The sequence below is a fragment of the Streptomyces albidicamelliae genome (genome assembly GCF_025642175.1).
Lineage (GTDB): Bacteria > Actinomycetota > Actinomycetes > Streptomycetales > Streptomycetaceae > Streptomyces > Streptomyces albidocamelliae.
Genome location: NZ_CP106795.1, coordinates 5,364,361 through 5,477,283, shown reverse-complemented (window position 1 = coordinate 5,477,283; position 112,923 = coordinate 5,364,361). Strand labels below are relative to the sequence as shown.

General features: G+C 72.8%; 99 protein-coding genes, 2 tRNA genes and 4 pseudogenes (2 of these 105 cut by a window edge). 38 read left to right on the top strand and 67 right to left on the bottom strand.

The window, feature by feature from the left end:
- The 4 genes from N8I86_RS25145 to N8I86_RS25130 form a co-directional block, all read left to right on the top strand.
- A protein-coding gene (locus N8I86_RS25145) for a M50 family metallopeptidase (RefSeq protein WP_073889364.1) crosses the window boundary here: on the top strand, positions 1–697 show its 3' portion. It extends 26 nt beyond the left edge of the window; the window shows 697 of its 723 coding nt (coding positions 27–723); its start codon lies off the left edge, out of view; the stop codon is at positions 695–697.
- A gap of 28 nt (positions 698–725) precedes the next feature.
- Positions 726–2,054, top strand: a complete 1,329-nt coding sequence (gene aroA, locus N8I86_RS25140) for a 3-phosphoshikimate 1-carboxyvinyltransferase (protein WP_263278765.1) — start codon at positions 726–728, stop codon at positions 2,052–2,054.
- 9 nt (positions 2,055–2,063) lie between these two features.
- A complete protein-coding gene (gene rsgA / locus N8I86_RS25135; protein WP_073889361.1) occupies positions 2,064–3,074 on the top strand; it encodes a ribosome small subunit-dependent GTPase A in 1,011 nt (336 codons plus the stop codon).
- A gap of 84 nt (positions 3,075–3,158) precedes the next feature.
- Entirely contained in the window at positions 3,159–3,482 is a 324-nt protein-coding gene (locus N8I86_RS25130; protein WP_073889359.1) for a DMT family transporter, read from the top strand.
- Between the two features lie 43 nt (positions 3,483–3,525).
- On the opposite strand, the gene N8I86_RS25125 is transcribed toward N8I86_RS25130, so the two are convergent.
- Entirely contained in the window at positions 3,526–4,131 is a 606-nt protein-coding gene (locus tag N8I86_RS25125) for a TetR/AcrR family transcriptional regulator (RefSeq protein WP_073889358.1), read from the bottom strand.
- A gap of 169 nt (positions 4,132–4,300) precedes the next feature.
- Here N8I86_RS25125 and hisN point away from each other — a divergent pair, with 169 nt between their 5' ends.
- Positions 4,301–5,101, top strand: a complete 801-nt coding sequence (gene hisN, locus N8I86_RS25120) for a histidinol-phosphatase (RefSeq protein WP_073889357.1) — start codon at positions 4,301–4,303, stop codon at positions 5,099–5,101.
- Between the two features lie 146 nt (positions 5,102–5,247).
- Entirely contained in the window at positions 5,248–5,643 is a 396-nt protein-coding gene (locus N8I86_RS25115) for a CBS domain-containing protein (protein ID WP_073889355.1), read from the top strand.
- Between the two features lie 98 nt (positions 5,644–5,741).
- On the opposite strand, the gene N8I86_RS25110 is transcribed toward N8I86_RS25115, so the two are convergent.
- On the bottom strand, positions 5,742–7,196 hold the full coding sequence (locus tag N8I86_RS25110) for a catalase (RefSeq protein ID WP_123439581.1): 1,455 nt from the start codon (positions 7,194–7,196) through the stop codon (positions 5,742–5,744).
- A gap of 145 nt (positions 7,197–7,341) precedes the next feature.
- Between N8I86_RS25110 and N8I86_RS25105 the strand changes: the two genes are divergently transcribed.
- Positions 7,342–7,758 (top strand): Fur family transcriptional regulator, encoded by a 417-nt coding sequence (locus N8I86_RS25105; RefSeq protein ID WP_073889354.1) that lies wholly within the window; start codon positions 7,342–7,344, stop codon positions 7,756–7,758.
- Positions 7,759–7,911: 153 nt separating this feature from the next.
- On the opposite strand, the gene N8I86_RS25100 is transcribed toward N8I86_RS25105, so the two are convergent.
- The 4 genes from N8I86_RS25100 to N8I86_RS25085 form a co-directional block, all read right to left on the bottom strand.
- A tRNA-Met gene (locus N8I86_RS25100) sits at positions 7,912–7,985 on the bottom strand.
- A 90-nt stretch (positions 7,986–8,075) separates the two neighbouring features.
- The gene (locus N8I86_RS25095) at positions 8,076–9,890 is read right to left on the bottom strand and encodes a tetratricopeptide repeat protein (protein ID WP_263278764.1); all 1,815 of its coding nucleotides are present in this window, start codon (positions 9,888–9,890) and stop codon (positions 8,076–8,078) included.
- Between the two features lie 205 nt (positions 9,891–10,095).
- Positions 10,096–10,169 (bottom strand) — tRNA-Met (locus N8I86_RS25090).
- A 41-nt stretch (positions 10,170–10,210) separates the two neighbouring features.
- On the bottom strand, positions 10,211–13,099 hold the full coding sequence (locus N8I86_RS25085; RefSeq protein WP_241840789.1) for a UPF0182 family membrane protein: 2,889 nt from the start codon (positions 13,097–13,099) through the stop codon (positions 10,211–10,213).
- A gap of 163 nt (positions 13,100–13,262) precedes the next feature.
- Between N8I86_RS25085 and N8I86_RS25080 the strand changes: the two genes are divergently transcribed.
- Positions 13,263–13,805 carry a PPA1309 family protein gene (locus tag N8I86_RS25080; RefSeq protein ID WP_073889349.1) on the top strand — a complete coding sequence of 181 codons (543 nt, stop codon included), beginning with the start codon at positions 13,263–13,265 and terminating at the stop codon, positions 13,803–13,805.
- A 69-nt stretch (positions 13,806–13,874) separates the two neighbouring features.
- Here N8I86_RS25080 and N8I86_RS25075 read toward each other — a convergent pair whose 3' ends face one another.
- The 4 genes from N8I86_RS25075 to N8I86_RS25060 all read right to left on the bottom strand — a co-directional run bounded on the left by N8I86_RS25075 (position 13,875) and on the right by N8I86_RS25060 (position 17,025).
- The gene (locus tag N8I86_RS25075; protein ID WP_185091246.1) at positions 13,875–14,972 is read right to left on the bottom strand and encodes a YlbL family protein; all 1,098 of its coding nucleotides are present in this window, start codon (positions 14,970–14,972) and stop codon (positions 13,875–13,877) included.
- Positions 14,973–15,022: 50 nt separating this feature from the next.
- The gene (locus N8I86_RS25070) at positions 15,023–15,166 is read right to left on the bottom strand and encodes a hypothetical protein (protein WP_185091614.1); all 144 of its coding nucleotides are present in this window, start codon (positions 15,164–15,166) and stop codon (positions 15,023–15,025) included.
- A 169-nt stretch (positions 15,167–15,335) separates the two neighbouring features.
- Positions 15,336–15,797 carry a molybdenum cofactor biosynthesis protein MoaE gene (locus tag N8I86_RS25065; RefSeq protein WP_073889348.1) on the bottom strand — a complete coding sequence of 154 codons (462 nt, stop codon included), beginning with the start codon at positions 15,795–15,797 and terminating at the stop codon, positions 15,336–15,338.
- Positions 15,798–15,912: 115 nt separating this feature from the next.
- Positions 15,913–17,025, bottom strand: coding sequence for an SDR family oxidoreductase (locus tag N8I86_RS25060; protein ID WP_073889347.1), 1,113 nt, complete (start codon positions 17,023–17,025; stop codon positions 15,913–15,915).
- Between the two features lie 191 nt (positions 17,026–17,216).
- Here N8I86_RS25060 and N8I86_RS25055 point away from each other — a divergent pair, with 191 nt between their 5' ends.
- A complete protein-coding gene (locus tag N8I86_RS25055; RefSeq protein ID WP_123436734.1) occupies positions 17,217–18,659 on the top strand; it encodes a zinc-dependent metalloprotease in 1,443 nt (480 codons plus the stop codon).
- Entirely contained in the window at positions 18,656–19,177 is a 522-nt protein-coding gene (locus tag N8I86_RS25050; RefSeq protein WP_263278763.1) for an NUDIX hydrolase, read from the top strand. The genes N8I86_RS25055 and N8I86_RS25050 overlap by 4 nt, the downstream gene beginning before the upstream one ends.
- A 56-nt stretch (positions 19,178–19,233) precedes the next feature.
- Here N8I86_RS25050 and N8I86_RS25045 read toward each other — a convergent pair whose 3' ends face one another.
- The 4 genes and pseudogenes from N8I86_RS25045 to N8I86_RS25030 all read right to left on the bottom strand — a co-directional run bounded on the left by N8I86_RS25045 (position 19,234) and on the right by N8I86_RS25030 (position 23,100).
- On the bottom strand, positions 19,234–19,989 hold the full coding sequence (locus N8I86_RS25045) for an AIM24 family protein (RefSeq protein WP_263278762.1): 756 nt from the start codon (positions 19,987–19,989) through the stop codon (positions 19,234–19,236).
- A gap of 17 nt (positions 19,990–20,006) precedes the next feature.
- On the bottom strand, positions 20,007–20,687 hold the full coding sequence (locus tag N8I86_RS25040; RefSeq protein ID WP_123436737.1) for an AIM24 family protein: 681 nt from the start codon (positions 20,685–20,687) through the stop codon (positions 20,007–20,009).
- Positions 20,688–20,698: 11 nt separating this feature from the next.
- Positions 20,699–22,359, bottom strand: a pseudogene (locus N8I86_RS25035) (TerD family protein).
- Positions 22,360–22,503: 144 nt separating this feature from the next.
- Positions 22,504–23,100 (bottom strand): M48 metallopeptidase family protein, encoded by a 597-nt coding sequence (locus tag N8I86_RS25030; RefSeq protein ID WP_073889339.1) that lies wholly within the window; start codon positions 23,098–23,100, stop codon positions 22,504–22,506.
- Between the two features lie 273 nt (positions 23,101–23,373).
- Here N8I86_RS25030 and N8I86_RS25025 point away from each other — a divergent pair, with 273 nt between their 5' ends.
- Together N8I86_RS25025 and N8I86_RS25020 are read left to right on the top strand one after the other, a co-directional pair.
- Positions 23,374–24,606 carry a TOMM precursor leader peptide-binding protein gene (locus N8I86_RS25025; protein WP_263278761.1) on the top strand — a complete coding sequence of 411 codons (1,233 nt, stop codon included), beginning with the start codon at positions 23,374–23,376 and terminating at the stop codon, positions 24,604–24,606.
- Positions 24,599–25,966 carry an ABC1 kinase family protein gene (locus N8I86_RS25020; protein ID WP_123436740.1) on the top strand — a complete coding sequence of 456 codons (1,368 nt, stop codon included), beginning with the start codon at positions 24,599–24,601 and terminating at the stop codon, positions 25,964–25,966. The genes N8I86_RS25025 and N8I86_RS25020 overlap by 8 nt, the downstream gene beginning before the upstream one ends.
- Before the next feature lie 330 nt (positions 25,967–26,296).
- Here N8I86_RS25020 and N8I86_RS25015 read toward each other — a convergent pair whose 3' ends face one another.
- The 5 genes and pseudogenes from N8I86_RS25015 to N8I86_RS24995 all read right to left on the bottom strand — a co-directional run bounded on the left by N8I86_RS25015 (position 26,297) and on the right by N8I86_RS24995 (position 30,128).
- Complete coding sequence (locus N8I86_RS25015) at positions 26,297–26,509, bottom strand: hypothetical protein (RefSeq protein ID WP_143611203.1); 213 nt, start codon at positions 26,507–26,509, stop codon at positions 26,297–26,299.
- 138 nt (positions 26,510–26,647) lie between these two features.
- Entirely contained in the window at positions 26,648–26,971 is a 324-nt protein-coding gene (locus tag N8I86_RS25010) for a hypothetical protein (RefSeq protein WP_073889335.1), read from the bottom strand.
- A complete protein-coding gene (locus N8I86_RS25005) occupies positions 26,968–27,336 on the bottom strand; it encodes a WhiB family transcriptional regulator (RefSeq protein ID WP_037660091.1) in 369 nt (122 codons plus the stop codon). The genes N8I86_RS25010 and N8I86_RS25005 overlap by 4 nt, the downstream gene beginning before the upstream one ends.
- Before the next feature lie 169 nt (positions 27,337–27,505).
- Positions 27,506–27,826, bottom strand: a complete 321-nt coding sequence (locus N8I86_RS25000; protein ID WP_073889333.1) for a hypothetical protein — start codon at positions 27,824–27,826, stop codon at positions 27,506–27,508.
- Between the two features lie 164 nt (positions 27,827–27,990).
- Positions 27,991–30,128: pseudogene (locus N8I86_RS24995) on the bottom strand (ATP-dependent DNA helicase UvrD2).
- 240 nt (positions 30,129–30,368) lie between these two features.
- Between N8I86_RS24995 and N8I86_RS24990 the strand changes: the two are divergent.
- A complete protein-coding gene (locus N8I86_RS24990; protein ID WP_093474891.1) occupies positions 30,369–30,626 on the top strand; it encodes a mycoredoxin in 258 nt (85 codons plus the stop codon).
- 144 nt (positions 30,627–30,770) lie between these two features.
- A complete protein-coding gene (locus N8I86_RS24985; protein WP_123436743.1) occupies positions 30,771–30,965 on the top strand; it encodes a hypothetical protein in 195 nt (64 codons plus the stop codon).
- Positions 30,966–31,038: 73 nt separating this feature from the next.
- Here the strand turns inward: N8I86_RS24985 and nudC are convergent, their stop codons facing one another.
- From nudC to N8I86_RS24960, 5 genes are all read right to left on the bottom strand, one after another.
- Complete coding sequence (nudC, locus tag N8I86_RS24980; protein ID WP_073889328.1) at positions 31,039–31,983, bottom strand: NAD(+) diphosphatase; 945 nt, start codon at positions 31,981–31,983, stop codon at positions 31,039–31,041.
- 151 nt (positions 31,984–32,134) lie between these two features.
- Positions 32,135–33,538, bottom strand: a complete 1,404-nt coding sequence (locus N8I86_RS24975; protein ID WP_073889326.1) for a dipeptidase — start codon at positions 33,536–33,538, stop codon at positions 32,135–32,137.
- 107 nt (positions 33,539–33,645) lie between these two features.
- Positions 33,646–37,224: an ATP-dependent DNA helicase gene (locus N8I86_RS24970; protein WP_263278760.1), complete on the bottom strand. Its 3,579-nt coding sequence runs from the start codon at positions 37,222–37,224 to the stop codon at positions 33,646–33,648.
- A 140-nt stretch (positions 37,225–37,364) separates the two neighbouring features.
- Positions 37,365–40,871 carry an ATP-dependent helicase gene (locus N8I86_RS24965; RefSeq protein WP_263278759.1) on the bottom strand — a complete coding sequence of 1,169 codons (3,507 nt, stop codon included), beginning with the start codon at positions 40,869–40,871 and terminating at the stop codon, positions 37,365–37,367.
- Positions 40,872–41,128: 257 nt separating this feature from the next.
- The gene (locus N8I86_RS24960) at positions 41,129–41,515 is read right to left on the bottom strand and encodes an MGMT family protein (protein ID WP_263278758.1); all 387 of its coding nucleotides are present in this window, start codon (positions 41,513–41,515) and stop codon (positions 41,129–41,131) included.
- Between the two features lie 186 nt (positions 41,516–41,701).
- Between N8I86_RS24960 and N8I86_RS24955 the strand changes: the two genes are divergently transcribed.
- The 3 genes from N8I86_RS24955 (at position 41,702) to N8I86_RS24945 (ending at position 48,007) form a co-directional block, all read left to right on the top strand.
- Complete coding sequence (locus N8I86_RS24955) at positions 41,702–44,632, top strand: lysylphosphatidylglycerol synthase domain-containing protein (protein ID WP_263278757.1); 2,931 nt, start codon at positions 41,702–41,704, stop codon at positions 44,630–44,632.
- 82 nt (positions 44,633–44,714) lie between these two features.
- Positions 44,715–46,268 carry an alpha/beta hydrolase gene (locus N8I86_RS24950; RefSeq protein ID WP_263278756.1) on the top strand — a complete coding sequence of 518 codons (1,554 nt, stop codon included), beginning with the start codon at positions 44,715–44,717 and terminating at the stop codon, positions 46,266–46,268.
- A 179-nt stretch (positions 46,269–46,447) separates the two neighbouring features.
- Positions 46,448–48,007, top strand: a complete 1,560-nt coding sequence (locus N8I86_RS24945) for an alpha/beta hydrolase (RefSeq protein ID WP_263278755.1) — start codon at positions 46,448–46,450, stop codon at positions 48,005–48,007.
- Positions 48,008–48,090: 83 nt separating this feature from the next.
- On the opposite strand, the gene N8I86_RS24940 is transcribed toward N8I86_RS24945, so the two are convergent.
- The 14 genes from N8I86_RS24940 to N8I86_RS24880 form a co-directional block, all read right to left on the bottom strand.
- A complete protein-coding gene (locus N8I86_RS24940) occupies positions 48,091–48,528 on the bottom strand; it encodes an RICIN domain-containing protein (protein WP_073889319.1) in 438 nt (145 codons plus the stop codon).
- 324 nt (positions 48,529–48,852) lie between these two features.
- Positions 48,853–49,644, bottom strand: a complete 792-nt coding sequence (locus N8I86_RS24935) for a DUF6445 family protein (protein WP_073889317.1) — start codon at positions 49,642–49,644, stop codon at positions 48,853–48,855.
- A 206-nt stretch (positions 49,645–49,850) separates the two neighbouring features.
- On the bottom strand, positions 49,851–51,029 hold the full coding sequence (gene moeZ, locus N8I86_RS24930) for an adenylyltransferase/sulfurtransferase MoeZ (protein ID WP_073889315.1): 1,179 nt from the start codon (positions 51,027–51,029) through the stop codon (positions 49,851–49,853).
- Positions 51,030–51,092: 63 nt separating this feature from the next.
- A complete protein-coding gene (locus N8I86_RS24925) occupies positions 51,093–51,842 on the bottom strand; it encodes a spherulation-specific family 4 protein (protein WP_263278754.1) in 750 nt (249 codons plus the stop codon).
- Positions 51,830–52,789: an NAD-dependent epimerase/dehydratase family protein gene (locus tag N8I86_RS24920; RefSeq protein WP_263278753.1), complete on the bottom strand. Its 960-nt coding sequence runs from the start codon at positions 52,787–52,789 to the stop codon at positions 51,830–51,832. The genes N8I86_RS24925 and N8I86_RS24920 overlap by 13 nt, the downstream gene beginning before the upstream one ends.
- Before the next feature lie 238 nt (positions 52,790–53,027).
- Positions 53,028–54,458: a hypothetical protein gene (locus N8I86_RS24915; RefSeq protein ID WP_263278752.1), complete on the bottom strand. Its 1,431-nt coding sequence runs from the start codon at positions 54,456–54,458 to the stop codon at positions 53,028–53,030.
- A 56-nt stretch (positions 54,459–54,514) separates the two neighbouring features.
- Positions 54,515–56,218 carry a DUF3492 domain-containing protein gene (locus tag N8I86_RS24910; protein WP_263278751.1) on the bottom strand — a complete coding sequence of 568 codons (1,704 nt, stop codon included), beginning with the start codon at positions 56,216–56,218 and terminating at the stop codon, positions 54,515–54,517.
- A 222-nt stretch (positions 56,219–56,440) separates the two neighbouring features.
- Positions 56,441–58,033, bottom strand: a complete 1,593-nt coding sequence (locus N8I86_RS24905; protein WP_263278750.1) for a dipeptide ABC transporter ATP-binding protein — start codon at positions 58,031–58,033, stop codon at positions 56,441–56,443.
- A complete protein-coding gene (locus tag N8I86_RS24900; protein WP_073889308.1) occupies positions 58,030–59,028 on the bottom strand; it encodes an ABC transporter permease in 999 nt (332 codons plus the stop codon). The genes N8I86_RS24905 and N8I86_RS24900 overlap by 4 nt, the downstream gene beginning before the upstream one ends.
- The gene (locus N8I86_RS24895) at positions 59,025–60,038 is read right to left on the bottom strand and encodes an ABC transporter permease (protein ID WP_073889306.1); all 1,014 of its coding nucleotides are present in this window, start codon (positions 60,036–60,038) and stop codon (positions 59,025–59,027) included. The genes N8I86_RS24900 and N8I86_RS24895 overlap by 4 nt, the downstream gene beginning before the upstream one ends.
- Positions 60,039–60,042: 4 nt before the next feature.
- Positions 60,043–61,761: an ABC transporter substrate-binding protein gene (locus N8I86_RS24890; RefSeq protein WP_073889305.1), complete on the bottom strand. Its 1,719-nt coding sequence runs from the start codon at positions 61,759–61,761 to the stop codon at positions 60,043–60,045.
- Between the two features lie 191 nt (positions 61,762–61,952).
- Positions 61,953–62,048, bottom strand: coding sequence for an Ms4533A family Cys-rich leader peptide (locus N8I86_RS39060; protein ID WP_311318790.1), 96 nt, complete (start codon positions 62,046–62,048; stop codon positions 61,953–61,955).
- A gap of 56 nt (positions 62,049–62,104) precedes the next feature.
- The gene (locus tag N8I86_RS39410) at positions 62,105–62,920 is read right to left on the bottom strand and encodes a DUF3152 domain-containing protein (protein ID WP_404830829.1); all 816 of its coding nucleotides are present in this window, start codon (positions 62,918–62,920) and stop codon (positions 62,105–62,107) included.
- A gap of 838 nt (positions 62,921–63,758) precedes the next feature.
- The gene (locus tag N8I86_RS24880; protein ID WP_073889302.1) at positions 63,759–64,784 is read right to left on the bottom strand and encodes an alpha/beta fold hydrolase; all 1,026 of its coding nucleotides are present in this window, start codon (positions 64,782–64,784) and stop codon (positions 63,759–63,761) included.
- Positions 64,785–65,034: 250 nt separating this feature from the next.
- Here N8I86_RS24880 and N8I86_RS24875 point away from each other — a divergent pair, with 250 nt between their 5' ends.
- The 4 genes from N8I86_RS24875 to N8I86_RS24860 all read left to right on the top strand — a co-directional run bounded on the left by N8I86_RS24875 (position 65,035) and on the right by N8I86_RS24860 (position 66,873).
- Positions 65,035–65,259: a hypothetical protein gene (locus tag N8I86_RS24875; RefSeq protein ID WP_263278749.1), complete on the top strand. Its 225-nt coding sequence runs from the start codon at positions 65,035–65,037 to the stop codon at positions 65,257–65,259.
- Positions 65,260–65,425: 166 nt separating this feature from the next.
- A complete protein-coding gene (locus N8I86_RS24870) occupies positions 65,426–66,067 on the top strand; it encodes a TetR/AcrR family transcriptional regulator (RefSeq protein ID WP_073889300.1) in 642 nt (213 codons plus the stop codon).
- 133 nt (positions 66,068–66,200) lie between these two features.
- Positions 66,201–66,428 (top strand): DUF3107 domain-containing protein, encoded by a 228-nt coding sequence (locus tag N8I86_RS24865; protein ID WP_073889298.1) that lies wholly within the window; start codon positions 66,201–66,203, stop codon positions 66,426–66,428.
- 172 nt (positions 66,429–66,600) lie between these two features.
- Positions 66,601–66,873, top strand: a complete 273-nt coding sequence (locus tag N8I86_RS24860; RefSeq protein WP_073889297.1) for a hypothetical protein — start codon at positions 66,601–66,603, stop codon at positions 66,871–66,873.
- A 108-nt stretch (positions 66,874–66,981) separates the two neighbouring features.
- Here the strand turns inward: N8I86_RS24860 and N8I86_RS24855 are convergent, their stop codons facing one another.
- A complete protein-coding gene (locus N8I86_RS24855) occupies positions 66,982–67,728 on the bottom strand; it encodes a ferritin-like fold-containing protein (RefSeq protein ID WP_073889295.1) in 747 nt (248 codons plus the stop codon).
- 506 nt (positions 67,729–68,234) lie between these two features.
- On the opposite strand from N8I86_RS24855, the gene N8I86_RS24850 reads away from it, so the two are divergent.
- Positions 68,235–70,709, top strand: coding sequence for a DEAD/DEAH box helicase (locus tag N8I86_RS24850; protein WP_263280151.1), 2,475 nt, complete (start codon positions 68,235–68,237; stop codon positions 70,707–70,709).
- 140 nt (positions 70,710–70,849) lie between these two features.
- Complete coding sequence (locus N8I86_RS24845) at positions 70,850–71,731, top strand: alpha/beta fold hydrolase (protein ID WP_263278748.1); 882 nt, start codon at positions 70,850–70,852, stop codon at positions 71,729–71,731.
- Positions 71,732–71,767: 36 nt separating this feature from the next.
- Here the strand turns inward: N8I86_RS24845 and N8I86_RS24840 are convergent, their stop codons facing one another.
- Positions 71,768–72,664, bottom strand: coding sequence for an NYN domain-containing protein (locus tag N8I86_RS24840; protein WP_263280150.1), 897 nt, complete (start codon positions 72,662–72,664; stop codon positions 71,768–71,770).
- Positions 72,665–72,880: 216 nt separating this feature from the next.
- Here N8I86_RS24840 and N8I86_RS24835 point away from each other — a divergent pair, with 216 nt between their 5' ends.
- Positions 72,881–73,033 (top strand): hypothetical protein, encoded by a 153-nt coding sequence (locus N8I86_RS24835; RefSeq protein WP_185091248.1) that lies wholly within the window; start codon positions 72,881–72,883, stop codon positions 73,031–73,033.
- 47 nt (positions 73,034–73,080) lie between these two features.
- On the opposite strand, the gene N8I86_RS24830 is transcribed toward N8I86_RS24835, so the two are convergent.
- The 3 genes from N8I86_RS24830 to N8I86_RS24820 form a co-directional block, all read right to left on the bottom strand.
- Positions 73,081–73,686 carry a MarC family protein gene (locus N8I86_RS24830; protein ID WP_073889291.1) on the bottom strand — a complete coding sequence of 202 codons (606 nt, stop codon included), beginning with the start codon at positions 73,684–73,686 and terminating at the stop codon, positions 73,081–73,083.
- Between the two features lie 133 nt (positions 73,687–73,819).
- Entirely contained in the window at positions 73,820–74,677 is an 858-nt protein-coding gene (locus N8I86_RS24825; RefSeq protein WP_073889290.1) for a PHP domain-containing protein, read from the bottom strand.
- A gap of 180 nt (positions 74,678–74,857) precedes the next feature.
- Entirely contained in the window at positions 74,858–75,499 is a 642-nt protein-coding gene (locus N8I86_RS24820) for a DUF6758 family protein (protein WP_073889288.1), read from the bottom strand.
- A 158-nt stretch (positions 75,500–75,657) separates the two neighbouring features.
- Here N8I86_RS24820 and N8I86_RS24815 point away from each other — a divergent pair, with 158 nt between their 5' ends.
- Positions 75,658–76,881, top strand: coding sequence for an MFS transporter (locus tag N8I86_RS24815; protein WP_073889287.1), 1,224 nt, complete (start codon positions 75,658–75,660; stop codon positions 76,879–76,881).
- Positions 76,882–76,921: 40 nt separating this feature from the next.
- Here N8I86_RS24815 and N8I86_RS24810 read toward each other — a convergent pair whose 3' ends face one another.
- The gene (locus tag N8I86_RS24810) at positions 76,922–77,506 is read right to left on the bottom strand and encodes a suppressor of fused domain protein (RefSeq protein WP_073889285.1); all 585 of its coding nucleotides are present in this window, start codon (positions 77,504–77,506) and stop codon (positions 76,922–76,924) included.
- Positions 77,507–77,990: 484 nt separating this feature from the next.
- Between N8I86_RS24810 and N8I86_RS24805 the strand changes: the two genes are divergently transcribed.
- Entirely contained in the window at positions 77,991–79,115 is a 1,125-nt protein-coding gene (locus N8I86_RS24805; protein WP_073889284.1) for a magnesium and cobalt transport protein CorA, read from the top strand.
- A gap of 23 nt (positions 79,116–79,138) precedes the next feature.
- Entirely contained in the window at positions 79,139–79,651 is a 513-nt protein-coding gene (locus tag N8I86_RS24800) for a hypothetical protein (RefSeq protein WP_073889282.1), read from the top strand.
- A 24-nt stretch (positions 79,652–79,675) separates the two neighbouring features.
- Here the strand turns inward: N8I86_RS24800 and N8I86_RS24795 are convergent, their stop codons facing one another.
- The gene (locus N8I86_RS24795) at positions 79,676–80,419 is read right to left on the bottom strand and encodes a hypothetical protein (protein ID WP_263278747.1); all 744 of its coding nucleotides are present in this window, start codon (positions 80,417–80,419) and stop codon (positions 79,676–79,678) included.
- A gap of 216 nt (positions 80,420–80,635) precedes the next feature.
- Between N8I86_RS24795 and N8I86_RS24790 the strand changes: the two genes are divergently transcribed.
- Genes N8I86_RS24790 through N8I86_RS24780 form a run of 3 tightly spaced genes read left to right on the top strand, consistent with a single transcriptional unit; the run spans position 80,636 to position 83,697 of the window.
- The gene (locus N8I86_RS24790; RefSeq protein ID WP_073889279.1) at positions 80,636–81,925 is read left to right on the top strand and encodes a magnesium transporter MgtE N-terminal domain-containing protein; all 1,290 of its coding nucleotides are present in this window, start codon (positions 80,636–80,638) and stop codon (positions 81,923–81,925) included.
- Positions 81,915–82,520: a DUF1003 domain-containing protein gene (locus tag N8I86_RS24785; protein ID WP_073889278.1), complete on the top strand. Its 606-nt coding sequence runs from the start codon at positions 81,915–81,917 to the stop codon at positions 82,518–82,520. Before N8I86_RS24790 ends, N8I86_RS24785 begins: the two co-directional genes overlap by 11 nt.
- A 43-nt stretch (positions 82,521–82,563) precedes the next feature.
- On the top strand, positions 82,564–83,697 hold the full coding sequence (locus N8I86_RS24780) for an Mrp/NBP35 family ATP-binding protein (protein WP_073889277.1): 1,134 nt from the start codon (positions 82,564–82,566) through the stop codon (positions 83,695–83,697).
- A 61-nt stretch (positions 83,698–83,758) separates the two neighbouring features.
- Here the strand turns inward: N8I86_RS24780 and N8I86_RS24775 are convergent, their stop codons facing one another.
- The 5 genes and pseudogenes from N8I86_RS24775 to sigE all read right to left on the bottom strand — a co-directional run bounded on the left by N8I86_RS24775 (position 83,759) and on the right by sigE (position 88,996).
- Positions 83,759–84,424: a hypothetical protein gene (locus tag N8I86_RS24775; protein ID WP_073889275.1), complete on the bottom strand. Its 666-nt coding sequence runs from the start codon at positions 84,422–84,424 to the stop codon at positions 83,759–83,761.
- 302 nt (positions 84,425–84,726) lie between these two features.
- The gene (locus N8I86_RS24770; protein WP_073889274.1) at positions 84,727–85,170 is read right to left on the bottom strand and encodes a sec-independent translocase; all 444 of its coding nucleotides are present in this window, start codon (positions 85,168–85,170) and stop codon (positions 84,727–84,729) included.
- A gap of 84 nt (positions 85,171–85,254) precedes the next feature.
- Positions 85,255–87,135: a trypsin-like peptidase domain-containing protein gene (locus N8I86_RS24765; RefSeq protein WP_263278746.1), complete on the bottom strand. Its 1,881-nt coding sequence runs from the start codon at positions 87,133–87,135 to the stop codon at positions 85,255–85,257.
- 132 nt (positions 87,136–87,267) lie between these two features.
- Positions 87,268–88,292 (bottom strand): annotated as a pseudogene (locus N8I86_RS24760) (anti-sigma factor family protein).
- Positions 88,289–88,996 carry an RNA polymerase sigma factor SigE gene (gene sigE, locus N8I86_RS24755; RefSeq protein WP_073889272.1) on the bottom strand — a complete coding sequence of 236 codons (708 nt, stop codon included), beginning with the start codon at positions 88,994–88,996 and terminating at the stop codon, positions 88,289–88,291. Before sigE ends, N8I86_RS24760 begins: the two are co-directional and overlap by 4 nt.
- A gap of 234 nt (positions 88,997–89,230) precedes the next feature.
- On the opposite strand from sigE, the gene N8I86_RS24750 reads away from it, so the two are divergent.
- Positions 89,231–89,929: an O-methyltransferase gene (locus tag N8I86_RS24750; RefSeq protein ID WP_073889271.1), complete on the top strand. Its 699-nt coding sequence runs from the start codon at positions 89,231–89,233 to the stop codon at positions 89,927–89,929.
- A gap of 87 nt (positions 89,930–90,016) precedes the next feature.
- On the opposite strand, the gene N8I86_RS24745 is transcribed toward N8I86_RS24750, so the two are convergent.
- Positions 90,017–90,184: a DUF3117 domain-containing protein gene (locus N8I86_RS24745; protein WP_018544333.1), complete on the bottom strand. Its 168-nt coding sequence runs from the start codon at positions 90,182–90,184 to the stop codon at positions 90,017–90,019.
- Between the two features lie 372 nt (positions 90,185–90,556).
- Here N8I86_RS24745 and chcB point away from each other — a divergent pair, with 372 nt between their 5' ends.
- The gene (gene chcB / locus N8I86_RS24740; RefSeq protein WP_073889268.1) at positions 90,557–91,360 is read left to right on the top strand and encodes a 2-cyclohexenylcarbonyl CoA isomerase; all 804 of its coding nucleotides are present in this window, start codon (positions 90,557–90,559) and stop codon (positions 91,358–91,360) included.
- 20 nt (positions 91,361–91,380) lie between these two features.
- On the opposite strand, the gene N8I86_RS24735 is transcribed toward chcB, so the two are convergent.
- Positions 91,381–91,980: a DNA-3-methyladenine glycosylase I gene (locus N8I86_RS24735; RefSeq protein ID WP_263278745.1), complete on the bottom strand. Its 600-nt coding sequence runs from the start codon at positions 91,978–91,980 to the stop codon at positions 91,381–91,383.
- Entirely contained in the window at positions 91,977–92,330 is a 354-nt protein-coding gene (locus N8I86_RS24730) for a DivIVA domain-containing protein (protein ID WP_073889265.1), read from the bottom strand. The genes N8I86_RS24735 and N8I86_RS24730 overlap by 4 nt, the downstream gene beginning before the upstream one ends.
- Positions 92,331–92,467: 137 nt before the next feature.
- On the opposite strand from N8I86_RS24730, the gene folP reads away from it, so the two are divergent.
- Entirely contained in the window at positions 92,468–93,328 is an 861-nt protein-coding gene (gene folP, locus N8I86_RS24725; RefSeq protein WP_263278744.1) for a dihydropteroate synthase, read from the top strand.
- 28 nt (positions 93,329–93,356) lie between these two features.
- Here folP and N8I86_RS24720 read toward each other — a convergent pair whose 3' ends face one another.
- Both N8I86_RS24720 and dapE read right to left on the bottom strand, forming a co-directional pair.
- Positions 93,357–94,115, bottom strand: coding sequence for an LOG family protein (locus N8I86_RS24720; RefSeq protein ID WP_073889262.1), 759 nt, complete (start codon positions 94,113–94,115; stop codon positions 93,357–93,359).
- 102 nt (positions 94,116–94,217) lie between these two features.
- On the bottom strand, positions 94,218–95,297 hold the full coding sequence (gene dapE, locus N8I86_RS24715; RefSeq protein WP_073889260.1) for a succinyl-diaminopimelate desuccinylase: 1,080 nt from the start codon (positions 95,295–95,297) through the stop codon (positions 94,218–94,220).
- A gap of 94 nt (positions 95,298–95,391) precedes the next feature.
- Between dapE and N8I86_RS24710 the strand changes: the two genes are divergently transcribed.
- Together N8I86_RS24710 and N8I86_RS24705 are read left to right on the top strand one after the other, a co-directional pair.
- Positions 95,392–96,384 (top strand): heavy metal transporter, encoded by a 993-nt coding sequence (locus tag N8I86_RS24710; RefSeq protein ID WP_263278743.1) that lies wholly within the window; start codon positions 95,392–95,394, stop codon positions 96,382–96,384.
- 285 nt (positions 96,385–96,669) lie between these two features.
- Positions 96,670–97,122, top strand: coding sequence for an ATP-binding protein (locus N8I86_RS24705; RefSeq protein ID WP_073889257.1), 453 nt, complete (start codon positions 96,670–96,672; stop codon positions 97,120–97,122).
- An 83-nt stretch (positions 97,123–97,205) separates the two neighbouring features.
- Here the strand turns inward: N8I86_RS24705 and N8I86_RS24700 are convergent, their stop codons facing one another.
- Together N8I86_RS24700 and fdxA are read right to left on the bottom strand one after the other, a co-directional pair.
- Entirely contained in the window at positions 97,206–98,297 is a 1,092-nt protein-coding gene (locus N8I86_RS24700; RefSeq protein ID WP_073889256.1) for a bifunctional succinyldiaminopimelate transaminase/glutamate-prephenate aminotransferase, read from the bottom strand.
- Between the two features lie 125 nt (positions 98,298–98,422).
- Entirely contained in the window at positions 98,423–98,743 is a 321-nt protein-coding gene (fdxA, locus tag N8I86_RS24695; protein WP_018561461.1) for a ferredoxin, read from the bottom strand.
- Positions 98,744–98,883: 140 nt separating this feature from the next.
- Here fdxA and N8I86_RS24690 point away from each other — a divergent pair, with 140 nt between their 5' ends.
- The gene (locus N8I86_RS24690; protein WP_263278742.1) at positions 98,884–99,948 is read left to right on the top strand and encodes a GNAT family N-acetyltransferase; all 1,065 of its coding nucleotides are present in this window, start codon (positions 98,884–98,886) and stop codon (positions 99,946–99,948) included.
- 29 nt (positions 99,949–99,977) lie between these two features.
- Positions 99,978–100,844, top strand: coding sequence for a transglutaminase-like domain-containing protein (locus N8I86_RS24685; RefSeq protein ID WP_263278741.1), 867 nt, complete (start codon positions 99,978–99,980; stop codon positions 100,842–100,844).
- Positions 100,845–100,847: 3 nt separating this feature from the next.
- On the opposite strand, the gene N8I86_RS24680 is transcribed toward N8I86_RS24685, so the two are convergent.
- The 8 genes and pseudogenes from N8I86_RS24680 to N8I86_RS24645 all read right to left on the bottom strand — a co-directional run bounded on the left by N8I86_RS24680 (position 100,848) and on the right by N8I86_RS24645 (position 108,552).
- Entirely contained in the window at positions 100,848–101,462 is a 615-nt protein-coding gene (locus N8I86_RS24680; RefSeq protein WP_073889251.1) for a response regulator transcription factor, read from the bottom strand.
- Positions 101,459–102,652, bottom strand: a complete 1,194-nt coding sequence (locus tag N8I86_RS24675) for a sensor histidine kinase (protein WP_073890402.1) — start codon at positions 102,650–102,652, stop codon at positions 101,459–101,461. The genes N8I86_RS24680 and N8I86_RS24675 overlap by 4 nt, the downstream gene beginning before the upstream one ends.
- 5 nt (positions 102,653–102,657) lie before the next feature.
- Positions 102,658–103,398: an ABC transporter permease gene (locus N8I86_RS24670; protein ID WP_123436775.1), complete on the bottom strand. Its 741-nt coding sequence runs from the start codon at positions 103,396–103,398 to the stop codon at positions 102,658–102,660.
- On the bottom strand, positions 103,395–104,324 hold the full coding sequence (locus tag N8I86_RS24665) for an ABC transporter ATP-binding protein (protein ID WP_185091251.1): 930 nt from the start codon (positions 104,322–104,324) through the stop codon (positions 103,395–103,397). The genes N8I86_RS24670 and N8I86_RS24665 overlap by 4 nt, the downstream gene beginning before the upstream one ends.
- A 140-nt stretch (positions 104,325–104,464) precedes the next feature.
- A pseudogene (locus N8I86_RS24660) lies at positions 104,465–106,858 on the bottom strand (hypothetical protein).
- A 196-nt stretch (positions 106,859–107,054) separates the two neighbouring features.
- Positions 107,055–107,471, bottom strand: coding sequence for a DUF6113 family protein (locus N8I86_RS24655; RefSeq protein WP_073889245.1), 417 nt, complete (start codon positions 107,469–107,471; stop codon positions 107,055–107,057).
- On the bottom strand, positions 107,468–108,322 hold the full coding sequence (mshB, locus tag N8I86_RS24650; RefSeq protein WP_263278739.1) for an N-acetyl-1-D-myo-inositol-2-amino-2-deoxy-alpha-D-glucopyranoside deacetylase: 855 nt from the start codon (positions 108,320–108,322) through the stop codon (positions 107,468–107,470). Before mshB ends, N8I86_RS24655 begins: the two co-directional genes overlap by 4 nt.
- A 35-nt stretch (positions 108,323–108,357) precedes the next feature.
- Positions 108,358–108,552, bottom strand: a complete 195-nt coding sequence (locus tag N8I86_RS24645) for a hypothetical protein (RefSeq protein WP_031163587.1) — start codon at positions 108,550–108,552, stop codon at positions 108,358–108,360.
- 165 nt (positions 108,553–108,717) lie between these two features.
- Here N8I86_RS24645 and N8I86_RS24640 point away from each other — a divergent pair, with 165 nt between their 5' ends.
- On the top strand, positions 108,718–110,850 hold the full coding sequence (locus tag N8I86_RS24640) for a S9 family peptidase (protein ID WP_263278738.1): 2,133 nt from the start codon (positions 108,718–108,720) through the stop codon (positions 110,848–110,850).
- A gap of 110 nt (positions 110,851–110,960) precedes the next feature.
- Here the strand turns inward: N8I86_RS24640 and N8I86_RS24635 are convergent, their stop codons facing one another.
- Positions 110,961–112,052, bottom strand: a complete 1,092-nt coding sequence (locus N8I86_RS24635; RefSeq protein WP_263278737.1) for an ABC transporter ATP-binding protein — start codon at positions 112,050–112,052, stop codon at positions 110,961–110,963.
- Positions 112,036–112,923, bottom strand: partial view of an ABC transporter ATP-binding protein gene (locus tag N8I86_RS24630; RefSeq protein WP_263278736.1) — the 3' portion only. 96 nt of this gene lie beyond the right edge of the window; 888 of the gene's 984 nt are visible here — the last part of the coding sequence; its start codon lies beyond the right edge, outside the window; it ends in the stop codon at positions 112,036–112,038. Before N8I86_RS24630 ends, N8I86_RS24635 begins: the two co-directional genes overlap by 17 nt.

Below are 112,923 nucleotides of genomic sequence, written 5' to 3'. Positions count from 1 at the left end.
GCCCGACGTCTGGGACCGGCTCACCGGCACCCAGTCCGACCCCGACCTGTGGGTGGTGCTGGCCACGCTGGCCGCCGCGCTCGCCGTGGTCGTCCCCGGCACGCTGTGGCGGATATCCCGCAACGCGATCACCATCGCCCACGAGGGCGGCCACGGTCTGGTCGCCCTGCTCACCGGCCGGCAGCTCACCGGCATCCGCCTGCACTCCGACACCAGCGGACTCACGGTCAGCCGCGGCAAGCCGTACGGCCTGGGCATGATCCTGACGGCCGCCGCCGGCTACACGGCGCCCTCGCTGCTGGGCCTGGGCGGAGCCGCCCTGCTGGCCGCCGGCCGCATCACGCTGCTGCTGTGGGCGGCGACCGCGCTGCTGGTGGTGATGCTGGTGATGATCCGCAACGCGTACGGCGTCCTGACCGTCGTCCTCACGGGCGGCGCCTTCCTGCTGGTGTCCTGGCTGACGGGCCCGCAGGTGCAGGCGGCCTTCGCGTACGCGGTCGTGTGGTTCCTGCTGTTCGGCGGGGTGCGGCCGCCGTTCGAGCTCCAGGCCAAGCGGTCCCGTGGAGGGGCGGGGGACTCGGACGCGGACCAGCTGTCCCGGCTGACGCACGTGCCGGCGGGCCTGTGGCTGTTCCTGTTCCACGCGGTGTCCCTGTGCTCGCTCATCGGTGGCGGGCGCTGGCTGCTGGAAGGTTGACCCCGGAGCCTCCTTATAAAGTGGCCCCATGGCCCCGAACACCGCATCCACCGCACTCTGGCCCGCCCCGCACGCGAGCGGAGCCGTCGACGCCACGGTCCACGTGCCGGGGTCCAAGTCGGTCACCAACCGCGCCCTCGTCCTCGCCGCCCTGGCCTCCGAGCCCGGCTGGCTGCGGCGGCCGCTGCGCTCGCGCGACACCCTGCTGATGGCCGGGGCGCTGCGCGCGATGGGCGTGGAGATCGAGGAGACGGTGTCCTCCAGCTCCTCGGGCGGCGGCGCCGGCGAGGCCTGGCGGGTGCTGCCCACGGGCCTGCGGGGCCCGGCCACCGTCGACGTCGGCAACGCCGGCACGGTGATGCGCTTCCTGCCCCCGGTGGCCGCGCTGGCCGACGGCCCTATCCGCTTCGACGGCGACCCGCGGTCGTACGAGCGCCCCCTGCACGGGGTGATCGACGCGCTGCGTCGTCTCGGTGCCCGGATCGACGACGACGGCCGGGGCGCGCTGCCGCTGACCGTCCACGGCGGCGGGGCCCTGGACGGCGGGCCGGTGTCGATCGACGCCTCCTCGTCCTCCCAGTTCGTCTCGGCACTGCTGCTGTCCGGTCCGCGCTTCAACCAGGGCGTCGAGGTCCGGCACACCGGCACCGCGCTGCCGTCCATGCCGCACATCCGGATGACGGTGGACATGCTGCGCGCGGTCGGCGCCCAGGTGGACACCCCGGAGTCGGGCGGCGAGCCCAACGTGTGGCGGGTGACGCCGGGCGCCCTGCTCGGCCGGGACCTGACGATCGAGCCGGACCTGTCCAACGCGCAGCCGTTCCTCGCGGCGGCCCTGATCACGGGCGGCAAGGTGCTGATCCCGGACTGGCCGGCCCGCACCACCCAGCCGGGTGACCGGCTGCGGGAGATCTTCACCGAGATGGGCGGCTCCTGCGACCTGACCGAGTTCGGGCTCGTGTTCACCGGTTCGGGTGCTGTTCACGGCATCGACGTCGACCTGAGCGACGTCGGCGAGCTGACCCCGGGCATCGCGGCGGTCGCCGCGCTCGCCGACTCTCCCTCCACCCTGCGGGGCGTGGCCCACCTGCGGCTGCACGAGACGGACCGGCTGGCCGCGCTCACCAAGGAGATCAACGAACTCGGCGGCGACGTCACGGAGACGGCCGACGGCCTGCACATCCGCCCGCGCACCCTGCACGGCGGCACCTTCCACACCTACGAGGACCACCGCATGGCCACCGCCGGTGCGATCATCGGCCTGGCCGTCGAGGGCGTGCGGATCGAGAACGTGGCGACCACGGCCAAGACGCTGCCGGACTTCCCCGAGCTGTGGACCGGGATGCTCGGGCAGTAGGGACACGCCATGCGCCGCTACGGCAAGCACACCGACGAGGACGACATCCGCAGCCGTCCCAACCGCAAGGGCAACCGGCCGCGGACGAACATCCGGCCCAAGCACGAGGACGCGGCCGAGGGCATGGTCCTCACCGTCGACCGGGGGCGGCTGACCTGCCTGGTCGAGGACCGGATCGTGATGGCGATGAAGGCGCGCGAGCTGGGCCGCAAGGCGGCCGTGGTCGGCGACCGGGTGGCCCTCGTGGGCGATCTGTCCGGCAAGAAGGACACGCTCGCGCGGATCGTGCGCATCGAGACGCGCGCCTCGCTGCTGCGGCGCACGGCCGACGACGACGATCCGTTCGAGCGGGTGGTCGTCGCCAACGCCGACCAGCTGGCGATCGTCACCGCGCTCGCCGACCCCGAGCCCCGGCCGCGGTTGATCGACCGCTGCCTGGTCGCGGCCTACGACGGCGGTCTGGAACCGCTGCTGGTCATGACCAAGTCGGACCTGGCCCCGCCGGACAAGCTGCTGGAGCTGTACGGCGACCTCGACATCCCGTACGTCGTCACCAGCCGCGACGAGCTGGAGAACGGCGACGCGGCGGGCCGGGTGCGCACTCTCCTGGACGGCCGGATCACCGCCTTCGTTGGCCACTCCGGCGTCGGCAAGACGACCCTGGTCAACGCGCTCGTGCCCGAGGAGCGCCGGCGTACGACGGGACATGTGAACGCGGTGACGGGCCGCGGCCGGCACACCACGACCTCGGCCCTCGCGCTGCCGCTCGACGACGCGGCGGGCTGGGTCGTCGACACCCCCGGCGTCCGCTCCTTCGGGCTCGCGCACATCGACCCGTCCCGGGTGATCCACGCCTTCCCCGACCTCGAGCCCGGCACGGAGGGCTGCCCGCGCGCGTGCTCCCACGACGAGCCGGACTGCGCGCTGGACGCCTGGGTGGCGGAGGGGCACGCGGACCCCGCGCGGCTGTACTCCCTGCGCCGGCTGCTGGCCACGCGGGAGCGCCGGGAGGGCGACTGACCATCGCGTTGTTTGCCCGGGCCGGAGTCCGGCAAGTGCATAATCGCACCGAGCCGGAGATCCGGACCAACGGGAGGACAGCACATGGCGTGGCTGCTGGTCATAGTGGCCGGGATTCTCGAGACCGGTTTCGCCGTGTGCCTCAAGCTCTCGCACGGGTTCACCCGGCTGTGGCCGACGATCGCCTTCGCCTCGTTCGCGCTCGGCAGCTTCGGTCTGCTGACCCTTTCACTGAAGAAGCTCGACGTCGGCCCGGCCTACGCCGTGTGGACCGGGATCGGGGCCGCGGGCACCGCGATCTACGGCATGGTCTTCCTCGGTGACCTGGTGTCGACCCTGAAGATCGTCTCGATCAGCTTCGTGATCGTCGGGGTGATCGGTCTCCAGCTCTCGGGTTCGGCCCACTGATTCCCTCGTAGGGGTGGTCCCGCCCCGGTGCCCGGCCCCGCCCTCACGCGACGTGGCGGGGGAACACGGCACGCACCAGCTCCGCCATGCCGCCCTCGTCCGGTGGCGCCGCCACACAGGACAGGGCGAGGCGCACGACCAGTTCGCAGGAGCGGGCCAGTTCGGCGGTGTCGGCGGGGGCGGCACCGGGTTCGCTGAGCGCGGTCACGGCACGGTCCCGGACGGCGCGTACGAAGTCGCGGGGTGTCGGCAGCGGCCCGTCGGCCCGGCGCTGCGCGGGCACGGCGGTGGAGGACGGTACGGCGGCCAGCGGCGGGGCCGGCAGCCGCTCGTGCCAGGAGCCGGTCAGCATGGCCCGGACCAGCGCGTTGTCCCGGCCCGCGGCGGCCGTCCACTCGGCGGTCGCGGTGAGCCGCTCCCGTGGCCCGGCCGAGCCGCCGAGCGCCCGCTCCACCCCGGCGAGGTAGCCGTCGGCCTCGCGTCGCACGAGGGCCCGGGCCAGCCCGTCCTTGCTGCCGAACTCGTTGTAGAGGGTCTGCCGGGACACGCCGGCCGCCGCGGCCACGTCGACCATCCGCACCGCGGACCACGGCCGGCGCGCGAGGGCCGTGTAGGCGGCGTCCAGTAGTGATTCCCGGGCAGCAGGCATCCTCGCCTCCCTGGGGCGGAGCAGCTCTGCGCCCAGGTTTGACGCGCTTGTATGCACTGTCAAGGGTCCGCGGCGCCAAGGGGTCGGGCTTCGGCCGCCCGCGCCCGGGCCGGCGCCGCCGGCCCGCCCCCGTGGCCCCGCGGGCGTGCGGGCCGATACGGTTCATCACATGCCGGACTACCTCGACGACCTGCGCCTCGCCCACGTCCTCGCGGACGCCGCCGACGCCACCACCATGGACCGCTTCAAGGCGCTCGACCTGAAGGTGGAGACGAAGCCGGACATGACCCCGGTGAGCGAGGCGGACAAGGCGGCGGAGGAACTCATCCGCGGCCAGCTCCAGCGCGCCCGACCGCGGGACGCGATCCTCGGCGAGGAGTACGGACTCGAGGGCAGCGGTCCACGCCGCTGGGTGATCGACCCGATCGACGGCACCAAGAACTACGTGCGGGGCGTCCCCGTGTGGGCCACCCTCATCGCGCTGATGGAGGCGGGCGAGGGCGGCTACCAGCCCGTCGTCGGCCTCGTCTCCGCGCCCGCGCTCGGCCGCCGCTGGTGGGCGGCGAAGGGACACGGCGCCTTCACCGGCCGCAGCCTGACCTCGGCGAGCCGTATGCACGTCTCCGGCGTCAACGGGCTCGCGGACGCGTCCTTCGCGTACTCCTCGCTCTCCGGCTGGGAGGAGCAGGGCCGCCTGGACGGCTTCCTCGACCTGACCCGCCAGGTGTGGCGCACCCGCGCGTACGGCGACTTCTGGCCGTACATGATGGTCGCCGAGGGGTCGGTGGACATCTGCGCCGAGCCCGAGCTGTCGCTGTGGGACATGGCGGCCACCGCGATCGTCGTCACCGAGGCGGGCGGCTCCTTCACCGGCCTCGACGGCCGTCCGGGCCCGCACAGCGGCAACGCCGCCGCGTCCAACGGTCTGCTGCACGACGAGATGCTGGGGTATCTCGGCGGGCGTCGCTGAGCAACGACCGAATCCCGCGCACGCCCTCAACTGACGTCGCGCGCCCTCTTGTTGACTCTCCCTTTACCTGCCACCCTGAAGTCACCCCCACTTGTGAACTTGTGAATCCCCGCACACGCGCGGATTCCTAGGAGGTGGCCCCATCCATGCTCGTCCGTGACGCCATGAGCACGGTGATCCTCACCGTCGGCCCCGCCCACACCCTCCGTCAGGCAGCGGCCCTGATGTCCGCCCGCCGCGTCGGCGCCGCCGTGGTCCTCGACCCGGACGCCGGCGGCATAGGCATCCTCACCGAACGCGACATCCTCAACTCCGTCGGCCTCGGCCAGGACCCGGACGCCGAACACGCCCACGCCCACACCACCACCGACGTCGTCTTCGCCTCCCCGGCCTGGACGCTGGAGGAAGCCGCCCGGGCCATGGCCCACGGCGGCTTCCGGCACCTGGTCGTCCTGGACCGCGGCGAGGTCGCCGGCATCGTCTCGGTCCGCGACATCATCCGCTGCTGGGTCCCGGCCCGCGAGCCCGCCCCCGCGCTCTGAGCGAGCGGAACGGGCCGGACCCCGAGCACCGTGGGGTCCGGCCCGGCCTGGGGCACTCCCCCAGGATCCAGGGGCACCGGGCAGCCGGTGCCGTCCGCTCAGGCGCGCAGCGCCCGCACCGCCGCCTCCAGCCGCTTGCCGAAGTCGGCGTCGGCGGCCGCGAAGTTGCCGATCGCACGCTCGGCGATGTCCTCGCGCGAGACCTGCGAGATCGCACCGGCGAGGTTGGCGATCAGCCGCTCGCGCTCCTCGTCCGACATCAGCCGGTAGAGGTTGCCCGCCTGCACGAAGTCGTCGTCCTCGGCGTGCGCCGGCGTCGGGTGGTCACCGGTGCCGCCCGAGAAGCCGTCGAACGACTGCCACAGCGGGCGGCCGGTCTGTTCCGGCCCGCCGAAGCTGTTCGGCTCGTAGTTCTTCGCACCGCCGTGGCGGCCGTCGTAGAGGAGGCCGTCCCGGGAGTTCGTGCGCGCCTCGGTGGCGTGCGGACGGTTCACCGGCAGGTGGTCGGCGTTGATGCCGACGCGATAGCGGTGCGCGTCACCGTAGGCGAAGAGCCGGCCCTGGAGCATCTTGTCGGGCGAGGGCCCGATGCCCGGCACGAAGTGCGCGGGGCTGAAGATCGACTGCTCGACCTCGGCGAAGACGTTCCGCGGGTTGCGGTTCAGCTCCAGCCGGCCGATCTCGACGACCGGGTAGTCCGCGTGCGGCCACACCTTGGTGAGGTCGAACGGGTTGAAGCGGTACGTCGCCGCGTCCGCCGCAGGCATGATCTGCACGCCAACGGTCCAGCTCGGGAACTCGCCGCGCTCGATCGCCTCGCGCAGGTCGCGCTGGTGCGAGTCGGGGTCCTTGCCCGCGAGGACCTCCGCCTCGGCGGCGGTGAGGTTCCTGATCCCCTGGTCGGTCTTGAAGTGGTACTTGACCCAGAAGGCCTCGCCGGCCGCGTTGTTCCACTGGAAGGTGTGCGAGCCGAAGCCGTCCATGTGCCGGTACGAGGCCGGGATGCCGCGGTCGCCGAAGAGCCAGGTCACCTGGTGCGTCGACTCGGGCGACAGCGACCAGAAGTCCCACACGTTGTCGGCTTCCGTGCTGCCGGTGTACGGGTCGCGCTTCTGGGTGTGGATGAAGTCCGGGAACTTGATCGCGTCCCGGATGAAGAAGACCGGGGTGTTGTTGCCGACGAGGTCGTAGTTGCCCTCCTCGGTGTAGAACTTCAGCGAGAAGCCGCGCGGGTCCCGGACGGCGTCCGCCGCGCCGAGGTTGCCGGCCACGGTCGAGAAGCGCAGGAAGACCTCGGTCTCCTTGCCGACCTCGGAGAGGAACGCGGCCCGCGTGTACTCCGTGACGTCGGCGGTCACCGTGAACGTGCCGTAGGCGCCGGCACCGCGGGCGTGCACCACGCGCTCCGGGATGCGCTCGCGGTTGAAGTGGGCCAGCTTCTCCAGGAGCAGCTGGTCCTGCACGAGCACCGGGCCGCCGACGCCTGCCGTCTCGCTGTTCTGGTTGTCGGCGACCGGAGCACCGGCCTCCGTGGTGAGCGGTCCCTGCGTCACGTGCGCCTCCTGCGTCATTCCTGACCGATCCTGTCCCATGGCCAAAGCCGTAGCCGATCCTACAATGGACTTTGTCTAAGTCAAACACTGATCCAATCTCACACCAGTTCCCAACCTGGTCTCCCCTGCTGTTAGGCTGGTGGCCATGAGCGACCTTCTGGAACGGCTCCGTGGACGCGGATGGCGGATGACCGCGCAGCGGCGCGTCGTGGCCGAGGTCCTCGACGGCGAGCACGTGCATCTGACCGCCGACGAGGTCCACGCGCGGGCTGTCGCGAAGCTCCCCGAGATCTCCCGGGCCACCGTCTACAACACGCTGGGCGAGCTGGTCACCCTCGGCGAGGTGCTCGAAGTCTCGACCGACAGGCGCGCGAAGCGGTACGACCCGAACGCGCACCGGCCCCATCACCACCTGGTCTGCGCCCGGTGCGGCTCGATCCGTGACGTCCACCCGACGGGCAACCCGCTCGCCGACCTCCCCGACTCCGAGCGCTTCGGCTTCACGGTGTCGGACGTAGAGGTGACGTACCGCGGGCTCTGCCCGAACTGCACGAGCGCGTAGACGGCGCGCGGAGGACGACGAGGAGGGGGCGAGAGCCCCCTCTTTCCGCGTTCGGGGCACCCCCGCGGCGCCCGGGCTCCCGAAGGTCCATGAGGTGTGCGGAAACGACCGAGGGCCGGAACCCATTTCTGGATTCCGGCCCTCGGCCTTCAGTAGCGGGGACAGGATTTGAACCTGCGACCTCTGGGTTATGAGCCCAGCGAGCTACCGAGCTGCTCCACCCCGCGTCGGTGAACACGACATTACGCGAGGGAAGAGCGCGGAAGCAAATCCATGGGGCGCGAGGTGTCCCGGATCACTCGGGAGTGCTCGGCGGCTCACGCCGACAGCTCCTCCCGCAGCGCGTCCCGGAGCCGGCCGGCGCGCTCCGAGACCTCCGCCGGCCCCAGCGCCACCGCCCGGTCGGCCCAGCGCTGCCCCTCCGCCAGCTCGCCACGACGCGCGTAGACCAGGGCCAGCCGCAGCGCCGCCCGCCCGTGTCCGGCGTCGGCGGCGCGGGTCCACCACACGGCGGCCTCCGGCTCGCTGCCCTCTCGGGCCAGCAGCAGCCCCAGGTTGAAGGCGCCGTTGCGCGACCCGGCCTCCGCGGCCTCCCGGTACCAGCGCGCCGCCTCCACCACGTCACCGCGGGCGGCGGCCAGCATCCCGACCCGCACCTGCGCCCGCCGGTGCCCCTGGGACGCGGCACGCTCGTACCACTCCTCGCACTCGGTCTTCTCGTGCACGACCTCCCCGAGCTCGTGCGCGGGCTCCGGCGGGCGGCGCGCGTCGAGCAGGGTGGCCAGCCGGTACGCCGCCTCCGCGCTCCCGCCACCGGCGGCGCAGCGCAGGTGCCGCTCGGCCGCGGGCTCGTCGCCCTCGCGCTGCCGGGCGATCCCGACCTGCAGCGCGGCCTCGGTGTGCCCGGCCGCCGCCGCGCGCTCGTACCAGCGCAGGGCCATCTCCTCGGCGCCGCGCCCCGTGTACAGGATCCCGAGGTTGAACGCCGCGTCCACGCTGCCGGCCTCGGCGGCCTTGGAGAACCACGGCTCGGCCCCGGTCGTGTCGCCGCCCTGGAGCAGCAGGATGGCCAGCGCGTTGGCCGCCTCCCGGTGTCCCGCGTACGCCGCCCGCCGGTACCACTGCTCGGCCTGCGCGGTCCGGCCCTGCTCCGCGCAGAGCAGCCCGAGGTTGTAGGCGCCGTTGTCGTCCCCGGCGTCCAGTGCGGCCCGGTACCAGCGCTCGGCGGTCTGCGTCTCACCACGCTCGGCGTGCAGCGCGCCGAGCGCGTTCGCCGCGTTGCCGTCGCCGTCCTGGGCCGCGCGCAGCCACCACACGGCCGCGTTCTCGGTGTCCCCGGCGTCGCGCAGCAGGAAGCCGAGCGCGCAGGCGGCCCGCGGCTCGCCGTCCTTGGCGGAGGTCAGGTACCAGCGGCCGGCCTCCTTCAGCTCCCCGCGCTTCTCCAGGATCGCGCCGAGGTGCAGCGCGGCCCGCCGGTGGCCGCGCGCGGCGGCCTGCCGGTACCACTGCTCGGTCTCGGCGAGGGCGACAGCGTTGTCAGTCCCGGCTTCGTCCTCGTGCCCGGCCTTCCGGTCGATCGCGCGCGCCAGCCGGTAGGCGGCCTCACGGTGCCCGCGCTCGGCCGCGGCCCGCATCCAGTGCCCGGCACCCACGTCCCCGCGGTGCTCCAGCAGATCGGCGAGCGCGTAGGCGCCGAGGGCGTGGCCCTGTTCGGCGGACTGGCGCAGCCAGTACTCTGCAGCCGGCTCGTCGCCGCGCTCGCGGTGGTGGCGGCCCAGGGCGTGCGCCGCGGCGGCGGAACCGGCGACCGCGGCGATCCGCCACCAGCCGGCGGCCTCGTCGGCGTAGCCGCGCTGGTGCAGGAGGACGCCGAGGTTGTTGGCCGCGGCCCGGTCACCGGCCGCGGTGGCGGCCCGCAGCTGGGGTTCGGCCCCGTCGAGGTCGCCCCTGCGAAGGAGCATGGCGCCGAGCACGCTCGCCGCCTCGGCGTCGCCGCTCTGCGCCGCGAGAGCGAGCCGTACTTCTTCCCCGGCATCCCCCGTGTCGCTCAAGTCGTCGCGGGTCGGCTCCTCGGAAGGCTGCACAAATCGCCCTGACTCGAACAGAGTTGCCTTGTCCCCCATAACGTCCATCGTCGCACCACCTGCAACCTGGGTACACCCGGTATACCGCAGCCCGTGAGGTCACTTCAGCGTTTTGTCGACATGCCCACAGGACGACAAGTCAAACACACGCGACCCCAACTCCCCCCGGCGGCGCGGCCGTCCCTCCCCCCAGTACATGAGTTCGCACACCACGAAGGCCCGGATCCCTGGGGATCCGGGCCTTCGATCGCAGTAGCGGGGACAGGATTTGAACCTGCGACCTCTGGGTTATGAGCCCAGCGAGCTACCGAGCTGCTCCACCCCGCGCCGTTGCCTGGCAACCGTATCACGGTGCGGGGTGGTCTTGATCAACTCCCGTTCTTGCCGTTCGGCTTCTCGGTCTTGGACTGGGCGTCCTGAGCTCGCTTCAGCGCCGCCTCCAGGTCCTTCTGCGCCTTGGCGTACGCGTCCCAGTCCGGGCCGTCCGGCTGCTGCAGGGCCTCCTTGCCGGCGTCGATGGCCTTCTGGGCGTCCGCCAGCGCCTGCTTGACCGTGGGGTTGCCGGTGTCGGGCGGGTTGGTGCCGGTGTCCGGCGGCGTGGTGGTCGTGCCCTTCACACCGAACACGTCGTCCAGCGCCGCGTCCAGGGTGTCCTCGAAGGCGGTCTTGCCTCCGTAGGTGACCAGAACCTTGCGCAGCAACGGGTACTTGAGCGATCCGCCGCGTACGTAGACGGGCTCCACGTACAGCAGTCCCCCGTCGAGCGGCACGGTCAGCAGATTGCCGTACTCGACCTTCGAATGCCCGCGGCTGAGCAGGCTGATGGTCTCGGCGATGGCCGATTCGGAGTTGAACTGGCTCTGCACCTGCTTGGGGCCGTCGACGGTGGTGCTCGTCGGCAGCTTCAGGACTCTGATCTTGCCGTAGTCGCTGGCGCGCGGATCGGAGTCGACCGCCATGAACGCGCTCAGGTTGTCCCGCCCGTTGGGCGTGAACGTCGTCGTCAGCGAGAACGCCTGCGCCGTCTGGTCCGGCATCTTCATGCTCAGGTAGTACGGCGGGACCGCGCTGCCGGAGTCGTTGGCCGGATCGTCGGGCACCTGCCAGACCTCGCTGCCGCTGAGGAACGTCTGGGCGTCCGTCACGTGGTAGCGGGTGAGCAGCTCGCGCTGGACCTTGAACAGGTCCTGCGGGTACCGCAGATGATCCATCAGGTCCGCGGAGATGGTGCTCTTCGCCTTCACCGTGCCGGGGAAGGCCTTCATCCAGGTCTTCAGCACCGGGTCCTGGGTGTCCCACTGGTAGAGCTTGACCTCACCGGTGTACGCGTCGACGGTCGCCTTCACCGAGTTGCGGATGTAGTTGACCTGGTTCTGCTGGGCCACCACCGCACGGGAGTTGTTCGTCGCCGTCAGCGAGTCGGCCGTCGTGTCACCGAGGGTCGTACGGGACGAGTACGGGTAGCCGTTCGACGTGGTGTAGGCGTCCACGATCCACTGGATGCGGCCCTTGACCACGGCCGGGTAGGCGTCGCCGTCGATGGTCAGCCAGGGGGCGACCGCCTCCACGCGCTCCTTGGGCGTGCGGTTGTACAGGATCCGCGAGCCCTTGCCGATCGCGCCCGAGTACAGGATCTGCGGCTCGTTGAACGACAACGCGTACGCGGCCCGGTTGAGCGGGTTGTCGAGGTTGACCCCGCTCCTGCCGGCGTAGCTGGTGGTCTTCTCCCCGCTGTCGTCGGAGTAGTCGATCTCCTTCTGCGGACCGCCGACGATGGAGTACGTGGTGGTCTTCTCGCCGTAGTAGACCCGCTGTTCGTACGTGCCCAGGTCGCCGCGGGACGGCAGATCGGACTCGGTGAAGACCGGCTCGCCGTTGGAGTCGGCCTCCGTGCCCTTCGCGGCGACCACGCCGTAACCGTGCGTGTAGCGGAAGTGGTCGTTGATCCAGTTGTTCTTCGGGATGCCGTCCAGGTTCAGCTCGCGCAGCCCGAGGACGGTGTCCTGCTCCTTGCCGTCCTTGGTCGGGTAGCGGTCGACGTCCAGGTTGGTCGGGAACCCGTAGTAGTTCTTCATCTGCTGCAACTGCTGGAACGTGGGCGAGACGACGTTCGGATCGATGATCCGGATGCTCGCCGCGTCGTTCGCGTCGTTGCGCAGCTTGGTCTTGTCCGTGGTCGCGGACTTGCCCGCGTACTCGCTGACCTTGGTGTCGTCGATGCCGTACGCCTCGCGGGTCGCCTTGAGGTTCTTCTGGACGTACGGGGCTTCCTTGGCCTGCTCGTTGGGCTGGACCTGGAACTTCTGCACGATCGCCGGGTACAGCCCGCCGATCAGGATCGCGGAGAGCACCATCAGGCCGAAGCCGATGACCGGCAGCTGCCAGGTACGCCGCCACAGCGTGGCGAAGAACAGCAGCGCGCAGATGACGGCGATGCAGAACAGGATCGTCTTGGCCGGCAGGTAGGCGTTGGCGTCGACGTAGCGCAGGCCGGTCCAGTTGCCGGTGGCCTTGAAGTCGCTGGACTTCACGGCCAGGCCGTACCGGTCGAGCCAGTAGGCGACCGCCTTGAGGGCGACGAAGATGCCGAGCAGCACCGACAGATGCCCGGTCGCGGCGGCCGTGGCACGCGCGCCGGGGCTGGTGACGCGCAGCCCGCCGTACAGGTAGTGGGTGAGGGCGGCGGCGATCAGGCAGAGGATCGCCGCGGCGAAGCCGAAGCCCAGCAGGAACCGGTACCAGGGCAGGTCGAAGGCGTAGAAGGAGATGTCGAGGTGGAACTGCGGGTCCTTCTCGTGGAAGGGCACGCCGTTGACCCACATCAGCCAGGTCCGCCACTGGCTCGACGCCGAGGCACCGGCGATGAGGCCGACCAGGGCGGTGACGGCCAGCAGCAGCCACTTCTTGTACGGCGCTATGGCCATCCGGTACCGGTCGAGGCTCTGCTGCTCCATGGACATGGCGCTCAGCGGGGGCCGCAGCCGGTGCGCGAGCCAGATGTTCACGCCGACGGCCAGCGCCATCAGCAGGCCGAAGACGAAGAACAGCCCGATCTTGGTCGACAGCGTGGTCGTGAACACGGACGAGTAGTGCACCGACCGGTACCACAGCCAGTCCGTCCAGAAGCCCGCGAACATGGTGAACGCCATGCCGAGGACTGCCAGGACGCCCAGTGTCACGAGCAGGGTCCTCACGCGCCGGGACGGGCGGCCCGCTCTGATCCGTGGACCCGTCGGGCCTCCGCCGCGGTCCGGCATCTGGAAAGCCAAGGTGCGCACCTCGAAGTCGCTGTCGATCCGTCAGGCCCCCGGTTTCGCGAGCCCTCCGTGGCCCCCCGTGATCGTGGGCCCACACCTATGCAACTTACTCACGGTTTACTCGGTTCCCGATTCCGGGCGGGAACGAGGCAGGATTGTGACCATGTCCAACACTCCCATGGCAGCGAACCCGCTCACCCGGGCCGTACTCGAGATCGACGAGTACGCCTCCGGCCTCGGCTGGGACCAGCCCGCTCGCCTCTTCGCCCTCGTCGACACCGCACGGCTGCGGGCCCAGGAACCCTCGCTCGCGGCCCAGCTGGGCCTGGAGAACGAATCCGAGACCACCGGTCTCACCCCGATCGAGCAGGACGAGATCCCGTCCGGAAAGCCGCTGGACGAGTTCCTTGGCACCATCGCCTGGCCGGACGCGGTGGCCGGCTGCGCGCTCACGGTGGAGCGCCTGATGCTGCCGCCGTCCGCCGAGGCGCAGGTCCCGCAGGGCCTGAGCGAGGCCAAGCTGGCCAAGTGGGTGTCCGATCACCCCGAGCGCCAGGAGGTCCGGATGACCGTCGCGGTGCTGCGCGACGGCACCCGCGAGTCGGCGCTCCGGCTGCGCGAGAAGGACTCCTCGACGGAGGTCCTGACCGGCCCCGACCTGGTTCCGGGGCTCGCGCAGGCCCTGTCCTCGACGTTCGCGGACTGACGTCCGGCGGGTACGGCGATGGGGGCGCCCCGGATGTGCGGGGCGCCCCCAGCCGTGCTCAGGGCCCGCTCAGCCCTTGGTGGTGCACTTGGGCAGGGCCGCGGTGTTCCCGCCGCGGATGTCCTTCAGCGCGCCGAGGGCGTCCCCGATCGTCCTGACCTTGACCAGGGTGAGCCCGCTCGGGGTGTCCTTGGCGGCGGCCGCGCAGTTCTCGGCCGGCGTCAGGAAGTACTGGGCGCCCTTGCTGCGCGCGCCCACGGTCTTCATCTCGATGCCGCCGATCGGGCCGACCGTGCCGTTGTCGTCGATGGTGCCGGTGCCGGCGACGAACTTGCCGCCCGTGAGGTCGCCCGGGGTGAGCTTGTCGTAGATCCCGAGGGCGAACATCAGACCCGCGCTGGGGCCGCCGACGTCGGCGAGCTTGATGTCGATGGAGAACGGGAAGGTGTGGTCGGTCCCGGCGGAGATCCCGACGATGGCCCGCTTGGCCCCGGTGTCGTGGGAGGTCGCCGTGGTGATGGCGACGTCCTGGGTCTTCGTCGCCGCCTTGTTCGCCTTCTCGGCGGCGGCCTGCTCCTTGGCCGGGACGACGGTGAAGACGACCTTCTGACCGGCCTTGTGCCTGGTCACCAACTTGGCGACGTCGGACGGCTGCTTGACCGCCGTGCCGTCCACCGCCTTGATCACGTCACCGGCGTGCAGCCGGCCCTCGGCCGGGGAGTCCTTGACGACGGTGGAGACGATCACCCAGGACTTCACCGGGACGCCCAGCTCCTTCAGGGCGGCGACCTTCGCGCTCTCCTGGGACTGGCTGAACTCCTCGGCGTTCTCCTGGGAGGACTGCTCCTCGGTCTTGCCGTCCGGGTAGAGGGTGTCGTGCGGGACGATCTTGCTGTCGTGGGCCAGCCATCCGTAGACGGCCTCCACCAGGTTCATCCGGAAGTCCGCGCTGGTGACCCGGACCGTGGTCATGTTCAGATGACCGTCGGCCGGATAGGTCTTGTGCCCGGAGATCTGCAGCACCGGCTCGCCGTCGTGGTCCCCCAGCGTGTTCACGGTCGGGCCGGGGGACATCTCCGAGAACGGCACGGGGATGAGCACTCCGGCGCACAGGAGCGCGATCAGCATCAGGGTGGAGGCGAGCATCGTCGCGGTGCGGCGTGGCATGCCATGACAGTACGGGACGGCTGTGTCAGCGCACCGTCAGGGCAGCCTCGTCACGCCTCGCGCGCGCCCGAGTCCGTCTTCTCCATGGCCGCGCGGAACCGGGCGTACCCGTCGAGCTCCGGACCGTCGCTGCGCACCTTGCGCGTCCGGTTGGCCCAACTGCCCCACAGTCCGGCCGCTATCGCAGCCACCATCGGAATCAGCAACCAGGCGAGAGCCGCCATGCCGACCTCCCAACCCCTAGAGCGTCTGCGACTGACTGATCAGCAGATTAACCATTCGCACTGACAACGCTCACGTGAGGGTGCCGGTTACGCAACCGCTTGGCCCGGTTGGCCGAACGTGACGCCCCGTGGGGCGCGGTCAGCAGGCGCCGACCCACTCCTCGGTCCCGTCGGAGAACTTCTGGTGCTTCCAGATGGGGACCTCGTGCTTGATGTCGTCGATCAGCCTGCGGCAGGCGTCGAAGGCCTCCGCGCGGTGCGGGCACGCCACGGCGACCACGACGGCGAGGTCCCCGATCCGCAGGTCACCCACACGGTGGACGGCGGCCAGCGCGCGCACCGGGAAGTCCGCGACGACCTTCTCGGCGATCCGCCGCATCTCGGCCTCGGCACTGGGATGGCAGGAGTACCCGAGCCCGTCCACGTCGGCGCCGCCGTCGTGGTTGCGCACGGTCCCGACGAACAGCGCGATGCCGCCGGCCGCCTCGTCCCCGACGGCCCGGAACACCTCGTCGACGGAGAGCGCGGTCTCCCGCACGCCGATCAGCTTGACGGGATCCTGAGCGGCCTGCTCACCGGGGTGCTCGTTCGCGTGTGCCATGTCTCCCATCGTGCCGCACGCGTGTGACATCCCGGTATACGAGATTCACCAGTCCCGCGCGCACAGGGGTTTGGAGCGTCCTACAGGACGCTCCGGCACGCGCGGGCCGCGGTCCTCACACCCGCCGCCGCGCCTTCCGGGCCCGCCGGACCACGGCGGCGGCACCGAGCAGGGCCACCGTCGCGCCCGCCGCGCCCGCGGCCGTCGCGTCCTTGCGCCCCAGGCGCCGGCCGGCGACCGTGTGCCGCCCGGAGACCTCCTCCAGCAGCTCCGCGAGGACCTCCTCGTTGGTCCACTTCGGCCGCCACCCGGCGTCGTGCAGCCGGCTCCCGCTGACCACCCAGGGGTACATCGTGTAGGCCAGGTCCCCCGCCGGGGACGGGGTGAGCCCGATCCGGTGCAGCCGGGCCGCGGCGCCGAGCGCGACCGCCGACGGCAGCTCCATCCGCCGGATCCCGCTCAGCTCCTCGACCTCCTCCTGCTCGAGCCAGCCGTCGCAGCCGACGGCGATCTCCCCGTCGACCTTCTCCAGGACGGCGTACTCCAGCGCGCCGCAGAGGTCCTCTACGTGGCAGAACTGCCAGGCCGGCCGGGATCCGGCGACGACGAGCAGCCGGGGCGACTCGAAGTACCGGGTCAGAGCCGTGTCCGTGCCGCCGACCAGGACGGCGGGCCGGACCACGCTGACGTTCAGACCCGGGTGCGCCCGGGGCGCGCGCCGGGCCAGCCGCTCGATCTCCAGCAGGTCGCCCACGCCCGTGGCCTCGGCCGTCGCGCGCAGCTCGGCGTCCTCCGAGAGGGGCAGCTCGTTGTCCGGCAGCGCGCCGTAGACCATCGCGGAGGTGCACAGCACCACCCGGGGCACCCCGGCCGCCGCCGCGGCCGTCAGCACGGTCTGGGTCCCCCGGACGTTGTAAGCCGTGCGGGCGGCCGCATCGGTCTCCAGATCGAGGTCGAGCGCGAGGTGCACGACCACGTCCACGCCCCGCAGCTTGTCCGCGATCGCCGGGTCGCGGACGTCGAGGATGTGCCACTGGGCGTCGGCGCAGTCCCCGCGCCGCTCGTCGATGGCGACGACCTTCTTGATCTCCCCGGAGGCGGCGAGCCGCTCCGTGAGCAGGGCGCCCACCCCGGTGGCGGCGCCGGTGACCGCGACGACGGGCCCGCGCGCCGCGGGAGGGGTTGAGAGGTTTCGCGCTGCGCGAACCTGCGGATCTGGGGAACTCACCGGGCGTCTCCAGCGGTTGTCTTCAGTACGGGCGCGAGTGACGCGTACGTACCAGGTGCATCCATCCTGCCGCAGGCCTTCCGTGGGCGAAGCACCGAGGCCCGATCGGGTCGGGGTGTCTACGCTGGGTGGTGACGTCGGGCAGCCGCGCCGCCGGGAGAGACCGGTGGCCTTACCAGCCGAGGAATCCCGTGAGTGACACCCCATTCGGTTTCGGCCTTCCGCCGGAGGAGCCGGAGGACGGCGACGAGGGCAAGAAGAAGGACCAGCAGAGCGGTGGTGGTCAGGGCCCGGCCAACCCGTTCGGCTTCGGCGGTGCGCCCGGGGCCGGGGGCTTCGGCGCCCCCGGTGCCGACAATCCGCTCGCAGCCATGTTCGGGTCCCTGAACCCCACCGACCTGGGCGCCGCGTTCCAGCAGCTGGGCCAGATGCTCTCCTACGAGGGCGGCCCGGTGAACTGGGACATGGCCAAGCAGATCGCCCGCCAGACGGTCGCCCAGGGCGCCCCGGACGGCACGAAGGACGCCAGCGTGGGTCCGGCGGACCGCCGGGCGGTCGAGGAGGCCGTGCGCCTGGCCGACCTGTGGCTGGACGACGCGACGTCCCTGCCGTCGGGCTCCGCGTCCGCCGTGGCGTGGTCCCGCGCGGAGTGGGTCGAGGCGACCCTGCCGGCCTGGCAGGAGCTGGTCGACCCGGTCGCCGAGCGCGTCGGCGCGGCCATGGGCGACGTCCTGCCGGAGGAGATGCAGGCCATGGCGGGCCCGCTGATCGGCATGATGCGCTCGATGGGCGGCGCCATGTTCGGCACGCAGATCGGCCAGGCCGTCGGCGTGCTGGCGGGCGAGGTCGTCGGCTCCACCGACATCGGCCTGCCGCTGGGCCCGGCCCGCAAGGCCGCGCTGCTGCCGGCCAACGTCGAGGCCTTCGGCAAGGACCTCGGCGTCCCGCAGGAGGAGGTGCGGCTCTACCTGGCCCTGCGCGAGGCCGCCCACCAGCGTCTGTTCGCGCACGTGCCGTGGCTGCGCTCGCACCTGTTCGGCGCGGTCGACGGCTACGCGCGCGGGATCAAGGTCGACACGGCCAAGCTGGAGGACGTGGTCGGCCAGTTCGACCCGCAGAACCCCGAGCAGCTGCAGGACGCGCTGCAGCAGGGCATGTTCCAGCCCGAGGACACGCCCGAGCAGAAGGCCGCCCTGGCGCGTCTGGAGACCGCTCTGGCGCTCGTCGAGGGCTGGGTGGACGCGGTGGTCCACGCGGCCGCGAAGCCGCGTCTGTCGTCGGCCGACGCCCTGCGCGAGACCCTGCGCCGCCGCCGCGCGACGGGCGGTCCGGCCGAGCAGACGTTCGCCACGCTGATCGGCCTGGAGCTGCGTCCGCGCCGGCTGCGTGACGCCTCCCGCCTGTGGGCCTCGCTCACGGACGCGCGCGGTGTCGACGGCCGGGACGACCTGTGGCACCACCCGGACATGCTGCCGACGGCCACCGACCTGGACGACCCGGACGGCTTCGTGCACCGCGAGCAGATGGACTTCTCCGAGCTGGACAAGATGCTCGGCGAGGCGGCAGACGGCTCCGCCGGCAAGCCCGACCTGCGCAAGAAGGACGACGAGACCGAGGGCGACGGCACCGAGTGAGCCTCCACGACGACGCGGTCCTCGTCCTCAAGGGGTACGAGGGCCAGGAGGAGCTGCGTCAGGCCTACCTGGACCACCTCGCCACCCACCCCGACGGCCTGTGGAAGGCCTGTCACGCCGGGCACCTCACGGCGAGCGCCCTGGTGATCGACCCCGAGCGCGGCCGGGTGCTGCTCACGCTGCACCGGAAGCTGCGGATGTGGCTCCAGATGGGCGGCCACTGCGAGCCGGGCGACCACAGCCTGGAGGCGGCGGCCCTGCGTGAGGCGACCGAGGAGTCCGGTGTCGCCGGGCTGACCCTGCTGCCCGGCGGCCCGGTGCGCCTGGACCGGCACCCGATCCCGCCGCCGTGCCACTGCCACTACGACGTGCAGTACGCGGTCCTGGCCCCGCCCGGCGCCGAGCACGCGATCAGCGACGAGTCGCTGGACGTGCGCTGGTTCGCCTACGACGAGGTGGCGGACGTGGCCGACGAGTCCGTCGTACGACTGCTGGAGGCGACGCGCGCCCGGCTGTGAACGGGTGAGGGGCGGCCGCACCGGCGGCCGCCCTCTCCCGTCCGTTCGCCGGACGGTCAGCTCCAGACGTTGCCCTGGTTCTGACCACGGGCCCCGTGCTGCCCCATGCCGAACTGGGCCGCGAGGCCCTGCCCGATCGCCGCGTTCTGCGGCGGCAGCAGCTCACTGGGCTGCACCAGCGCGAACCCGGAGCCCATGAAGCTCAGCTCCCAGCCCTCGCCGGTGCTGCCGCGCCTGCGCCACACGCCGGAGGAATGCGTCTGCGCCTGCATCTGCACGCGCAGCCCGGTGGACCAGGCGACGATCGCGTCCGCGTCGCAGTTGACGTACTTGTCGGGCGTGACCTGCATGAGCAGCGGGGCGCCCGAGGTCATCAGGGCGACCTTGCCCCGTCCGGTGATGTTGAGCTGGTACTTCCCCGAGCCGGAGATGCCGTAGAGGCTGTCGACGGCGATGACCTCGTGGTGCAGCGAGGAGTCCATGGCGAGGACGTAGGAGCTGTCGACCGTCAGCCCGTCCTGCTCGACGTCCATGACGTGCACGTGCTGGGCGAGGTTGGCGAGGTAGACCGTGCCCTGTCCGTGACAGCGCATCAGGTCCAGGCCCTCGCCGGTGTGCGCACGCGCGCGTGCCTGGTTGTTGCTGCGGTACTCGGCGTCGAACTCGACCAGCCCCTGGTAGGCGACCATGGTGCCCTTGCGGGCGAGGATGTCGTCGTGGCCCTCGAGGGTGACGCGGAGCATCTGCTTGTTCTGCAGACTCCAGCGCTCCTGGGTCTGCAGGTCGTTGTGCGCGAAAAGCGGGCTCTGCATGGTGTTCTGGCTCCCCCTCAGCCCCGGACTCGGAGGCGGTCGGTGCTGTCCTCGCTGGGCTGGACGACGACGATGCCCTGGCCGGAGAAGGCCATCTGGTAGGCCTCGCCGCTGCCCCGGCCGATCAGCGACTGCGCCTTGAAGCTGCGCTTGCCCTTCACCTTCAGGTTCGGGGACCAGGCGACGAGCGCGTCCGGGTCGACGTACGTCTCGTCCTCGCCGCCACCGCAGTCCACGACGATCGGCTTGCCGCGGGAGGTCAGCGCGACCCAGCCCTGCCCGGAGATCTTCGTGTTCCACAGGCCCTGCCCGGCGAACTTGGCGAGCCCCTTGACGCGCTCCACGCCCCAGCTGAGGTGGGCGTCGAAGGCGAGCAGGTTGGTGGCGTTGACGGAGATGCCGTCGCCGTTGAGGTTGATCACGACGACGTCGGCGCCGTAGTCGGCCAGGTAGAGCAGGCCGTCGCCGGAGCACTTCATCAGCGGGGCGCCCTCGCCGGTGATCCAGTCGCGGGCGATCTGGCGGACGGCCGGCGGGTTGGGCTCGTACTGGATGAAGCCCTCGTAGGCGACCATCGACCCCACGCGCGCGAGGAGGTCGTTGCCGGTCTGCATGGCGACCTTCAGCATGTGGTTGCCGTGGTTCTCCATACGGGCGGTGACGGGTGCGGGGGCGTAGCCCGCGAGCGGCTGGTTCATGACGGGCTCCCTCAGACCTCGTACGGCTGGACCACGATGAAGTTGCCGGGCGCGCCCCGGAACTGCAGGTTGACGCTCTCGCCGGTGTCGCCCGGATAGGCGTTGCGGCGCATGCGGACCTGGCTGGAGACGATCACCTGGGACGCGGCCGACCAGGCGACGACCGCGTTGCAGTCGGCGAAGGTGGTCGGCGTGACCGGCAGGACCACGGGGGTGCCGTGCGTCTTGACGACGATCGTGCCGGTGCCCTGGAACTGCATGGTGAACAGCGCGCCGCCCGGGATGCCGTGTCCCTCGACGCGGCGGACCTCGTACTGGAGGCTCTCGTCGAAGGCGAGGACGTTCTCCGCGGACACGCAGATCGCGTCGCCCTGGAGCTCGACCGGGTGCAGGTGGGTGGAGTTCTCCGCGAGGAACACCTGGCCCTGGCCGGTGCAGCGCATCAGCTGCATCTCCTGGCCGGTGGCGTTGCCGACGAGCCGTCCGGCGAAGCCGGCGCCCTTGTAGCTGAAGTCCACCTTGCCCTGGTAGAGCACCATGCTGCCCTGCCGGGCGAGCACGGGCTGTCCGCCGACGCCGAGGTCGACGCGGATGAGCTTCTTGTTCTGCTGCGTCCAGCGCTGCCCGGTCGGCGTCTCCTTGAACGCCTGGAGCGCGGCCGTGACACCGGCACCGCCCTGGGGCGCGCCCTGCGGCACGCCGTAGGGGGCGGTCTGCTGACCGGGCACCTGGCCGTAGCCCGGGGGCATGGGAGCGGTCGGCTGGCCGCCGTAGGAGGGCTGCTGCTGGCCGTAGCCGGGAGGCATGGGCGCGCCGGGCTGACCACCGTAGGGCGGCTGCTGGGGCGGCTGGCCGTAGGGCGCGGGCGCCGGGGCCGGGGGCGGCACGGTGCCGCCGGGGGCTGGTGCAGCGGGGCGATGACCGTCGGCGCGCCGTGCATGTTCGGCGCGGGTGCCGGGGCCGGCGGCGGAGTGTGCCCGGGCGGCGGCGCGAAGCCCTGTGCGGCGGGCTGGGGCGCGGGGGCGGCCGGGGCGGGCTGGGTGGCGGGGGCGCCGAACGAGGGCGGTGCGGCGGCCTGGGCGGGCGGGGCGAAGCCGGGCGCCGCGCCGGACTGCGGGGCCTGCGGGGCGGCCGGGGTCTCCTCCTCCAGCACCTCGCCGCCGAAGTTCTTCAGCAGCGCGTCCAGGCCGCCGTCGAAGCCCTGGCCGACGGCCGCGAAACGCCAGCCGTCCTTGAAGTAGAAGTCGCCGAGCATCACGGCGCGCTCGGTGGAGAACTCCGCACCGCTGAACGAGTAGCGGGCGACCTCCTCACCGCCCGCCACGATGCGCAGGTATCCGGGGGCGATCTGCGACATCTGTCCGGCGCCGTCGAGGGTCGCCGTGAAGGACAGCTTGCGGATCTGCGAGGGGATGCGGTCGAGCGTGACCCGGAAGGACTCCGTGTCGCCCGACTGGGCACCCAGCAGTTGGACGGACTCCTCCGGGGTCTTCGGCTGGTTGAAGAAGACGAAGTACCGGTCGTCCGACAGGCGCTCGTCGGCGTCCAGACCGAAGCAGCTGATGTCGAAGGTCAGTCCGGGGCCGGAGATCTGCACGCCTACGTACAGATCCGTGCCCGCCGTGAGGTCACTGATCCTGGCCTTGTGGCCGCGTTGGAATTCCCTGGCCATGCGTTACGACCGTCCCCCATCCCGAATGCGATTGCGTCGCGCCAGGCTAACGGCAATGGCCGACATCGGCCCCGGTCGGGCCCGGTCGGTACAGACCCGGTACACAATCGCACCCGGCCGCTCATGCGGGCGGGCCCGGAAGCCTCACTCGTCCCGTGCGCCGGGCAGGTGCGGCAGCCGCTGCGCGGCGACGACCCCTTCGAGGTAGCCGCGGGCGCGCTCGGTGCGCGGGTAGGACTCCAGCAGCCGCCAGAAGTCGGGTCCGTGACCGGGCACCAGCAGATGGGCGAGCTCGTGGCACAGGACGTAGTCGACGACGTACTCCGGCATCCCCTGGAGCCTGTGGGAGAGCCGGATGCTGCCCTCGGCCGGGGTGCACGAGCCCCAGCGGGTGTTCTGGTTGGTGACCCAGCGCACGGAGGCGGGCCGGGCCCGGCCGTCGAAGTACTGGGCCGACAGGCGCGCGGCGCGCTCGGCCAGCTCGCCGTCGCCCAGCTGCCGACGGCTCTCCTGCGCGGCGAGCTTGTCGAGCATGACGGTCACCCAGCGCTGCTCCTCCGCCTTCGACATCCGGGCGGGGATCAGCACGACGGTGCGATCGCCCTCGCGGTACGCGGAGACGGTCCGGCGGCGCCGGGCACTCCTGCGTACCTCGATCGCGCTCGCCTTCGAGCCGCCGGGCGGCTGGCTCGTCGTACTGCGCTGTGGGTTTCCGGCGCGGTGCAGTGGGTCGGCGGGCACGCCCCGACGTTACCCGGTGGGCAGGGCCGAAGTCCCGGCTCGGGGACGGTGGAATGTCGACGCCCCACCATGCGTCTGATTCGTACGACCGGCCCGGGTGGCCGCTTTACGGTCATTCATCACGACTGATCAGTACGACAAATACCCCACACCTGTGGACAACTTCCGGCACCGGGCGCACGGGCCGGGCATGCTGGCAGGCGTCGGCGGAGCGTGACCGGTTCCCCCGGCGGACGGATGTTCCGGGTGTTTCTACGGATACGGGGGCAAGTCATGCATCCGATGGTGAAGCCGGCGCTGCGGCGCGGCTGGCGCGACCTGGACACCGTGCAGTTCGGGATGACCCCGGCGCACGCGCTGACGCTGGGGCCGCTGGACAGGGCGACGGGCGGCTTCCTGGACCTGCTCGACGGCACCCGCGGGCTGCCCCTGCTGCGCGAGGAGGCCCGCCGCTCGGGCCTGCCCGACGGACGGGTCGACGCCCTGGTGGAGCGGCTGGCCGGGGCCGGCCTGGTGGACGACGCGCGCGGCGGGGGACCGGACGCGGACGCCCTGCGCGAGAAGCGGGAGGTGCTGGGGCGGCTGCGTCCCGACCTCGCCTCGCTGACCCTGACCACGTCCGAGCCGGGCGGGGCGCTCGCCCGGCTCGCCGCCCGCCGTGCGCTGCGCGTGCAGGTGCGGGGCGCCGGCCGGGTCGGCGCGCTGCTGGCGTCGGTGCTGTCGGGCGCCGGTGTCGGCGAGATCGACGTGCGGGACGACGGCCGCGTGGAACCCTGGGACGTGGCACCGGGCGGCCTGCCGGCGGAGTCCGTCGGCGAGCGCCGCGACACGGCGGCGCGGGCCGCGGTCCGCCGCGCGGCACCGGACCGGCCGCCGCGCCGCCCCCGCTCCCCCGGCTCCGGCTCCGGCGCCGCGGACCCCGGTCTCTCCCTGGTGATCCTCGCGCCCCGGGACGACGTGGCGGTGCACGCCCCGGATCCGCGCACCGCCGAGCCGCTCCTGGCCTCCGGGACGCCCCATCTGTACGCCGGCGTCGTGGAGGGCACGGGGGTCGTCGGGCCGCTCGTCCTGCCCGGCGAGTCGGGCTGCGCCGGCTGTCTGCACGAGGACCGCACGGACCGCGACCCGGTCTGGCCCCGGTTGATCTCCCAGTGGGGATCCGGCCGGGCCCGCCGGATCGGCGCCTGTGATCTGACCCTGGCCACGGCGGTCTCCGGACTGGCCGCGGCTCACGCCCTGGCCTTCCTCGACGGCGGGGCGCCGGCCGCCACCGGGACCCGCTGGGAGGTGTCCGCACCCGGTCTGACCTGGCATTCCCGGCCGGTTCGGCCCCACCCGGCATGCGGCTGCGGTGCGGCGGAGAGAGGGAGGGAGAGTGGTAAAACGGAGCACTTCTCAACCGATGGACGACCACGCGCGACAATGGCGGTGCAACGGCCGTCCGCGAAGCGACGAAGCGAAGCAGGCGCGGCGCGGCCGACTGGGACCTGGAGGGCGCATGTCTGATCTTCCCCGGAAGGCGGTCACCCGGACCGCCAAGCTCGCCGCGCTCCCGCTCGGCTTCGCCGGGCGGGCGACCTGGGGGCTGGGCAAGCGGATCGTGGGCGAGTCCGCGGAGATCGTCGGCCGTGAGCTGCAACAGCGCACGGCGGAGCAACTGTTCAAGGTGCTCGGCGAGCTCAAGGGCGGTGCCATGAAGTTCGGGCAGGCGCTGTCCGTCTTCGAGTCGGCGCTGCCCGAGGAGATCGCCGGCCCCTACCGTGCGGCCCTGACCAAACTCCAGGACGCGGCGCCCCCGATGCCGACCCGCACGGTGCACGCGGTGCTGGAGGAGCGGCTCGGTCCGGACTGGCGTGATCTGTTCGAGGAGTTCGAGGACAAGCCGGCGGCGGCTGCCTCGATCGGCCAGGTGCACCGCGCGGTGTGGCACGACGGCCGTGAGGTGGCCGTCAAGGTGCAGTACCCGGGGGCCGGCGAGGCCCTGCTCTCCGATCTCACGCAACTGAGCCGCTTCGCACGGCTGCTGGGACCGCTCATCCCGGGCATGGACATCAAGCCGCTGATCACGGAGCTGAAGGACCGCGTCTCCGAGGAGCTGGACTACGCGCTGGAGGCCCAGGCCCAGAGCGCGCACGCGGACGTGTTCGCCGCCGATCCGGACGTGGTCGTCCCCGCGGTGGTGCACCAGTGCGATCAGGTGCTGGTCACCGAGTGGATCGACGGCATCCCGCTGTCGGAGGTCATCTCCGACGGCACCCCCGAGCAGCGCGACCGGGCGGGGCAGCTCCTCGCCCGCTTCCTGTTCTCCGGGCCGGCCCGCACCGGTCTGCTGCACGCCGACCCGCATCCGGGAAACTTCCGGCTGCTGCCCGGCGGCCCGGCCGGCGAGGACGACTGGCGGCTGGGCGTCCTGGACTTCGGCACGGTCGACCGCCTGCCCGGCGGGCTTCCCCTGCCGATCGGTGTCTCGCTGCGGCTGACGCTGGACGGGGAGGCCGAGCGGGTCTACGAACTCCTCTGCGAGGAAGGGTTCGTGAAGGAGTCCATAGAGCTGGAACCCGACGCGGTCCTCGACTACCTGCTGCCGATCATCGAGCCGGCCCGGGTGGATTCCTTCACGTTCACCCGTTCCTGGATGCGCGGTCAGGCCGCCCGTGTCGCCGACCCGCGCTCCCCCGCATATCAGCTGGGCAAGCGGCTCAATCTGCCGCCGGCCTACCTGCTGATCCACCGGGTGACCCTGAGCACGATCGGTGTGCTGTGCCAGCTCGGCGCGACGGTCCGGCTGCGGGAGGAACTGGAGGAGTGGCTGCCGGGCTTCGTCGGCGACGACGTCCCGGTCGAGGAGGAGCCGGCGGGCGCCTGACCGGGTGGGCGTGCCCGGTCGGCGGTGGCCCGGCAGGCCTCAGCCGGTTCCGGGGCCGCCGGGCCTGCGGTGGGCGCAGTCGATCTCGTTGCCGTCGAGGTCGGTGACGTATCCGAGGTTGCCGTTGGTGTGCACCGTCACCGACCCCGGCCGCTGTTCGACCTCGAAGGGCTCGTAGGCGTGGGCCGTTCCGGACCAGGGGCGGCCGCCGCCGGTGTCGACCGACCTCCTCGGTGTCGTTCGTGACCCTCATGCGCGCCACCGGCGCACCCTGTGCCGCCACCGTCCCCCCGTCGTCGCCCGGTCCGGAGCCCGGTCCCGAGCGGGATCTCACCACCAGGACGAGTCGAGCCGTCCTTCGATCGCCCGCAGGTTCTCCCGGGAACAGGTGTCGCAGAAGTACTGGCGGACGCCGTTCTCCACGGAGCAGGTCCAGGTGACCGGCTCGGGGCCGTCGGCGTGCGTGCCGCAGCGGGCGCACACCACGGGGCCGTGGCCGGCGGTTGAGCTGCCCTGGTCGGTGCCTCCGGGAAGACTCGTCACCCGGCGACCATAACCCCGCGGCCGGCGGATCGCCGCGCACAACGCACCGCGGGGGCCGGTCCGTTCGGCCGGACCGGCCCCCGCGGGGAATGCTTCGCCTCCCTGGTCCGGGAGGCCACCGCTGTTCAGGTGTGCTCGTTACTGCATGACGGCCATGGCGAGCGCGCGGCGGGCACGCAGCGAGGCGCGCTCGGCGCGGCGCTGCATCCGCTGGGCGACCGCCAGGCGCACGGCCCGGCGTTCGCGCACGGCGTCGTGGAGTCGCTCGTGCATATGCGCACGAGCCAGGGCTTCTTGCATGAGTTGCATCTCTCGGTTCCTGTTCTGCCGCGCTTCGGTAGCGCCGGTGGAGGTGAAGTCTGTGGTCGCGGAGCCTGTGCGCTCGCTGGTGGACGGCTTCATCGGGGCCTGCTTCTTGGGGTCGTGCGTGAGGGGGCGGTCGATCGTTCCTGCGGTGTTCATGCCGTGACCGGGTTCTTGCGCGGGCGGCCACGCGGCCGCTTCCGGGCGACGACGACACCCTGGACGAACAGCTCGCCACCCCAGACGCCCCAGGGCTCACGCCGCTCCTTGGCGCCGGCGAGGCAGGCCTCCATCAGCGGGCAGGTGCGGCAGAGGGACTTGGCGTACTCCACGTCCGCGGGCGACTCGGCGAAGAAGACCTCCGGGTCGTAGGAGCGGCAGGGGACGGGTACGCCGAGGTTCTCGATGGCGTCGTCGAGCGCGGTGAGCGCGGTGAGGGGGATCAAGGTGGAGTCCTCCGTGAGGCCGGGCGGGGGGATGGTTTGCGAAGGCGGTACGGACGGGGCGTGCGCTTCGAGTTGCACGGGGTGTCTTCCTCGTCTGGTCGTTCCGGCCGGTTGACCGGGTGTCGGCTGGTACCGGGTTCTTTCCTGTCCCGAGGCCCCTTCGCTCCGTCGCCCCGTTCGGGGCAAACAGAAGGGCCGCGGATCCCGGATGGGGTTCCGCGGCCCTGAAGGCGCCGGCCTGATCGAATCAGGCTGGATCACTCCAGGGTTCTGGCCCACGGAAGGCCCACATCAGGTGGTGCTGCTTCGTCTGCTTCCGGAATCCGGCACCGGCCGCCGCAAAGGCATAGGCATGTGCCTGCGCCTCTACCGCTTCCAGTGCCTTGGTCGGTCGCTCATTGCCCTCGCGGACGGGAAGACCCGCGAGAGACAGGGCGGACGCCGGGCGGACGGCACGAATGCCGGACAGACCGGTGCCCTGGTTCGAGGCGCCGAGCATGCACGTGGAGACGGCCGAGCGATCGGTCAGTTTGGCCGTGCTGATGGTGCTGAAGTTGATGCTGATCACTGGACTCGCCTCCTCTCGGCGTCTCAAGGGCTGGGACGAACCAGCCCGTTCGGATATGCAAGTACATCACGGAACCGCGGTCTTCGAGAAGGCCGCCGCTTCCGTGCCTAGAACCTATGGGGATTGCCGGGGCATGCGCAAACTATTTTTTCGACGAGTTCGCATCAGTCGTCCAGGCCGTCCTCGCCGGGCTCCTGGCCTGCGCAGATGGCCAGAACATCGGCTCCGTAGCTGCGCAGTTTGCGGCTGAGGACGCCGGGGATGCGGGAGAGCTCGACGGGGTTCTCCGGCCGTGCCTCGGCGATGGCCATCAGGGTCCGGTCGGTGAAGACGCAGAAGTCCGGCTGCCCGCTGCGCCCGGCCTGGCCCGCCCGCCACTCGCGAAGCCGCTCGTACAGCCCCTCGTCCATGTCCGAGGGGCAGTCCTCGCAGCGCATCAGCTTCATCTCCCCCGCGTCGGTGAGGGTGCGGCCGCAGACCCGGCAGCGGGCCGGGACCCGCTGAGCGCGCCGGGGAGTGGCGGCCGCGGCGCCGACGGCCCCGCGCTCGACTCCCCCGCGGTGCCGGCGCCGCTGCGGCCGACGGTGGCGGTGGTGCCGGGGCGCAGACCGTCGAGAAATCGGCTGGGCCTGCGGTTGGGGCGGCCGCCGGGTGAGCGGGACAGGGCCCAGGAGACGTGGAGCCGCTCCCGGGCGCGGGTCACGCCGACGTACAGGAGCCGGCGCTCCTCCTCGATCTGCTCGTCGGTCTTGGCGTAGGTGATGGGGAGCATGCCCTCGGCGACGCCGACGAGGAAGACGACGTCCCACTCCAGGCCCTTGGCGGCGTGCAGGGAGGCGAGGGTGACGCCCTGCACGGTCGGGGCGTGCTGGGCGCCCGCCCGCTCGTCCAGTTCCGCCACGAAGTCGCCGAGGGAGGCGCCGGGTCTGGCGGCGGCGAGGTCGTGGGCGAGGTTGACCAGGGCGGCCAGGGACTCCCAGCGCTCCCTGACCGCGCCGGAACCCGCCGGGGGCTCGGTGGTCCAGCCCTCCCCGGACAGCACGGCACGCACCTGGGAGGGCAGGTCCACGGCGTCGTCCAGGAGCGAGTCGTTGCCACCGAAGCGGGCCGCGCCGCGCAGGGCGACGCCGGCCTTGCGCACCTCGGGCCGGTCGAAGAACCGTTCGGCGCCGCGCAGCTGGTAGGGGACGCCGGCGTCCGCGAGGGCCTGCTCGTAGGTCTCGGACTGCCCGTTCGTACGGAACAGGACGGCGATCTCGGCGGCCGGGACGCCCGCGTCGATCAGCTCGCGGATGCGGCGGGCGGCGCCCTCGGCCTCGGCGGGCTCGTCCGTGTACTCCGTGTGGACGGGCTCGGGGCCGGAGGGACGCTGGGAGACCAGTTCCAGCCGGTGGTCGGCGGCGCGGCCGCGGGCCTGGGACAGCAGGCCGTTGGCGAGACGGACGACCTGGGGGGTGGAGCGGTAGTCCCGGACCAGCTTCACGACGGTGGCGCGGGGGTGCTTGGCACGGAAGTCGAGGAGGTGGTCGGGCGTTGCTCCCGTGAACGAGTAGATCGTCTGGCTGGCGTCCCCGACGACGCAGAGACTGTCGCGCTCGCCGAGCCACAGCTCCAGCAACCGCTGCTGCAGGGGGCTGACGTCCTGGTACTCGTCGACGACGAAGTGCTGGTACTGCGAGCGGACCTGTTCGGCGATGTCGTGCCGGTCCTGGAGGACGGCGACCGTCAGCAGCAGGACGTCCTCGAAGTCGATCACCGCGCGGTCGCGCTTGAGGTCCTCGTAGGCCGCGTAGAGATGGGCGATCTCGGCGGGGTCGCGCGGGGTCTCCCGGCCCGCCTTCACTGCCGCGTACGGATAGTCGGCGGGGATGGTCTGGGTGACCTTGGACCATTCGATCTCGGCGGTGACGTCCCGCAGCTCGCCCCGGTCGAGCCGGGTGCCGCAGGCGGCGGCCGCGTCGGCGACGAGCTGGATCTTGCGGTCGATGAGCCGGGGCATGCCGCCACCGATGGCTTTCGGCCAGAAGTACTGGAGCTGGCGCAGGGCGGCGGAGTGGAAGGTGCGGGCCTGGACGCCGTGGGCGCCGAGCTGACGGAGCCGGCCGCGCATCTCCCCGGCGGCGCGATTGGTGAAGGTGACGGCGAGCACGCTGGAGGGCTGCAGGATCCCGGCCCGCACCCCGTAGGCGATGCGGTGGGTGATCGCCCGGGTCTTGCCCGTGCCCGCTCCGGCCAGCACGCACACCGGCCCGTGCAGGGCGGTGGCCACCTCGCGCTGCTCGGGGTCGAGCCCCGCGAGCACCGCGTCGGCCGAGTCCGGTACCTGCGGGAAGAGGGTGGAGTGCGTTGCTGCTGTCACACAGCCATGCTGCCAGGTCGCCGGAGACGGCTGTGCCGGTTGTCCACAGGCGGGTACCCGCGGTCGTACTAATGCGGCAGGTGTCACATACGGGGCTCATACCCCCATGGGGAATGGCCTGCCGATCGCTTACGTTCTACTCCCCGGACGAAGTTACCGAGCAGCCTGAGGAGCGCGAGAGACATGCAGGGCACTGTGACGATGTACAGCACGACTTGGTGCGGCTACTGCCGGCGGCTGAAGAGCCAGCTGGACCGGGAGGGCATCGCCTACACCGAGATCAACATCGAGCAGGACCCCGAGTCCGCCGCCTTCGTCGAGAAGGCGAACGGTGGCAACCAGACGGTCCCGACGGTCCGGGTGGTCTCCGGCTCCGGCGGTGACGAGGTCGTCATGACGAACCCGAGCCTCGCCCAGGTCAAGCAGGCCCTCACCGCCTGACCCCGCACGCTGCACGACCCGCTGCACGAAACCCCCGACGGCCCGGCTGTCGGGGGTTTCGTGTGTCCGCCCGCCGGGCCCCGGAACGGCGGCGGCCGCGGCGCGGCGGCCCGGCTGTCGGACCCTCCGTCTACCGTGCGCGTCATGGACATGGACGACCCGCAGGACGCAGGCGCAGCGTTCTGGGCGCAGATTCTCGGCTTCACGATCAGCGAGGAACCGCCCCCGCCGGACAGCCCCCTCGGCCGGGTGCGCGCCTTCGTCGCCGAGCACGGTGAGGACGCGCTCCGGGACGAACACTTCGAGGCCGCGCGGGAGGGGCGCCCCCTGCTCCCCTGAGAGATGCGGGGCCGGCCCCTCCGCGGCCCGCCGGGCACCCGGGGCGCGCGGCCCCGGACACCCGGTCAGACGGTCAGACGAAGCTGCGCGTCGGCAGGGGCTTGCCGTACCACATCTCGATCAGGCGGGCCGCGATCGAGATGCCGTAGGGCGGCAGAACCTCGCCGTTCTCGAAGGCCTCGTGGAGCTCCGCGCGGGAGAACCAGCGGGCCTCGTGGATCTCGTCGCCGTCGACGTCGATGTCGGTCGAGGTGGCGCGGGCCATGAAGCCGAGCATCAGGCTGGACGGGAACGGCCAGGGCTGGCTGGCCACGTACTCGACCGGGCCGACGGTGACGCCGACCTCCTCGCAGACCTCGCGGCGCACGGCCTGCTCGATGGACTCGCCCGGCTCGACGAAGCCCGCGAGCGTGGAGAAGCGGCCCTCGGGCCAGTGGACCTGGCGCCCGAGGAGGATCCGGTCCTCCGCGTCGGTCACCGCCATGATCACGGCCGGGTCGGTGCGGGGGTAGTGCTCGGCGCCGCAGGCCGGGCAGCGGCGGATGTGGCCGGCGGCGGCGATCACCGTGCGCTCGCCGCAGCGGGAGCAGAAGCGGTGGGTGCGCTGCCAGTTCTCCAGGCCGACCGCGTGCACCATCAGCCCGGCGTCGCGCGGCGACAGCAGCAGGCCCGCCTCCCGAAGGCCCGCCGGGCGGGCGGACTGGTCGATCCGGCCGGGCAGGGAGTCCTTCTGCAGCGCGAAGTAGCTGACGCCCTCCTCGTCGATGCCCAGGAAGTACCGGTGAGCCTCGGTCAGGGGCGCCTCGAAGGACGGCGTCATGACGAGTTCGGTCCGGCCGTCCGGGGTCTCGTCGATCAGCACCTGACCGCCGGAGACGACGAAGCAGCGGGTGGTGGGGTGGCTCCACGCCGCCGCGAGCCAGGCCTCGTCCAGCCGGTGGTGCGCGGCACGGTCGAGGCCGCTCGGGGCGGTCAGCGAGATGGGTCGGTCGGCTGTGTCGTCGGTCCAGGTGGTCACGGGTGCTTCCAACTCCCCCAGATGCGGTTCTCGTACGGACGGTTCGGCGGGGCGCCGGGCGGGAGGGCACGGGGCCGGGCGGGGGCGGGCGTGCGGGGCGGTCCTTCCAGTGTGCCCCGCGCGCGGCGCCCTCCCTTGCGGCGCCGGCCGGTCAGGGCGTGCGGCTCCAGTGGCCGGCCAGGTCACCCCACAGGTAGGCGCTGGTCTCGACGCCCTTGAGGAGGAGGTCCAGTTCGACCTTCTCGTTGGGGGCGTGCCAGCCGTCGGAGGGGACGGAGATGCCCAGGAAGAGCACGGGGGCGCCGAGGACTTCCTGGAGGTCGGCGGCGGGTCCGGAGCCGCCCTCGCGGGTGAAGCGGACCGGCTTCTCGAACGCGCGGCCCATGGCGCGGACCACGGACTGCAGCGCGGGGTGGTCGAGCGGCGTCAGGCACGGGCGCGTGGCCGCGCCGAAGACGATCTCGTGGCGGATGCCCGCGGGCACCTGCTCGGCGGCCCAGTCGCGGACGGCCTTCTCGATGTGGTCGGGGTCCTGGCCTGCAACCAGCCGGAAGGACAGCTTCACCATGGCCGAGGACGGGATGATCGTCTTGCCGCCCGGGCCCTGGTAGCCGCCGCCGATGCCGTTGACCTCGGCGGTCGGGCGGGCCCAGATCCGCTCCAGCGTGCTGTGCCCGGCCTCCCCGTGGGCGGCGCGGGACTTGGCGGTGCGCAGCCAGCGCTCCTCGTCGAAGGGCAGCTCGGCGAAGAGTTCGCGCTCGCGGTCGGTCAGTTCGACGATGCCGTCGTAGAAGCCGGGGACCGCCACGCGCGCGTGCTCGTCGTGGAGGGCGGCCACCAGGCGGGCGGCGGCGGTGGCCGGGTTGGGCACCGCGCCGCCGAAGGAGCCCGAGTGGATGTCCTGGTCGGGGCCGTACAGGCGGATCTCGCAGTCGGCGAGGCCGCGCATGCCGGTGCAGACGGTGGGGGTGTCCTCGGACCACATGCCGGTGTCGGAGACGATCACCGCGTCGGCGGCGAGCAGCGCCGCCCGCTCCTCGACGAGTTCCCTGAAGTGCGCGGAGCCGGACTCCTCCTCGCCCTCGATCAGCAGCTTCAGGTTGACCGCGGGGGCGGTGCGGCCCGTGGCGGCGAGGTGGGCGCGGACACCGAGTGTGTGGAAGAACACCTGCCCCTTGTCGTCGGCCGCCCCGCGCGCGTAGAGGCGGTTCTCCCGGACGACCGGTTCGAAGGGGTCGCTGTCCCAGCCGTCCTCGACGGCGGCGGGCTGGACGTCGTGGTGGCCGTAGACGAGGACGGTGGGTGCCTCGGGGTCGTCCGAGGGCCACTCGGCGAAGACGGCCGGGGCGCCCGCGGTCTCCCAGACCTCGGCGGTCGGGAAGCCGGTCTCCCTGAGTTTGCCGGCGAGCCATTCGGCGCTGCGCCGCACGTCGGGCGCGTGGTCGGGCTGGGCCGACACGGAGGGGATGCGCAGCCATGCGGCGAGGTCGTCGAGGAAGGCGGCGCGGTGCTGCTCGATGTACGTGCGGACGGCGCTGTCCGGGGTCTGGCTCATGCTCACGAGCCTATCGGCCTTCACGGGCGTCCTCGGCGGGCGGTACGTCACACTCGGGCCGCCCGCGGACCGCGCCCCGGCGGCCTGCCGCGGCCACCGGGCCGCCGTCAGGTCCCGCCCGTGAGCAGCCGCTCCAGGGCGGCCCGGTCCGGCAGGCCCGTGGGCCGTACGACCTCGCCGGTGCGCACGTACAGGAAGGCGACCGTGACGGACTCGGGCGGCACGCCCTGCTGCTCGGCCCAGGCCAGCCGGTAGACGGCCAGCTGGAGCGGGTCCGCCGAGCGGGTGCGGCTCGTCTTCCAGTCCACGATCTCCCACGTCGTCCCGTCGCCGTCCCCGTTGCGGTAGACGGCGTCGATGCGGCCCCGTACGACGCGGCCGGCGAGGCCGAGCTGGAAGGGGGCCTCGACCCGGTAGGGGGTGCGCCGGGCGTACTCGGTGCGCTCGAAGGCTTCCTTGAGGTCCTCCAGGTCGCGTTCGTCGGCGATCTCGGCGTCGCCGCCGGGCAGCTCCTCCGGTTCGAGCAGGGGCAGCGTCAACTCCTCGAAGCGGGCTTCGACCCAGGCGTGGAACCGGGTGCCCCGGCGTGCGGCCGGTTGCGGGGGGCGCGGCATGGGGCGCGCGAGTTCCTGTGCGAGCCCGTCCGGGTCCTCGGCGAGCCGCATCAGCTGGGACGCGGTCAGCGTGACCGGCAGAGGGACGTCCGTGACGGTCCGCCGGGCGCGCAGCAGCTCCCCGGTGAGTGCGCCGAGGTCGCGGTCCCAGGAGGCGATGGCACGGGCCTCCTCCGGGGTGAGGGAGGTGCGGGGCCGCGCTTCGGTGTGCCGGGGGCCGTCCTGCGGGGCGGTGGCCTGGTGGGGGACGGTCGGCCGCTCGGCGCCCCGGCCGCCGTCGCCCTGCGGGGAGGGGCCGTCCGCGGCGGGCAGCTCGACGTCCGGGGCGCCCGCCGCGTACGGCTCCTCGCCGAAGGGATCATCGTCGTACGGGAGGTCACCGTCGTGCGGGTCGTCCTCGTCGTGGGACCGGCCGTCGTACGGCTGGTCGTCGTACGGCTCCTCGTACGGGTCCTCGTACGGGTCCTCGTCGTAGGGGTCGTCGTCCGGTGGTGCGGGCCAGTCCGGGTCGTCGGCCGCGGCGGGGTCGTGGGCGGCCGGCGGCCGGTCGTCGCCCTGGGCGGCGAGGGCGTCGAGGTGGGCGAGGACGGTGTCGGCGGCCGCGCGGCGGCGGGCCAGCGCGGCGCCGTCCAGCGGGAGCGGCCACACCTGGTCGGCGGCCGCCGTGTGCAGGGCCGGGTTCTCCTCGTCCTCAGCGGGTTCCTCGGCCCACGCCTCGATCTCGCCGTGCCCGGCGGCGCAGTGGTCGTACAGCGCCTGGAGGAAGTCGGAGGGGCCGCGCGGCTTCTTCTGGCTGGGGCCCCACCAGTGACCGGAGCCCAGCAGCAGCGAGCGGGGGCGGGTGAAGGTGACGTAGCCGAGGCGCAGTTCCTCGGTGTGCTGGTGCTCCTTCATGGCCTCGTGGAAGGCCTTCATGCCGCGCGAGTCCCACGAGTCGATGTCGGGAAGGGTGTCGGTGTCACCGCGCAGGGCGTGCGGCAGCACTTTGGCCTGCGCGGTCCACTTCTCGCGGCCCTGTGCGCTGGGGAAGGTGCCCTTCACCAGTCCGGGGACGGCGACGACGTCCCACTCCAGGCCCTTGGACTTGTGCGCGGTGAGCACCTTGACGGTGTTCTCGCCGCCGGGCAGGGCGTTGTCCAGACCCTTCTCGTACTGGGCGGCGGTGCGCAGGAAGCCGAGGAAGGCGAGCAGGGTGGCCTCGCCGTCGCCCGCCGCGAAGGAGGCGGCGACGTCCAGGAAGTTGGACAGGGTCTCGCGCCGCCGGGCGGCCAGCGCGTGCGGGGACGCCGACAGCTCCACCTCCAGGCCGGTGACCGCGAGGACGCGGTGCAGTACGTCCATCAGCGGGTCGGACAGGGAGCGGCGCAGGTCGCGCAGCTCGGCGGCGAGACGGGCGAAGCGCACGCGCGCGTCCGGCGAGAACGGCAGTCCGTCGTCGGTGCCCTCGGCGAAGCCCCCTTCCAGCGGGCTCTCCAGGAAGGTGTCCAGGGCGTCCGCGAGCGATATCACCTCGGAGGGGTCGGTCCCCTCGACGGCCGCGGCGAGCCGGCGGTCCGGGTCGTCGGTGCCGTCCACGCGCGCGTGGGCGACCAGCAGCCGGGCGCGGCGGCCGAGGAGGGCGAGGTCGCGGGGGCCGATGCGCCAGCGCGGCCCGGTCAGCAGGCGCACCAGGGAGGCGTTCGCCCCGGGGTCCTGGAGGACTTCGCAGACGGCGACGAGGTCGGCGACCTCCGGCAGGTGCAGCAGCCCGGACAGGCCGACCACCTCGACGGGGACGTCCCGGGCCACGAGGGCGCCCTGGATCTCGGCGAAGTCGGTCGCGGTACGGCAGAGCACGGCGATCTCGCCGGGGGCCGTGCCGGTGCGCACGAGATGGGCGAGGGAGTCGGCGATCCAGTCGATCTCCTCGGCGTGGGTGGGCAGCAGGGCGCAGCGGACCGTGCCGTCGCGTTCGGCGCCGGGGGCCGGGCGGAGCGCCTCCACGCCCGCGTGCATGGCGCGCAGGGGTTCGGCGAGGCCGTTGGCCAGGTCGAGCAGGCGTCCGCCGCTGCGGCGGTTCTCGCTGAGCGACTGGCGGGTGGCGGGCCGCCCGCCGGCGTGCGGGAAGTGCGCCGGGAAGTCGTCCAGGTTGGCGACGGACGCGCCGCGCCAGCCGTAGATGGCCTGGCAGGGGTCGCCGACCGCGGTCACCGGGTGGCCCGTGCCGCCGCCGAAGAGGCCCGACAGCAGCACACGCTGGGCCACGGAGGTGTCCTGGTACTCGTCGAGGAGCACCACCCGGAACTCCTCGCGCAGCAGGCGGCCGACCTCGGGGACGCGGGAGAGGCGCGCGGAGAGGGCGATCTGGTCGCCGAAGTCGAGCAGGTCGCGCTCGCGTTTGACGGCCCGGTAGCGGTGGACGAGGTCGGCGAGTTCCCGCCGGGCCGCCGCCGTCTCGGGGACCTTGCGCAGATCGGCGTTGGTGAGCTTCGCGCCCTCCAGGGTGTGCAGCAGGTCGGCGTCCCAGGCGCGCAGTTCCTCGGGGTCGACGAGGTGTTCGGCGAGCTCGGAGTCGAGGGTGAGCAGGTCGCTGACGAGGTCCGCGAAGGAGCGGGTCAGCGCCGGGTAGGGGCCGGGTGCCTCGCGCAGCACGCGCGCGGCGAGCTGGTAGCGGGTGGCGTCGGCCAGCAGACGCGAGGTGGGCTCCAGCCCGAGGCGCAGTCCGTGGTCGGTCAGCAGCCGCCCGGCGAAGGCGTGGTACGTCGAGATGACCGCCTCACCCGGCGGGTTGTCGGGGTCGATGACGTCCGGGTCCGTGACGCCGGCCTTGATCAGCGCCTTGCGGACGCGCTCTCCCAGTTCGCCGGCGGCCTTGTTGGTGAACGTGAGGCCGAGGACCTGTTCGGGGGCGACCTGCCCGGTGCCGACGAGCCAGACCACGCGGGCCGCCATCACGGTGGTCTTGCCCGAACCGGCACCGGCCACGATCACCTGCGGGGCGGGCGGCGCGACGATGCAGGCCGTCTGCTCCGGGGTGAACGGGATGCCGAGGAGCTCCTTGAGCTGCTCGGGATCGGTGATACGGGCGGCCATGTCGAAAGAGGCTAGCGGCGGCCACTGACAGTCGGGGACGAATCGACCCGGCGGGACGGAAGAGACGCAGGTCAGCGCGTGTGGTGCCGTACGTCACTCCGGACCGTGCACCACTTCGCCGTACGCCGCCGCGCCGTACGTCACTCCACCACGTGGCGGCCCTCGGGGCGGGCGCTGCACGAGGCGCGGAACGCGCAGTGGGTGCAGTGCTGGCCGGCGTTCGGGGTGAACCGCTCGTCGAGGACCTTGCCGGCCGCGGTGGCCAGCAGCTCGCCGACCCACTCCCCGGACGGCGGCTCCTGCGGCTGCACCTTGGGCAGGGTCTCCCCGCCGTCGCGCTTGGCCGCCCCTTGCCTGAGGTGCACCAGCTCGGCGCCGCCCGCCTCGGGGCGCACCCCGTCGAAGGCCGCGTCCACGGCGCCCTCCCGGACGGCCAGCTGGTAGACGGCGAGCTGGGGGTGGCGGGCCACGTCCGCGGCGCTCGGCGCCTGTTTGCCGGTCTTGAAGTCGACCACGTAGGCCCGGCCGTCGCCGTCCGTCTCCACTCGGTCCATCTGGCCGCGGATGCGGATCTCGTAGTCGCCCGCCCCGAGGGTGACGTCGAAGTCCTGCTCGCTCGCCACGGGGGTGCGGCCGGCGCGGTTCAGCACGTGCCAGTTCAGGAAGCGTTCGAGCGCCACGCGCGCGTTGGCCTTCTCCTGCTGCGACTTCCAGGGCGCGTCGAAGGCGAGCGCGTTCCACACCGAGTCCAGGCGTTCCATGAGGACGTCGAGGTCGGCCGGGGTGCGGCCGGAGGCGACCTCGTCGGCGAGAACGTGCACGACGTTGCCGAAGCCCTGGGCGGTGGTGGCGGGTGCGTCGGCCTTGACCTCGCGGCCGAGGAACCACTGGAGCGCGCAGGTGTTGGCGAGCTGGTCGAGGGCGCTGCCGGAGAGCACCACGGGCTGGTCCCGGTGGCGCAGCGGCACCTTGCTCTCGGTCGGCTCGAACATGCCCCACCAGCGGTAGGGATGCGCGGACGGCACCAGCGGGCGCCCGTCCTCGTCGGCCAGTGCGGCGAGCCGGGCCAGGCGGTCGGCGGCGGCCTCCCGGAGGGCGGCGGACGCGCGCGGGTCCACGGTGGTGGCGCGCAGTTCGGCGACGAGCGCGGCGACCGACAGCGGGCGGCGGGGGCGCCCGGTGACGTCCTTGGGCTCGACGCCCAGTTCGGTCAGGAACCGGGAGGGCTGGTCGCCGTCGTCGGCGGGTGCCTTCACCGCGGTGACGACGAGACGTTCCCGCGCGCGCGTGGCGGCCACGTAGAACAGTCGTCGCTCCTCGGCAAGCAGAGCGCCCGGGGTGAGCGGTTCGGCGAGGCCGTCGCGGCCGATGCGGTCCGCCTCCAGGAGGGAGCCGCGGCGGCGCAGGTCGGGCCACAGCCCCTCCTGGACGCCGGCGACGACGACCAGCCGCCACTCCAGGCCCTTGGAGCGGTGCGCGGTCATCAGGCGGACGGCGTCGGGGCGCACCGATCGGCGCGTGAGCGTGTCGGCGGCGATGTCCTCGGCCTCGATCTCCGCCAGGAAGTTCAGGGCGCCACGCCCGCCGGTGCGCTCCTCCGCGCGCGCGGCGGTGGCGAACAGCGCGCACACGGCGTCGAGGTCGCGGTCGGCGTTGCGGCCGGCCGCGCCGCCGCGCCGGGCGGCACGCTCCAGCCGGGTGGGCCACGGGGTGCCCTGCCAGAGGTCCCACAGGGCCTCCTCGGCCGTGCCGCCGCCGGCGAGACGCTCGCGTGCCTTGCGCAGCAGCGCGCCGAGGCGCTGTGCGCCGCGCGCGTACACCGGGTCGTGCACGGCCAGGCGCTCGGGCTCGGCGAGCGCCCGCGCGAGGAGTTCGTCGGACGGGGGCGGCAGCGGGTTCCCGGCGGCGCGCTCCTCCTCGCGCAGGGCACGCCCGAGCCGGCGCAGATCGGCGGTGTCCATCCCGGCGAGGGGGGAGGCGAGCAGGGTGAGGGCGGTCTCGGTGCCGAGCCAGGAGGTGTCCGGGACGGGCTCGGCGGCCGGCGCGAGGGCGCCGGTCGCGGCGGTGGGGTCCTGGGCGGGGGGGTCGTGCTTGGTGGGCTCCTGCGCGGTGGGCTCCTGCGCGGTGGGTACGTCGGCGGACGGATCGTGATCCGCGATGGTGGCGGCGGGCTCCGCAGAGGGTTCGCCGGGCTCCCCCGCGGACGGTTCGCCCTCCGCCGAAGGGGCCCGGGACTCCTCCTCGTGGCGCCGAGCCTCGGCCGTGGCCACCGCACGCAGGGCCGCGAGCAGCGGGGCGACCGCGGGCTCGTGCCGCAGCGGCAGGTCGTCGCCGTCGATGTCCAGCGGGACGCCGGCCGCGGTGAGGGCCCGGCGGAGGGTCGGGAGGGTGCGGGCACCGGCACGGACCAGGACGGCCATGTCGCTCCAGGGGACGCCGTCCTCCAGGTGCGCGCGGCGCAGGATGTCCGCCACGTTGTCCAGTTCCGTGCCGGCGGTCGGGTACGTGTAGACCTCGACCCGGCCGCCGTCCCGTACGGCGGCCGGCTCGCGGTGGGCGCGCACCTTGTCGGCGGGCAGCCTGGGCAGCGGCATGCGCTGGGTGATCAGGCGGGTCGCGGCCAGCAGGGCGGTCCCGGAGCGGCGGGAGGTGCGCAGCACCTCGACGGGGGCGGGGCGGCCGTCCCCGCGCGCGAAGGCCATGGGGAAGTCGAGGATGCCGTTCACGTCGGCGCCCCGGAAGGTGTAGATCGACTGGTCGGGATCGCCGAGGGCGACCAGGGTGCGCCCGCCGCCCGCCAGCGCGTGCAGGAGGCGTACCTGGGCGGGGTCGGTGTCCTGGTATTCGTCGACGTACACGGCGTCGTACCGGTCGGCGAGCCGCGCGGCGGTCCCGGGCCGGTCGGCGAGCAGGACCGCGCGGTGGACGAGTTCCGCGTAGTCGATGACGCCCTGCATGTCGAGGACGTCCAGGTACTCGGCGAGGAACGCGGCGGCGGCACGCCAGTCGGGGCGGCCGATGCGCCGGGCGAAGTCGTCCAGGGCGCCGGGGCCGAGGCCCAGCTCGCGGCTGCGGGCGAGGACCGCGCGGACCTCGTCGGCGAAGCCGCGGGTGGTCAGGCAGGCGCGCAGCTCGTCCGGCCAGCGCACATGGTTCAGTCCGCGCCGCTCCAGTTCGGGCTGGCCGGCCAGCAGCTCGCGGACGGTGACGTCCTGTTCCGGTCCGGAGAGCAGGCGCAGGGGCTCGGTGAACAGGTCGCTGTCCTGGTGGGCGCGGACCAGCGCGTAGCAGTACGAGTGGAAGGTGGTGGCCCGGGGCGCGCGCGCCGCGCCCATGCGCAGGGCCATGCGGTCGCGCAGGTCGACCGCGGCCTTGCGGCTGAACGTCAGCACGAGGATCCGCTCCGGGTCCCCGCCGCGGGCGATCCGCGCGGCCACGGACTCGACCAGGGTGGTGGTCTTGCCGGTACCCGGACCCGCGAGCACGAGCAGGGGACCGGAGCGGTGGTCAACCACGGCACGCTGTGCCGCGTCCAGGGAAGGGGGATCCGTGCGGGCCGGCCGGGTACGGACCAGTCGGTAAGCGCCACGGCTCCCCTGCCGCACCTGGGGGTACGGCAGGCGTCTGGTGGAGGAGGAGGAGCTCACGTGGTTGGCCGGTCCTGGTGGTCGTACTGGTGGTCGGGCGGTCACGCGTGCGAGACGGTGGCCGCGGGGTGAGGGGGACGCGCGCAGCCGACGCTACGCTCCCGCCCCGGACGGAAGCAGGGCTTCCGCTTCTTCCCTCGCGGCTCTCGCGCCACGCGAGCCCCGCATCTCACGAACGTACGTCATGCCACGGACGTCCCCGATGTCACCCGAACGGGCCGCGGGCCCTCCCCGGCGGCAGCCGATGGCGGAAGCTGTCAGGTGTGACCCTCCGCGCCCGCGCCGCCGTCCCACCGGGCCCGCCGCATGTCGAGCCGCGGCACATGGCCCTCGGCGCTCCTGCCGGCCTGCCTGAGCGGCGTGCCCTCGTCGCGGTAGTGGGCGAGCGCGCGCAGCTCGTGCCCGGGCAGCAGCGCACCGTCCGCGCGGACCACCCGCCACCACGGCACGGCGCCGCCGTAGAGGGCCATCACGCGGCCGACCTGACGCGGCCCTCCCTCCTCGAGCCACTCGACGACATCGCCGTACGTCATCACCCGCCCCGGCGGGATCCGCTCGGCGACCTCCAGGACCCGCTCGGCGTACTCCGGCAGGGTCCCGGCGTACTCCTCGCGGGTCTCTCCGGCAGGGCTCTGCTCGCTCATTCGCCCCATCCTGCCGCACCCCACCGACATCGCGCCGGGGTCCGCGCTCCATGGTCCTCTCGCACCGGCGCGTCGCTTCGGGCAGACTGTGCGCCCGCGCATCCAGACCCTGATGCCCGCGTCGGTCGGTGGAGCATGCCACCATCGTGCGGGCGGTGACCGGTGATACGAGACCAAGAAGAGACCATGAAGCAGCAGGGCGTGCACCCCGAGGACGCGGCGGGCACCCCTGACGCCGCCGCGCGCCCCGACACCGTCCGCGCGGACACGGGCGACCCGGACGCGCGGCGGGAGGAATCCGGTCCGCGCAAGGACGATCTCACGCGGCCGCGCCGGAACGACGGCGGCACGCGCGCGCGTGAGGACGACGGCGCAGCGCCCGACGACGGCCGCGGGGCGCCGCGCGCGGACGTCTCCTCGCCCGCGTGCGCCGCCGACGACGGTGACGGCGACAAGGCAGGCGAGGGGGCGCACATGCCGGAGAACCCGCCCCCCGACCACGGTCCGGGCGTGGGCGAGGACCCGCACGCGGAGGCGGTCGAGGGCGACGAGCCCCTGCTGCCCGCGCGGGTGCACCGCCCCTCCGACCTCATGCGGCTCCTGGTGGGCGTGCTCGCCGTCGTCGTGCTGTTCGCGATCGCCGCGTTCGCCCACGGCACCACCTCGGGCCTCGAACAGGACATCAACAAGGGCACCGGGCAGGCGCCCGACCTGCTCATCAAGATCGCGGGGCTGGCGTCCAGCATCGCGATCCTCCTCGTGCCGGTCGCCTTCGCGATCGAACGCCTGATCAAACGGGACGGGCTGCGGATCGCCGACGGCGTCCTCGCGGCCGTCCTCGCGCACGGGGTGACCCTCGCCACCGACCTGTGGGTCGCGCGGGCCGCCCCGGACTCGATCCAGGAGGCGCTCACCCAGCCCTCGCCGGGTGACATCCACGCTCTGACCGATCCCGTGCACGGCTATCTGGCGCCGGTCATCGCGTACATGACGGCCGTCGGCATGTCCCGCCGGCCCAGATGGCGCGCGGTGCTGTGGATCGTGCTGACGCTCGACGCGTTCTCGATGCTCGTCACCGGCTACACGACCCCGTTCTCGATCATCCTGACGGTGCTGATCGGCTGGACGATCGCCTACGGCACCCTGTACGCGGTCGGCTCCCCCAACGTCCGCCCGACCGGGCAGACACTGATGGCGGGCCTCAGACACGTCGGCTTCCACCCCCTCAGCGCGGCCCGCGAGGAGACCGTCGAGTCGGAGAACGGCGACCGCGGCCGGCGCTACTTCGTCACCCTGGAGGACGGGCCCCCGCTGGACGTCACGGTCGTCGACCGGGAACAGCAGGCGCAGGGCTTCTTCTACCGTGCGTGGCGCAATCTGACCCTGCGCGGCTTCGCCACCCGCTCCAGCCTCCAGTCGCTGCGCCAGGCGCTGGAACAGGAGGCCCTGCTGGCCTACGCGGCGATCGCGGCCGGCGCCAACGCGCCGAAGCTGATCGCCACCTCCGAGCTCGGCCCCGACGCGGTCATGCTCGTCTACGAGCACACCGGCGGGCGCACCCTGGACACGCTGGCCGACGAGGAGATCACCGATGAACTGCTGCGCACCACCTGGCACCAGGTGCAGGCGCTGCAGTCGCGGCGCATCGCGCACCGCAGGCTGGCCGGGGACGCGATCCTGGTGGATCGTTCCGGCAAGGTGATCCTCGCCGAGCTGCGCGGCGGCGAGATCGCCGCCGGCGATCTGCTGCTCCGCATGGACGTCGCCCAGCTGCTCACCACGCTCGGTCTGCGGGTCGGTGCCGAACGCGCCGTGGCCTCGGCGGTCGGCGTCCTCGGTCCGGACGCGGTCGCCGACTGCCTGCCGATGCTCCAGCCGATCGCGCTGACGCGCTCCACGCGCGCGACGCTGCGCCGGCTGGCCCGCGAACGGGCCCAGCGCGAGCGCGAGGCGGTGCTGGAGGCGTCCCGGCAGACCAAGGCGGCCCGCGCGGAGGAGACGTCCGGGGCGGCCCCGGCCGCCGTCGACAAGCCGGACAAGAAGACGGTCCGCGCCGAGCAGCGCGCGGAGAAGCGGGCCCTCGACGAAGCCCTCGAAGAGGCCCGCGAGGAGGACCTGCTCACCCAGATCCGGCACCAGGTGCTGCGGATCAGGCCCCAGGCGCCCGTGGAACCGGCCCGCCTGGAGCGGGTGCGGCCGAAGACGCTGATCAGTTTCATCGCCGGTGCCATCGGCGCGTACTACCTGCTGACGCAGCTCACCCACATCGAGTTCGGCACGCTGTTCGCGCAGGCCCAGTGGGGCTGGGTGGCCGCCGCCGTGGTGTTCTCCGCGCTCAGCTACGTCGCCGCGGCGATGGCGCTGCTGGGGTTCGTGCCCGAGCGGGTGCCGTTCCCGAGGACGGTGGCGGCGCAGGTCGCCGGCTCCTTCGTGAAGATCGTCGCGCCGGCCGCGGTCGGCGGCGTGGCCCTCAACACGCGCTTCCTCCAGCGCGCGGGCGTGCGCCCCGGACTCGCGGTGGCGAGCGTCGGCGCGTCACAGCTGTTCGGCCTCGGCTGCCACATCCTGATGCTGCTGTCGTTCGGCTATCTGACCGGTACCGAGAAGACACCGTCCCTGTCGCCGTCCCGCACGGTCATCGCGGGTCTGCTGACCGTGGCGGTGCTGGTGCTCGTGGTGACCTCGGTGCCGTTCCTGCGGAAATTCGTCGTCACGCGCGTGAGGTCGCTGTTCGCGGGTGTCGTGCCGCGCATGCTCGACGTGCTCCAGCGGCCGCAGAAGCTGGTCACCGGCATCGGCGGCATGCTCCTGCTGACCGCCTGCTTCGTGATGTGCCTGGACGCCTCCATCCGCGCCTTCGGCGACGGCACGGTCTCGCTGAGCATCGCCAGCGTCGCGGTCGTCTTCCTGGCCGGCAACGCGCTGGGCTCGGCCGCGCCGACACCCGGCGGTGTGGGCGCGGTCGAGGCGACGCTGACCGTCGGCCTGATCGCCGTCGGCCTGCCCAAGGAGGTCGCCGCGCCGGCCGTCCTGCTGTTCCGTCTGCTGACGCTGTGGCTGCCGGTGCTGCCGGGCTGGCTCGCCTTCAACCACCTGACCCGCAAGGGCGCTCTCTGAGGCGGGCGGGGCGTCCCCACGGGTGTACCTCGTACGGCTCGCGGCCCGCGCGCGTGGGCGGACGCGGGCCCACGATGGAGACATGGCGAACCCCTCCTGGCGGCGTGCCGCCGCCCTGATGACCACCGCCACGGTGCTGTCCGGTCTGCTGGCCGGATGCGGTGACGGCGCCGCGCACGACGGGAACGGGGACCTCACCAAGCAGGAGCTCGACTGGCAGGACTGCCCCGCCCCGTCCGCGGCGGAAGGCGGCGGCAGCGCCCCGTCCCCCCTGCCGAACGGCGCCGCCTGGCAGTGCGCCACCATGAAGGCGCCCCTGGACTGGGCGAAGCCCAAGGGCGACACCATCGATCTCGCCCTGATCCGGGCCAAGGCCAGCGGCCCCGCCGACAAGCGGATCGGCTCGCTGGTTTTCAACTTCGGCGGCCCCGGCGGCAGCGGCGTCAGCACGCTGCCCGCCTTCGGCGAGGACTACGCCGCCCTGCGCACCCGCTACGACCTGGTCAGCTTCGACCCGCGCGGGGTCGGCCGCAGCGCACCCGTGAAGTGCGAGAGCGACGCCCAGCTGGACGCGTTCTTCCAGCAGGACGCGACGCCCGACGACAGCGCCGAGCGCACCGACCTCGTGAACCGCACCAAGCAGTTCAACGCGGCCTGCGAGAACAACTCCAGGAAGGTGCTGCCGCACGTACGCACCACGGACGCGGCCCGCGACATGGACCTGATGCGGCAGGTCCTCGGCGACGACAGACTGCACTACTTCGGCATCTCCTACGGCACCGAGCTCGGCGGCGTCTACGCCCACCTGTTCCCGAAGCACGTCGGCCGGGCCGTGTTCGACGGGGTGGTCGATCCCACGCAGAACCCCGAGCAGAGCGCGCTCGGGCAGACCAGGGGCTTCCAGCTCGCGCTCGACAACTTCGCCGAGGACTGCACGTCGAAGACCACGGAGTGCCCGATCGGGGACACCCCGCAGGAGGTGAAGGACCGCATCGCCAAGCTCCTGGCCGACCTGGAGAAGAAGCCGATCCCCGGCATCCTCCCGCGCCAGCTCACCCAGACCGCCGCGACCAACGGCATCGCGCAGTCGCTGTACTCCAAGGACTTCTGGGAGTACCTGACCGAGGGGCTGCAGGAGGCGTACGACGGTGACGGGAAGATCCTCATGCTGCTCTCCGACTCGATGAACGGCCGTTCCGAGAACGGTGAGTACAGCAACATCACCGCGGCGAACATCGCCATCAACTGCGCCGACGACAAGCCCCGGTACACCCCGGACTTCGTCCAGCAGCGCGTGCCCGAGTTCCGCGCCGCCTCCCCGCTGTTCGGGGACTACCTGGCCTGGGGCATGCTCAGCTGCACCGACTGGGCCGTGCCAGGCGCCGCCGACCATCCCGACGTCAGCGCCCCGGGATCGGCGCCCATCCTCGTCGTCGGCAACACGGGCGACCCTGCCACGCCGTACGAGGGCGCGCGGAAGATGGTGGACGCGCTCGGCAAGGGCGTGGGCGTCCAGCTCACGTACAGGGGCCAGGGGCACGGCGCGTACGACAGCAAGAACAAGTGCGTGCAGAGCGCGGTGAACGGCTACCTGCTGGACGGGAAGCTGCCGAAGGCGGGCGCGGTCTGCTCCTGAGCGCCGTCTACTGCTGAGCTGCGTCTGCTCCTGAGCTCCGTCTGCTCCTGAACCCTCGACCGACTGAAGGTGCAGGTCAGAGGGTTATCCACAACTCGTAACGGGTTCGGCCCGCTATGCCTACCATGGCGTGAACGCCCGGCGCGGCACGACGCGAGGGGCCTGTGAGGGGGGTGCACATGGGGCGATGGCTGCGATGGACGGCGGCCGCGGCCGCGGCGCTGCTGGTGGCCGGGTGCGGCGGCTCGTCGGACGGGGGCGGCGGAAGGAGCGACGGCAAGGCGACGGGCACGGCTCCTCCGTCGGCCTCGCGGTCCTCGGCGCCGGCGGCCTCCGCGGACCTGCCGGCCTCCCTGACCTCCCAGCACCTCGACTGGCACCGCTGCGAGGCCACCGGGGACGCGAAGGCGCCGGGCGACGACTGGCGGTGCGCCACGCTCAAAGTGCCATTGGACTGGGCCGAGCCGGGCGGTGCGACGATCGGCCTCGCCCTCATCCGCGCGCGGGCGACCGGCGGGGACCGCCTCGGCTCGCTGCTCTTCAACTTCGGCGGCCCGGGCGGCTCGGGCGTGGACACCATGCCGTACTACGCGGCCCTGGCCTCCGCCCTGCGGGAGCGCTACGACCTGGTCAGCTGGGATCCGCGCGGGGTGAGCCGGAGCGAGGGCATCCGCTGCCGCGGCGACCGGGAGATCGCGGCCGCCGAGGACGTGGACGCCACCCCCGACACCCCCGCCGAGGAGAAGGCGTACTTCGAGGACTCCACCGCCTTCGGCAGAAGCTGCCGGAAGGCGGCCGGCCGGTTGCTGGCCCATGTGTCGACCACCGACACCGCGCGCGACATGGACCTGATGCGCCAGGTGCTCGGCGACAACCGGATGCACTACTTCGGCATCTCCTACGGCACCGAACTCGGCGGTGTGTACGCCCACCTGTTCCCGAAGCGGGTGGGACGCCTGATCCTCGACGCGGTGGTCGACCCGACCGCGGACACGGTGGGCCACGCCGAGAACCAGACCCGCGGCTTCCAGCGCGCCCTGGACGACTACCTGAAGTCCACCGGCCAGGACCCCGAGCAGGGCACCCGGAAGATCGCGGACCTGCTGAAGCGGATCGACGCCGAGCCGCTGCGGACGTCGTCGGGGCGGAGACTGACCCAGACGCTCGCCGTCACCGGGATCGTCCTGCCGCTGTACAGCGAGTCCAGGTGGCCGCGGCTGACCGCCGCGCTCGAGTCGGCGGAGAAGGGGGACGGTTCGCGGTTGCTGGCGCTCGCCGACGACTACAACGAACGGGACTCCTCGGGGCACTACGGCACGACGTCCCACTCCCAGCGGGCCATCTCGTGCCTGGACGACAGACAGCGGCCGACCGTCGCCGAGACGAAGCGGCGACTGGCGGAGTTCGAGCGGATCTCCCCCGTGTTCGGGGACTTCCTGGGCTGGGACTCGGCGGGCTGGTGCCACGGCTGGCCGGTGCCGGGCCAGTTCGACACCCCGGAGGTCGGTGCGCCGGGCGCGGCGCCCGTCCTCGTCGTCGGCAACACCGGGGACCCGGCCACGCCGTACGAGGGTGCCCGCAGAATGGCCGACGAACTGGGCCGGGGCGTCGGCGTCGAACTCACCTGGAAGGGCGAGGGGCACGGAGCGTACGGCCGCGGCAGCGACTGCGTCGACTCGGCGGTGAACGCCTATCTGCTGAAGGGGACGGTGCCCAAGGACGGCACGGTCTGCTCCTGACGGTCACCGGCGCGGACGGGGCCCCGGACGCCTGTGGCGCCGGAGCCCCCGCTCCACGGCTCATGCGGGAGCGTCGGGTGGACTCAGCTCCAGCGCTGGGCCTTGAGGCCGCCGTCGAAGCCCGTGTAGAGGACGCCGTCGTGCTGGCCGAGCGTGAGCCCGGTCGCCTTGTTCTTCAGACGCCAGCCGGCGGTGTCCTTGATCTCTTCCCACTTCTGGTTGGCGCCGCCGTTGCAGTCCCGGATGTAGACCTTGCCGTCCCGGTTGCTGTCGAGGCAGTCGCCGTAGCTGGTCTTCAGCGTCCAGGAGCCGTCGGACTGCTTGGTCTCCGTCCACTTGGACGGCGGCGTGCCGCAGTCGGCGGCGGCGAGCGGAATGTTGTTCATGTAGCCCAGGCACTTGCCGTTGAGCTTGTTCTTCCAGGTGACGGTCCCGTTGGCGAACGCCTGGCCGGCGCCCGCCAGGATCACCGCGGGGGTCAGGATCGCGACCGCGAGCCTGCCCATGAAGCGCTTCTTCATACAACTCCCCGTATCTTCCGTCGAACCGCGACGGCAGCCGCCGCGACGGGATCGCGAGGATGGTCATGCCTCGCAGACGGCCCGGTGGCCCTCATGGCTGCGGTCGCGCGGTGTGGTCGACCTCAACGTGACCTAGCACGTGTGAAGTTGATGTCACGTTAACCGACGTGATCATCACACTGCAACGCGGATCCGCTCACCACAGGCAGAGGGCGCGAACACACCGATACCACCCTGAATTGCCGACGGCCACCCAGGAGAACTCCTGGGTGGCCGTCGTAGCCCGGATCCGGCGTGGGGAAGACGCGCCGGCACCAGGGCCGCTCAGACGTCGATGTCGAAGAAGAAGAGCTGCACCAGGCGGTGGGTGCCGTGTTCGCCGGCGAAGTGCTCGTAGGACGTGGCCGAGTGGATCAGCTTCGCGTCCCAGATCACCAGCCGGTTGTACTGCCCGGAGATCGACTCGACCAGCTCCCAGTTGTCGTCGTGCACGAAGTTGTAGGGGTCGTAGACCGTGGAGCGCGCGGCTTCCACGGCCTCCGGACTGCCCAGGCGCGCCCGCTCCTTCGGATGACCGGGGGCACGTCGGCAGCCGTGCACCCGGTCGCGCCAGAAGCTGGTGCCGGCGCCGGCGGGCGGGTTCGGGTTCAGGTAGATCGCGGCGGCGTAGCTCTGCGAGTCGTGGTGCCAGACCAGCGGATCGTCGTGCGCGGTCTGCTGGAAGACACCGTTGGCGTTGTGCCCGAGCCACTCGGTGACCGGGGTGCCGAGCAGCCGCGAGAACTCCTCGCGCAGGCCGGGCCAGAGGTACCGGTGGTCGCTGCGCAGCCCTTTGAAGTGCTCCGGATCGGTGTGGTAGCCCGCGCTGAGCGCGATCTCGCGCACCTCGTCCGGATCGTCGAGGAAGTCGTCCACGGAGAGCAGGTGGGGCGCGCTCGGAGTGAACAGCCGCTTGGCGGCCGGCCGGCGTCGCGCGTTCTCGAGGGAGTCACGGGGAACCACGATCGACAGCCGTGCGGGACCGCTGGAGATCAGGTAGCCGCCGTCACCGCGGTCCTCCAGCACCACGGCGGTCTCACCGCCGAAATTGACCTGCTCCCCCGGATGGAATGGCATGGGCAGACTTCTTTCACCGCGCGCTGACTGACGCTCGGAGCGTATCGATCCACCCCCGGCAATGGGGGCATTTCGACACGTAGTCACCCATATCGGCGCAGTCGTAGGGTGCTCCGGCCGCCGACGGCGCGGTCCCGGACGGCCAGAAGCCCACGGCACCCGAGGTGATCGGGGCCGTGGGCTTCCGTGGGACCGGGGGGGGTCGATCAGTAGACCGGCTTGTCCGGTTCGATCTGGTTGACCCAGCCGATGACGCCACCGCCGACGTGGACCGCGTCGGAGAAGCCGGCGGACTTCAGGACCGCGAGGACTTCCGCACTGCGGACACCCGTCTTGCAGTGCAGGACGATCTTCTTGTCCTGCGGCAGGCCCTCGAGGGCGGTGCCCATGAGGAACTCGTTCTTGGGGATCAGCTTGGCGCCGGGGATCGAGACGATCTCGTACTCGTTGATCTCGCGGACGTCGATGATCTCGATGTTCTCGCCGTCGTCGATCCACTCCTTGAGCTGCTTGGGAGTGATCGTCGAACCGGCGGCCGCCTCCTGGGCCTCCTCGGACACGACGCCGCAGAAGGCCTCGTAGTCGATGAGCTCGGTGACGGTCGGGTTCTCGCCGCAGACCGCGCAGTCCGGGTCCTTGCGGACCTTGACCTGGCGGTACTGCATCTCCAGGGCGTCGTAGATCATCAGACGGCCGACCAGCGGCTCGCCGATGCCCGCGAGGAGCTTGATGGCCTCGTTGACCTGGATGGAGCCGATGGACGCGCACAGCACGCCGAGGACGCCGCCCTCGGCGCAGGAGGGGACCATGCCGGGCGGCGGGGGCTCCGGGTACAGGCAGCGGTAGCAGGGACCGTGCTCGGACCAGAAGACGGAGGCCTGACCGTCGAAGCGGTAGATCGAGCCCCACACGTACGGCTTGTTCAGCAGCACGCAGGCGTCGTTGACCAGGTAACGGGTCGCGAAGTTGTCCGTGCCGTCGACGATCAGGTCGTACTGACCGAAGATCTCCATCACGTTGTCGGCCTCGAGCCGCTCCTCGTGGAGGATCACGTTCACGTACGGGTTGATGCCCTTGACGGTGTCCCGCGCCGACTCGGCCTTGGAGCGGCCGATGTCGGCCTGGCTGTGGATGATCTGGCGCTGCAGGTTCGACTCGTCGACCTCGTCGAACTCCACGATGCCGAGCGTGCCCACGCCCGCGGCGGCCAGGTACATCAGCGCCGGCGAGCCCAGGCCGCCGGCGCCCACACAGAGCACCTTGGCGTTCTTCAGCCGCTTCTGCCCGTCCATCCCGACATCCGGGATGATCAGGTGGCGGGAGTACCGGCGGACCTCGTCTACGGTGAGCTCAGAAGCTGGCTCGACCAGGGGTGGCAGCGACACGGGGACTCCGTTGGTCGGTCAAACAGTACGGTTGTTCTCCCCGTAACACTGCCACGGCCTTTTTCATTCCGAGACACCCGTCCCGATACGCGAGACGATGTCGTCCCAGTAGCCGGGCATCGTCTCCCAGGGGTCCGCGCGGCCGCCCCCGTCGGTGTGGTCGGTGAGGTAGATCGTCGCCGCTCCCTGCCAGCGTGCGATGCGCAGCGCCTCGTCCAGGTGTCCGCGGGGTACGCCGTGCACGAAGTGGCAGAAGCGGTCGGGCGGGTAGTCGGCCGTCCACTCGGCGACCTGGGACCAGCGGTAGTCGGACCAGGGGCCGGAGAAGGTCACCAGCTGGTCGGCGTTCTCGGCGTAGCCGGGGTGCGGGTGGGTGCCGTGGCCGAGGACGAGGTGCGCGCTGTCGCTGATCGCGCGGAGCGTGGTGACGGCGCGCCGGACCTCGGGGAGCGCGGTGCGCTCGGTGGGGCAGCGGTCCAGCAGGAAACCGTCCACCCGGTACCAGTCGAGGTACCGGTGGGCGTCGGAGAGCAGGTCGCCGAAGGCACGGGCGCCGTAGGTGAGGTCCAGGTGGCCCAGGACGCGGACGCCGGCGCCGCGCAGCCGGGCCGTGGCCTGCAGGCAGTGCGGGTCGGGGCGGCTGCCGGGGCCGCCGGCCACGTTCAGCACCACCCAGTCCAGCGGGGTGCCGGGGCGGGCGAGTTCGGCCCACTGGGCGGGTGCGACGAGCGGGTGGGCGTAGCCGGGGATGCCGAGGGCGGTGCGGACGCCGGTGTTCGTGGCGCCCGCCGTGGTGCTGGTCAGATGCGGCATGCCGCCTCCATCCAGATGTCTGCCAGGGATTCCTCGAGGTTGATACGGGGCCGCCAGCCGAGCCGGTCGCGTGCGGTGCGCACGTCGGCCTGCTGCCAGCTGCCGCAGCCGTCCGGGTAGGGGTAGGCCAGTGGGGCGGTGTGGTCGGAGTCGGCGCGCGGGTGGCCGATCGCACCGCGCAGGGCTCCGGGCGGGGCGTCGAGTTCGTGCAGGGCACCGCCGTACCCGGCGACGCGCGCGAGGACGGCGGCGGCGTCCCTGAGGCGTACGGCCCGGCCGGAACCGATGTTGATCACGCCCTGCGCGGCGGAGAGCGAGGCGGCGTGCACGGCACGGGCGACGTCGCGCACGTCCACGAAGTCGCGCTGGACACCGAGGCCCGCGAGCTTCAGTTCGCCGTCGCCGGACTGCATCGCGCGCCGCATGGCCTCCGCGAGCCGGCCGAGCGGCGACCCCGCCGGGGTGCCGGGGCCCGCGGGTGAGAAGACGCGCAGGACGACGGCGTCCAGTCCGGAGCCGAGGACCAGTTCGGTCGCGGCGAGCTTGCTGACGCCGTACGGGCCGCCCGGGCGTGGCACCGCGTCCTCGGCCGTGGAGGAGCCCGGCTGGCTCGGACCGTACTCGGAGCCGCAGCCGATCTGCACCAGGCGGGCGCCGCAGCCGCTGCGGCGCAGGGCCTCGCAGACGGTGGCGACGGCGACGGTGTTGTGCCGGGTGAGTTCGCGGGCGCCGCCCCGGGTGGCTCCGGCGCAGTTCACGACGACGCCGGGGTGCACGGCGTCGAGGAAGCGGGTGAGGGCGCCCGGACTGCCGGTGGCCAGGTCGAAGCGGACGTCGGCGTCGTCGCCGCGGCCGAGCGCGGTGAGCTGGACGGCGGGGTCGGCGAGCAGGCGGTCGGCGACGAAGCGCCCGATGTAGCCGTTGGCTCCGATCAGCAGGACTCTCATCGGGCGGCTCCCGGGGTGTGCGCGCCGGTGGATCCGGGCGTTGCGAAGGCTCCCGTGGCCGGTCCGGCGGTACCGGGGGCTCGGGACGCTCCGGGTCGGGAGGTGGTCATCTGGTGTTCTCCTTCAACGGGGTGGTGCGGGTGCCGCCGGTGGCCGGCCGGGCCCCGGTGGCCCTGGTCCGGTGCGGTCATGCGCTCCGGACGCGTGGTGGGCCCGGGTCGGACCGGTGGCGGAAGAGTCACTCGGGTGCTCCCGCGGGAGCGTGGGCCGAGGCCTGGGTGAGGGTGCGGACGGCGTGCAGCAGCAGGGCCAGGGCCGCGGTGCCGCAGGCGAGGGCGGGGACGGCGGCCGGACCGCCGGCGTCCACGAGGGTCCGCACGGGGGTCGCGAGGAAGGCGCAGCCGGGCAGCCGGGCCGCCGTCGGCAGGGCGAGGGCCACCGCCTCCACGGCCGCCGCCGCGCCCAGGGCGAGGACCGGGGCGTGCCGGTGGCGGTGGACGGTGAGCAGGCGCGCGAGGAGGAGCAGGGCGCCCAGGGCGACGGACCGCGGGTAGGGCACGGGTTCGCGCAGCGTGGTGCCGCAGAGCAGGAGCAGTGCCGTGAGCGCGCCCAGGAACAGCGCGAAGGTGCCGAGCAGCAGCGGTTTCGCGGCGGAGGAGAAGTCCTCGAGGCCGCGGCTGCCGGCGAGGCGACGGCGGGCGCCCGCGGTGAGCAGGTGGGCGCACCAGGCCGCCGGGGCGCAGGCGAGCAGGAGGGCGAGGGCGGGCGCGGTGGCGGTCGACCAGGGGCCGTCCGGGGCCCCGGTGGGCGCGCTGTCGGGGCCGCCGGTCAGGACGGCGTGCAGCAGACCGTCGCCGAGGAGGGCGTATCCGAGCAGCCAGAGCGTCCACACGCGCGCGGCGCTCGCCGTGCGCCACGAGGAAGTGCCGGACCGGTCGGCCAGGGGGCCGTGGCGCAGTGCCGCACGGATGGCGAGGGCTGCGGCGAGGACGCCGGCGAGTGCCACGAGCGGCCGGGTGTGCCCGTGGGTGAGTCGCAGCGCGGCCACGGTGGCGGCGCCGAGGGCGCCGGGCAGCACGGTGAGCAGGACCCAGCCGGCGCGGACGCGGGGCGCGGGCAGGGGTTCGGGCTCCTGGCGCGGGTCGCCGTCACGGGGCACGCGCGCGTACAGCTCTTCGGCGAGTGAGAAGACGTCCCGGTGCCGGAAGCGGGCGGCGGTCCGGTCGGTGACGCCGTGCGCCTCCAGCCCGGCCGCGATCTCCAGGGAGTCCACGGCCCGCTCGCACAGTTCCCGGTGCCGGTGCAGCAGGGTCTTCACCGGGTCCACCACCCCGCGCCGGCCGTGTGGTCCGGGGACACGCCGCTTGCCGTGCTCGGGGTCCGCCGGCGCGGGAAGGGCGTCGGCAGCGGGACCGGCTCCGGCTTCGGCGCCAACTTCGACTGCGACGCCAACTCCGGCTTCGGCGCCAATACCAACGCCAACGCCAACTGCAACGCCAACTCCGGCTTCGGCGTGCGCGTCCGCAACCACGTCCACGTCCACATCCGTCGCCGTCGCCGCGAACGGTGCCGGGGCCGGAGCGGCCGTGAGCCACTCCCCCGACGGCGCGTCCCACGCGTCGGCGCCGCTCGGCGTGCCGGGCCGGTCGAGGTCGCCCGGCTCACTCACGGCGCACCGGTCGGGCCCGCCGCGCCCGCTCGGCTCCTCATGGTCCTGACCCCCGCTCATCGCACCCCCTCCGCGGCCGCCACACGCGTCGCGCGCACCGGGGCGCCGGTGGCCCAGCCGGGGATGCCGCGGGGCAGGACACGGGCCGTCGGACCGGTCCAGCGGCCGGGCACATGGGACTCGGCGGGGGTGGCGAACGGCAGGGGCTCTCCGGCCTCGTCCAGGACGACCCGGCGGACCGGGCAGTGCGAGACGATCTCCAGGTAAATGCCGTGAAATGCCGCGATGTTCTGCTCGACGGTGAACAGTTCGAGCGCCCTGGCGCGCGCGGCGGCTCCGAGGCGCGCACGGCGCTCGGGGTCGCGCAGCAGCGCCACGCACGCCTCGGCGAGCGCCCGCGGATTGCGCGGGGGGACGACGAGGCCGGTGCCGCCGATGACCTCCACCACGGCGCCGACGTCCGTGGACACCGTGGCCCGGCCGCAGAACATGGCCTCGATGAGACCGACCGGGAAGCCCTCCACCACGCTGGACAGCACGACGACGGCGCCGGCCGCGTACGCGTCGGCCGGGGTCGGGGCCTCCGGACCGCCGATCTCCTCGAAGGAGACCGGGTTGTCGCCGACGGCGTGCACGCCCTCCGCCTCGTCGGGGAAGAGCTGCGCGGCGAGGGCACGGCAGTGACCGAGGTAGGCCTCGCCCTCCGGTCCGGCGGGCGCGCCCAGGATGCGCAGCCGCGCCTTGGGTTCCTCCTTGCGGACCTCGGCGAAGGCGTGGAGGAGGGAGACCAGGTCCTTGGTGGGCTCGACGCGGCCGACCCAGACGAGCGCGTCCGGATCGGAGCGGTCCGGGGACTCGCCGGCCTCCGTGAAGCGGGCGGCGTCCATCCCCGGGTAGACGGTGCGGATCCGGCTCCGGTCGGCGCCGCACCGTTCCTGCCAGCGGCGGGCGTGCCCGTTGCCGGGGGTGAGGATCTCGGCGCGCCGGTAGACCTCGGCGGCCAGCCGGCCGTGGAAGGCGGCGAGGAGCGCGCGGACGGCGGGGGCGGCGGCGTCGGGTCCGAGGGCCAGGTAGTGCGAGCGGAGCTGGACGCCGTACTCGGTGACCAGCAGGGGTACGCCGGCGAAGTGCCGGGCGAGCAGCCCGGGGAGGGCGGCGGAACCGCCCGCGGTGGCGTGGCAGAGGTCGGCCGCGCCGAGTCCGGCGTCGTCGTACCAGTCGAGGGAGAGGGGGCGTAGGGCGCGTTCGAGGTGCGCGGCGACCGCGAGCAGGTCCGGTACGCGCGCCTCGCGCGCCGTACGCAGCGCGCCGGGCGCGCGGCAGGCGCTCTCCAGGGTGCGCACGGCGGCGTCGGAGCGCAGGGCGCCCACCAGTCCGCCCTCGTCGCGGGCGAGTTCGGCGAGACCGTACAGAGCGCTGCCGAAACGGTCCGCCAAGTCGGCGGACGGGGGCCCGGATCCGGCGTCGGAGGCCGCGCACACCGCGCCGGCCAGCTCCTCGTAGCACTCGGTGAAGCGCCGGCGCGCGCGCCGCCCGTGGGTGACCCCGTCGTCCTCGGCCGTCCACAGCGGCGCCGTCCGCACCCGGCCGACCTGCGGCGGGAGCGGGACCAGGCCCTCGTCCTCCTGCTGCCGGCCGCGGCTGAGCGCGTAGATGTCGAACTCGTGCTGCCCGAGCCCGCGCACGAGCCGGTCGCACCAGAGTCTGGCGTCACCGCTCACAAACGGGTAGCCACCCTCCGTAAGCAGTCCGATGCGCACGTGTGCACCCCCGATCTCCCGTCTGGGGAGCCGCCGTTGTCCCGACGGCTCGCAGCGGGACGAACGTAAGGGGACAAGGCGGTGGTGCGACGGACGGTTGTCCATCGCACCACCAAAAGGGGTGAACGGTCGTAACTTTCGCGTGCGGGTGGCGTTCCGCCGCGCTAGGAGATCACCGGACCGCCCGCCGGGGCCGGCGGGCGCGCCGCCCGGCGCGGGACGTCACGCGACGGCCGGTTCGCCCCGGGCCGCCCGCCGCCGGGCCGCCAGTTCCGGATCGAGCGAGGGTACGGCGGCCAGGAGCTGCCGGGTGTAGTCCTCGCGCGGGCTGTCGTACACCTCGTCGGCGGGGCCGTACTCGACCAGCCGGCCCCCGCGCATCACCGCGACCCGGTCGCTGACCTGGCGGACGACGGCGAGGTCGTGGGCGATGAAGACCAGCGCGAGACCGAGTTCCCTCTGGAGCTCGCCGAGCAGGTCGACCACCTGGGCCTGGGTCGTGACGTCGAGCGCCGAGACGGGCTCGTCGCAGACGATGACGCGGGGGTCGGCGGCGAGCGCCCGGGCGATGCCGATGCGCTGGCGCTGTCCGCCGCTGAACTCGTGCGGGTAGCGGTCGTAGTGCTCCCTGTCGAGGCCCACGCGCTCCAGCAGTTCCGTCACGCGCCCCCGGACCCGCTCGTCGTCGTTCTCGCCCCGTGCGCGCAGCGGGTCGGCGATGGACTCGCCCACGCTGCGGCGGGGATTGAGGGAGGAGACCGGGTCCTGGAAGACCATCTGCACGGCCGGGTTCACGCCGGTGTGCGGGCGGCCCTCGTAACGGACCCCGCCCGCGGTCGGCCGGAGCAGCCCGACCAGCATGCGTCCGAGCGTGGTCTTGCCGCTGCCGCTCTCCCCGACCACGCCGAGCGTCTCACCGCGGCGGACGGTCAGCGAGACGTCGTCCACGGCGGCGAACGCCCGCCTGCCGCGCCCGTACTCGCGCCGCAATCCGTCGGCCTCCAGCACGACCTCCTCGCCGGCCGGCGAGGAGGTCCGGCGGGTGTCCACGCGCGGTACGGCGTCGAGGAGCCGGCGGGTGTACGCCTGGGCGGGCGCGGCGAGGACCGTGCCGACCGGACCGTGCTCGACGGCCCTGCCGTGCCGCATGACGAGGACGTCGTCCACGCTCTCGGCGGCCACGCCCACGTCGTGGGTGACGAGCAGCAGGCCCATGCCGGTCTCCTGGCGCAGGGTGTGCAGCAGGTCGAGGATCTGCGCCTGGACGGTGACGTCGAGGGCGGTGGTCGGCTCGTCGGCGATCAGCAGGTCCGGTTCGCAGGCGAGGGCCATGGCGATGAGGGCGCGCTGGCGCATGCCGCCGCTGAACTCGTGCGGGCGGGAACGGGACCGCCGTGCCGCGTCCGGGATGCCCACCCGCTCCAGCACCTCCACGGCACGCGCGCGTGCGGCGCGGCGTGACACGCGCGTGTGGACGCGGTGCACCTCGGCGATCTGGTCGCCGATCGCGTAGTACGGGTCGAGCGAGGACAGCGGGTCCTGGAAGACCATGGCGGCCTTGGCGCCGCGCAGCCGGCGCAGTTCCTCGTCCGGGGCGTCCCGCACGTCGGTGCCGGCGACGCGGACCGAGCCGCCGACCCGGGCCCCGGTGCCGCGGTGCAGGCCCAGCAGGGCGCCCGCGACGGTGGACTTGCCGGAGCCGGACTCGCCGACGAGGGCCAGGGCGGCGCCCTTCGCCAGCTCGAAGGAGAGCCCGTCCACGGCGCGCACGGCGCCGAACTCGACGGTCAGGTCCTTGACTTCCACCAGGCTCATGCGAGCACCACCCGTCGGTCGGCCACCGCGTACAGCACGTCCGCGACGGCGTTGGCGAGGACCACGAAGAACGCGATGACCAGGACCATGCCGACGACCACCGGCAGGTCGACCACCTTCACCGCGTGCACCAGCTCCTGGCCGATGCCCGGCAGGCCGAACAGGGTCTCGGTGAGGACGGCACCGCCGACGGCCGAGCCGACGTTGTTGGCGTTCAGCGCGATGACCGGCGCGAGCGCGCCCCGCAGCGCGTGCCGGCCGACGACGGCCCGTTCGCCGACGCCGTAGGCGCGGAAGGTGCGGATGTGGTCCTCGGCGAGCGTCTCCAGCATGGCGGCGCGGGTCAGCCGGGCGAAGGCGGCCGCCTCGATCAGGGCCAGCGAGAGCCACGGCAGCAGCAGGTTCCACGCCCACTGTTCGGGGTCGTCGGTGAGGTTCACGTACTGCGGGAAGGGCAGCAGCCGGAGTTCGCCGCAGACGACGATCATCAGGACGAGGCCGATGACGAACACGGGCGTGGCGGTGCCGGCCAGGGTGATCGCGGTCAGGACGCGCTCGCTGAGCCGGCCGCGCCGCCAGGCGGAGAGCACGCCGGTGCCGACGCCGAGGACGAGCCACAGCACCATGGCGCCGAGGACGAGCGAGAGGCTGACGGGCAGCTTGGTCAGGATGATGTCCAGGACCTGCCGGCCGGTCTGGTACGACTGCCCCAGGCAGGGTGCCGCGCAGTGCTCGACCGAGGTGCCCGTGGAGAAGTCCCGGCCCACCAGGAGGCCTTCGAGGAAGTGCCAGTAGCGCAGGTAGAGGGGGTCGCCCAGGTGGAGTTGCCGGGCGACCTGGTGCACCTGTTCCGGCGAGCAGCGCGGGCCGCAGGTGATCTGGGCGACGTTGCCGGGCGTGGCGTAGAAGACCACGTAGACGATCACCGAGACGGCGAGCAGGGTGATCACCGCGCCGACGGCCCGGCGCAGCAGGAATCCGCCGAAGCCGCTCATGCGGTCGCCTCCTCGGAGCTGGTGCCGGTCCTGTCCCGGCGGCCGGTTCCGACGCGCAGGCGGGAGGCGGCGCGCGGGTCGAGGGCGGTGCGCACGCCGTCCCCGAGGACGGTGAGGGCGAGGACGGTGACGAACAGGGCGCCGGCCGGCAGCAGCAGGTACTGCGGCGCGGCCTGGTACCAGACGTCGGCGGCGGTGAGCATCTGTCCCCACGAGGGGGTCGGCGGCTTCACGCCGACACCGAGGAAGGACAGGGCCGCCTCGACGGAGATGTTCATGGGGACGAGCAGCGCCGCGTAGGTGATGACGGGGGCGGCGAGGCCGGGCAGCAGCTCGCGGCGGGCGACCCGCGAGGTGCTCCAGCCGCTGAGCCGGGCGGCGGCCACGTGGTCGAGCCCCTTCAGGGCGAGGGTCTGGGCGCGGACGATCTTCGCGATGTTGCCCCAGCCGATCAGGCCGATCACCAGGGTGACGAGGACGGTGCGCGGGAAGCTCGCGGGCACGATCGCCAGCAGGGCCAGTGCCATGATCATCAACGGCATGGCGACGATGACGTCCGTGGCGCGGCTCAGCAGCTGGTCGAGCAGGCGGCTGCCGAGCGCGGCGGCGGCGCCCACGGCGACCCCGATGGCGATCTGCAGCACCGTCGCGGCCAGCGCCACCCCGAGGGACACCCGCGCCCCGTACACGAGCCGGGCGAACAGGTCGCGGCCGGTCTGCGGTTCGACGCCCAGCCAGTGGTCGCCGCCGAGGCCGCCGAAGGAGCCGACGGGCACGCCGCCGCGCGCGGAGTCGATCAGCGAGGGGTGGTAGGTCGTGGGGTCCTGGCCCTCCAGGGCGGTGAGCAGCGGCGCGCCGAGCGCGACGAGGACGAGCAGCGCGACGACGGCCGCGGCGACCAGGGCGGCGCGCTGCGCACGCAGCCGCCGCCAGAACCGACGTGCCCCCGAGACCGCCGGGACGGTGGTGTCCGTCCCGGCGGCCTCGACGGCGATGAGTGCCTCGCTCACGGCGTCACTTCACCGAGACCTGGGAGATGTCCAGGACGCCGGTCCAGTCGCTGATGACGACGTTCTTGACGTCCGAGCCGTACAGGCGCTTGTAGACGGGGTGGAACAGCGGGACGACGAGGGCCTTCTCGCCGATCTTCTTGTCCAGCGCGCCCCACCGCTTCGCCGCCGCGTCGAGGTCGGTCAGCTTGTTGATCGCGTCGATCTCGGCGTTGACCGACTTGTCGTTCAGCAGGCCCGTGTTGAAGTTCGCTCCGTTCTTGACGATCTGCCGGCCGTCGAAGATCGGGGCGAGGAAGGGACCGCCGGAGGGCCAGTCGGCACCCCAGTGGGCGAGGAAGAAGCCCGGCTCGGTCTTCAGGCCGTGGGTCCTGTCCCGGTAGTCGTTGTCCTCCAGGCCCTGGAGCTCGACCTTGATGCCGGCCTTCTTGAGCGCGTCCTGGACGGCGGTCGCGATCTCGGGGCTGGTCTCGAAGTCCTTGGCGTTGGAGTGGGTCAGCGTGACGGTGAGCCCGTTCTTGTGGCCGGCCTGCGCCAGCAGCTCCCTGGCCTTGGCCGCGTTGCCGGACCTGCCCGCCGGGAACGGGTCGTAGGGGGTGTACCCGAAGGACTTCTGGTCGGGCAGGAAGGTGGTGGCGGGCTCGGCGAGCGCGCTGCCGCCGGCCGCGTTGACCACCGAGGAGCGGTCGATGGCGTAGGAGATCGCCTGCCGGACCCTGGGGTCGTCGAACGGCTTCACGGTCGGGTTGAACGCGATGTAGTTCGTGTAGCCGAAGCGGCCGGTGCCCACACGCGCGGCCAGCGCCTTGTCACCGGTGACCTTGGCCAGCTCGGCCGGGCCGAGGTTGGTGTCCGTGGTGACCGCGGCGGCGTCCGCCCCCTGGGACGCGGACAGCCGCTGGTTGATCACGGAGGAGTCGAGCCCGGAGCGCACGTCGATGGTGTCCGGGTAGGCCTTGCGCTCGGCGTCCACCCTGCCCGACCAGTGGGTGTTGCGCTCCAGGACGAGGTGCTCGCCGTCGTTCTCGTTCTTGACGACCTTGTACGGGCCGGACGAGACCGGGTGCGACTCGTACCTGGTGCCCGTGTCCTTGGCCTTGGGGACCGGGGTGAACTGCGTCTGGGTGGCGAGGTACGGGAACTCGCCCTCGGGCTTGTTCAGGTGGAAGACGATGGTCCGGGCGTCCGGCGTCTCGATCGCGGACAGCCCCTTCTTGTCCTTGTACGGGCCCTGGTAGTCGGCGGCGCCGACCAGCCAGTCCCGCAGGTAGGGGGCGCCGCCGGAGAGTTCGGGGGCGAAGGAGCGCTCGATGCCGTACTTGATGTCGGCGGAGGTGATCGGGGAGCCGTCCTCGTAGGTGAGGCCGGCCTTCAGGGTGTACGTCCAGACGGTGGCGTCCTTGTTGGGGCGCCCGGTGTCGGTGGCGAGGTCCGGGACGACCTCTGCGCCGGCCGCGCCGTTCTCGCGGTTGCGCGTGGTGAGGGTGCGGAAGACGAGCGAGGGGACGTTTCCGCCGCCGGAGGTGTAGAGGCGCGCGGGGTCGAAGTCGCTCTGCGGCTCGGAGTTCAGCACCGTGAGCGTGCCGCCCTTGTGGGGCGCGGAGTCGCCACCGGAACCCTTGGCATCGTTGTCCTTCGGGCCGCAGGCGGCGGCGCCCGCTGCCACGACCAGGCTGACGGATGCCGCTGCCACGCGGCGCGCTATGACGGACGGTTGACGCATCGGAATGACGACCTCTCGGGGAACTGATCGAGGATTTCTCGAAGAGTGAGACAAAGGGACGAGGAGTGAGACGGCTGCGGGCAGACGTCGGCCCCGGCGTCGGGTCGTCGAAGAACCCGTGACACGGTCACACGGACTCGGTCACGGAGAAGGTGGGGAAAGGTCGCGACGCGTACGCCGGGGAGGCGGCGTCAGCGACAGTGGATGTCGGCCACGCAGAGCGCGGTCACGCCGATGAGCGCCAGCTCGATGGCGGCGCTGTCGGAGACGGCGTGACGGGACCACATGGTCAGAAATATGAACGACCTTGCGACTCATGTCAATCTGACATAAGCACAGCTCGTCAACTGCGCGGATAGGGCCAGGGGTTGGGCAGGCAGTGGATTCCGTCGTGGTCGAGGAACTTGGTCTGCTGCTGCATGACGGGGGCCAGTTCGCCGTTCTTCCGGCACGTCACATGGCCGTGTCCGAGGCGGTGGCCGACTTCGTGGTTGATCAGCATCTGCCGGTACGCGTGGATCTTGTCCCCGTACGTCTTGCTGCCCTGGGCCCATCGGTAGGCGTTGATCATCACGCGCTCGGTGGCGGCCGAGTCGCAGGAGACGTTCTCCTCCGCGGTGTCGAGATCGGACTTGGCACACCATTCGGCGGTGGTGCCGGGGCTGGCCAGGGTGATCACGAAGTCGGGCTTGCCGGAGGAGACGCGCTCGAAGGTACGGGCCCCGCCGTGGGCCCAACTCCGCTGGTCGTTGAGGGTCTTTTGGACGGCTTCGGCGAACAGCTCGCCGTCCAGGCCCAGCCCCTGCTCGATGTCCACGCGGTACCGGTACTTCTGGCCCTTGCCCGGCGCCTTCGCGGACCCGGGCACGGCGTCGAACTTCCCCGGGCCCTTCAACGCGACGCCGAGGGGGTACTTCCGGCCCATCTTCTCGTCGTACGTGAGCGTCACCGTCTCCGGCGACGCGGAGGCACTCGACGCGCCGGGTTCCCGGGCGTCCCGGGCCTGACCGGTGTCCGTGGCGGGCTGCGCCTCCGCCGTGCCCCCGTCCTGCGCACCGGTCACCTGTCCGGCGACGATCACGGCGAGCACGGTGGTGACGGCCGCCGCCGCGATACCGGCGAAGGCGCGCCCCTTGCCGCCGCGCTGCGCGGGCACCACGACGCCGTCCGCGGCCGGGGCGCCGGATGCCTGCGTCTCCGAATCCTGCCGCTCGCCCGCGGCCGGCCTCTCCTCAGTACGGGGTTCCGGCCCGGCCGGGGCGCGAAGAGGTCGACGTCCTCGGTGCCGTCGCCCGCGCCCTCGAACGCCTCGAGATAGTCCTGCCGGGGTCCGCGGCGCCGCCCCGGACCGCCCGGCCCCGCCTGCCGCTGCCGGGGAAGCACGACACCGGGTCCGGCACCGCCGCCGGGCGGCCCGCCGACCTCTCCCCAGCCCCCGCCGGCCTCACGCTGCTCGGGATGCGCCCCGCGGACCGAGCCGCCCCCGCGTCCCCGGGCCGCGCCCTGCGCGGAAGCACCGTCGGCGGCCCTCGGCACCCCGTGCGCGGGGGTCCCGTCGGGCAGACGGGGCATGCCGTGGGCGGGAGTGCCGTCCGGGAAACGCGGCACCCCGCGCGCGGGGGTGGCGCCCGGAAGGCCCGGGCCCGGCACACCGCGCGCGGGACCGCCCACGGCGAAGCGGGGGACCCCCTGCGCGGGCGTCCCGTCGGCCGGACGCGGCACACCGCGCGCGGGAGTGCCGTCGGAGAACCCGGCCGCGCCCGGGAACGCGGCGCGCGGGAGCCCCACGGCGCCGGGAGCGCGGGGAGGCCGACCCGGTCCCTGGACGGCACCGTCCGGGTACTGCGTCGCCGCCGGGCCCTCGCCGCCCAGCCGGCCCGGCGGGTCCCGGCGGTCGCCCGAGCGCGCGTCCCGCTCCTCGGCCAGCCGGGCCGCTATGGCCGCGGAATCGTCCTTCGGTGCCGGCCCGCGCCGGCTGTGACGTCCCACCCCTGCCCTCAGCTCTCCGTGCCCGCTGCGGTGGCGCGCCGGCCGCCGCCCGTGGACCCCTCGGCGTCGATTGTGCCCGACTCCCCTGCCTGGGCGAGGAGTTCACGGAACGCTCCGGCCACCACGTCCGGGTACTCCATCATCGCCACGTGCCCGGCGTCCGGCAGGGACAGCAGGCGGGAGTCGCGGAAGGAGCGGGCGGCCTTGCCGGCCATCCGGAAGCCGACCAGCTGGTCGCGGCCGCCGTAGATCAGCAGGGTCGGGGCGAGGACCCGCTCGGCCTGGCGCCACAGCCCGTGCTGGCCGCCGAGCGTGTAGGCGTTGACGATGCCACGCGCGGAGCGTGCCATCGCGTCCCAGAAGTACGGCAGCTGCAGGCGCCGCTCCAGCTCCTCGACGGCGTGCTGGAAGGCTTCGGCCGAGACCCGGCCGGGATCGCCGTAACAGAGGGCGGTGACCCCGCGCACCCGCTGCTCGGCCGTCCACTTCCTGGTGATCCGGGTGAACAGCGCGGCCACACCGGGCACACCGAGCAGCCCCGTGGGCACAGCGCCGCGCTGGATGCGCAGCTCCGGCAGGGCGGGCGAGACGAGGGTGAGCGTGCGGACGAGGTCGGGGCGCACGGCGGCCACGCGCGTGGCGACCGCGCCGCCGAGGGAGTTGCCGAAGAGGTGGACCGGGCCGCGTCCGGACGCGTCGAGATGGCGGATCACCGCGCGCGCGTGCCCGGTGACCGAGTAGTCGCCGTCGTCCGGTGGCGGGGAGTCGCCGAAGCCGGGCAGGTCGACGGCCTCGCCGTCGACGACCCCGTCCAGCTCGGCCATCAGCGCCGACCAGTTCTGCGAGGAACCGCCGAGCCCGTGGACGTACAGCGCGGGCGGCAGCCCCTCGCGGACGGGCGGCCGGGAACGGACCGACAGGGTGATTCCGGGCAGGTTCACGCACCGCAGCCGCTCGCCCTCGCCGACCCGGACGGGTGCCACCCGAGGGAGCACACTGGCGGCCGACACGGAAGGCGACTCGGTCGAAGACATGCGGGCAATGTTACGAGGTGATCACGCCGAGGCAGGTGTGGCGGCCGTCACAGCGTGAACCGCCGCCGAAAGGTGAACCCGACGGCGCATGCCCGAACGGGACGGCGGACCCCCTGGAAGATCGCCGGACCCGCCGCGCGAAGGGGCCTGACGGCATGGCGTCCGGATCGGCTGTCTCCTAGGCTCGTACAGAGGGCACCCGCTGTGGCCCCTGCCGCTTCCAGGGACGTTCGTAGGAAGGGAGCCCACCATGACCTATGACCCCACCGAGCCCGACGCCATCGAGGACCTGGAGCCCGAGCCGGACCAGGAGACGGACGTCGAGGCGCCCGAGGTGGACGCTGCCGAGCAGCACGCGGACCTCGCGCCGAACCGCGACGACCCCCTGACGGGCGTGGACCCGGACCGCGCGAACGTGGCCGACCTGGTCGAACAGGCGCGCGTCGTCTCACTCGACGAGGACGACTACCGCTGACCTCGCGGGACACCCGGGACCACTGCGGGTCCCGGGAGAAGCGCTCCGCGGCTTTCGCGGCCGTCCGGTACGTGAAATTCTGCGCTCGCACCGCGCACAGCACGGTTACCGAAAAGTACGATGGCCGCGCGGTCTACACCGCATGTGGACGACATTGGGAGGCGGCGTGACAGCCATCGAGCAAACTGAGGCGGCACGCCCGCGCGGCACCCGTCTGCCGCGCCGCGCCCGGCGGAACCAGCTGCTGGGCGCCGCCCAGGAGGTTTTCGTCGCGCAGGGGTACCACGCGGCGGCGATGGACGACATCGCCGAGCGGGCCGGCGTCAGCAAGCCGGTGCTCTACCAGCACTTTCCCGGCAAGCTCGACCTCTACCTCGCCCTGCTGGACCAGCACTGCGAGTCGCTGATCCAGGCGGTGCGCGGCGCGCTCGCCTCGACGTCCGACAACAAGCAGCGCGTGCGGGCGACCATGGACGCCTACTTCGCGTACGTCGAGGACGACGGCGGCGCCTTCCGGCTGGTCTTCGAGTCGGACCTGACGAACGAGCCGGCGGTGCGCGAGCGCGTCGACAAGGTCACCGTCGAGTGCGCCGAGGCGATCTGCGAGGTCATCGCCGAGGACACGGGTCTGTCGCGCGCGGAGTCGATGCTGCTCGCCTCCGGCCTCGGCGGTCTCGCCCAGGTGGTGGCCCGCTCCTGGCTGCACAGCGACCGCAGCGTCCCGCGCGACCAGGCGGTGCAGCTGCTCACCTCGCTGGCCTGGCGGGGCATCGCCGGCTTCCCGCTGCACGGCATCGAACACCACTGAGGACCGCCCGCCGGCCGGACTGTTCGCTGATGGCGTTCCGTCCGGCAGCGTGTACGTCCCCTCACCGGGCTAATGTGTGCAGCGTACGGCGCGGAAGATCGCGCACATCACTGACCGTCGGAGGGACATAGCCGTGGAGGTCAAGATCGGCGTGCAGCACGCGCCCCGCGAGATCGTTCTGGAGAGCGGTCAGAGCGTCGAGGAGGTCGAGCGCGTGGTGACCGATGCGCTGGCCGGCAAGACCCAGCTCCTGAGCCTCCAGGACGAGAAGGGCCGCAAGATCCTGGTCCCGACGGAACGCCTGGCGTACGTGGAGATCGGCGAGCCGGCCGTGCGCAAGGTGGGCTTCGGCACGCTCTAGGCAGAGGTTCGGGCAGGGGCCCGGCGGCTGACGGCCGCCGGGCCCTTCGCTGTGCGGTGCCCGCACGGACGGAGCACAACTCGTCCATAGCGGTGGATTGCATTCCGCAGGTCACGGGTAGGACGGGCTACGACACCGTCAAGCCCGGAACCGCCGTGGGAGGGACCCCGAGATGATCCTGGAAGCACTCGGATCCGCAGTGCTCGGTCTCGTCCTCGCGTGGGCGGCGGCCCGCCGCCTGTCGCACCGGCTGCCGGCCCGCCCGCTGATCTTCACCACGGGCATCGCCGGGGCGCTCTTCGGTGACTTCGTCACCCACAGCGCCCTGGGCCCCGGCAGCTCCCTGCCGAGCCTCATCGGGGCCGTCGTCGTCTCGGCGGCGTCCCTCTCCCTGCTCCTCCGCCCCACGACCCGCCGCCTACGCCGACGATCAGCCCCGGCGTGACCGCGGCGCAGCGCCCCGTCAGGGGCGCGGGGAACTGCGCGACGAGCCACGAACGACCCGCAGCCGCACACCACCCCGCGAGCCACCCCCCACGGAGCGCACCGGCACTCAGGCCGCGAGGCCCAGCGCAGCCATCCGCTTCGTGTGCGCCTCCGTGATCCGCGAGAACATCCGCCCGACCTCCGCGAGGTCGAACCCGTCCGCCACGCCCCCGACGAGCATCGTGGACAGCGCGTCCCGGTCGGCGACGACCCGCTGCGACTGCGACAGCGCCTCGCCCATCAGCCGCCGCGCCCACAGCGCCAGCCGGCCGCCCACCCGCGGGTCGGCGTCGATCGCGGCACGGACCTTCTCCACCGCGAACTCGGCGTGCCCGGTGTCGTCCAGTACGGCGAGCACCAGCTCACGGCTGTCGGAGTCGAGACGGGCCGCCACCTCGCGGTAGAAGTCGCTCGCGATCGAGTCCCCCACGTACGCCTTGACCAGGCCCTCCAGCCAGTCCGAGGGCGCCGTCTGCTTGTGGAAGCCGTCCAGCGCGGCGACGAACGGGTCCATGGCGGCCGTCGGCTCCTCGCCGATCTCGGTCAGCCGGTCCCGCAGCCGCTCGAAGTGGTGGAACTCCGCCGACGCCATCTTCGCCAGCTCCGCCTTGTCCGCGAGGGTCGGCGCCAGCTTGGCGTCCTCCGCGAGGCGCTCGAACGCCGCCAGCTCCCCGTACGCGAGCGCGCCGAGCAGGTCCACGACAGCGGCGCGGTACTGCGGGTCGGCGGAGGCCTGCGCCCAGTCCTGGGCGGCGACACCGGTCGGTTCGGCGGAGGCGGCGGACGCGTTCTCAGGCTTGTCAGAGCTAGTCATGAGGCGCACAATAGCCCGCTCGGCGCCTCCGGGAAGCCCCTGGTCAACCACTGTGACGACGACTACGTGACCAATTCGGCCATCACATGTGCGCGATTCCGGGGTATGGTGGTAATGCGCCTGCTGAGTGCGTCGACGATGGTCGACGTGTCCGGACAGGGCGCACGCATGAGGATGCCCGGTCGGTGGCCCGATCGGCTCCGACCCGACAGCCCTCTCCGGCCGTACTGCTCATTACGTACGACGACCGGAAGGGACACCCTCAGCGGTACGAGCGCTAGAGCGTCGGCAGAGGTCCCGTGCTTTACGGCTGGCCCGAGTGGTTCGCCCGTATGGCAGCCGACGTCCCCGGCACGGTCCGTCAAAGACCCCCGCGCTCGCCTCGCACCGCGCCACACAGAAGAGGCATAGCCCTGACTACGACGTTTCGAGACCTCGGGATCCTGCCCGAGACGGCCGAGGCCCTGGAGGCCGTCGGCATCATCAACCCCTTCCCCATCCAGGAGATGACGCTCCCCGTCGCCCTTTCGGGCACGGACGTCATCGGCCAGGCGAAGACCGGCACCGGCAAGACGCTGGGCTTCGGTCTCCCGCTCCTGGAGCGCGTCACCGTCCCCGCCGACGTCGAGGCCGGACGCGCCACCCCCGAAGCCCTCACCGACGCCCCGCAGGCGCTCGTCGTCGTGCCGACGCGCGAGCTGTGCACCCAGGTCACCAACGACCTGCTCACGGCCGGCAAGGTCCGTAACGTGCGCGTGCTGGCGATCTACGGCGGCCGGGCGTACGAGCCGCAGGTCGAGGCCCTGAAGAAGGGCGTCGACGTCGTCGTCGGCACCCCGGGTCGGCTGCTGGACCTCGCGGGCCAGAAGAAGCTGAACCTCAACCACATCAAGAGCCTGGTCCTCGACGAGGCCGACGAGATGCTCGACCTGGGCTTCCTGCCCGACGTCGAGAAGATCATCAACCTGCTGCCGGCCAGGCGCCAGACCATGCTGTTCTCGGCCACCATGCCGGGCGCGGTCATCGGCCTCGCCCGCCGGTACATGTCGCAGCCCACGCACATCCGCGCCACCGCGCCGGACGACGAGGGCGTGACGGTCGCGAACATCAAGCAGTTCGTCTACCGCGCGCACTCCATGGACAAGCCGGAGATGGTCGCCCGCATCCTGCAGGCCGAGGGCCGCGGACTGGCGATGATCTTCTGCCGCACCAAGCGCACCGCCGCCGACATCGCCGAGCAGCTCCAGCGCCGCGGCTTCGCCTCCGGCGCCGTCCACGGCGACCTCGGCCAGGGCGCCCGCGAGCAGGCGCTGCGCGCCTTCCGCAACGGCAAGGTCGACGTCCTCGTCTGCACCGACGTCGCCGCGCGCGGCATCGACGTCGAGGGCGTGACCCACGTCATCAACTACCAGTCCCCCGAGGACGAGAAGACGTACCTGCACCGCGTCGGCCGCACCGGCCGGGCGGGCGCCAAGGGTACGGCGATCACGTTCGTCGACTGGGACGACATCCCGCGCTGGCAGCTGATCAACAAGGCGCTGGAGCTGGACTTCAACGACCCGGCGGAGACGTACTCCAGCTCCCCGCACCTGTTCTCCGACCTCGGCATCCCCACGGGCACGAAGGGCATACTGCCGCGCTCGGAGCGGACCCGTGCGGGTCTGGGCGCGGAGGAGCTCGAGGACCTGGGCGAGACCGGCGGGCGTGGCGCTCGCGGCGGTCGTGGCGACCGGGGCGGCCGTGGCGGCCGCGACCGGGTGGAGACGGCCGAGCGTGAGCGTCCGGCCCGTACGCCGCGCCGTCGCCGCCGTACCCGCGGGGGCGCCCCGGCGGAAGCCACCGCAACGTCGGCACCGGCACCGTCCGTCGAGTCCGCCACCGCCGGCACCGAGGACGCGCAGGCGGCCCGTACGCCGCGCCGTCGTCGCCGTACCCGCGGCGGAGCGCCCGGGGAGGCCCTGCCGGCCGCCGCGACGGTCACGGCCGACGAGGCAGCCGTCGAGGCGGTGGACACGGTAGAGGCTCCGGCCGAGCCGGCCGCCGCGGAGAAGCCGCGCCGCCGTCGCACCCGCAGGACCGCGGAGCAGCCGGCGACCGAGACCGCGGTGGAGCCGACGGTCGCGGTCGGCCCGGTGTCCGAGCCGGTCGTCGAGACCGCGCCCGAGGCCGCTCCGGCCGAGGAGGCCGCACCGCGCCGCCGTACCCGCAAGGCGGCCGCCGCCGCCGAGACCGCCGTCGACACGGCGGAGGGCACGGAGGCCAAGCCGCGCCGCCGCACCCGCAAGACCGCGGAGCCGGTCACGGAGGCCGCCGCCACCGAGGCCCCGGCCGCGGAGGAGACCCCGGCCGCCAAGCCGCGCCGCACCCGCAAGACCGCCGCCGCCGCCGAGGTCGCCGTGGACACCGCGGAAGGCACCGAGGCCAAGCCGCGCCGCACCCGGAAGACCGCCACCGCGGCCACCCCGGACGCGCCCGAGGCCGAGGCCGAGGCTGAGGCCAAGCCGCGCCGCACCCGCAAGACCGCCGCCGCCGCCGAGGTCGCCGTGGACACCGCGGAAGGCACCGAGGCCAAGCCGCGCCGCACCCGGAAGACCGCCACCGCGGCCACCCCGGACGCGCCCGAGGCCGAGGCTGAGGCCAAGCCGCGCCGCACCCGCAAGACCGCCGCGACCGCCGAGGCCGCCGTGGACACCGCGGAAGGCACCGAGGCCAAGCCGCGCCGCACCCGCAAGGCCGCCGCGACCGCCGAGGCCCCGGCCACGGAGGAGACCCCGGCCGCCAAGCCGCGCCGCACCCGCAAGACCGCCGCCGCCGTGGTGGAGGCCGACGGGGCCGAGGCCGCCGCTCCGAAGGTCCGGCGGACCCGTAAGGCCGTCGCGACCGCTCCGGAGATTCCGGCGCAGGCCAGCGACGAGCCGGAGGCCAAGCCGCGCCGCCGCACCCGCAAGGCGACGGCCGCCGTGGAGGCTACGGAGGCCTGACCGGCACCGTAACCCCGGTGCACCCGATCCGCCGATGGCCCGGCCCACTTCCGTGGGCCGGGCCATCGGCGTTCTCCGCGCGCTTCCGTACGCCCGCGCACCCTGCGCGGGTCCCGTCCGCGCCCGATAGCCTGCTCCTCATGAGCAGGCCCGCGACCTTCGTCCCGCCCCCCGGCGCCCGTGCGTACCCGCTGCGGACGGCACGCGGTGAGTTCGCCGTCGTCGACGCGCCCGTGGCCGCCGGTGTCGAGCCCCGGGGAGTCGCGCTGCTGCTGCCGGGGTTCACCGGCAGCAAGGAGGACTTCAACCCGCTGCACGTCCCGCTCGCGGAGCGCGGGTACCGGACCGTGGCCGTCGACGGGCGCGGCCAGTACGAGTCGGACGGTCCGGCGACGGACGAATCCGCCTACGCGCAGGAGGAGTTGGCGCGGGACGTGCTGGCGCAGGCGGCGGCGCTCGGGCAGCCGGTGCATCTGCTGGGGCACTCGCTCGGCGGGCAGATCTCCCGCGCGGCGGTCCTGCTCGACCACGCGCCGTTCCGGTCGCTGACCCTGATGGCGTCCGGTCCGGCGCAGATCTCGGCGTCCCAGCGGGAGCGGGTGAAGCTGCTGCGGGACGCGCTCGCGGTGATGAGCATGGCCGAGGTGTGGGACGCGATCCAGGCAATGGAGACGCCCGAGGAGACCGAGACGCCGTCGCTCGACGGCGGCCTCGACGAACGGGACGACCTGCGGCGCCGCTGGCTGGCCACCAAGCCCGCCCAACTCATCGCGACCGGGCGCCAGTTGTGCACGGAGCCGGACCGGATCGCCGAACTGGCCGCCGTACCCCTGCCGTTCCACGTGCTGTCGGGCGCCCAGGACGACACCTGGCCGCTGCCGCTGCTCGACGACATGGCGGTACGGCTGCGGGCGCGGCGGACCGTCGTCGAGGGGGCCGAGCACTCCCCCAACACCGACCGCCCGCTCGCCACCGCCGAGGCGATCGCCGGCTTCTGGGACGGCGGCCCGGCCGGGGTGTGACCCCGCGGGTGCGACCGGAGCCGGCCGCGCGCCGGGCTAGAACTGCGCCTGGAGGTGGTCCCAGAATCCGTCCCTGAGGGAGCGGCGCAGGTCCGCCTGGCCGCGCAGGGAGTACTGGAGCAGGCCCTCGGCCTCGACCAGCAGGTCCTGGTCGACGGAGCCCGGCAGGTAGGGGTGGCCGGGGAGCAGTTCGACCAGTGCCTCGCGGCCCCGGGAGGCCAGCCACTTGGCGGCGATCTGGGCGCCGACGAAGCGGACGGCCTCGCGGGTGGGGCGGGTACCGGCGGTGGCCTCGTAGGCGGCGGCCGTGCGCCGGGTGACGTACGGCTTGAAGAACTCCAGGTCGAGGGTGCGCTGGCTGTCCACCTCCCAGAGCAGCGGCTCGGCCTGGTTGCGGCCCTCGGGCGCCTCGATGCCCCAGAGGTGGACGCGGGCGCCGTACCCCTGGGCCGCCTCGACCGCCGACACCAGGTCCTCGTCGCCGCCGAGCAGGGCCGCGTCGCTGATCGCGCGGTGCCGGGCAAGGGACTCCAGGTCGGAGCGGATCAGGGAGTCGACGCCCTTCTGCTGGTTGTTGGCGTTGAGGTTGCCGAGGCGGACCTTGACGTCGGGGAGTTCGGCGATGGACTGCTGCTCGGCGGTGTGGATGCGGCGGCGGGCGCCGTCGTACCAGTACACGCGCAGCAGCCGGCTGTCCGCGAAGATCGTGCGGGCGCGGTCGATCAGCGCGTCGATCAGCCCCTCGGCATCGAGGTCGAAGGCCCGGCGGTCCTCGGTCCCGGCGACCAGCCGCCCGGCGGCCGCGTACAGATAGCCCGCGTCGACGAAGATCGCGTGGGTCGAGGGCGTCTTCGCCACCTCGGCGAGCATGCGCTGCAACAGCTCGTTCGTGCGGTCGATGCGGGCGCCCAGGGCCGCCAGTTCGTCGTTCATCGCCTCCATTGTCCCGTTGGTCACGCTGCGAACACAACCGGTCCCGGTCGGTCCCCCGAGATCGCTTACCGGTCGGTAATTAGGCGTTCGAAAAATTTCTTTAGCGTAGGGAATGTTTGTAACAAGAAGCACGTTGACTACGTACGACACCGGATACCCATCCGGTGCTCACGAGTAGTTCTCCGCAGGAGGATGACCAGACGAAGGGAGAAGCCCATGCGCTTCGAAATCATGCGACTCGACCACGTCGACGGGACCACCGTGGACAGCACGGTCGTGGACGCCGCCTCCGTCAACCGGATCGTTCAGCAGGCCGCCGCCGTAGGACAGCGCCTCTGGATCCGCCCGGCCGAGACCCCGGCCTCGTAGCGGGCACGGCCACTCAAGCTTTCCGGGGGAGCCGAACCGGCGAAGGGTCAGCTCCCCCGGATGACCTGAGTGATCCCGTTGATGATCTGCTGCACCGCGATCGCGGAGAGCATCATGCCCGCGAGCCGGGTCACCAGGACGACGCCGCCGTCCTTGATGACCCGGATGATCAGCAGCGAGTAACGCATCACCAGCCACAGCACGACGTGGATCGCGAGGATCGCGGACCACACCGAGACCTGCGTGGCCACACTGCCGGCCTTCTGCACGGCCAGGATCACGGACACGATGGCGCCGGGGCCCGCGAGCAGCGGCATGCCCAGCGGTACGAGGGCCACGTTCACGTCCTTGGTCTGCTTCGGCTCGTCGGTCTTGCCGGTGAGCAGGTCCAGCGCGATCAGCAGGAGCAGCAGACCGCCCGCGATCATCAGCGCGGGGACGGAGACGTGCAGGTAGTCGAGGATCTGGTGGCCCAGGACACCGAACGTGGCGATGACACCGAGCGCCACGCACACCGCCTGGAAGGCCATGCGCTTCTGCACCTTGGCCGGACGGCCGGCGGTCAGGGCGAGGAAGATCGGGGTGATCCCGGGGGGATCCATGATGACGAAGAGGGTCAGGAACAGGGAGCCGAAGACGGCGATGTCGAACATGGTGTGCCTTGCAGGAGAGAGCCACCGCCGGCGGCGCCCGTCCGGCGGGGCGGACAGGCGGGCACGGCGGCCGTACTACGGGCGTACTGGGGAAGGGTGACGAGGGTGGCGCCGGATCGCGGGCGCCGGGCGGTCAGATTCCGCCGGTTCCCGGGACCGGGAACGCGCCGGTCGCGCGCCGGGTGATCTCCCCGTAGACCTCGGGGTCGGTCGTGCAGGCGCCGAGCGACACCGTCTTGCGGCTGCCGTGGTAGTCCGAGGAGCCCGTGACCAGCAGGCCCAGCTCGTCGGCGAGGGCCCGCAGCCGGGTCCGGGCGTCGGCGTCGTGGTCCATGTGATCGACCTCGATGCCGTCGAGTCCCGCGGCGGCCATCTCGGCGATCGCGGTCTCGGGGACCGTACGACCGCGCTTGACGGCGGCCGGGTGCGCGAAGACGGTGACCCCGCCCGCGCCCTTGACCAGCCGGATCGCCTCGAAGGGGTCGGTCTCGTGCTTCGGCACGTAGGCCCGGCCGCCGTCGGCGAGCCACTCCTCGGTGAACGCGTCGCTCACCGTGGGCACGACGCCCAGCTCCACCAGGGCGGTGGCGACGTGCGGGCGCCCCACGGAACCGCCGGCGGCGATCCGCTCGACCTGCTCCCAGGTGACGGGCACACCCAGCGCGTTCAGCCGGGCGACCATGCCCTGGGCCCGCGGCACCCGGTCGTCCCGGACCAGCTCGCGCTCGGCGAGCAGGGCGGGCTCCTCGGGGTCGAAGAGGTAGGCCAGCAGGTGCATCGAGACGCCGTCGATCCGGCACGACAGCTCGGCGCCGGTGACCAGGGTGAGCCCCGCGGGCAGCGCGGCGATCGCCTCGCCGTACCCGCGGGTGGTGTCGTGGTCGGTCAGCGCGACGACGTCCAGTCCGGCGGCGGCCGCGTTGCGCACCAGCTCGGCCGGCGTGTCCGTACCGTCGGAGGCCGTGGAGTGACAGTGCAGATCGACGCGCACGGTGACTCCAGACGGGGGACGGGACGGCAGGGACACCTAAGGATAGCGGTGTTTTCGCGCCCTCCTGTCACACCCGCAACCGCCCGGCGCCCCCTACCGAAACCCCCTCGGGCGCGGGGAACCGCGCGAGCGGCCACGGGACGCCCGCCGCCGGACCGCCCGGCCCGTCGCCCCGGGGCGCTACGGCCGGAGCAGGCGCGGCGACAACGCCCCGCACGGCACCAGGTCCAGCTCCGCGCCCGCGTCCCGCAGGTCGGTCAGCACCAGCTCGTCGTACATGAGCAGCCCGGCCTGCTCGGGCCACATCACCGCCCACAACCACATGCCGAGCGCCTCGCCCGCGAAGACGGCGCGGTCGTCGGGGGTGCGGTAGACGTGCCAGAGCGGGGTCGGGCGGCCGGCGGCCAGGACCTTGGCCTGGGGCGGCTTCTCCACGTTCATGTACGACCCCGGGTCCGGTCCGTCGATGCCCGCGTAGCGCGCGCCGAGACCGACGCCCAGTTCCTCGGCGACGAGGATCAGCTCGCCGGGGCCGCCGAGCGGGCCGGGACCCGAGCACGCGACGGCGGTCGCGCGGCCGCCGCTGCGGTCGTCGCCCGCGTAGCCCACGCCGGTGAACAGCCAGCCGACCGGCAGCGGCCAGGGCATCCACACCGGCACCTGCGTGCGGTGCACCACGACGTTCAGGGCCTCGACGCTGGGCGGGATCACGGGCTGCAGCGGATACACCGCGCCGTGCACATCGCACTGCCACGTATCGGCGAAGAGACCGGGAGCCCTGACCCGGCCACCGCACCTCGGGCAACTGGGTTCGCCCCTCATAGGGCTCCACGGTCCTACCCCGGCCCGCCCACGTCAAGGACGATCACCCGTCCGGACGGAAGGACGACCCCGGCCCATATAGATGTAACTTGCATTTATTAGGGTGGCTAACTTACTGTATGCATAAACCAACTATCCAACGGGGACGGGAGAAGCACATGGACCCCCTCGACGCGGGAGCCGGGAGCATCCTGCGACAGCCCAAGGCCGTCTGGGCCACGGCCGGCGCCTCCGTCGTCGCCTTCATGGGCATCGGCCTGGTCGACCCGATCCTGCCGTCCATCGCGCGGGGCCTCGACGCCACCGCCGGGCAGGTGTCCCTCCTCTTCACCTCGTACTTCCTGATCACCGCGATCGCGATGCTGCTGACCGGCTTCGTCTCCAGCCGCGTCGGCGGCCGCAGGACCCTGCTGCTGGGGCTCGCCTTCGTGGTCGTCTTCGCGGGCCTGGCCGGCACCTCCGGCTCGGTCGGCCGGCTCGTCGGCTTCCGGGCTGGCTGGGGCCTCGGCAACGCGCTGTTCGTCTCGACCGCCCTCGCGGTGATCGTCGGCGCGGCGGCGGGCGGCAGCGCCGCGGCCATCCTGCTCTACGAGTCCGCCCTGGGCCTCGGCATGGCCTGCGGCCCCCTGCTCGGCGCGGTCCTCGGCAACATCAGCTGGCGCTACCCCTTCTTCGGCACGGCCACGCTGATGGCGATCGGCTTCCTGTGCATCACGGCGTTCCTGAAGGAGCAGCCGAAGCCGGCCCGCAGGACCTCGCTGCTGGATCCCCTCAAGGCGCTCGGCCACGGCGGCCTGGCCTCGGCGGCGGTGTCGGCGTTCTTCTACAACTACACGTTCTTCACCGTGCTGGCCTTCACGCCGTTCGTGCTGGACATGTCCCCGTACCGCTCGGGCGCGGTGTTCTTCGCCTGGGGCCTGCTGCTCGCCGTCTTCTCGGTGATCGTGGCCCCGCGCATGCAGGAGCGGTTCGGCTCGCTGAAGGTGCTCGGCGGCTCGCTGGTGCTGCTCGCGGCGGACGTCCTCGTGCTCGGCTACGGCGACCACACCACGGCCGTCGTCTGCACGGTCCTGTCCGGCGCGTTCATCGGCGTGAACAACACCGTCTACACCGAACTCGCCCTCGGCGTGTCGGACGCCCCGCGCCCGGTGGCGAGCGCGGGCTACAACTTCGTCCGCTGGTTCGCGGCGGCCGCCGCACCCTGGTTCGCGCCGAAGATCGAGGAGTGGACGGACGTCCACATGCCGTTCGTCGTCGCGGCGGTGACGGCGGCTCTCGGCGCGGTCGTGGTCCTCGTCCGGCGCCGGGCCCTCACCCTGGAGGCCGCGGAGCAGGCACCGCGGCACGCCTCGCAGGACGGGGTCGGCGTCTTCGCCAACTGACCGCCGGGGAGCAGGCTTTGGTGAGCTTGCTCACTCCGGCTCAGTCCAGCGGGACGGACCTGCGGGCGGGGTCCCTCAGGTCCGTCCCGTTCGCGAGCCAGCGCTCCTGGAGGGCCTGGGCGCCGTGAACCCGCTTCCAGGCGGCCTCGTTGGGGGTCATCGGCAGCAGCGGCAGGAACCGTACGGGGTCCAGCGGATCGTCGAGGTCCAGATCCTCGACCAGACCGCCGGGCTCGCCCACCAGGACCGAGGTGAACGGGGCGCCGGGCCACAGCGGCTCGCCGACGTCCAGGGAGGCGCCGGGAGTCACCACCAGACCCTCCACCTGCGGGGACGCGGCGAGGACGGCGAGCGGACGCAGGACCGGGTCGGTGTCGGCGACGCCCGCGCGGACGGACAGGACCAGCTCGGCGCGGGGACCCTTGACCGGGTCGGCGAGCATCGCCGTGGGGTCCGCCATGGGGTGCGCGGACATGCCGAGGGTGGCGTAGCGGAGGACGTCCCCCTCCTGGAACCGGAGCACCTCGATGCGGTCCGTGCCGAGGAAGGTGACCGCGGCGCGCGCGTCCGGTTCGCCCAGCGCGGTGTTCAACCGTGCCTCGACCAGAGGAAGAACATCAACCATGCGGTGAGCATAGAACTCGTCAGCTGCGGGCAAAGCGGCGCCTTGACAGTATGGGCGGCTGGTACTCTGAGCCGGTGGTTCGGGGCAGCACGCAGAAGCGTCGCTATCGAGTCCCGACGCCGATGAGACTCCCTTACGAGGGACCGGCCGGAGGAGGTGGGGCTGTCATGGATCGAAGTCGACCGTGCAGTACCACTCGCTCTTCCTGCCTTTGATGTAAATCCTGGCTGGTTCCCGGCTGCCGCCTTCCCGTGCGCGTCACCGTTCGGAAGAGCACTTCGTCTCGCTTTGCCTGATCCGTCTGATCGCCTGATCCGCCCGATCTGAATCAGTTCTGCATCAGTAGCGAAGTCGCCACCGCGACGGTGCGGTGCTCCCCGCTTTGCGGACGTGCCAAACATGCGCAGTCAGGACGTCCCCATTCCGGGTAGTTCCACCCGTCGCCGCGCGCACTGTCGCTGCCCGCCCGCGAAGGAGCCTGCCCATGTCGATGATTCGCGACCTGCGTGCCGTGGTCCGCCCGTCCTCCCGTGTCTCCCTGCGCAAGGACGCCGGCGCCTCCTACGACACCACCCGCGATCCCGGCACGCCCTCGGCGGTCGTGGACTGCGCCGTCTACCGCGACGGTGCCCGCGTGGCGAGCGACAAGCCGCTGACCCCGCAGGAGGCGATGCGGCAGGTGCGCCGTGACGGCGGCTTCGTCTGGATCGGGCTGCACGAGCCGACCGAGGGCGAATTCTCCGGTATCGCGAGCGAGTTCGGGCTGCACCCGCTGGCCGTCGAGGACGCGGTGCAGGCGCACCAGCGGCCGAAGCTGGAGCGCTACGACGACTCGCTGTTCACGGTCTTCAAGACCATCCACTACGTCGAGCACGACCGGCTCACGGCCAACAGCGAGGTCGTCGAGACCGGCGAGGTCATGTGCTTCACCGGCCGGGACTTCTTCATCACCGTCCGGCACGGCGGCCAGGGCTCGCTCAGGGCGCTGCGGCACCGTCTCCAGGACGACCTCGAACTGCTCGCGAAGGGCCCCTCCGCCGTCCTGCACGCCATCGCCGACCACGTCGTCGACGGCTACATCGCGGTCGCGGACGCCGTGCAGGACGACATCGACGAGGTGGAGACCGAGGTCTTCTCGCCGGGCCGCAGGGGCGGTGTCTCGCGCGGTGTGGACTCGGCGCGGATCTACCAACTCAAGCGCGAGGTGCTGGAGTTCAAGCGGGCGGTGGCGCCGCTGCTGCGGCCCATGCAGCTGCTGAGCGAGCGTCCGATGCGGCTGATCGACCCCGACATCCAGAAGTACTTCCGGGACGTCGCCGACCACCTGGCCCGGGTCCAGGAGCAGGTGCTGGGCTTCGACGAACTGCTCAACTCCATCCTCCAGGCCAACCTGGCGCAGGCGTCCGTCGCGCAGAACGAGGACATGCGCAAGATCACCGCGTGGGCCGCGATCATCGCCGTACCGACGATGGTCTGCGGGGTGTACGGCATGAACTTCGAGCACATGCCCGAGCTGCACTGGCGGTACGGCTACCCGGTGATCATGGGCATCACGGTCGTCCTGTGTCTGGGCATCCACCGCACGCTCAAGCGCAACGGCTGGCTGTGAGCGGGCCTGGATAGGCTGGGCGCATGACAAGCGAGCTGCTCGACCGGGCCCTCATCGAGGAGGCCTCCAAGAAGTCCGGCCTCATCTGGGTCCGGGGCGCCGGTGCCCCGGCCGCGCGTGCGCTGTGGCACGTGTGGCACGAGGGCGCGGTGTGCGTGATCGGCGACGGTCCCGGTGAGCAGCCGCTGCCCGCGCTCGTGGACGGCGGCTCGGCCGAGCTGACCGTCCGCAGCAAGGACAAGGGCGGCCGGCTGGCGACGTTCCCGGCGACCGTCTCCGAACTCGCCCCCGGCTCCGAGGAGTGGGAGGCGGCCGTCGCCGAGCTGAAGGGCAAACGCCTGAACGCGCCCGACGGCGAGGAGATGCCGGGCCGCTGGGCCCGCGAGTGCCGGGTGCTGCGCCTGGTGCCGTCGGGGCTCGTGGAGCCGCTGCCCGACGGCAGCCTGGCGGAACGTCCCGTGCCGTCACCTGCGACGACGCGGATGCCGATGCCCGCGGGGCTGCCCAAGCTCCTCGCCCGGCGCCGGAAGAAGTGACGCCCGGCCGGTCCGGCCGTACCGCTAGGACGTCGGAAGCTGCCTGCCGTAGTCCACGGTCTCGGACTTGGCCGGCTTCGTGACCTCGAAGTCCTTGCCCCAGTCGGAGAACCGGAGGGTGCCCGCGTCGCCCGCCCGCACCAGGCGGAGCGGATACGGCCTGCCCTCCAGGGAGACGTCCAGCGTGCCGCCGGAACCCTTGTCGCCGGTGACCCGGATGGTCGGGGTACCCGACTGATCGGTGTGGTGGCCGTCCGTGGCCAGCGCGCCGTGCAGCGTCAGCAGACCGTCGAGGAGGACAGCCTTGTCCGTGAAGCCGCTGAACTTCTTGTACGCGGGGTCCCCCTGCGGGACCTTCACGTACTTGCCGTCCAGCTTTCCGGTGGCGCCGTCGGCGTCGGCGTGGTGCCAGAAGTCGGCGTCGGCCTTCAGATACAGCTGCTCGCCCACGCGCAGCAGCTTGAAGGTGGCGCCCTGCGCGGTCACCGACCCGGTGCCGCCGCCGGCCTTCAGCCGCATGTCCAGCCGGTACGTGCGCCCGCTGGTGACCACGGTCCCGGACAGGCGGACCGCCGGTGCCGCGTCCGCCGCCGCCCGGGTCTTCGCCTGGATCTTCGCGGCGGGCAGCTTGCCCACGCCGTTCGTCCCCGCGTCCGGGTCGTCACCGCCGCCGCACCCGGACAGCACCATCGCTCCCGTCACGGCGAGTGCGCAGGTCGCGGTCGCCAGCACGGTCCGGCGGGCACGGCCCCGGGGAGTCGCAGTCACAGATGGCGCTGCCTTTCTGACGGTTCCTGAGCGGCGTACCGCAGCGTACCGGTGCCCCGGCCGCCCGGCGGAGCCAGTCCGTCCGGACCGCACACCAGGGCGTACCCGACCGGTACGGGCTAGCCTGAAGCGCACCCGAGCGGGCAAATCCGAGCAATTCCCACGCATCGACCACCAGCACTCCCCCAGCGATTCCCAGGCAAAGGAAGCAGAGCCATGGCAGCCGGCGCCCCCCGGATCTTCGTCTCGCACATCGCCGGGGTCCCCGTCTTCGATCCGGCCGGCGACCAGGTGGGCCGCGTGCGCGATCTGGTCGTCATGCTGCGCGTCGGCCGGCGGCCCCCGCGGATCCTCGGACTGGTCGTCGAGCTGTCCACCCGGCGCCGTATCTTCCTGCCGATGACCCGGGTGACCGGTATCGAGTCCGGCCAGGTCATCACCACCGGCGTGGTCAACGTCCGCCGCTTCGAGCAGCGGCCCACCGAGCGGCTGGTCTTCGGCGAGCTGCTGGACCGGCGCGTGACCCTGGTGGAGACCGGCGAGGAGGTCACCGTCCTCGACGTGTCCGTGCAGCAGCTGCCCGCGCGCCGCGACTGGGAGGTCGACCGCGTCTTCGTCCGCAAGGGCAGGAAGGGCGGCGCCTTCCGCCGCGCCAAGGGCGAGACGCTCACCGTGGAGTGGTCGGCCGTCACCGGGTTCTCCCTGGAGGAGCACGGGCAGGGCGCGGAGAGCCTGCTCGCCACCTTCGAGCAGCTGCGCCCCGCCGACCTGGCCAACGTCCTGCACCACCTGTCGCCCAAGCGGCGCGCCGAGGTCGCCGCCGCCCTCGACGACGACCGGCTCGCCGACGTGCTGGAGGAGCTCCCCGAGGACGACCAGATCGAGATCCTCGGCAAGCTGAAGGAGGAGCGCGCGGCGGACGTCCTGGAGGCGATGGACCCCGACGACGCGGCCGACCTGCTCTCCGAGCTGCCCGAGGAGGACAAGGAGCGGCTGCTGAGTCTGATGCAGCCCGCCGACGCGGCCGACATGCGGCGCCTGATGTCGTACGAGGAGCACACCGCGGGCGGTCTGATGACGACGGAGCCGATCGTGCTGCGCCCGGACGCCACGGTCGCCGACGCGCTCGCCCGGGTCCGCAACCAGGACCTCTCCCCGGCCCTCGCCGCCCAGGTCTACGTGTGCCGCCCGCCCGACGAGACGCCGACCGGCAAGTACCTGGGGACCGTGCACTTCCAGCGGCTGCTGCGCGACCCCCCGTACACGCTGGTCAGCTCGCTCGTGGACGACGATCTGCAGCCGCTCGCCCCCGACGCCACCCTGCCGATCATCGCCGGGTTCTTCGCCACGTACGACATGGTGGCCGCGCCCGTGGTGGACGAGTCCGGGTCGCTGCTCGGCGCGGTCACCGTGGACGACGTGCTCGACCACATGCTGCCCGACGACTGGCGGGAGACGGAGTTCCACCTGGACGAGGGAGAGGGGGCCGCCGCTCATGGCTCCTGAGCGCGACAGCGCGACGCGCGAGCGCAGCCCGGCGGGTGCCACGGCCGCGCCCCGGCCCCGGGCGCCGCGGCTGGACCAGCCGCGTCCGCCCCGGCGCCGGTTCCTGCCCGAATGGGACCCGGAGGCCTTCGGCCGCCTGTCGGAGCGGATCGCCCGCTTCCTGGGCACGGGACGCTTCATCGTCTGGATGACGGTCGTCATCATCGCCTGGGTGGTGTGGAACATCGCCGCGCCGGGGCACCTGCGCTTCGACCCGTACCCGTTCATCTTCCTGACGCTGATGCTGTCCCTGCAGGCCTCCTACGCGGCCCCGCTGATCCTGCTCGCCCAGAACCGGCAGGACGACCGCGACCGGGTCAACCTGGAGCAGGACCGCAAGCAGAACGAGCGGTCCATCGCCGACACCGAGTACCTGACCAGGGAGGTGGCGGCGCTGCGGATGGGGCTCGGCGAGGTGGCCACCCGCGACTGGATCCGCTCGGAGCTCCAGGACGTGGTCAAGGAGCTGGAGGAACGAAGGCGGCACGACGGGCATGTCGTATTCCCGGCAGAGCGGGCAGAACGGTCGCCGGGACGTGACGCAGACGACCGCTGAAGGGCTACCCGCAGTGCCCTCGGGGCGCCGTACCATCGTCCTTATGGCTACGGAAGACGCGGTGCGCGAGGCACTGGCGACGGTGAACGACCCCGAGATCAACCGACCCATCACCGAACTCGGGATGGTCAAATCGGTGGAGATCGGCGCGGACGGAGCGGTCGCGGTCACCGTGTACCTGACGGTCTCCGGCTGCCCCATGCGCGACACCATCACCCAGCGCGTCACGGAGGCGGTCTCCCGCCTCGAGGGCGTCACCCGGGTCGACGTCACCCTCGACGTGATGAGCGACGAGCAGCGCAAGGAGCTGGCGGCCGCCCTGCGCGGCGGCCAGGCCGAGCGCGAGGTGCCCTTCGCCAAGCCGGGCAGCCTCACCCGCGTCTACGCGGTCGCCTCCGGCAAGGGCGGTGTCGGCAAGTCCTCGGTGACCGTGAACCTGGCGGCGGCGATGGCGGCCGACGGGCTGAAGGTCGGTGTCGTCGACGCCGACATCTACGGCCACTCGGTGCCGCGCATGCTGGGCGCGGACGGCCGGCCCACCCAGGTCGAGAACATGATCATGCCGCCGTCGGCGAACGGCGTGAAGGTCATCTCCATCGGCATGTTCACCCCGGGCAACGCCCCGGTGGTCTGGCGCGGCCCGATGCTGCACCGCGCGCTCCAGCAGTTCCTCGCCGACGTGTACTGGGGCGACCTGGACGTCCTGCTGCTGGACCTGCCGCCGGGCACCGGTGACATCGCGATCTCGGTCGCCCAGCTGGTCCCGAACGCCGAGATCCTGGTCGTGACGACGCCTCAGCAGGCGGCGGCCGAGGTGGCCGAGCGGGCCGGCTCCATCGCCGTGCAGACCCACCAGAAGATCGTCGGCGTGGTCGAGAACATGTCCGGCCTGCCCTGCCCGCACTGCGGCGAGATGGTCGACGTCTTCGGCACCGGCGGCGGCCAGACGGTGGCCGACGGCCTGACCCGCACCACGGGTGCGACGGTCCCGGTCCTCGGCAGCATCCCGATCGACGTCCGCCTCCGCGAGGGCGGCGACGAGGGCAAGCCGGTCGTGCTCACCGACCCGGACTCCCCGGCGGGTTCGGCGCTGCGCGCGATCGCCGGAAAGCTGGGGGGCCGTCAGCGCGGCCTGTCGGGGCTGTCCCTCGGGCTCACGCCGAAGAACAAGTTCTGAGGCACCGCACGCGAACGCCGTACGGCGAAGGGGGCGCCGCGAACCGCCGGCGCCCCCTTCGTCATGCGTAGGCGGCGACGTCCTTCACGACGGCGAAGCCGAGCCCGTACGCGCTCATCCCCCGCCCGTACGCCCCCAGGTGCACGCCCGACCCGGTGGTCCCGGCGAGCACCCAGCCGAACTCCGACTCCCGGTAGTGGAACGGCACCGCCACCCCGTCCACCGGCAGCGAGAGCGTGGACCACTCGGAGCCGTCCAGATCGTCGGCCAGCGCCCAGGCGGTCTCGGTCTGCTGGTCCAGCCAGTCGTCGCGCAGGGTGTGGTCCATCTGCCCGGGCCAGGTGAAGGACAGCAGTCCCACCCCGGCGAGCCAGGCCGCCGAGGACACCGAGGTCGCCTCCAGCAGCCCCGTGCCGTCCGCGCTCCTGCGGGAGGGGTGCTCGGCGACGGTGACCACGACGGCGAACTTCTCCCGGCTCTCACCGGCCGCGAGGGCCTCGCCCCGCACCGAGGGCTCGTCACCGTGCCCGATCGAACCGTGCTCCACGGCGCCGTCGGCCGCCGTACCCACCTGCATCAGCCAGCGCGGCCCGGTGAACGCCTCGTCGAGGCCGTACCACGGGAAGGGCGCCAGCAGGTAACCGTCGACCGTACGCCGGGCGGAGGGGAGCTGCTGTCCGCCCTCCGCGGCCGGCGGCTGCGCGCCCACCCGACTCGTCGTCTCCATCTGCCCGGACGCCTCCTCGCTCTCGTCGGACCGGCGTGGCCCGCCCCCCTTCGGGCGTACGCGTCCGGTCCGCACAACAACTCGGCAGCATATCCACACCTGTGCGGGCCGCAGGGCAGCCGCTGGAGGCGCGGGTCGGGCGAACGGCCTGATCAGGCCGTGTGCGACGGGTGCGCGCTATGAAACGCGTCACGTGCGCGGGATACACCGGCGCCCGCGTGTCGGCACGCGGGCGCGGAAGGGCGGTAGGAGGCGGGGCCAGGGGGTTTCGTCTGGATCAGGGCCCGGGCTGATCCAGACCCCTAGGTGGCGTCCGCGTCGAAGGGCGGCCGGTGGTCCTCGCCGGGTTCCTCGGGCTTCTTGGCCATGTCGATACGCCCGCCCGAGGAGGAAGGGGCCGCGGAAGAGCCCGCGGACCCGTTGTCCCGGCTGTTGACGGCGTCCGTGACCTCGGCCATCTCCTTCTTCAGGTCGAAGCCGTTGCGGATCTCCTTCAGCCCCAGGTCCTCGTTGTCCAGCTGCTTGCGGATGAACGTCTTGGGGTTGAGGTCCTCGAACTCGAAGTTCTTGAATTCCGGGCCCAGTTCGGTGCGGATGTCGTCCTTGGCGCTCTCCGAGAACTCGCGGATCTTCCGGATCGTGCGCGTGACGTCCTGGATGACCTTCGGGAGCTTGTCCGGACCGAAGACGAGCACGGCGAGCACGACGATCGTCACCAGCTCGAGTGGTCCTATGTCATTGAACACCTGACGCTCCTTGCGATGTCCTCGGTCGCTCAACGGTACCCGGCGTTCCCGTCCGACCGGTACCGTCCCGAGGTGAGACTTCTGTCAGTTCTGCTCCGAGGCGCCCAGCACGAGTGAGACCTCCCGGTCGGTCCCTTCGCGTTCGACCGTCAGGCGCAGCCGGTCGCCGGGGCGGTGGGCGCGGATCTTCACGATCAGCTCCTCGGCGCTGTGGACGCGCTCCTGGCCGACCTCGGTGATGACGTCGCCGCCCTGGAGACCCGCCCGTTCACCGGGGCCGCCCTTGATGACGGCGGGTCCGCCGCCCGCGCTCCTGTCGTCGATGCGGGCGCCGTCACCCGTGTAGCCCATGTCGAGGGTGACGCCGATCACCGGGTGGGTGGCCCGGCCGTCGTTGATCAGTTCCTCGGCGACCCGCCTGGCCTGGTTCACGGGGATGGCGAAGCCGAGCCCGATGGAGCCGGCCTGGCCCCCGTCCGAACCGGAGCCGCTGCCGGCGGAGCGGATGGCGGAGTTGATGCCGACGACCCGGGCCCGGGAGTCGAGCAGCGGACCGCCGGAGTTGCCCGGGTTGATGGGCGCGTCGGTCTGCAGGGCGTCGACGTAGCTGACGTCGCTGCCGTCCCCCTTCTCGCCGCCGGCCGTGATGGGCCGCTCCTTGGCGCTGATGATGCCGGAGGTCACGGTGTTGGCCAGGTCGAAGGGTGCGCCGATGGCGACGACGGGATCGCCGACCCGGACGTCGTCGGAGTCGCCGAGGGGCAGCGGGGTCAGTCCGTGCACGCCGTGCACCTGGACCACGGCGAGGTCGTAGCCGCTGTCCCGGCCGACGACCTTGGCCTTGACGGTGTCTCCGGTGCTGAACGTCACCGATATCTCGCCGCCGGATCCGGCGGGCTCGACGACGTGGTTGTTGGTGAGGATGTGGCCCTGGCCGTCGAGCACGAAGCCGGTGCCGGTGCCCGCCTCGTCCGCGCCGGTGACGTGCAGGGTGACGACGCTGGGCAGGGCGCGGGAGGCGATGCCGGCCACGCTGTCCGGCGCGCGTCCGGCGGGCACGCTCCCGGCCTGCGGGAGGTGCACCTCGCCGCCCAGTCCCTCGCGCTCGACGTACGCGCCCGCGACGCCGCCGACGGCCGCGGAGACACAGGCGACCAGCAGCGTCCACCCCACCGCGAGCCGCCTGGCCCGTCGGCGCCGCTGCCCGGCCGTCGCCACGGCGGCACCGGTCTGCTGCAACGGCCCGGCCGGCTGCTCCGGGGCCGCACCGACGGCCCAGGGGTCGTACCGCCCCCAGGGCCCCCGCCCCTCCGGCTCCGGCCCCGAGGCACCGGGATCGGGCACGGGCGTGGCGTGTGCCACCTCGGGCGCCAGGGAGGCGGCCGCGGGCGGCGCGGGCGCGGAAGCGGGTGACGCAGGCGCGAAAGCGGCGGCCCTGGGTGCGGGGACGGCGGTGTCGTGAGCCGTTTCCGGACCCCCCGGCACCGGCGCGGAAGCGACGGGCATCGCCGCGGGCATACCCGGCGGAACGACAGCCGTACCCGGCGCCGGTTCGGGCGCGACCGGCACCGGCGCAGGCGCCGTGGGCATGCCGGGCGGAAGGACGGTCGTGCCCTGTGCCGGGGTGGTCGAGGGGTGTTGCACGGGCGGTGCCGGGGCCCATGGGCCGGGCTCGCCGTACGGAGGGGTGCTGTAGGGGTCGGGGTCGTGCAGCGGCCCGGGCCGCTCGGCGGCGGGCGACCAGGCGGACTCCCCGGTACCGGTCTCGCCGGCGGGCGCACCGGCGTCCGCCGGGACCGGCACGGGACGCGCCAGTTCGAAGTCCCCGGTTGCCGGGACCACGCCGGTGCCCCCGGCGACGGCTTCGGGCGCGGTCGCCGGACGGACCGGCTCCGAGCCGGCCGGCGTCGTCCCCGCCGCTCCCGCCGCATCCGGCTCCGGCGGGACACGGTTCCCCTCGTTCATGCTCTCCCCACGGCTGGCCGCGACCGCACGCGCGCGGCGGCCGCGGAAAGTCGACTGCGCCCCCGGGTCATCGCCGCGGGCGCGGCCCTCACCGGATTCAACCAGGTTCGCGGGCCGTGGCGCAGTGGCCGGTCAGGGGGTTCGCGGAGGTGTGGCGGGAGACACCGAGGGAGCGGAGGCGGTGTCGGGGACGGGGGCGGACAGGAGACCCGTGCCGGTGGCGCCGGGGATCGTGGACCAGTCGGTGAGCGGGAGGGCCACCGTCTCGTCCAGCGGGCGTATGAGCGGGGACACGGCCGCCGCACCGGCCATCACCGGCGTGGTCAGGCCGCGCACCAGGTCGCCCTGGGCCTGCCCGGCGGGCGGGGAGGCCACTCCGGGCACCAGGGGGCGGACATGGCGGTCGGCGCCGTCGGCGTCCGGCCGAGCTGCCCGCTGCCCGGGGCCGGGGCGAGCAGCGGTCCGACCGCACGACGGCGCTGGGTGTCGGGCGTGGCCGCGCCGGCACCACCGCCTGTTCCCGAACCCGTGCCCGTGCCCGCCGAGCGGGCGGGCACGACGTTGCTGCCGGTGCCGGTGCCGCGGGCCTCTCCGGTCAGGTCGCCGGGAAGTGCGGTGGTCACACCGCCGAGGGCTACCGCGGCCAGCGAGACCGCACCGGCCGCGGCGACCGCGAACCGCATCCCGCGCGAGGCGGAGCGGCCGTCGTCGGGGCGGCCGACGGGATGTATGCGGAAGCCCCGCTCCTCGGGGGCGGTGGTGGCGTGGCCGGGGCGGGCCGGGACGTATCCGAACGCGAAGCGCTCGTCACGGCTCACTCCGAAGACTCCCGGGGTCCCGGTGCCCGGGGCCCCGCCGAGGAGTCCTCCCCCGGGCGGCGGCGTGCCGCCGCCGTCGAGGTCACCTCCTCCGGGAAGGCCCTGGAGCCGGGCCAGGAAACTCTCCGAGAGCGGAGGCGGGGCCGCCTCCGCGAACACGTTCTTCAGCCGGCGCTGTGCGTCCGCCTCCGCCCTGCACCGGGCGCAGGTGGCCAGGTGCGCGAGGACGCGCTCACGCGTCTCATGACCGAGCTCTCCGTCCACCAGGGCGGAGAGCCGGTCTCCCAGGTGCTGCTCCGCGAGGTGTCCCTCCGCAGGTTTGGGTCGAGATCCACTCACGCGGTCGCGCCCCCTCCCCCCAGAGCGGGGACACGGGCCATGAAGGAGCGCCGCTCGGCCGCGCGGGCCTCCGGGGAGCGGTGCGCGAGGGCCTTGCGGAGCTGCGAGCGTCCGCGGTGGATGCGGGAGCGGACCGTGCCGAGCTTGACGCCGAGGGTCGCGGCGATCTCCTCGTACGACAGTCCCTCGATGTCGCACAGGACGACCGCGGCGCGGAACTCCGGCGCCAGGGTGTCGAGTGCCTGCTGGACGTCGGCGTCGAAGTGGGCGTCGTTGAAGAGCTGCTGCGGGGTGGGCTCGCGGCTGGGCAGGCGCTCGGCCGCGTCGTCGCCGAGGGCGTCGAAGCGGATGCGCTGCTTGCGCCGGACCATGTCCAGGAAGAGGTTCGTGGTGATGCGGTGCAGCCAGCCCTCGAAGGTGCCCGGCGAGTAGGTCGAGAGGGAGCGGAAGACACGGACGAAGACCTCCTGCGTGAGGTCCTCGGCGTCGTGCTGATTGCCCGTCAGACGGTAGGCCAGGCGGTAGACGCGGGCGCTGTGCGTACTGACGATCTCGTCCCACGTGGGCGGAGTCCACGCCTGCCCGTCCGCGTCGGTGGAGAAGGTCGCGGTCTGGGCGTCGCCTGCGGCGGCGGCGCGGCTGTCAGCAGCGGTGTCGGTCACGGATTTCGGCCTGCCCGCCGATCCGAGGAAGCGCCGTAGCACTCCACCCCGGTCCCCGGGCGTAGCCGCACCTCCCCTGTCGGCTCTGGTGGTGTCCAGTGGAGCCCCTACCATAGCCACCTCGCCCGTTAGCTCCGGATAAGCGGTTTTACGAGAATTTGATACACGCTGATACGGCTCATACGGCTGCGTCAGCAGTTGCTCGGCGTCCTGATCCACCTCTTACCCCCCGTCGCGTCCCGGGCCACCGGCTCAACCCTCTAAACGTCCGGCCTCATCTGCGGGTTCCCGAGGCCAACGGATACAGTCACGCCCAGGCAACCACGGGGACGGGAGAGGGTCATTACCGCCAACCGGCAGACGAGCTGGGCGTTCGCCGACGCCTTTGTCGCCGAGGACGAAGCGCTGCGCTGGGCCCGCGACCGGGCCCGCGAGGCAGGGCTGCGCTCGGTGTCGCCCGGCGCGGGCGCCGCGCTGCGACTGCTCGCCGCCTCCGTGGACGCGAAGGCGGTCGCCGAGATCGGCACCGGCTGCGGGGTGTCCGGAATCCATCTGCTGCACGGCATGCGTCCGGACGGGGTGCTCACCACGGTGGACCCGGAGCCGGAGCACCAGCAGTTCGCCCGGCAGGCCTTCCGCGCCTGCGGCTTCGCCAGCAACCGGGCCCGGTTCATCCCCGGCCGCGCGCTGGAGGTCCTGCCCCGGCTCGCGGACGCCGGCTACGACCTGGTCTTCTGCGACGGGGACCGGCTGGAGTACCTGGACTACCTCGCTGAATCGTTGCGTCTGCTGCGCCACGGCGGCCTGGTGGTCTTCGAGGGGGTCTTCGCCAACGGCCGTACCGTCGACTCGGGACCGCAGCCCACGGAGGTCCTGCGGCTGCGGGAACTGCTGCGCGCGGTGCGCGAGAGCGGGGAGCTGATCCCGTCGCTGCTGCCGGTGGGCGACGGGCTGCTCTGCGCCGTCAAGCGGTGACGCGCCCGTCGCGGGGCTTGCGGGACGCGGCTGCCCCGACACCGCGTACGATGCCGGGGCAGCCGGAAGGTCAAGAGCGCTGGGTCGTCAGACGACGACCTTCTTGAGGGCGTCGCCGAGCGCCTCGGCCTCGTCAGGGGTCAGCTCGACGACGAGTCGACCGCCGCCTTCGAGCGGAACGCGCATGACGATGCCCCGCCCCTCCTTGGTCACCTCGAGCGGGCCATCACCCGTCCGCGGCTTCATGGCCGCCATGCTCGTTCCCCTTCCTGAAACCCAGCTCATCGTCTACCGCCGGCCCAGGCAGGGCCCCCGCGGCCCTGAGCGGACACGCGACACCGGCATCGAACACATTGCTTCCCAGCCATTATCCCGCATCGCAGGACCCGATGACCAACATCAGTCGGCATCGCTTGGGCAACGCGCGCGAGCAAAACCACCCAATTCGGCGATGTGGCTGCGATACTGCGCCACCGCACGGACCTTCACCCGCCGACTCCGCTCCGGTTTTCTTTGACACAGGTCACACGTCCGCTCCGGCACCCGGCCACCGATCTCCGCCATGCTGTCCTCAGACAGGGGCGTACCGAGCGGTACGTCACCAGCCGCGACCGGAGGGGATGCGCCATGGCCGACACCGTGCTCTACGAGGTGAGCGACGGACTCGCGACGATCACGCTGAACCGCCCCGAAGCGATGAACGCGCTGAACATCGCGACCAAGTCCGCTCTCCGGGAGGCGGCGGAATCCGCGGCCGGGGACACGGCCGTACGGGCGATCCTGCTAACCGCGGCCGGGGAGCGGGCCTTCTGCGTGGGGCAGGACCTCAAGGAGCACATCGGGCTGCTCGTCAGCGACCGGGAGGCCGGGACCGGGCACACGATGAACACCGTCAAGGACCACTACAACCCGATCGTGCGGGCCCTCGCCGGAGCGCCCAAGCCGGTGGTCGCCGCGGTCAACGGCGTCGCGGCCGGCGCCGGCTTCGGTTTCGCGCTCGCCGCGGACCACCGCATCGTGGCGGACACCGCGTCCTTCAACACGTCGTTCGCGGGCGTGGCCCTGACCGCCGACTCCGGCATCTCCTGGACGCTGCCCCGGGTGATCGGCCCGAGCCGCGCCGCCGACCTGCTGCTCTTCCCGCGCAGCATCAGTGCGCAGGACGCGCTGGAGCTGGGCATCGCCAACCGGGTCGTCCCCGCCGCCGAGCTGCGCGCGGAGGCGGAGCGGACGGCGCGGGCGCTGGCCGAGGGGCCGACGGTGGCGTACGCGGCGATCAAGGAGGCGGTGGCCTACGGGCTGACGCACTCCCTGACGGAGACGCTGGACAAGGAGGACGAGCTCCAGACGCGTGCCGGGGCGTCCGAGGACCACGCGATCGCCGTGCAGGCGTTCGTGAACAAGGAGAAGCCGAAGTACCTGGGCCGCTGACGGTCCGGGCCGGCCCGTCCTCAGCCGCCGGACGGGCCGGACGTCCGCGCCACGCACGTCTCCAGGTGGTCGTTCACCAGCCCGCAGGCCTGCATGAGCGCGTACGCCGTCGTCGGGCCGACGAATCTCAGGCCCCGCTTCTTCAGGGCCTTCGACAGGGCCGTCGACTCCGGGGTGACCGCGGGGACGTCGGCGAGGGTCCTCGGGGCGGGGCGGCCGGCCGGCTCCGGGGCGTGGGACCAGATCAGCGCGTCCAGCTCGCCCTCCGTCCATTCGGCGAGCACGCGCGCGTTGGCCATCGTCGCGTCGACCTTGGCACGGTTGCGGATGATGCCGGGGTCGGCCAGCAGGCGCTCACGGTCGGTGTCGGTGAACGCGGCGACCTTCTCGATGCGGAAGCCGGCGAAGGCCGCGCGGAACCCCGGGCGGCGGCGCAGGATCGTGATCCAGGACAGGCCCGACTGGAAGGCCTCGAGGCTGAGCCGTTCGAAGAGCGCGTCGTCGCCGTGGACCGGGCGGCCCCACTCCTCGTCGTGGTACGACACGTAGTCGTCGGTGGACAGGGCCCACGGGCAGCGCAGGGCTCCGTCCGGCCCGGCGACGGCGTCCCCGGCGCTCATCGCCGCTCCTCCGGTCCCGGCTTGTCCAGGCGGGTGTGCGCGACGGCGGCCCGGGCCCCGGCCAGCGCGGACTCCAGGTCGGCGATGCGGGCGTCCCGCTCGGCGAGCTCGGCGGCCAGACGGCCGAGCGCGTCGTCGACGTCGGACATGCGGTAGCCGCGCGGGGCCACCGGGAAACGCAGGCTCTCCACGTCCGCGCGCCCCACCGGGCGGTCCGCCGGCAGCGGGTCGCGTAGCCGCTCCGGGGCCGCCTCGGGCAGCGGGCCGCTCTCCCCGCCGCCCACCACCGCGAGTGTCACCGCGGCGACCACGACGGCCAGCGCGACGACCAGGAACAAGAACATCACCATTGCCAGGGGTCCCCACGCTCTGTGCCGGACGCTGTGCCGGACGTCGTAACTGTCAGGGTCCGATCGTGCCATGCGTGTCCGACGGTTAGGGTCACAGGCGGCCGTACTGCGGGACGTACTAGGAGAGGTCACAGCGGATGCTCAGGCTGGGCAAGCGGGAATTCGGGCCCCACGAGCCGGTGATCATGGCGATCGTGAACCGGACGCCGGACTCCTTCTACGACCGGGGGGCCACGTTCCGCGACGAGCCGGCCCTGGCGCGCGTCGAGCAGGCGGTGGCCGAGGGCGCCGCGATCATCGACATCGGCGGGGTGAAGGCCGGGCCGGGCGAGGAGGTCACGGCCGAGGAGGAGGCGCGCCGGACGGTGGGCTTCGTCGCGGAGGTGCGGCGCCGCTTCCCCGACGTGGTCATCAGTGTGGACACCTGGCGGGCCGAGGTCGCCGAGGCGGTGTGCGAGGCGGGCGCGGACCTGCTGAACGACGCGTGGGGCGGGGTCGACCCTGCGCTCGCCGAGGTCGCGGCACGCCACCGCGTGGGGCTGGTGTGCACGCACGCCGGGGGTGCGCGGCCGCGGACCCGGCCGCACCGGGTGACCTACGACGACGTCGTGGCCGACATCCTGCGGGTGACCGTGGGGCTGGCCGAGCGCGCCGTGTCGCTGGGGGTGCCGCGGGAGTCGGTGCTCATCGACCCCGGGCACGACTTCGGGAAGAACACCCGGCACAGCCTGGAGGCGACGCGGCGGCTGGACGAGATGGTCGGCACCGGGTGGCCGGTGCTGGTGTCCCTGTCCAACAAGGACTTCGTCGGCGAGTCGCTGGACCGGCCGGTGACGGAGCGGCTGATCGGCACGCTCGCGACGACCGCCGTGTCCGCGTGGCTCGGGGCGCAGGTGTACCGGGTGCACGAGGTGGCCGAGACCCGGCAGGTGCTGGACATGGTGGCGTCCATCGCCGGCCACCGGGTCCCGGCGGTGGCCAGGCGGGGCCTGGCCTGACCGCCGGGGGCTCCGGCCGGGGCCGCCGCTAGCGGGCCGCCTCCTTGGAGACCAGGGCCACGGCCTCCTGCACGTCGTCCGTCACGTGGAAGAGCAGCAGGTCCTTCTCCGCGGCCTTGCCCTGCGCGATCACCGTGTCGCGCAGCCAGGACACCAGGCCGCCCCAGTACTCGCTGCCGAACAGGACGATCGGGAAGCGGGTGACCTTCTGGGTCTGGACCAGGGTGAGGGCCTCGAAGAGCTCGTCCAGGGTGCCGAGGCCGCCCGGGAGGACCACGAACCCCTGCGCGTACTTCACGAACATCATCTTGCGGACGAAGAAGTAGCGGAAGTTCAGGCCGATGTCGACGTAGGAGTTCAGCCCCTGCTCGAAGGGCAGCTCGATGCCGAGCCCCACCGAGGTGCCGCCGGCCTCGCACGCGCCCCGGTTGGCCGCCTCCATCGCGCCCGGGCCGCCGCCCGTGATCACCGCCCAGCCGGCCTCCGCCAGTCCCCGGCCGAGCCGGACGCCCGCGTCGTACTCCGGCGAGTCGACAGGGGTACGCGCGGAGCCGAACACGCTGATGGCGGGCGGAAGTTCGGCGAGGGTGCCGAAGCCTTCGATGAACTCCGACTGGATGCGGAGGACCCGCCATGGGTCGGTGTGGACCCAGTCCGAGGGGCCGCCCGCGTCCAGCAGCCGCTGGTCCGTGGTGCTGGCCGTCACCTGCCCGCGCCGTCGGAGGACCGGTCCGAGCCGCTGCTCGTCCGGCGGCTGCTTCTTCCCCTGGGGGTCTCCGGTCGCCATGTGCGCTCCCTCCGCTTGCCGGTGGTTCGAGCTCAGCCTAGATCTACGCGGGTTACAGAGGGGGGAAGTGCGCGTGTCCGGCGCGCGGCCGGGCCGGCCGCGCTACGCGGTGAGCCAGTCCCGCAGGCGCTCCTCGCCCGCCAGGATCCTGCCGGTGGCCACCCGCTCGTCCCGCTTGTGGGCGAGGTGCGGGTTGCCCGGTCCGTAGTTCACCGCGGGGATGCCGAGCGCGGAGAAGCGGGAGACGTCCGTCCAGCCGTACTTCGGCTTCGGGGTGCCGCCGACCGCCTCGATGAAGGCCGCCGCGGCCGGGTGGGAGAGGCCGGGCAGCGCGCCGCCGCTGTGGTCGTCGACGACGAACTCCTCGACGCCGCAGTCCGCGAACACCTCGCGGACGTGGGCGATCGCCTCCTCCCCGGTGCGGTCGGGGGCGTAGCGGAAGTTGACCGTGACCACGCACTCGTCGGGGATGACGTTGCCGGCGACGCCGCCGCCGATCCGCACCGCGTTCAGCCCCTCGCGGTACTCCAGACCGTCGATCACCGGGTGGCGCGGCTCGTAGGAGGCCAGCCTGGCCAGGATGGGGGCCGCCGCGTGGATGGCGTTGGAGCCCATCCAGCCGCGCGCCGAGTGGGCCCGCTCACCCTTGGTCCGCAGCAGTACCCGCAGGGTGCCCTGGCAGCCGCCCTCGACCTCGCCGTCGGAGGGCTCCAGCAGGACCGCGAAGTCGCCGGCCAGCCACTCCGGGTGCGCCTCGGCGACGTGCTTGAGGCCGTTGAGGTCCGCCGCGACCTCCTCGTTGTCGTAGAAGACGAAGGTGAGGTCGCGGTTGGGGGCCGGGACCGTGGCCGCGATCCGCAACTGCACCGCCACGCCCGCCTTCATGTCGCAGGTGCCGCAGCCCCACAGCACGCCGTCCTCGTCGAGGCGGGAGGGCACGTTGTCCGCGATCGGGACGGTGTCGATGTGGCCGGCCAGGATCACGCGCTCGGCCCGGCCCAGGTGGGTGCGGGCGATCACGTTGTTGCCGTGGCGGTCCACCGTGAGGTGCGGCAGGGCGCGCAGGGCGGTCTCGATCGCGTCCGCGAGCGGCTTCTCGGTACCGCTCTCGGAGCGGAAGTCCACGAGCTGCGCGGTGAGCCGGGCGGCGTCGAGCGTGAGGTCAAGCGAGGTGTCGGCCATGGTCCCGACCCTAGCGCGCCACCTCGGGGGGCCCGCCCGCCGCGCTCCGCGGACCCACGGCCGGGCCCCCAGGGGGCTCCAGTACCTTGTACGCGTGCCAGAGCCGTCTCCCACCCGTCCCAAGCGTCGCGGCCGCCTCCTGCGTTCCCTGGCGGCCCTGTTGGTCCTGTGCGGCGTCGTCGCCTACCTCGTGGTGCAGTACGTCACCGGGGGCGGGGCGGCGCGCGGCTGCACCGTGGTGTCGGCGTCCGGCGACGGGGCGTCCTACGACTTCACCCCGGAGCAGGCGATGAACGCGGCGACGATCGCCGCGGTCGGCACCGGGCGCGGGATGCCCCGGCGGGCGGTGACGATCGCGCTCGCGACCGCCCTGCAGGAGTCGGAGCTGCGCAACATCGAGCACGGCGACCGGGATTCGCTGGGCCTGTTCCAGCAGCGCCCCTCGCAGGGCTGGGGCACCGAGGGCCAGATCATGGACCCCGCCTACGCGGCGGGCATCTTCTACGCGCACCTGGCGAAGGTGCCGGACTACACGGGCCTGCCGCTGACGGTGGCCGCACAGCGGGTGCAGCGCAGCGGCTACCCGGAGGCGTACGCCAAGCACGAGCCGGACGCCACGCTGCTCGCGGCGGCGCTGACCGGGCAGGCGGCGGCCACACTGACCTGCGACGGGCGCCCGGAGCGCACGGCCGAGGCGACCGGTCCGGACGCGGTACGGGCCGCGCTGGTACGGGACTTCGGACGGGACGCGCTCCAGGAGACCGGTGCGGTGGTGGGCGGTACGCCCGTGCCGTCGCCGTCCCCCTCGCCGAGCGTGACCGCGACCGCGCACGGGCGGACGGTGACGGTTCCGGTGGCCGAGGGCGCACGGGCCGACGCGGCCGGGCGCAGCGAGCGGCAGCGGGGCTGGCAGCTGGCGCAGTGGGCGGTCGCCAACTCCTCGGCGCTGCACATCGAGCGGGTGTCGTACGCGGGGCGGGAGTGGACCGCCGGCCTGCACGCCGACGAGTGGCGGACGGTGCGGCCGGCCGGCACGGCCGGTGCGGAGAAGTCGCTGGGGGCGGTCCGGATCGTCACCGGACAGTAGTACGGCGCCTCACCCCACGGGGTTGACCGGGTCCGGTCGGCCGAGCGTTCCGCCTGGGTGGCGGTCCGGGTTCCGCAACCCTTGGGAATCAAGGGCCGTAAGGATTCTGCGAGCTGTCCGGCGGATCTTGTTTGCCCGTTTTTATCCACACCTGATAATGCGATGCGTTATCCATTCTTTACCTGGGGCGTCCGCAACCTTCGCGGACTTCGAGCGGTAGTCACGGCGTCCGAGCGCGGAGACGAGCCCGGACACAGACCGTTCTCTCCCGTCGAATGGAGCATCATGTCCCTCCCTCTGACCCGCCGGATCGCCCGTGCCGCGCTGCTCGTCGCAGCGGGAGCGGCTGCCGGGGTCGGTGCGGCCGGCTCCGCCGGTGCGGCCACGAACCTGCCGGCGGCCACCCCGAACCTGGGCGGCCTGACGGCCCTGGACGGGGCGCACGTGGGCAACACCGTCGATGGTGCCGCGCAGAACGCCTCCTCCCTCGTGGGTGACACGGGCGGCAAGGCCGTCAAGCAGGCCGTGCCGGCCGCGGGCAAGACCGGCGGCGGTGCCGTGAAGAAGACGGCGCCCGCGGCGCAGAAGGCCGCGGGGGACGCGGCGGGCGCCGCGGGAGGTGTCCTCGGGGACGCCGCCGCCGGTGCGACGAAGGGCGGCCTGCCGACCGACGCGCTGGCCAAGGGCGGCCTGCCGACCTCGTCCCTGCCGACGAAGGGTCTCCCGCTGGGCGGCTGACCCCCGCCGCACCACGGCCGACGGGCCCGGAGTTCCCTCCGGGCCCGTCGGCCGTGGTCCGTGCGCACGCGGGCGCCGGGGTGTCACAGGCGGGCGGCGGCCGCCCGGATCCGCTCGTCCGTCGCCGTGAGGGCCACGCGGACGAAGTTCCGGCCCGCCTCGCCGTAGAAGTCGCCGGGGGCCACGAGGATGCCCAGGCCGGCCAGGTGGGCGACGGTGTCCCAGCAGGACTCGTCGCGGGTGGCCCACAGGTAGAGGCTCGCCTCGCTGTGCTCGATGCGGAAGCCGTGACCGAGCAGCGCGGCCCGCAGGGCCTCCCGCCGGGCCGCGTATCGCTCGCGCTGGACGCGGACGTGTTCGTCGTCGCCGAGGGCCGCCACCACGGCCGCCTGGGTCGGCGCCGAGGTCATCATGCCGCCGTGCTTGCGGATCTCCAGCAGGGGGCCGAGGACGGCCGGGTCGCCGGCGACGAAGGCCGCGCGGTAGCCCGCCAGGTTGGAGCGCTTGGAGAGGGAGTGGACGGCGACGATGCCGTCGTAGGAGCCGCCGTTGACCTCCGGGTGCAGGACCGAGACCGGGTCGGCCTCCCAGCCCAGCTCCAGGTAGCACTCGTCGGAGACGAGCAGCACGCCGTGCTCGCGGGCCCAGGCCACGATGCCGGTCAGCTCCTCCTTGGAGAGGACCTTGCCCGTGGGGTTGGACGGGGAGTTCAGCCAGAGGAGCTTCAGGCCCGCCGGGTCCAGCTCGCGCGGATCGTCGTAGACCTCGTAGCTTGCCCGGGCCAGCCGGGCGCCGACCTCGTAGGTCGGGTAGGCGAGGCGCGGGTAGGCCACCTTGTCGCCGGGGCCGAGGCCCAGCTGGGTCGGCAGCCAGGCCACCAGTTCCTTGGAGCCGACGACCGGCAGGACGTGCCGGTGGGTGACGTCACGGGCGCCCAGCCGGCGCTCCAGCCAGCCGGTGATCGCGTCGCGCAGCGCGGGGGTGCCCCACACGGTCGGGTAGCCCGGGGAGTCGGCCGCGTCGATCAGGGCCTTCTGGATCAGCTCGGGCACCGGGTCGACCGGGGTGCCGACGGAGAGGTCGACGATGCCCTCGGGGTGGGCCGCGGCGGTCTTCTTGTACGGCTCCAGCTTGTCCCACGGGAAGGCGGGCAGGCGGTCGGAGACTGCGGACACGGTCAGTGGCTCACTTTCGTCAGGTGCGGCGAAAACGCCTCGGTCCCGTACGGCGGCGATCCGGGCGATCGGGCCGTACGGGACCGAGGCGGCGCGAAGTGGCGGGCCGCTTGGCGCCTAAACGGTCACTCGCCCTGCGGCGGCAGCGCGGCGATGAAGGGGTGGTCGCGCTCGATCAGCCCCAGCTTGCTGGCACCGCCGGGAGAGCCCAGCTCGTCGAAGAACTCGACGTTCGCCTTGTAGTAGTCCTTCCACTCCTCCGGAGTGTCGTCCTCGTAGAAGATCGCCTCGACCGGGCAGACCGGCTCACAGGCACCACAGTCGACGCATTCGTCCGGGTGGATGTACAAGGACCGCTGGCCCTCGTAGATGCAGTCGACCGGGCACTCCTCGATGCACGCCTTGTCCTTGACGTCGACACAAGGCTGCGCGATGACGTAGGTCACGCTGTCGTTCCTCCTCGATAGGGCGCTGGCGGGCCTCCTCAGGCTCCGCCGCCTGGCGCGCGGGAGCGCGGCGTCGTCGATGCCCGCCCCTAGTATCTCCGTTCCGGAGCGTGATCCGAACAGGAGGGGTGAACTGACCAGTGGAAATCTCGGCGGCAGGACGTCTGGAAGTCCGCATCACCCCCGATGACGTGGGAAAACGGGTGTCGGTTCGGTGCCGATACGAACACGGCTCGGCGCAGGAGAAGTTCACCGACACGGTCGGAGTTCTCACATCATGGGATGATGGCGTGCTCATGATCACACGGCGGGACGGGGAAAACGTCCGGATCCCGGAATCGGCGCTGGTCGCGGGCAAGGTCGTGCCGGCCGCCCCGGCGCGGCGCCGGGGACCCGCCGCGTCCTACGCCGAGCTGGCGCGGGTCGCCTCGCGCGGCTGGCGGCCGGTGGAGAGCGAGCGGCTCGGCGAGTGGGAGCTGAGAGCGGCGGCCGGGTTCACCCGGCGGGCCAACAGCGTGCTGCCCCTCGGTGATCCCGGGCTTCCGCTCGACGCGGCCCTGGAGGCCGTACGACGCTGGTACGGCGAGCGTGGCCTGCCCGCCTACGTGCAGACCGCCACCGGAGCCGAGGGCACGCAGGAGCTGCTGGGCGCGGAACTGGAGCGGCGCGGCTGGGTGCGGGAGGTGACCGCCGAGCTGTGGACCGGTGCCCTGGCCCCGGTCGCGGACCGGGCCGGGGGCGCGGGTGTGGTCCTGTCCCGGGAGGCGGACGAGGCGTGGCTCGCCCGGTACCGGCGCAAAGGGGTGAGCGAGGTGGCTCTGCGGGTGCTCGGCGGCGGGCCGTCGGTGTGGTTCGCGACGGTGCCCGGCGCCGCGGGCGAGGCACCCGCGGCGATCGGGCGGTGCGTCGTGGACGGCCGGTGGGCCGGGTTCGCGGCGGTCGAGGTGGACCCCGGCCGGCGGCGGGAGGGGCTCGCCAGCGAGGTGATGGCCGCGCTGGCGCGGCGCGCGCTGGACGAGGGCGCGTCGGCGGGCTGGCTCCAGGTCGAGACGGACAACGACGCCGCCCGGGCGCTCTACGCCGCCCTGGGCTTCGCGAAGCACCACACCTACCACCACTACCGGGCGCCCGGGGAGGGGGACGCCCGCACGGCGGCGGAAGAAGGCCCTCGGGAGGACACGGCGTCCGGTCCCGGACGGTCGTAGGAAGCGCCGTGGAAGGGCAAGAGCCAGTCATGGGTCACCCGTATCTGCCGCCCCCGTACCCGCCCCCGCCGGAGCGGTCCGCCGAGCTGCGGCAGCGGTTCGCCGAGGAGGCCCGTTCGGAGCGGCCGGACCTGTCGGGGCTGTGCCTGCTGATCGGCGCGGATGCGGACGGCTCGCTGGACGACAGGCGCATGGACGAGGCACAGCTGGAGCTGGACCGGCTGGCGGGCGCGCTGCCGTACCGCCCGGGCGGGCCCCGCGCGTGGGCGGAGGCGGTCCGGCGGCTGCTCGGCGCGGAGCACGGCTTCCACGGGACCCCCGCCGACTACCAGCGGCTGGAGTCCTCGCTGCTGCACGAGGTGCTGCGGCGGCGGCGCGGGCTGCCGATCCTGCTGTCGGTGGTGTGGATGGAGGTCGCCCGCCGGGCGGGGGCCCCGGTGTACGGCGTCGCGCTGCCGGGGCACTTCGTGGTGGGCTTCGGCCCGGCGGAGGAGCAGGTGCTGGCCGACCCGTTCGACGGGGGGCGGCTGCTGGCCGGGACCGACGCCGAGCTGCTCGTCGCCGGGGCCACCGGTGCGCCGCTGGACGCCTCGATGCTGGAGCCGGCGGCGCCGCTGGAGGTCGTCCAGCGCATCCTGAACAACATCCGGGCGTGGGCCGCGGCCCGGCCCGAGCGGTCCGACGTGGCGCTGCGGGCCGTGGAGCTGGCCCTGCTGATCCCCTCCCACCCGGCCCGGCTGCGCTACGAGCGCGGGCAGCTCCTGGTGCAGCGCGGGGAGTTCACCGCGGGCGCGGCGGAGCTGGACACCTATGCCGAGCTGATCGAGGTCGTCGACGAACCGGCCGCCCGCAAGGTGCGCCAGCAGGCGCACACCGCCCGGGCGATGCTCAACTGAGCCTCACAGCCAGCCCTTCTCCCGTGCCGTCCGCACCGCCTCGGCCCGGTTGCGCACCGCCAGTTTCTGGATGGCGGTGGAGAGGTAGTTGCGGACCGTGCCCTGGGACAGGTGCAGGATGCCCGCCAGTTCCGCGTTGGTGGCGCCGTCGGCCGCCGCGCGGAGCACCTCGCGTTCGCGTTCGGTGAGCGGGTTGGCGCCCTCGGCGAGCGCGGCCGCGGCGAGCGTGGGGTCGATGACCCGCTCGCCGGACAGCACCTTGCGGATCGCCTCGGCGAGCTGGGCGGCGGGGGCGTCCTTCACGAGGAAGGCGTCGGCGCCCGCCTCCATGGCGGCGCGCAGATAGCCGGGCCGGCCGAACGTGGTGAGGACGACGAGCTTGACCGCCGGGTGCGCGCGGTGCACCCGGGCCGCCGCCTCGATGCCGGTGCAGCCCGGCATCTCGATGTCGAGCAGCGCCACGTCCACGTCGTGCGCGGCGACGGCCGCGAGCACCTCGTCCCCGCGCGCGACCTGGGCGACGACCTCGATGTCGTCCTCCAGCCCGAGCAGGGCGGCCAGCGCCTCGCGGACCATCGACTGGTCCTCGGCCAGCAGGACCCTGATCGTGCTCGTCATGCCCCGGATCCTACGTCCCCCGAAGGGGGCGTGGGCACGCGGGCGACCAGCCGGAACCCGTGCTTGACCCGGCCCGCCTCCAGGGTCCCGCCGGCCTTCTCCAGACGCTCCGTCAGCCCGGTCAGGCCGTTGCCCGGGCCCCCTCCGGAGCCCCCGGATCCGTTGTCCTCGACGACGAGTTCGAGGACCGGGCCGTCCAGGGTCTGGCGGTGCGCGAGCCGGATCAGGCAGCGGTCGGCGCCGCTGTGCCGGACCACGTTGGTGACCGCCTCCCGCAGCGACCAGGCGAGCGCGGACTCGGCCTCCTCGGGGACCCCGGCCGGCTCGGGTTCGGCGGGCATCTCGGCTGTGACGCCCGCGGCGGTCAGGGCGACGTGGGCGCCGGCGAGTTCGGCGGCGAGGCGGGGGCGCCGGTAGCCGGTGACGGCCTCCCGGACATCCACCAGGGCCTGGCGGCTGACCTGTTCGATGTCCGCCACCTGCTGGGCGGCCTTGTCGGGGTGGTCGGGCAGCATACGGCCGGCCAGTTCGCTCTTCAGCGTGATCAGCGACAGGGAGTGGCCGAGCAGGTCGTGCAGGTCGCGGGCGAGCCGCAGCCGCTCCTCGTTGGCGGCCAGCTGCGCGACGGTCGCCCGGGCCTTGCGCAGTTCCACGGTGGTGCGCACCAGTTGGCCGACGCCGACCATCGCGAAGCCGATGAGCAGCACGAGGAACAGCTCGAGGTCCACTTCCCGCTCGCCCCAGCGCAGCCCGGTCAGGTAACTCACCGCGGCCGTCGCCGGGATCGCCCAGTAGGCGGCCCGCACCGGCAGGGTCGCGCCGCAGGCGACCGAGACGTAGACGAACAGCCCGAGCCAGGGGGTGCCGAGGGTCGCGGCCAGCGTGGGGGCGAGGACGGCGAGGACCGCGATCAGGAGGACGACGTTCCCCGGTGCGAAGGGCCGGCCCATGTTGCGGAAGACCAGCGACAGGTAGGTGGCGACGAAGAGGGTGAGGCCGGCCGCGCCGGCCACGGTGGCGCCCGCCGTGTGGTGGCCGCCCGCCAGGTCCTGGACGGGGTTGCCGAGGAAGATCAGCCAGACGCCGATCCACAGCATCTTGACCATCAGCTCGCGGCGGTTGCGCGGCCCCTGCCCGATCCGCACCTGGGGGTCCGGCCGGCTCCCGCCGGTCCGCGGGTCTTCCGTCATGGTGCTCACGCCTTCAGCGTGTCCTTCCGGTACAGCCAGGCCGCGCCGCCCGCGAAGAGGACGAAGTAGACGGCGAGGATCGCGACGTCCGTCGCGCTCGGGGCCTGGCTCTGCTCGATCGACCGCCCGAGGGCAGCGTACGCGTGCGTGGGCAGCCACTTCGCGATGTCCTGGAGGATCTGCGGGAAGGTGGTGGACGGCATCCACAGTCCGCCGAGGATGGACAGACCGAAGTAGATGATCATCGTGATCGGCCGGACCGCGTCCCCAGAGGCCAGGTACCCGATGGCCACGCCGAGCGCGGCGAAGACCAGGCTGCCGGCCCAGATGACCCCGGTGAGGGCGAGCCACTGCCAGGCGTCCAGGTGGACGTGCTTGATCGCGGCCGCGGCGAGGAAGACCACGACGACCGACGGCAGGCTCACCACGGCGGCGCTGGCGATCTTGGCGAGGACGTAGCCGCGTCCGGGCAGCGGGGTCAGCCGCAGCTGCCGTACCCAGCCGTTCTCGCGCTCCTTGGCGATGCGCTCGCTGTTGCCCATGAGCACGGCGGTCAGGGCGCCGAAGGAGGCCATGGAGACCATCAGATAGGTGGCGACGGTCAGGCCCGTGCCGTCGATCCGGTCCTCGGAGCCGGCGCTGCTCGCGAAGATCAGGAACAGGAACGAGGGGTAGAGCACCGAGAAGAACAGGAACTTCTTGTTGCGCAGGGCTCGGGCCAGTTCGAGCTTGATGAGCGCGTTCATGACTGCTTGGCCTCCTCGGCCTCCGTGATGGCGACGAAGGCCTGCTCCAGACCGAGGCCGGCGACTTCGAGGTTGCGGGGGTAGACACCGAGGCCGTACAGGGCGTGGACGGTGGCGTCGGCGTCGGCGGACTGGATGCGCACGGTCTGACCGGACACGTCGAGCGAGGTGAGGAAGGGCAGGGCGCGCAGGGCCGCCTCGTCGGGTGTGCCCTCCAGGTCGAAGGCGATCCGCCGGGCGCCCGCCCTGGCCTTGATCTCGGCGGCCGTGCCGTCGGCGAGGAGCCGGCCGCGGTGCAGCACCAGGACCCGGTCGGCGATGGCGTCTGCCTCTTCGAGGTAGTGGGTGGCGAAGAGGACCGTACGGCCCTGGTCGGCCTGCTCGCGCATGGTGGCCCAGAAGGCCTGGCGGGCGGAGACGTCCATGCCGGTCGTCGGCTCGTCCAGGAGGATCAGGTCGCTGTCCCCCGCGGTGGCGAGGGCGAAGCGGACACGCTGGGCCTGGCCGCCGGAGAGCTTGTCGACCTTGCGGTCGGCGATCTGGGTGACACCGGCCCGGGCGAGCACGTCGGACACCGGGTACGGCCGCGGGTGGAGGGAGCAGGCCAGCTTCACCATCTCGACGACGGTGACCTCGTCCATCAGTCCGCCGCTCTGCAGCATGGCGCCGACCCGGCCGGCGACGATCGCCTCGCGCGGGCCGGTGCCGAACACGCTCACCGTCCCGGAGTCGGGCTGCTTGAGCCCGAGGAGCAGGTCGAGGGTGGTGGACTTGCCGGCCCCGTTCGGGCCGAGGAGCGCGACGGTCTCGCCGGGGTTCAGCCGAAGCGAGAGCCCGTCGACGGCCCGGACGCTGCCGTATGTCTTGGTCACCTGGTCGAACCCGACCACCGGGGTGGTCGTGGCCGGTGCCGCTGTCGTCGTCATGCCGTCCATGCTGGCCGAACGGCCCCGCGGCCCGGCAGTGTCGGCGGTCCCGACCGCCGGATGACAGATGTCATGCCGGCCGGGTGACGGGACACGGCGAAGGGGGGGCGCCCGATGGACGCCCCCCCTTGTGCCGCGGACTAGCTCGGGTCGGTCTCGATGACCGCGACCCGGTTCGTCCTGCTGGTGAGCGCCTGGCGCAGGGCGAGGTAGACGTCGTTCGGTGTCACGGGCGTCTTCTTGCCGTTGCCGCGGGCGATCAGGACCCCGTCGAAGGTCTGGCCGTACAGCTGCTGAAGGGCCTTCAGGTCCGGCTTGTCGACCAGCTTGCCGTTGACGGCAGTCACCCTGAGGAACTTCCACAGCGAGTTCTCGGGGCTCAGCGGGACCGAGTGCGCCGCGTCCGTCTGCACGGTCACCTTGCCGGACATCGCCGGGTTCGCGAAGTCCTTCATCATCCGGTCGACCTCGGCGTTCGAGACCGTCGGCTGCCGGGTGGTCGTCGGCACGCCGACCGGGGTCGGCGTGCCCGTCTCCACCAGCGTGCGGTAGGCCTGTTCGACCGCCTGCCCGGAACGGGCCGCGTCGACGGCCTTGCCCGGCTTGCCGTAGACGGCCACGGCCTTGCCCGACCGGAACTCGATGGTGCCGTCGGTGACCGAACCCGCGCCCGAACCGCCGCCGGCCTGCTGGAGGGCGGCCTGCAGCTTCTCCTCGTCCACCGGCATGACCGGCTCGACCACCCGCTTCTGCCCGAACAGGGAGCCGACGACGTGGACGGGGTTGTAGTCGCTCTTCGCGGCCTCGCTCACCGTGGCCTGGTAGTCGAACTGCAGACCGGCGTTCTCCGGCGTGAGCGTGACCGTCCGGCCGCCGACGGCGAGCTTCAGCGGCTTGTTCACCCGGCTGCCGAACGCGTCGTCGAGCTTCTTGACCGCGTCGTCGCGGGTGCCGCCGCCGATGTCGACGCCGAGCACGGTGGTGCCCTTGGGCACGTCCGTGCGGTTCATCAGCAGTCCGGCGCCGTAGGCGCCGCCCGCGAGGACCACCACGACCGCGCCGAGCAGCACCAGCTTGCTGCGGCCCTTCTTCTTCGGCTTCGGCGTCGCCTTGGGGGCGGCGGCCGGCGCCGGCTCGGACGCCGTGCGCGGGCCCGGGCCGCCGGTGTGCGCGGCGGAGCCGAACGGCGGTGTGCCGGGGCCCGGGACGACCGGGATCCCGCTGGTGACGGTGTGTCCGGAGACGTTGTCGGCGACCGGCGCGCGGAAGCCGGGGCCGGCCGGTTCGGGGGCCGGCTTCTGCGGGGTGAGGATCGCGGTGTCGTCGCTCAGTCCGCCGCCGGGACCGCGCCCGGCGGGGCCCGCGCCCGGAGCGCCGGGTCCGCTGAGATCGGCGATGTCGGCGAGGGCGCTGCGCGCCGGCGGGGTGTTCCGCCCGCCGGGACCGCCGTAGCCGCCCGTGCCGGGCGGAGCGGCGGGGCCGTCGAAGGGCTCGCCCCGCTCCAGGCCGAACGGGCCGACCGGCGGCGGGAGAAGGGTGCCGTCCCCGGTGACCGGTCCGCCGGTGGGGCCGGCCGGGCCCTGCGGGCCGCCGTGGCCGCCGGGGCCGCCCGGCCCGCTGTAGCCGCTGGGGCCGCCGGGACCGCCGTGCCCGTTCCCGCCGCCTGCCCCGGCACCGCCGAAGCCGTCCTGGCCGTGGGTGCCGGTGCCGTCGAGGGCGTCGGCGCCGTTCTCCGCGAAGTACGGCAGGTCGTCACGGCGCGGTTCGCCGGCACCGCTCGCACCGGGGCGGGGACCGCCGCCGCGGGAGCCCGCGGCCAGTGCCTCGGTCACGTCGAAGGAACCGGTGCCGCCGCCGTGTCCCGGGGCGACCGGACCGCCGGTGGCGCCGGGCAGGCCCTTGCCGTTCGTGGCGCCGGGGCGGGGGCGCCCGGCACGCTCATGGAGCCGACGACACCGCCGGGACGGCCGCCGCTCGGGCGCGCGCCGGTGGTACCGGCCGCGCCGGACGCTCCGGGACCACCCGGACGGGCCCCCGGCGCGCCGGGGGCGGCCGGGGTCGCGGGTGCGGCGGCGGAACCGCCGGGCGTCCCGGCCCCGTTCGTGCCGCCGCCGGCCGGACCGCCCTTGCCGGCGGAGGACTTGCGGGGCGCGAACCAGTCGCTGGTCTTCTCCTCGCCCCCGGCCGGGGGCGGGGACGCGGGCTCCGCGGGGGCCTCGGCGGCGCGGGGCGCCGGCCGCTCGGCCGCGCGGACGCGGCTCGGCGGCGGGTGCTTCCTCCACGGCGCCGTCGGCGTCCCCGACGGGCTTGCGCACGACGACCGGCGGGATGGGCCGCGACCCGGGGATGTTGATCCGGATCCGCGTCGTCAGCGTCGTCTCGGTCTTCTTCTCCTCCGACCGCGCGCCGGAACGACCCGTGTCCGTACCGTCGTCGGAAGCCATGGGGGTCCCGTACGGCGGCGTGCCGGAGGGGTATGCGGCTCCACCGTGCCCGTTGGGCCCGGGGGACGGAGTGTCAGTTTCACGACTCAAGGCAGGTTCTCCCAGTTGGCTCCACCGCCCGTTTCGACCTCACTGCTCTGAGGTCCCCCCGACTCGCACCAGGTCGAGAGCTTGGGGGAGGCTCGGCGGCGCGCACCACCATACTGGCCGCTTCTGGCGCTTATCCCATGACCGCTGAGGAAACCCACACCGGACTCGCACGCGCGCCGTACGGCGAAGTGGTACGTCACTTGCCAAGTCGGGCGGAGCCGCCGCCGGGTTGCCGTCCGGCACCAAGGGTGGCGCAGATCACAGCGACGGCCATGCCGCCGAGCAGGAAGAGATAGGAACCGCCTCCCGCGCCGAAGAAGAAGTCGCCTTCGGGACGGGCGGTGGTGAGCAGGATGACGGCGACGATCCAGCCCGCCGCGGGCGCCACCGCCCCGCCCCGGCCGCCGGTGGCGTAGGACCCGCCGAGGAAGGCGCCTGCCGCGCCCGCGAGGGCGAGCAGCAGGCCGCCCGGGAACCAGCCGCCCTGGACCAGGGTTCCGGCGAACGCGACGACCGCGCCCAGCAGGAACAGACCGAGGTAGGCGAGGGCCCGTCCGGCGGACGGCGGCCGCAGGGGCTGGGAGAGCAGCGAGCCCGGTGCGCCGTTGCTCATGACGCCTCCTCCAGGCCGCCGAACAGGTCGGTCCCGGCGCCCCGCGCCGGACCGCGCACCAACTCGTAGTACTCGGTGGTGAACAGCGGCTGGGCGAGTTCGTTGGAGAGCGCGAAGTACGGCTCCGCCACCTCGATCTGGGTGGCGTGGGCACGCATCGCGGCGGCCTTGGCGGCGGCGTGGGCGCCGCCGTCGATCGTGGTGGTGATCCGCTCGTCGTCCACCACGCCCGGCACGTCGTCCACGGACGCGCTCTTGTCGAACGGCAGTACGGACAGCTCGTCCTGGAGGCGGCCGAAGGCGGCCTCGGCGACGGAGCGCGGGACGCGGTTCCAGTAGACCCGGTCGACGCGGTGGCCGCGCTCGGCCGCCAGGTCGACGGCGCGCATGGCGACGCGGTGGGCCTGGATGTGGTCGGGGTGGCCGTAGCCGCCCTGGTCGTCGTAGGTGACGACGACCTGGGGGCGGACCTCCAGGATCACCTCGGCGAGCCGCCCGGCGGCCTCGTCCACGCCGGCCTGCCAGAAGCAGCCGGGGTCCTCGTTGTCGGGGATGCCCATCATCCCGGAGTCGCCGTACCGGCCGGCCCCGCCGAGCAGCCGGCCGTCCTCGACGCCCAGCGCGCGCAGGGCGGCGGCGAGCTCGCCGCGCCGGTGCGCGCCCAGTGCCGGGCCCGTCAGGTGCCGCAGCTCCGGCGGGATGACCTCGCCGCGCTCGCCGAGGGTGCAGGTGACCAGCGTCACATGGGCACCCTCGGCCGCGTACCGGGCCATGGTCGCGCCGTTGTTGATCGACTCGTCGTCCGGGTGCGCGTGCACCAGCAGCAGACGCCGGGCGGGCAGTTCCGTCATGGGACCACCCTACGAGGTCGCCGCGACGGCGCCCGTCAGAACTTGATGCTGCCGATCATGCTGGCGACGTTCGTCGTCAGCTCGCTGATCGTCGGCGCGACCGTCGAGGAGGCGAGATAGAAGCCGAGCAGGACGCAGATGACCGCGTGCCCGCCCTTCAGTCCCGACTTCTTGATCAGCAGGAAGACGATGATCGCCAGCAGCACCACCGCCGAAATCGAGAGTGCCACGGCGGCTCACCTCCAATAGATCGCCAGATCCGGAACAGTCGAGCAAATCCATGCGGACGCCAGCAGGTTCATACCCACACAGCGGTAGTGATCATAACTATCCGTGCTCGCGCATCGCTCGGCGCACGGCCGCACAAGGGGGCGCATGGCCAATATGGTCGGGGTATGACGACCGAGCCTGACTCCTTCCCCCGTCGGCACGCCCGGACCCAGCGGTTCACGCTCGGCGCGCCGCGTGCGTTCACCGTGGCGCCCGACGGTTCACGTGTCGCGTTCCTGCGTTCCGGCTCCGGCACGGACCGGGCCAACTCCCTGTGGGTGCTGGACCTGCCGGAGGGCGGTGAGCGCCTCGCGGCCGACCCGGGCGCCCTGCTCGGCGGTGCCTCGGAGGAGCTGTCCGCACAGGAGCGGGCGCGCCGGGAGCGCAGCCGCGAGGGCGGTGCCGGCATCGTCGGCTACGCCACCGACGCCACCGTGGAGTTGGCGTCTTTCGCCTTGTCAGGGCGGCTCTTCACGGCCGAGCTGCGGGCCGGCACGGCACGTGAACTCCGGGTTCCGGGGCCGGTGATCGACCCGCGTCCGGCCCCGGACGGCCGGCACGTCGCGTATGTCGCGCGGGGCGCGCTGCGGGTGGTGGGCGCGGAGGGCGAGGGCGACCGGGCGCTCGCCGAGCCGGAGTCGGAGCACGTCACCTACGGCCTCGCGGAGTTCGTCGCGGCCGAGGAGATGGGGCGTTCACGGGGCTTCTGGTGGGGTCCCGACGGGCGCCGGCTGCTCGTCGCGCGGGTGGACGACACGCCGGTGCGGCAGTGGTGGATCGCGGACCCGGCCAACCCCGGAAGTGAGCCGAACCACGTCAGGTACCCCGCGGCGGGCACCCCGAACGCCGACGTACGCCTGTTCGTGCTCGGCCTCGACGGGGAGCGCACGGAGGTCGCGTGGGACCGGTCCCGCTATCCGTACCTGGCCCATGTGCACTGGTCGGAGGCGGGTGCGCCGCTGCTGCTGGTGCAGGCGAGGGACCAGCGCAGCCAGCTGTTCCTGGCGGCGGACCCGGACACGGGCGCGACCCGGATGGTGCACGCCGACGAAGATCCAACATGGCTGGAACTTTTCCCTGGAGTGCCCTGCTGGAGCCCCTCCGGGCAGCTCGTCCGGATCGCGGACGAGGGCGGCGCACGCCGTCTCGCGGTCGGGGAACGGCCGCTGACCAGCGGGCAGTTGCACATTCGTGCGGTACTGGACGTGGGTGCGCACGACGTACTCGTTTCCGCCTCGGCGGGAGAGGAGGCGGAGACGCCCGAGACCGGCGAGATCCACGTGTACCGGGTGAACGAGCTGGGCGTGGAGCGCGTGTCGCGGGAACCCGGTGTCCACACGGCGGTCCGGTCCGGCGAGGTGACCGTGCTGCTGTCCGCGGCCCTGGACAGGCCCGGCACCGGTGTCCAGGTGCTGCGTGACGGAAAACCGGCGGCCACTGTCCGCTCGTACGCCGAAGATCCCGGTATGTCCCCCCGAGTGACCCTCACCGAGGGGGGCGCACGCCGAATTCCGTGCGCCGTGCTTATGCCACGGGACTACCACGGAGACACTCCCCTGCCGGTGCTCCTTGACCCCTACGGCGGTCCGCACGGCCAGCGGGTCGTGGCCGCCCACAACGCCCATCTGACCTCGCAGTGGTTCGCCGACCAGGGCTTCGCGGTGGTCGTCGCCGACGGCCGGGGCACCCCGGGCCGCTCACCGGCCTGGGAGAAGTCGATCCGGGACGAGGTCGCGGCCACCGTCCTGCAGGACCAGGTCGACGCGCTGCACGCCCTCGCCGACCGCTACCCGCTGGACCTGGACCGGGTGGCCGTACGGGGCTGGTCCTTCGGCGGCTACCTGGCCGCGCTCGCCGCGCTGCGCCGCCCCGACGTCTTCCACGCGGCGGTGGTCGGCGCGCCGGTCACCGACCTGCGGCTGTACGACACCCACTACCAGGAGCGCTACCTGGGCCACCCGGACGAGCAGCCGGAGGTCTACCGCCGCAACTCGGTGATCGACGACGCCGGCCTGGTCGATCCCGCCGAGCCGCACCGGCCGATGATGATCATCCACGGCCTGGCGGACGACAACGTGGTCGTCGCCCACTCCCTGCGGCTCTCCTCCGCCCTGCTGGCGGCCGGCCGCCCGCACGAGGTCCTGCCGCTGTCCGGGGTGACGCACATGACCCCGCAGGAGACGGTCGCCGAGAACCTGCTGCTGCTTCAGGTGGACTTCCTGCGGCGCGCACTGGCGCTGCCGGGCTCACCCGGGTGAACCGCGTTTACACGCAGGCAACTTGACGGAAGCGGTACCGATATACGGACACGGAAGGCTGATCAGCGTACGGCCGTGCGGGTGCCGTGGGCGGGCCGGGATGCACCATATCATCCCGGCCCGTCGCCGTTCGCCCGGCCCGGCGTGCCCGATCGCGGCGGCCCCTCCTCGGGCGGCACCACCCGCTTCTCCTCAGCGAAGTGGCAGGCCGAGTCGTGCGCCGCGGGGCCCCGGGTGTCACGGAAGACGGCGGGCACCGCGAGGGCCGGCACCTCCCGGGCGCACCGCTCCTGGGCCTTCCAGCAGCGGGTGCGGAACCGGCAGCCGGAGGGGATGTTCGTCGGCGAGGGCACGTCGCCCGCGAGGAGGATCCGCTCGCGGTGCTCCCGGGCCTCCGGGTCGGGGACCGGTACCGCCGACAGCAGCGCCTGGGTGTACGGATGGGTGGGGTGGTCGTAGATCTCGGCGTCCCTGCCGATCTCCACGATCCGGCCGAGGTACATGACGCCGACCCGGTCCGAGATGTGCCGGACGATCGACAGGTCGTGCGCGATGAAGACGTAGGAGAGGTCGAACTCCGCCTGGAGCCGGTCGAGCAGGTTGACCACCTGGGCCTGCACCGAGACGTCCAGGGCGGACACCGGCTCGTCGGCGACGATGACCTCGGGGCGCAGCGCCAGTCCCCGTGCGATGCCGATGCGCTGACGCTGGCCGCCGGAGAACTGGTGCGGGTAGCGGTTGATGTACTCCGGGTCGAGGCCGACCACGTCCAGCAGTTCCTGGACCCTGCGGCGCCGCTCGCCCTTCGGTGCCGCCTCGGGGTGGATGTCGTACGGCTCCCCCACGATGTCGCCCACCGTCATCCGGGGGTTGAGCGAGGTGTACGGGTCCTGGAAGACCATCTGGATGTTGCGGCGCACGGCCTTCAGGGCCCGCCCGGACAGCCGGGTGATGTCCTCGCCCTTGAACCGGATGGCGCCCGCCGTCGGCCGCTCCAGATGGCAGAGCAGCTTCGCGACCGTGGACTTGCCGCAGCCCGACTCCCCGACGATGCCGAGGGTCTCGCCCCGGCCGAGGGCGAAGTCGACGCCGTCCACCGCCTTCACCGCTCCCTCGTGCTTGCGGAACACGACGCCCCGGGTCAGCGGGTAGTGCTTGACGAGGCCGCCGACCTCCAGGATCGGCTCAGTGGTCGGCGCCATCGAGGCACTCCCTCCAGAAGTGGCAGGCGCTGCCCCGCACTTCGGACACCTCGTACAGCGCGGGCTCGTCGGTGCGGCACACGTCGCGGGCCATCGGGCAGCGCGGGTGGAAGGAGCAGCCCGGCGGGATGCGGGTCAGGTTCGGCGGGAGTCCCTTGATGGCGTACAGCTCCTGCCCCTTCTGGTCCAGGCGCGGGATGGAGTCCAGCAGCCCCCGGGTGTAGGGGTGGGCCGGGGCCTTGTAGATGTCGTGCACGGGCGCGGACTCGACGATCTTCCCCGCGTACATCACCGCGATCCGGTCGGCGACGTCCGCGACCACCCCTAGGTCGTGCGTGATGAGGATGAGCCCCATGCGGTACTCGCGCTGCAACTCCGCGAGCAGGTCCATCACCTGGGCCTGGACGGTGACGTCCAGCGCGGTGGTGGGCTCGTCGGCGATGACGAGCGCCGGCTCCAGGGACAGCGCCATCGCGATCATGATGCGCTGGCGCATGCCGCCGGAGAACTGGTGGGGGTAGTCGCGCGCCCGCTGGGCGGCGGCCGGGATGCGCACCCGGTCCATCAGCTCGACGGCCCTGGCCCGGGCGTCCTTCTTCGACGCACCCCGGTGCACGACGAACATCTCCGCCAGCTGGTCCCCCACGGAGAGCACCGGGTTGAGGGCCGACAGCGCGTCCTGGAAGATCATCGCCATCCGTGCGCCGCGGATCCGGCGCCGCTCCTCCTCCTTGAGCGTGAGCAGGTCCTGCCCCTGGAAGAGGATCCGCCCGCCGGTGATCCGCGCGGGCGGTGTGTCGAGGATGCCCATCACCGCCTGCGCGGTCACCGACTTGCCGGAGCCGGACTCGCCGAGCACCGCCAGCGTCTC

Excerpts from the sequence above, each read along its gene's own strand:
- N8I86_RS24880 (WP_073889302.1), bottom strand. The coding sequence starts at position 64,784 with ATGTCTTCGACCGAGTCGCCTTCCGTGTCGGCCGCCAGTGTGCTCCCT.
- N8I86_RS24705 (WP_073889257.1), top strand. The coding sequence starts at position 96,670 with ATGTCCCTCCCTCTGACCCGCCGGATCGCCCGTGCCGCGCTGCTCGTC.
- N8I86_RS24785 (WP_073889278.1), top strand. The coding sequence starts at position 81,915 with ATGGCTCCTGAGCGCGACAGCGCGACGCGCGAGCGCAGCCCGGCGGGT.
- N8I86_RS24990 (WP_093474891.1), top strand. The coding sequence starts at position 30,369 with ATGCAGGGCACTGTGACGATGTACAGCACGACTTGGTGCGGCTACTGC.
- N8I86_RS24665 (WP_185091251.1), bottom strand. The coding sequence starts at position 104,324 with ATGACGACGACAGCGGCACCGGCCACGACCACCCCGGTGGTCGGGTTC.
- N8I86_RS24900 (WP_073889308.1), bottom strand. The coding sequence starts at position 59,028 with ATGAGCGGCTTCGGCGGATTCCTGCTGCGCCGGGCCGTCGGCGCGGTG.
- N8I86_RS24685 (WP_263278741.1), top strand. The coding sequence starts at position 99,978 with ATGGGTCACCCGTATCTGCCGCCCCCGTACCCGCCCCCGCCGGAGCGG.
- N8I86_RS24855 (WP_073889295.1), bottom strand. The coding sequence starts at position 67,728 with ATGACTAGCTCTGACAAGCCTGAGAACGCGTCCGCCGCCTCCGCCGAA.
- N8I86_RS24635 (WP_263278737.1), bottom strand. The coding sequence starts at position 112,052 with ATGGCGCCGACCACTGAGCCGATCCTGGAGGTCGGCGGCCTCGTCAAG.
- N8I86_RS24805 (WP_073889284.1), top strand. The coding sequence starts at position 77,991 with ATGTCGATGATTCGCGACCTGCGTGCCGTGGTCCGCCCGTCCTCCCGT.
- N8I86_RS24955 (WP_263278757.1), top strand. The coding sequence starts at position 41,702 with ATGAAGCAGCAGGGCGTGCACCCCGAGGACGCGGCGGGCACCCCTGAC.
- N8I86_RS25065 (WP_073889348.1), bottom strand. The coding sequence starts at position 15,797 with ATGGCACACGCGAACGAGCACCCCGGTGAGCAGGCCGCTCAGGATCCC.
- N8I86_RS24830 (WP_073889291.1), bottom strand. The coding sequence starts at position 73,686 with ATGTTCGACATCGCCGTCTTCGGCTCCCTGTTCCTGACCCTCTTCGTC.
- N8I86_RS24935 (WP_073889317.1), bottom strand. The coding sequence starts at position 49,644 with ATGCCATTCCATCCGGGGGAGCAGGTCAATTTCGGCGGTGAGACCGCC.
- N8I86_RS25115 (WP_073889355.1), top strand. The coding sequence starts at position 5,248 with ATGCTCGTCCGTGACGCCATGAGCACGGTGATCCTCACCGTCGGCCCC.
- N8I86_RS24815 (WP_073889287.1), top strand. The coding sequence starts at position 75,658 with ATGGACCCCCTCGACGCGGGAGCCGGGAGCATCCTGCGACAGCCCAAG.
- N8I86_RS24945 (WP_263278755.1), top strand. The coding sequence starts at position 46,448 with ATGGGGCGATGGCTGCGATGGACGGCGGCCGCGGCCGCGGCGCTGCTG.
- N8I86_RS24730 (WP_073889265.1), bottom strand. The coding sequence starts at position 92,330 with ATGGTGATGTTCTTGTTCCTGGTCGTCGCGCTGGCCGTCGTGGTCGCC.
- N8I86_RS24810 (WP_073889285.1), bottom strand. The coding sequence starts at position 77,506 with ATGGTTGATGTTCTTCCTCTGGTCGAGGCACGGTTGAACACCGCGCTG.
- N8I86_RS24735 (WP_263278745.1), bottom strand. The coding sequence starts at position 91,980 with ATGAGCGCCGGGGACGCCGTCGCCGGGCCGGACGGAGCCCTGCGCTGC.
- N8I86_RS25070 (WP_185091614.1), bottom strand. The coding sequence starts at position 15,166 with ATGGTGGCTGCGATAGCGGCCGGACTGTGGGGCAGTTGGGCCAACCGG.
- aroA (WP_263278765.1), top strand. The coding sequence starts at position 726 with ATGGCCCCGAACACCGCATCCACCGCACTCTGGCCCGCCCCGCACGCG.
- N8I86_RS24720 (WP_073889262.1), bottom strand. The coding sequence starts at position 94,115 with ATGGCGACCGGAGACCCCCAGGGGAAGAAGCAGCCGCCGGACGAGCAG.
- N8I86_RS24950 (WP_263278756.1), top strand. The coding sequence starts at position 44,715 with ATGGCGAACCCCTCCTGGCGGCGTGCCGCCGCCCTGATGACCACCGCC.
- N8I86_RS25080 (WP_073889349.1), top strand. The coding sequence starts at position 13,263 with ATGTCCAACACTCCCATGGCAGCGAACCCGCTCACCCGGGCCGTACTC.
- N8I86_RS25075 (WP_185091246.1), bottom strand. The coding sequence starts at position 14,972 with ATGCCACGCCGCACCGCGACGATGCTCGCCTCCACCCTGATGCTGATC.
- N8I86_RS24975 (WP_073889326.1), bottom strand. The coding sequence starts at position 33,538 with ATGAGCCAGACCCCGGACAGCGCCGTCCGCACGTACATCGAGCAGCAC.
- N8I86_RS24790 (WP_073889279.1), top strand. The coding sequence starts at position 80,636 with ATGGCAGCCGGCGCCCCCCGGATCTTCGTCTCGCACATCGCCGGGGTC.
- N8I86_RS24860 (WP_073889297.1), top strand. The coding sequence starts at position 66,601 with ATGATCCTGGAAGCACTCGGATCCGCAGTGCTCGGTCTCGTCCTCGCG.
- N8I86_RS24850 (WP_263280151.1), top strand. The coding sequence starts at position 68,235 with ATGACGCTCCCCGTCGCCCTTTCGGGCACGGACGTCATCGGCCAGGCG.
- mshB (WP_263278739.1), bottom strand. The coding sequence starts at position 108,322 with ATGACGGAACTGCCCGCCCGGCGTCTGCTGCTGGTGCACGCGCACCCG.
- N8I86_RS24845 (WP_263278748.1), top strand. The coding sequence starts at position 70,850 with ATGAGCAGGCCCGCGACCTTCGTCCCGCCCCCCGGCGCCCGTGCGTAC.
- N8I86_RS24675 (WP_073890402.1), bottom strand. The coding sequence starts at position 102,652 with ATGACGGAAGACCCGCGGACCGGCGGGAGCCGGCCGGACCCCCAGGTG.
- N8I86_RS25085 (WP_241840789.1), bottom strand. The coding sequence starts at position 13,099 with ATGCCGGACCGCGGCGGAGGCCCGACGGGTCCACGGATCAGAGCGGGC.
- N8I86_RS24670 (WP_123436775.1), bottom strand. The coding sequence starts at position 103,398 with ATGAACGCGCTCATCAAGCTCGAACTGGCCCGAGCCCTGCGCAACAAG.
- N8I86_RS25025 (WP_263278761.1), top strand. The coding sequence starts at position 23,374 with ATGCATCCGATGGTGAAGCCGGCGCTGCGGCGCGGCTGGCGCGACCTG.
- N8I86_RS24925 (WP_263278754.1), bottom strand. The coding sequence starts at position 51,842 with ATGCCGCATCTGACCAGCACCACGGCGGGCGCCACGAACACCGGCGTC.
- N8I86_RS25010 (WP_073889335.1), bottom strand. The coding sequence starts at position 26,971 with ATGAACACCGCAGGAACGATCGACCGCCCCCTCACGCACGACCCCAAG.
- chcB (WP_073889268.1), top strand. The coding sequence starts at position 90,557 with ATGGCCGACACCGTGCTCTACGAGGTGAGCGACGGACTCGCGACGATC.
- N8I86_RS24820 (WP_073889288.1), bottom strand. The coding sequence starts at position 75,499 with ATGAGGGGCGAACCCAGTTGCCCGAGGTGCGGTGGCCGGGTCAGGGCT.
- N8I86_RS24840 (WP_263280150.1), bottom strand. The coding sequence starts at position 72,664 with ATGAACGACGAACTGGCGGCCCTGGGCGCCCGCATCGACCGCACGAAC.
- N8I86_RS25130 (WP_073889359.1), top strand. The coding sequence starts at position 3,159 with ATGGCGTGGCTGCTGGTCATAGTGGCCGGGATTCTCGAGACCGGTTTC.
- N8I86_RS24680 (WP_073889251.1), bottom strand. The coding sequence starts at position 101,462 with ATGACGAGCACGATCAGGGTCCTGCTGGCCGAGGACCAGTCGATGGTC.
- N8I86_RS24800 (WP_073889282.1), top strand. The coding sequence starts at position 79,139 with ATGACAAGCGAGCTGCTCGACCGGGCCCTCATCGAGGAGGCCTCCAAG.
- N8I86_RS24985 (WP_123436743.1), top strand. The coding sequence starts at position 30,771 with ATGGACATGGACGACCCGCAGGACGCAGGCGCAGCGTTCTGGGCGCAG.
- N8I86_RS24920 (WP_263278753.1), bottom strand. The coding sequence starts at position 52,789 with ATGAGAGTCCTGCTGATCGGAGCCAACGGCTACATCGGGCGCTTCGTC.
- rsgA (WP_073889361.1), top strand. The coding sequence starts at position 2,064 with ATGCGCCGCTACGGCAAGCACACCGACGAGGACGACATCCGCAGCCGT.
- N8I86_RS25125 (WP_073889358.1), bottom strand. The coding sequence starts at position 4,131 with ATGCCTGCTGCCCGGGAATCACTACTGGACGCCGCCTACACGGCCCTC.
- dapE (WP_073889260.1), bottom strand. The coding sequence starts at position 95,297 with ATGGCCGACACCTCGCTTGACCTCACGCTCGACGCCGCCCGGCTCACC.
- N8I86_RS24775 (WP_073889275.1), bottom strand. The coding sequence starts at position 84,424 with ATGGAGACGACGAGTCGGGTGGGCGCGCAGCCGCCGGCCGCGGAGGGC.
- N8I86_RS25040 (WP_123436737.1), bottom strand. The coding sequence starts at position 20,687 with ATGAACCAGCCGCTCGCGGGCTACGCCCCCGCACCCGTCACCGCCCGT.
- N8I86_RS24765 (WP_263278746.1), bottom strand. The coding sequence starts at position 87,135 with ATGAACGAGGGGAACCGTGTCCCGCCGGAGCCGGATGCGGCGGGAGCG.
- N8I86_RS25020 (WP_123436740.1), top strand. The coding sequence starts at position 24,599 with ATGTCTGATCTTCCCCGGAAGGCGGTCACCCGGACCGCCAAGCTCGCC.
- N8I86_RS24890 (WP_073889305.1), bottom strand. The coding sequence starts at position 61,761 with ATGCGTCAACCGTCCGTCATAGCGCGCCGCGTGGCAGCGGCATCCGTC.
- N8I86_RS25095 (WP_263278764.1), bottom strand. The coding sequence starts at position 9,890 with ATGGACGTTATGGGGGACAAGGCAACTCTGTTCGAGTCAGGGCGATTT.
- N8I86_RS24640 (WP_263278738.1), top strand. The coding sequence starts at position 108,718 with ATGACGACCGAGCCTGACTCCTTCCCCCGTCGGCACGCCCGGACCCAG.
- folP (WP_263278744.1), top strand. The coding sequence starts at position 92,468 with ATGCTCAGGCTGGGCAAGCGGGAATTCGGGCCCCACGAGCCGGTGATC.
- N8I86_RS24835 (WP_185091248.1), top strand. The coding sequence starts at position 72,881 with ATGCGCTTCGAAATCATGCGACTCGACCACGTCGACGGGACCACCGTG.
- N8I86_RS24940 (WP_073889319.1), bottom strand. The coding sequence starts at position 48,528 with ATGAAGAAGCGCTTCATGGGCAGGCTCGCGGTCGCGATCCTGACCCCC.
- N8I86_RS24905 (WP_263278750.1), bottom strand. The coding sequence starts at position 58,033 with ATGAGCCTGGTGGAAGTCAAGGACCTGACCGTCGAGTTCGGCGCCGTG.
- hisN (WP_073889357.1), top strand. The coding sequence starts at position 4,301 with ATGCCGGACTACCTCGACGACCTGCGCCTCGCCCACGTCCTCGCGGAC.
- N8I86_RS24875 (WP_263278749.1), top strand. The coding sequence starts at position 65,035 with ATGACCTATGACCCCACCGAGCCCGACGCCATCGAGGACCTGGAGCCC.
- N8I86_RS24780 (WP_073889277.1), top strand. The coding sequence starts at position 82,564 with ATGGCTACGGAAGACGCGGTGCGCGAGGCACTGGCGACGGTGAACGAC.
- N8I86_RS24745 (WP_018544333.1), bottom strand. The coding sequence starts at position 90,184 with ATGGCGGCCATGAAGCCGCGGACGGGTGATGGCCCGCTCGAGGTGACC.
- N8I86_RS39060 (WP_311318790.1), bottom strand. The coding sequence starts at position 62,048 with ATGTGGTCCCGTCACGCCGTCTCCGACAGCGCCGCCATCGAGCTGGCG.
- N8I86_RS25045 (WP_263278762.1), bottom strand. The coding sequence starts at position 19,989 with ATGCAGAGCCCGCTTTTCGCGCACAACGACCTGCAGACCCAGGAGCGC.
- N8I86_RS24655 (WP_073889245.1), bottom strand. The coding sequence starts at position 107,471 with ATGAGCAACGGCGCACCGGGCTCGCTGCTCTCCCAGCCCCTGCGGCCG.
- N8I86_RS24970 (WP_263278760.1), bottom strand. The coding sequence starts at position 37,224 with ATGGCCGCCCGTATCACCGATCCCGAGCAGCTCAAGGAGCTCCTCGGC.
- N8I86_RS24960 (WP_263278758.1), bottom strand. The coding sequence starts at position 41,515 with ATGAGCGAGCAGAGCCCTGCCGGAGAGACCCGCGAGGAGTACGCCGGG.
- N8I86_RS25105 (WP_073889354.1), top strand. The coding sequence starts at position 7,342 with ATGAGCGACCTTCTGGAACGGCTCCGTGGACGCGGATGGCGGATGACC.